At 71.3% G+C, this 115,343-nt stretch carries 84 protein-coding genes (1 of these 84 only partly in view); 29 read left to right on the forward strand and 55 right to left on the reverse strand.

The features are described from left to right. The 5 genes from ACN265_RS25820 to ACN265_RS25840 all read right to left on the reverse strand — a co-directional run. Positions 1-75: the 5' end (the start) of a helix-turn-helix domain-containing protein gene (locus tag ACN265_RS25820; RefSeq protein WP_091251473.1), read on the reverse strand. 225 nt of this gene lie to the left of the window's left edge; only the first 75 of its 300 coding nucleotides appear in the window; the start codon lies at positions 73-75; the stop codon falls past the left edge of the window. Next, positions 72-278 carry a hypothetical protein gene (locus ACN265_RS25825; protein WP_421410129.1) on the reverse strand — a complete coding sequence of 69 codons (207 nt, stop codon included), beginning with the start codon at positions 276-278 and terminating at the stop codon, positions 72-74. Before ACN265_RS25825 ends, ACN265_RS25820 begins: the two co-directional genes overlap by 4 nt. Before the next feature lie 116 nt (positions 279-394). Beyond that, a complete protein-coding gene (locus ACN265_RS25830) occupies positions 395-4,696 on the reverse strand; it encodes an AAA domain-containing protein (RefSeq protein ID WP_421410132.1) in 4,302 nt (1,433 codons plus the stop codon). A gap of 96 nt (positions 4,697-4,792) precedes the next feature. Further along, positions 4,793-5,956 (reverse strand): phosphotransferase family protein, encoded by a 1,164-nt coding sequence (locus tag ACN265_RS25835; protein WP_421410135.1) that lies wholly within the window; start codon positions 5,954-5,956, stop codon positions 4,793-4,795. 54 nt (positions 5,957-6,010) lie between these two features. Next, positions 6,011-6,712, reverse strand: coding sequence for a TetR/AcrR family transcriptional regulator C-terminal domain-containing protein (locus ACN265_RS25840; RefSeq protein WP_307826337.1), 702 nt, complete (start codon positions 6,710-6,712; stop codon positions 6,011-6,013). 116 nt (positions 6,713-6,828) lie between these two features. On the opposite strand from ACN265_RS25840, the gene ACN265_RS25845 reads away from it, so the two are divergent. Beyond that, on the forward strand, positions 6,829-7,047 hold the full coding sequence (locus ACN265_RS25845) for a hypothetical protein (RefSeq protein ID WP_232378507.1): 219 nt from the start codon (positions 6,829-6,831) through the stop codon (positions 7,045-7,047). Positions 7,048-7,061: 14 nt separating this feature from the next. On the opposite strand, the gene yidD is transcribed toward ACN265_RS25845, so the two are convergent. From yidD to ACN265_RS25860, 3 genes are all read right to left on the reverse strand, one after another. After that, positions 7,062-7,445 carry a membrane protein insertion efficiency factor YidD gene (gene yidD, locus ACN265_RS25850; protein ID WP_357931494.1) on the reverse strand — a complete coding sequence of 128 codons (384 nt, stop codon included), beginning with the start codon at positions 7,443-7,445 and terminating at the stop codon, positions 7,062-7,064. Positions 7,446-8,225: 780 nt separating this feature from the next. Then, complete coding sequence (locus tag ACN265_RS25855) at positions 8,226-11,471, reverse strand: RHS repeat-associated core domain-containing protein (protein ID WP_421410138.1); 3,246 nt, start codon at positions 11,469-11,471, stop codon at positions 8,226-8,228. Positions 11,472-12,202: 731 nt separating this feature from the next. Then, positions 12,203-13,282 (reverse strand): hypothetical protein, encoded by a 1,080-nt coding sequence (locus tag ACN265_RS25860; protein WP_421410140.1) that lies wholly within the window; start codon positions 13,280-13,282, stop codon positions 12,203-12,205. Positions 13,283-13,531: 249 nt separating this feature from the next. Between ACN265_RS25860 and ACN265_RS25865 the strand changes: the two genes are divergently transcribed. Both ACN265_RS25865 and ACN265_RS25870 read left to right on the forward strand, forming a co-directional pair. Next, positions 13,532-15,085, forward strand: a complete 1,554-nt coding sequence (locus ACN265_RS25865; RefSeq protein WP_421410143.1) for a gluconokinase — start codon at positions 13,532-13,534, stop codon at positions 15,083-15,085. 48 nt (positions 15,086-15,133) lie between these two features. After that, positions 15,134-16,690: an SLC13 family permease gene (locus tag ACN265_RS25870; protein ID WP_421411621.1), complete on the forward strand. Its 1,557-nt coding sequence runs from the start codon at positions 15,134-15,136 to the stop codon at positions 16,688-16,690. 176 nt (positions 16,691-16,866) lie between these two features. Here the strand turns inward: ACN265_RS25870 and ACN265_RS25875 are convergent, their stop codons facing one another. From ACN265_RS25875 to ACN265_RS25905, 7 genes are all read right to left on the reverse strand, one after another. Then, the gene (locus ACN265_RS25875) at positions 16,867-17,646 is read right to left on the reverse strand and encodes a hypothetical protein (protein WP_421410145.1); all 780 of its coding nucleotides are present in this window, start codon (positions 17,644-17,646) and stop codon (positions 16,867-16,869) included. 223 nt (positions 17,647-17,869) lie between these two features. Further along, positions 17,870-18,190: a putative quinol monooxygenase gene (locus ACN265_RS25880; protein ID WP_204927274.1), complete on the reverse strand. Its 321-nt coding sequence runs from the start codon at positions 18,188-18,190 to the stop codon at positions 17,870-17,872. A 25-nt stretch (positions 18,191-18,215) separates the two neighbouring features. Then, a complete protein-coding gene (locus ACN265_RS25885) occupies positions 18,216-18,974 on the reverse strand; it encodes a MerR family transcriptional regulator (protein WP_357931485.1) in 759 nt (252 codons plus the stop codon). Positions 18,975-19,093: 119 nt separating this feature from the next. After that, positions 19,094-21,400 (reverse strand): putative bifunctional diguanylate cyclase/phosphodiesterase, encoded by a 2,307-nt coding sequence (locus ACN265_RS25890; protein WP_421410147.1) that lies wholly within the window; start codon positions 21,398-21,400, stop codon positions 19,094-19,096. 83 nt (positions 21,401-21,483) lie between these two features. Beyond that, positions 21,484-22,980 carry a hypothetical protein gene (locus tag ACN265_RS25895; RefSeq protein WP_420116924.1) on the reverse strand — a complete coding sequence of 499 codons (1,497 nt, stop codon included), beginning with the start codon at positions 22,978-22,980 and terminating at the stop codon, positions 21,484-21,486. Further along, the gene (locus ACN265_RS25900; protein ID WP_420116923.1) at positions 22,977-24,065 is read right to left on the reverse strand and encodes a hypothetical protein; all 1,089 of its coding nucleotides are present in this window, start codon (positions 24,063-24,065) and stop codon (positions 22,977-22,979) included. Before ACN265_RS25900 ends, ACN265_RS25895 begins: the two co-directional genes overlap by 4 nt. Positions 24,066-24,311: 246 nt before the next feature. After that, positions 24,312-24,545: a zinc-ribbon domain-containing protein gene (locus ACN265_RS25905; protein ID WP_204927278.1), complete on the reverse strand. Its 234-nt coding sequence runs from the start codon at positions 24,543-24,545 to the stop codon at positions 24,312-24,314. Positions 24,546-24,668: 123 nt separating this feature from the next. On the opposite strand from ACN265_RS25905, the gene ACN265_RS25910 reads away from it, so the two are divergent. Together ACN265_RS25910 and ACN265_RS25915 are read left to right on the forward strand one after the other, a co-directional pair. Beyond that, positions 24,669-24,998 (forward strand): YciI family protein, encoded by a 330-nt coding sequence (locus ACN265_RS25910; RefSeq protein ID WP_421410150.1) that lies wholly within the window; start codon positions 24,669-24,671, stop codon positions 24,996-24,998. 5 nt (positions 24,999-25,003) lie between these two features. Further along, positions 25,004-26,392 (forward strand): RNA polymerase sigma factor, encoded by a 1,389-nt coding sequence (locus ACN265_RS25915; RefSeq protein ID WP_421410151.1) that lies wholly within the window; start codon positions 25,004-25,006, stop codon positions 26,390-26,392. Between the two features lie 42 nt (positions 26,393-26,434). Here the strand turns inward: ACN265_RS25915 and ACN265_RS25920 are convergent, their stop codons facing one another. The 5 genes from ACN265_RS25920 to ACN265_RS25940 form a co-directional block, all read right to left on the reverse strand. Then, the gene (locus ACN265_RS25920) at positions 26,435-27,139 is read right to left on the reverse strand and encodes a S1C family serine protease (protein ID WP_421410154.1); all 705 of its coding nucleotides are present in this window, start codon (positions 27,137-27,139) and stop codon (positions 26,435-26,437) included. Between the two features lie 511 nt (positions 27,140-27,650). Continuing rightward, positions 27,651-28,514 (reverse strand): SRPBCC family protein, encoded by an 864-nt coding sequence (locus ACN265_RS25925; RefSeq protein ID WP_421410155.1) that lies wholly within the window; start codon positions 28,512-28,514, stop codon positions 27,651-27,653. Further along, the gene (locus ACN265_RS25930; protein ID WP_421410157.1) at positions 28,507-29,067 is read right to left on the reverse strand and encodes a helix-turn-helix domain-containing protein; all 561 of its coding nucleotides are present in this window, start codon (positions 29,065-29,067) and stop codon (positions 28,507-28,509) included. The genes ACN265_RS25925 and ACN265_RS25930 overlap by 8 nt, the downstream gene beginning before the upstream one ends. A 124-nt stretch (positions 29,068-29,191) precedes the next feature. Continuing rightward, the gene (locus ACN265_RS25935; RefSeq protein WP_421410159.1) at positions 29,192-30,529 is read right to left on the reverse strand and encodes a class I SAM-dependent methyltransferase; all 1,338 of its coding nucleotides are present in this window, start codon (positions 30,527-30,529) and stop codon (positions 29,192-29,194) included. Further along, positions 30,526-31,908 carry an FAD-binding oxidoreductase gene (locus ACN265_RS25940; protein WP_421410160.1) on the reverse strand — a complete coding sequence of 461 codons (1,383 nt, stop codon included), beginning with the start codon at positions 31,906-31,908 and terminating at the stop codon, positions 30,526-30,528. Before ACN265_RS25940 ends, ACN265_RS25935 begins: the two co-directional genes overlap by 4 nt. A gap of 192 nt (positions 31,909-32,100) precedes the next feature. On the opposite strand from ACN265_RS25940, the gene ACN265_RS25945 reads away from it, so the two are divergent. After that, positions 32,101-32,385: a DUF427 domain-containing protein gene (locus ACN265_RS25945; protein WP_357931467.1), complete on the forward strand. Its 285-nt coding sequence runs from the start codon at positions 32,101-32,103 to the stop codon at positions 32,383-32,385. A gap of 58 nt (positions 32,386-32,443) precedes the next feature. After that, on the forward strand, positions 32,444-33,163 hold the full coding sequence (locus tag ACN265_RS25950; protein WP_421410163.1) for an RICIN domain-containing protein: 720 nt from the start codon (positions 32,444-32,446) through the stop codon (positions 33,161-33,163). Positions 33,164-33,197: 34 nt separating this feature from the next. Here ACN265_RS25950 and ACN265_RS25955 read toward each other — a convergent pair whose 3' ends face one another. Further along, the gene (locus ACN265_RS25955) at positions 33,198-34,496 is read right to left on the reverse strand and encodes an MFS transporter (RefSeq protein ID WP_421410165.1); all 1,299 of its coding nucleotides are present in this window, start codon (positions 34,494-34,496) and stop codon (positions 33,198-33,200) included. A 70-nt stretch (positions 34,497-34,566) separates the two neighbouring features. Between ACN265_RS25955 and ACN265_RS25960 the strand changes: the two genes are divergently transcribed. Further along, complete coding sequence (locus ACN265_RS25960; RefSeq protein ID WP_421410167.1) at positions 34,567-35,598, forward strand: GlxA family transcriptional regulator; 1,032 nt, start codon at positions 34,567-34,569, stop codon at positions 35,596-35,598. On the opposite strand, the gene ACN265_RS25965 is transcribed toward ACN265_RS25960, so the two are convergent. The 4 genes from ACN265_RS25965 to ACN265_RS25980 form a co-directional block, all read right to left on the reverse strand. Next, the gene (locus ACN265_RS25965; protein WP_204927287.1) at positions 35,563-36,030 is read right to left on the reverse strand and encodes a hypothetical protein; all 468 of its coding nucleotides are present in this window, start codon (positions 36,028-36,030) and stop codon (positions 35,563-35,565) included. The two genes, ACN265_RS25960 and ACN265_RS25965, sit on opposite strands and share 36 nt — an antisense overlap. 91 nt (positions 36,031-36,121) lie before the next feature. Then, entirely contained in the window at positions 36,122-38,077 is a 1,956-nt protein-coding gene (locus ACN265_RS25970) for a VWA domain-containing protein (protein ID WP_420115292.1), read from the reverse strand. A gap of 2 nt (positions 38,078-38,079) precedes the next feature. Next, positions 38,080-39,579, reverse strand: a complete 1,500-nt coding sequence (locus ACN265_RS25975; protein ID WP_421410170.1) for a magnesium chelatase — start codon at positions 39,577-39,579, stop codon at positions 38,080-38,082. Between the two features lie 68 nt (positions 39,580-39,647). After that, a complete protein-coding gene (locus ACN265_RS25980) occupies positions 39,648-40,616 on the reverse strand; it encodes an aldo/keto reductase (protein WP_421410173.1) in 969 nt (322 codons plus the stop codon). Between the two features lie 101 nt (positions 40,617-40,717). On the opposite strand from ACN265_RS25980, the gene mgrA reads away from it, so the two are divergent. Beyond that, positions 40,718-41,707 carry an L-glyceraldehyde 3-phosphate reductase gene (gene mgrA, locus ACN265_RS25985; protein ID WP_421410175.1) on the forward strand — a complete coding sequence of 330 codons (990 nt, stop codon included), beginning with the start codon at positions 40,718-40,720 and terminating at the stop codon, positions 41,705-41,707. 154 nt (positions 41,708-41,861) lie between these two features. Here the strand turns inward: mgrA and ACN265_RS25990 are convergent, their stop codons facing one another. Beyond that, a complete protein-coding gene (locus ACN265_RS25990; protein ID WP_377681840.1) occupies positions 41,862-42,821 on the reverse strand; it encodes a lytic polysaccharide monooxygenase auxiliary activity family 9 protein in 960 nt (319 codons plus the stop codon). A 125-nt stretch (positions 42,822-42,946) separates the two neighbouring features. Between ACN265_RS25990 and ACN265_RS25995 the strand changes: the two genes are divergently transcribed. From ACN265_RS25995 to ACN265_RS26005, 3 genes are all read left to right on the forward strand, one after another. Beyond that, a complete protein-coding gene (locus ACN265_RS25995; protein ID WP_421410176.1) occupies positions 42,947-45,361 on the forward strand; it encodes a DUF4153 domain-containing protein in 2,415 nt (804 codons plus the stop codon). 179 nt (positions 45,362-45,540) lie between these two features. Beyond that, the gene (locus ACN265_RS26000; protein WP_421410179.1) at positions 45,541-45,978 is read left to right on the forward strand and encodes a SigE family RNA polymerase sigma factor; all 438 of its coding nucleotides are present in this window, start codon (positions 45,541-45,543) and stop codon (positions 45,976-45,978) included. Between the two features lie 52 nt (positions 45,979-46,030). After that, positions 46,031-47,593, forward strand: coding sequence for a recombinase family protein (locus tag ACN265_RS26005; protein ID WP_421410182.1), 1,563 nt, complete (start codon positions 46,031-46,033; stop codon positions 47,591-47,593). Between the two features lie 877 nt (positions 47,594-48,470). Here ACN265_RS26005 and ACN265_RS26010 read toward each other — a convergent pair. The 8 genes from ACN265_RS26010 to ACN265_RS26045 form a co-directional block, all read right to left on the reverse strand. Further along, a complete protein-coding gene (locus ACN265_RS26010; RefSeq protein ID WP_421410184.1) occupies positions 48,471-48,707 on the reverse strand; it encodes a hypothetical protein in 237 nt (78 codons plus the stop codon). A gap of 140 nt (positions 48,708-48,847) precedes the next feature. Continuing rightward, entirely contained in the window at positions 48,848-49,279 is a 432-nt protein-coding gene (locus ACN265_RS26015) for a transposase (protein ID WP_421411623.1), read from the reverse strand. Next, on the reverse strand, positions 49,183-49,452 hold the full coding sequence (locus tag ACN265_RS26020; RefSeq protein ID WP_421411743.1) for a hypothetical protein: 270 nt from the start codon (positions 49,450-49,452) through the stop codon (positions 49,183-49,185). Before ACN265_RS26020 ends, ACN265_RS26015 begins: the two co-directional genes overlap by 97 nt. Positions 49,453-49,523: 71 nt before the next feature. Further along, positions 49,524-50,416, reverse strand: a protein-coding gene (locus tag ACN265_RS26025; protein ID WP_421410186.1) for an IS5 family transposase whose coding sequence is annotated in 2 segments (ribosomal slippage) — positions 49,524-50,069 and positions 50,072-50,416 — 891 coding nt in all. Because the reading frame shifts where the segments join, the coding sequence is not laid out codon by codon here. 42 nt (positions 50,417-50,458) lie between these two features. Next, positions 50,459-50,833 (reverse strand): helix-turn-helix domain-containing protein, encoded by a 375-nt coding sequence (locus ACN265_RS26030; RefSeq protein ID WP_421410187.1) that lies wholly within the window; start codon positions 50,831-50,833, stop codon positions 50,459-50,461. Between the two features lie 301 nt (positions 50,834-51,134). Then, positions 51,135-52,109, reverse strand: a complete 975-nt coding sequence (locus ACN265_RS26035; protein WP_421410189.1) for a DUF4238 domain-containing protein — start codon at positions 52,107-52,109, stop codon at positions 51,135-51,137. A gap of 516 nt (positions 52,110-52,625) precedes the next feature. Next, complete coding sequence (locus ACN265_RS26040) at positions 52,626-52,982, reverse strand: hypothetical protein (protein WP_421410191.1); 357 nt, start codon at positions 52,980-52,982, stop codon at positions 52,626-52,628. A gap of 457 nt (positions 52,983-53,439) precedes the next feature. After that, the gene (locus ACN265_RS26045; protein WP_421410194.1) at positions 53,440-54,519 is read right to left on the reverse strand and encodes a GTP pyrophosphokinase; all 1,080 of its coding nucleotides are present in this window, start codon (positions 54,517-54,519) and stop codon (positions 53,440-53,442) included. A gap of 1,860 nt (positions 54,520-56,379) precedes the next feature. Between ACN265_RS26045 and ACN265_RS26050 the strand changes: the two genes are divergently transcribed. Together ACN265_RS26050 and ACN265_RS26055 are read left to right on the forward strand one after the other, a co-directional pair. After that, on the forward strand, positions 56,380-57,216 hold the full coding sequence (locus ACN265_RS26050) for a DUF2637 domain-containing protein (protein WP_421410197.1): 837 nt from the start codon (positions 56,380-56,382) through the stop codon (positions 57,214-57,216). Positions 57,217-57,654: 438 nt separating this feature from the next. Further along, on the forward strand, positions 57,655-58,590 hold the full coding sequence (locus ACN265_RS26055; RefSeq protein ID WP_421410199.1) for a replication-relaxation family protein: 936 nt from the start codon (positions 57,655-57,657) through the stop codon (positions 58,588-58,590). 909 nt (positions 58,591-59,499) lie between these two features. On the opposite strand, the gene ACN265_RS26060 is transcribed toward ACN265_RS26055, so the two are convergent. Both ACN265_RS26060 and ACN265_RS26065 read right to left on the reverse strand, forming a co-directional pair. Next, complete coding sequence (locus tag ACN265_RS26060) at positions 59,500-60,132, reverse strand: 2'-5' RNA ligase family protein (protein ID WP_421410202.1); 633 nt, start codon at positions 60,130-60,132, stop codon at positions 59,500-59,502. A 13-nt stretch (positions 60,133-60,145) separates the two neighbouring features. Beyond that, positions 60,146-61,615, reverse strand: a complete 1,470-nt coding sequence (locus ACN265_RS26065) for a helix-turn-helix domain-containing protein (protein WP_421410204.1) — start codon at positions 61,613-61,615, stop codon at positions 60,146-60,148. Positions 61,616-61,994: 379 nt separating this feature from the next. Between ACN265_RS26065 and ACN265_RS26070 the strand changes: the two genes are divergently transcribed. The 12 genes from ACN265_RS26070 (at position 61,995) to ACN265_RS26125 (ending at position 73,552) form a co-directional block, all read left to right on the forward strand. Continuing rightward, complete coding sequence (locus ACN265_RS26070; RefSeq protein ID WP_421410206.1) at positions 61,995-63,401, forward strand: APC family permease; 1,407 nt, start codon at positions 61,995-61,997, stop codon at positions 63,399-63,401. 5 nt (positions 63,402-63,406) lie between these two features. Then, a complete protein-coding gene (locus ACN265_RS26075) occupies positions 63,407-64,411 on the forward strand; it encodes an acetamidase/formamidase family protein (protein ID WP_421411625.1) in 1,005 nt (334 codons plus the stop codon). A gap of 9 nt (positions 64,412-64,420) precedes the next feature. Next, complete coding sequence (locus ACN265_RS26080) at positions 64,421-65,101, forward strand: GOLPH3/VPS74 family protein (protein WP_047893056.1); 681 nt, start codon at positions 64,421-64,423, stop codon at positions 65,099-65,101. 84 nt (positions 65,102-65,185) lie between these two features. Further along, entirely contained in the window at positions 65,186-65,779 is a 594-nt protein-coding gene (locus tag ACN265_RS26085) for a GNAT family N-acetyltransferase (RefSeq protein WP_235437526.1), read from the forward strand. Positions 65,780-65,803: 24 nt separating this feature from the next. Then, positions 65,804-66,931 (forward strand): hypothetical protein, encoded by a 1,128-nt coding sequence (locus ACN265_RS26090; RefSeq protein ID WP_358176684.1) that lies wholly within the window; start codon positions 65,804-65,806, stop codon positions 66,929-66,931. Between the two features lie 195 nt (positions 66,932-67,126). Next, positions 67,127-67,567: a DUF4254 domain-containing protein gene (locus tag ACN265_RS26095; RefSeq protein ID WP_421410209.1), complete on the forward strand. Its 441-nt coding sequence runs from the start codon at positions 67,127-67,129 to the stop codon at positions 67,565-67,567. Further along, positions 67,564-69,471 carry a hypothetical protein gene (locus ACN265_RS26100; protein WP_421410211.1) on the forward strand — a complete coding sequence of 636 codons (1,908 nt, stop codon included), beginning with the start codon at positions 67,564-67,566 and terminating at the stop codon, positions 69,469-69,471. Before ACN265_RS26095 ends, ACN265_RS26100 begins: the two co-directional genes overlap by 4 nt. Continuing rightward, positions 69,468-70,022, forward strand: a complete 555-nt coding sequence (locus ACN265_RS26105) for a phosphoribosyltransferase (protein ID WP_421410212.1) — start codon at positions 69,468-69,470, stop codon at positions 70,020-70,022. The genes ACN265_RS26100 and ACN265_RS26105 overlap by 4 nt, the downstream gene beginning before the upstream one ends. Beyond that, entirely contained in the window at positions 70,019-71,095 is a 1,077-nt protein-coding gene (locus ACN265_RS26110) for a glycosyltransferase family 9 protein (protein ID WP_421410214.1), read from the forward strand. Before ACN265_RS26105 ends, ACN265_RS26110 begins: the two co-directional genes overlap by 4 nt. After that, entirely contained in the window at positions 71,092-72,225 is a 1,134-nt protein-coding gene (locus ACN265_RS26115) for a hypothetical protein (protein WP_421410215.1), read from the forward strand. The genes ACN265_RS26110 and ACN265_RS26115 overlap by 4 nt, the downstream gene beginning before the upstream one ends. Further along, on the forward strand, positions 72,222-72,968 hold the full coding sequence (locus ACN265_RS26120; protein ID WP_421410217.1) for an SDR family NAD(P)-dependent oxidoreductase: 747 nt from the start codon (positions 72,222-72,224) through the stop codon (positions 72,966-72,968). The genes ACN265_RS26115 and ACN265_RS26120 overlap by 4 nt, the downstream gene beginning before the upstream one ends. Further along, complete coding sequence (locus ACN265_RS26125; RefSeq protein WP_421410219.1) at positions 72,965-73,552, forward strand: histidine phosphatase family protein; 588 nt, start codon at positions 72,965-72,967, stop codon at positions 73,550-73,552. Before ACN265_RS26120 ends, ACN265_RS26125 begins: the two co-directional genes overlap by 4 nt. Here the strand turns inward: ACN265_RS26125 and ACN265_RS26130 are convergent. The 10 genes from ACN265_RS26130 to ACN265_RS26175 all read right to left on the reverse strand — a co-directional run bounded on the left by ACN265_RS26130 (position 73,535) and on the right by ACN265_RS26175 (position 86,112). After that, a complete protein-coding gene (locus ACN265_RS26130) occupies positions 73,535-73,981 on the reverse strand; it encodes an NUDIX domain-containing protein (protein WP_421410221.1) in 447 nt (148 codons plus the stop codon). The genes ACN265_RS26125 and ACN265_RS26130 overlap by 18 nt on opposite strands. A gap of 218 nt (positions 73,982-74,199) precedes the next feature. After that, the gene (locus tag ACN265_RS26135) at positions 74,200-74,916 is read right to left on the reverse strand and encodes a M48 family metallopeptidase (protein ID WP_421410222.1); all 717 of its coding nucleotides are present in this window, start codon (positions 74,914-74,916) and stop codon (positions 74,200-74,202) included. Then, positions 74,913-78,167, reverse strand: coding sequence for a type I restriction endonuclease subunit R (locus tag ACN265_RS26140; RefSeq protein WP_421410224.1), 3,255 nt, complete (start codon positions 78,165-78,167; stop codon positions 74,913-74,915). Before ACN265_RS26140 ends, ACN265_RS26135 begins: the two co-directional genes overlap by 4 nt. Positions 78,168-78,170: 3 nt before the next feature. Continuing rightward, a complete protein-coding gene (locus ACN265_RS26145; RefSeq protein ID WP_421410227.1) occupies positions 78,171-79,361 on the reverse strand; it encodes a restriction endonuclease subunit S in 1,191 nt (396 codons plus the stop codon). Further along, positions 79,354-81,753: an N-6 DNA methylase gene (locus ACN265_RS26150; protein WP_421410228.1), complete on the reverse strand. Its 2,400-nt coding sequence runs from the start codon at positions 81,751-81,753 to the stop codon at positions 79,354-79,356. The genes ACN265_RS26145 and ACN265_RS26150 overlap by 8 nt, the downstream gene beginning before the upstream one ends. Before the next feature lie 184 nt (positions 81,754-81,937). Continuing rightward, a complete protein-coding gene (locus ACN265_RS26155; RefSeq protein ID WP_421410229.1) occupies positions 81,938-82,141 on the reverse strand; it encodes a hypothetical protein in 204 nt (67 codons plus the stop codon). Positions 82,142-82,249: 108 nt separating this feature from the next. Next, positions 82,250-83,713, reverse strand: coding sequence for an SAVED domain-containing protein (locus tag ACN265_RS26160; RefSeq protein WP_421410232.1), 1,464 nt, complete (start codon positions 83,711-83,713; stop codon positions 82,250-82,252). A gap of 4 nt (positions 83,714-83,717) precedes the next feature. Then, on the reverse strand, positions 83,718-84,629 hold the full coding sequence (locus tag ACN265_RS26165) for an AAA family ATPase (RefSeq protein WP_421410234.1): 912 nt from the start codon (positions 84,627-84,629) through the stop codon (positions 83,718-83,720). Beyond that, positions 84,626-85,135 (reverse strand): hypothetical protein, encoded by a 510-nt coding sequence (locus tag ACN265_RS26170; protein ID WP_421410236.1) that lies wholly within the window; start codon positions 85,133-85,135, stop codon positions 84,626-84,628. Before ACN265_RS26170 ends, ACN265_RS26165 begins: the two co-directional genes overlap by 4 nt. Next, positions 85,132-86,112 carry a CBASS oligonucleotide cyclase gene (locus ACN265_RS26175; protein WP_421410237.1) on the reverse strand — a complete coding sequence of 327 codons (981 nt, stop codon included), beginning with the start codon at positions 86,110-86,112 and terminating at the stop codon, positions 85,132-85,134. The genes ACN265_RS26170 and ACN265_RS26175 overlap by 4 nt, the downstream gene beginning before the upstream one ends. Before the next feature lie 86 nt (positions 86,113-86,198). Between ACN265_RS26175 and ACN265_RS26180 the strand changes: the two genes are divergently transcribed. From ACN265_RS26180 to ACN265_RS26190, 3 genes are all read left to right on the forward strand, one after another. After that, on the forward strand, positions 86,199-86,573 hold the full coding sequence (locus tag ACN265_RS26180) for a helix-turn-helix domain-containing protein (protein WP_421410240.1): 375 nt from the start codon (positions 86,199-86,201) through the stop codon (positions 86,571-86,573). Beyond that, positions 86,542-87,084, forward strand: coding sequence for an ImmA/IrrE family metallo-endopeptidase (locus ACN265_RS26185; protein WP_421410243.1), 543 nt, complete (start codon positions 86,542-86,544; stop codon positions 87,082-87,084). Before ACN265_RS26180 ends, ACN265_RS26185 begins: the two co-directional genes overlap by 32 nt. A gap of 251 nt (positions 87,085-87,335) precedes the next feature. Beyond that, on the forward strand, positions 87,336-88,184 hold the full coding sequence (locus ACN265_RS26190) for a hypothetical protein (RefSeq protein ID WP_421410245.1): 849 nt from the start codon (positions 87,336-87,338) through the stop codon (positions 88,182-88,184). Positions 88,185-88,290: 106 nt separating this feature from the next. Here ACN265_RS26190 and ACN265_RS26195 read toward each other — a convergent pair whose 3' ends face one another. From ACN265_RS26195 to ACN265_RS26235, 9 genes are all read right to left on the reverse strand, one after another. After that, complete coding sequence (locus tag ACN265_RS26195) at positions 88,291-89,985, reverse strand: condensation domain-containing protein (protein WP_421410248.1); 1,695 nt, start codon at positions 89,983-89,985, stop codon at positions 88,291-88,293. Positions 89,986-90,030: 45 nt separating this feature from the next. Then, entirely contained in the window at positions 90,031-91,338 is a 1,308-nt protein-coding gene (locus tag ACN265_RS26200; protein WP_421410250.1) for an MFS transporter, read from the reverse strand. Further along, the gene (locus ACN265_RS26205; protein WP_421410251.1) at positions 91,339-92,541 is read right to left on the reverse strand and encodes a cytochrome P450; all 1,203 of its coding nucleotides are present in this window, start codon (positions 92,539-92,541) and stop codon (positions 91,339-91,341) included. Then, complete coding sequence (locus tag ACN265_RS26210) at positions 92,522-95,947, reverse strand: amino acid adenylation domain-containing protein (RefSeq protein WP_421410253.1); 3,426 nt, start codon at positions 95,945-95,947, stop codon at positions 92,522-92,524. The genes ACN265_RS26205 and ACN265_RS26210 overlap by 20 nt, the downstream gene beginning before the upstream one ends. Beyond that, on the reverse strand, positions 95,944-97,716 hold the full coding sequence (locus tag ACN265_RS26215; RefSeq protein ID WP_420117397.1) for a carbamoyltransferase: 1,773 nt from the start codon (positions 97,714-97,716) through the stop codon (positions 95,944-95,946). The genes ACN265_RS26210 and ACN265_RS26215 overlap by 4 nt, the downstream gene beginning before the upstream one ends. 72 nt (positions 97,717-97,788) lie before the next feature. Next, entirely contained in the window at positions 97,789-105,555 is a 7,767-nt protein-coding gene (locus tag ACN265_RS26220) for an amino acid adenylation domain-containing protein (RefSeq protein WP_421410254.1), read from the reverse strand. Then, on the reverse strand, positions 105,552-113,639 hold the full coding sequence (locus ACN265_RS26225) for an amino acid adenylation domain-containing protein (protein ID WP_421410256.1): 8,088 nt from the start codon (positions 113,637-113,639) through the stop codon (positions 105,552-105,554). The genes ACN265_RS26220 and ACN265_RS26225 overlap by 4 nt, the downstream gene beginning before the upstream one ends. 54 nt (positions 113,640-113,693) lie before the next feature. After that, positions 113,694-113,927, reverse strand: coding sequence for an MbtH family protein (locus tag ACN265_RS26230; protein ID WP_204927302.1), 234 nt, complete (start codon positions 113,925-113,927; stop codon positions 113,694-113,696). A 208-nt stretch (positions 113,928-114,135) separates the two neighbouring features. After that, positions 114,136-114,948, reverse strand: coding sequence for a helix-turn-helix domain-containing protein (locus ACN265_RS26235; protein ID WP_204927303.1), 813 nt, complete (start codon positions 114,946-114,948; stop codon positions 114,136-114,138). Positions 114,949-115,343: the final 395 nt, after the last annotated feature.

The following is a 115,343-nucleotide window of genomic DNA, read 5'->3' on the forward strand; positions in this document are numbered from 1 at the left end:
CTCGTACGCCTCGGCTGCTCCGGGTTCGGCCAGCCGGCGGTCACGCAGGTCGTTCCAGTCGACGCGATCACTCATCGTTCTGCCCCCTCGTTCACGGTGTGCCGCTCCGCCATGCACCGCTCAAGCGCCCGGCGAGCCCGCTGGATCTCCCGGTCCTCCCGCATCCGCGTCTTGCGGAACACCGTCAACAGGATGGTCCTCCGCTCGGAAGCTATCCAGTACGTCACGCGTACCGCGCGGTGCTCCAGGTAGAAGCGCAGTTCTCTACCCCAGGCCATAGCGTCGATGCTATAACTTGAGGCAGTCACTCACCGTTAGCGCAACTCGCGTGTCGGGTTACCCATCAAGCTCAGGGCACGGGCTGAGAGCGGTATCAGCAGCCAGCAGCGACCGTTCAGGACGGGTGCTCCTCGACCTTCCGATGGCCCTCGATGCCCAACTCCTCGACGCGCTGCCACAGCGGTGCCAGCGCCGCCTCCGGGTCCCGGCTGAACACGCTGCCCCGGATCCGCACGAACACGCAGTTGCCGACCCGTTCCAGCACCGCCTGCCGGCGCATGTCGCTCTCCCACTGCTCCGGCCCGTGGTAGGCGTCCCCGTCGCACTCGATGGCGAGCCGCCGCCCGTCCGGCGCGGGCAGCACGAAGTCGATCCGGTACGAGCCGACCCGGAACTGCGGCAGTGGCCGCAGCCCCCGGCGCAGCATGCGTCGCAGCACCTCGCGTTCGAAGTCGCTGTCGCAGCGCCGCTCCAGGTCGTCGTACGCCTCCTCGGCGGTGGTGACGTTCTGGCAGTAACGCAGCAGCAGGCCCCGGGCGTCGTCGGGGCGCAGGTCGTCGGGTTGCACGGAGTGGAACACCCAGAGCTGGTCGCGGGCCCGGGAGGCGGCGACGTTGACCCGACGGTGGTGGTCGCGTTTGGTGAACGGGGCGACCGGTCCGTGGTGCGGGGAGACCACCGTCGACACCAGCACCACGTCGCGCTCGTCGCCCTGGAAGGTGTAGGAGTCGCCGACGCGCAGCCGGCGGCGTTCCATCTCCTCCTCGCCGATCTCCTCGCGCAGCCGGGCCAGCAGGTAGAGGGCCTGCCCGCTGGTGCTGAGCAGGCTGACCACGCCGACGCTGCGGCCCGCGTACGCCGGGTCGGCGACGATCGCGGCGACCCGGGCGACGAGCGCTTCGGCCTCGGCGACGTTGACGTTGCCGTAGCCGGACAGGTCCTGGCGGACGCCTTCGGGCACGTGCACGGTGACGACCGGGTCGCCGATGCCGGCGGGCCGGTCGGTGCGCAGCGGTTCGATCTCGCCGCCGTAGTAGGTGTCGCTGGAGAACCCGATGATCGCCGGTACGGACCGGAAGTGCTCGGTGAGCAGGATGCGCTCGGGCGAGCGGCGGACGGCGTGGTCGTAGAGGCTGCTCTCCGGGTCGAAGTGCTCGGCCGACGGCACGTCGACCAGGTGTGAGTTGATCAGGCCGGTGACGCTGCCGACGAAGGAGAGCTGCGGGCCGATCTGCTGGTCGTCGCCGACCACGACGGCCCGTTCGGCGAGGGTGAGGACGGGCAGGGCGAACAGGTCGGCCTGCGACGCCTCGTCGACGATGACCACGTCGAAGCGCGCCCCGCCGGCGAACTGTTCGATGGCCCGGTCGACGGACATCACCCACACGGGCACGGCGTCCACGGCGGCGGTCATCGCCTTCTGGGCGTGGCCCTGCCACTGGGCGGCGTTCTTCCCCGTCCCCTTGCCGATCTTGCGCAGGGCGGTGGTCCAGTCGGCGAGGGCGGCCCGCCGCCGGTCGTCCAGCGCCAGCGACACCTCCAACCAGGCGGACGCGACCACGAGTTCCCGGGTGAGCTGGCGGATGCGTTCCCGGGTGCGGTCGACGCGCCGGCCCAGGGCGACCGGGTCGACGCTGCCGACGACCTGGTCGAACCAGGTCTGCGCGCGCCGCCACCGCCACCGGTCGAGGCAGTCCGCGCCGGTGCCGTGCAGGGCGGCGGCGGTGCCGTCCTCGAACTGGGCGGTCCAGTCCGGGGCGACGGGCCGCAGCCGCGCGGTGAGCTGGGCGAAACGTTGCGCCTCGGGGCGCAGGGCGGCGAGCCGGCGCACCTCGTCGAGCAGGGCGTCCCAGCCGTCGAGGTCGCCCTGGTAGGCGTGGTCGAGCAGCCGCCACAGGTCGCTGGCCTCCACCCCGGACATGCCGCGTTGGAGCAGCGCGTCGAGCCGGTGCTCCTCGGCCACCAGCTCGTCGTGGACGAACACCGCCGTGGCCCGGCCGAGCAACGCGATCAGCGCGGTCAGCCGGCGTACGTCGACGGTGTGTTCGGCGCGCGGCAGCACCCGGCGGACGGTGCGCAGCAGCGTCGGCCAGCGCCGCCGGTCCCAGTCCAGCGCGGTGGCGGCGGCGGTGAGCAGCTGCCCCGTCCAGTATTCCGGATCGTCGCCGACCTCGGCGGGCAGGCCGAGCGGCGCGCGCCACTCCGCCCACCGGGTGGCCAGCGCCTGCCGCAGCCGACGCCGGGTGACGTACGCGACGACGATGTCGACGTCGTCGGCGCTGCGCAGCACCTCGCCGTCGATCCGGCAGTCGGTGGCGATCCGGGCCAGGGTGCCCTGGAAGAGCTTGTTGACGCCCTTGCCGGCGGCGAAGCGTTGCCGCAGCTCGTCGAGCAGCGCCAGCAGCCGGCGCGGTTCGGTCAGGTGGATCTCGGCGACGGCGACCTCGTGCCCGGCGATGACCCGGGCGGCGGCGGCCAGGTCGGCGAGCGCCTGCTGGCTGGCGGCGACGTGGTCCTCCCACCGGATCCGCCAGTTCGCGTCGGCCTGCAACAGCGCGCCGAGCCGGTCGGTCCACGCGCCCTCCCGCTCGGTGAGCAGGGTCAGCGCCTCGCGGAGCTGCCCGCCGAGCTCCTCCAGGGCGGGCTGCCCGACGGCGCGTACCTCGGCGATCAGCACCCCGGCGTCGGCGAGCCGGTCCAGTTCGTGCCGGGTCGCGGCCAGCTCCCGGCGGTCGTCCCGGATCGCCTCGGCGGTCGGCAGGTCGGCCGCCGTCGGCAGCTCCCGCAACGCCTGCGCCCGGTCGGCCCGCCGGGTACGCCTGGCGATGTCGAGCAGGTCGCTGAACTCCTCCCCGGTCAGCGGGGCGTCCAGGTCGGCCGCGAGCGGGTCGGGGATGTCGCCGTAGCGGTCGGCCCGTTCGCGCAGCCACACGCCGACGTCGCCGGGGGACAGCCGGATGCCGTCGATCTCGTACCGGGCGGACTCGTGTTCGGCGAGCGCCCGCAGGCCGGCCAGGGCGAGCCCGAGGTCCCGCTCGGCCTCCTCCAGTTGCCGGCGCAGCCGGTCGACCCGCTGCTGTTCGGCGCGACGGTCCAGGGTGGCGCCCCGGTCGGAGAGTTCCCGGGCGGCGAGCTGGAGCTGCACGAGCTGGTCGGCGGAACGACCGAGCACGGCCAGGCAGAGCGGCTGGATCTCCGGCGGCAGGCCGTCGCGCAGCACCCGCAGCGGGTCCTCCTTCTGCGCGACGACCAGCACCCGCTTGCCGTGCGCCATCAGGTGGCAGATGAGGTTGCGGATGGTGTGCGTCTTGCCGGTGCCGGGTGGCCCCTGCACGGCGACGTTGCGGTGCTGGGCGAGCCGGCGGGCGATGGACTCCTGCGCCTCGTTGGTGGGCAGCGGCATGAGCAGCCGCTCCCCCAGCGGCTGCCACCGCTGCGGCTGGTCCTGCGGCATCTCCAGCCGGCTCGGCTCGTGGGCGAGGACGGCGGCGAGCGCGCCGATGCCGGTGGTGTCGCCGGCCAGCAGCCGGGCCCGCAGCTCCTCCAGGAAGCGGCGCAGCATCCGCTGCCGGGGCCGGACGAACAGCACCCCGGTGTCGTGCACGTACGGGCCGGTGGGGGCGGGGGCGTCGGCGTCGCGCAGCACCGGGTCGTGGCCGAGGCGGCGCAGCGCGCGTTCGAAGAACTCCCGCCTGTCGAACTCCGCCCAGACGTCGAGGTCGAGCTGCCCGCCGGATCCGGCCAGGGCCAGCAGTTGCCGCAGGTACCGTTCGTCGAGGCCGGTCAGCGGATCGGTCTGCAACCGGGCCGGCCCCTGCGGCACCACCCGTACGACCGACCGGTCCGGGTCGTACTCGACGGCGACCGGGGTCACCACCAGCGGGTACCGCACCTGGTGGCCGGCGACCTCGACGCGGATGACGCCGTGGCCCCAGACGAGTTCGTGGCTGGCGGCGGTCATGTCGACCCGGTGCATCAGGTCGAACAGGGCGCGGTGCAGCTGGCGTACCCGGTCGGTGCGGGCGGCCTGCTCGGCCCAGGGCCGCCAGTCCTGCTCCCGCCACTGCTCGAAGCGGGGTCGCAGCCGCGCGATGGTCTCCTCGTCGCCGGTCAGCCTCGGCTCGGCCGGGTAGGGCGGGGTGTCGGCGAGGTGCGCGACGAACTCGACGGGGGTCTTCAGTCGCCGGGGTGCCGCCGGCAGGCCGACCTGGAGCCAGCTCACCCCGTCGGCCGAGACGCCCACCTGGCAGTCGGGGTGCTCGGGCAGGTCGTGCTGCCAGAACACGTCCGCTGTGGGCACCGTCCGGGCCGGCTTCTCCAGCTGGGCGCGGACGGCCATCAGGTAGTCGACCAGCGCGGTGGTGCGCTCCAGGATCAGCGCGGGCGATTCGATGTCGGACGTGGCGCGGGAGAGCATGCGGCACCTTTGCTGGCTGTGGCGGTCCCCGGCACCCTACCGGCGAATTCCTCCCGGACGGGACCTCCGGTCGGCATTCTTCACCTCCGGCGGCGGTCAGCCGGTTTCGGCGCTCGCCCGCGCCAGGTTCTCCGGCACGTCCCGGTCGTGATAGACCCGCTCGCTGGGCTCGATGCCGGCGAGGAACATCGCGTACACCGCCGCCATGCGCAGCCACGCCACCGGCCGCAGCAGCGCCACCGCCCGTTCCGGCCGGCAGCCCGGCACGTCGGCCCGCCAGCGTGCGCACCAGTCGGCGACGAGGGCGGCGGCCGACCCGGCGGGTAGCTGCTCGGTCAGCCGGAGGATGTCGAAGGCCGGGTGGCCGACGAACGCGTCACCCCAGTCGATGATGGTGTGTCGCCGCCCGTCGGCGCGGACGTTGCCGGGGTGCAGGTCGCCGTGCACGAGGGTGTCGGGCAGCCCGCACCGGGTCACCTCGTCGAGCCGCGCCTCCAGCCCGGCGATGAGCGGGTCGGCGGCGGGATGTGGGGCGAGCGTCGCGCGCAGCCACCGGGTCAGGGCGGGGCCGCGCAGGTCCGGCACTCCGGCGGCGACGAGCCGGTCGGCGGCGGGCAGCGTGCGGATCTGGAGGGCGTGGTGCCGGGCGGCGATGGTGGCGCGTTCGGCGGGGTCGGCCCCGTAGCGGTCCTCCCCCGGCACGTGGTCGAGCAGCATCCGCCCCTCGTCGTCGGCGGCGAGCAGCCTCGGGGTGGCCGGGTCGTCGGCGAGCAGCCGCAGCACCGCCGCCTCGTGCCGGAAGAACACCGGCACCTGTTTGAGCCAGGCGGTGCCGTGCGGCCCGTCGAGCCGCCAGACCGCCGACAGGTTCCAGGTGCGCTCCTGGGCCGACACGTTCGCCGGCCGACCCAGCCGGTCGAGCTGCGCGGCGGCCCAGGCCAGGCTCGCCGCCGGTCCGCCCGGCTGCGCGTAGGGCGCGCGCAGCGGATGCGCCGCCGGCTGCACCGCCTCCGCCGGCAGCAGCGGTACGCGCACCGGGCCGGCCGCCTCGGCCAGGTAGCTGACGTGGCCCCCGGGTGGCCGGCCGCGCCGCCCGGTCAGCAGCCGCAGCACGGTCACCTCGACGTCGTACGCGGCGCGGGCGCCCGCGACGACCGCCGCCGCGTCCTGCCACCAGGGCACCGGCACGTCGAAGTCGGGTAGCGCGCCGAGCATCCGGCCGGTGGCGTCGACCAGGACGAGGCGGACGGTGCGGACCATGGCCGGACGGTAGCGAGCCGCCCGGTCGGCGCGCGAGCCGAATACCGGCGGCGGTCAGCTCCCCGGGGCGGTGGCGAGGATCGCGTCGAGGCCCCGGACGAAGAGGTCGTCGTCGCTCCACCGGCCGTCGTCGAGGTGGCCGGAGGCGGTGAGGGTGGGGTAGGCGGCGGCGTTGGCCACGAGGTGCCGGCGGGCTTCGGCGCGGGCCCCGGGGTCGTCGGTCTGCCGCCAGGTGGCCTCGGTGAGCGCCGCGCCGATCACGTAGTTGGCCACCAGTCGGGTGACCACGGCGAGGTGCCGGCCGGTGAGCCCGGCGCGGACCAGCGCCGCCTGCAGGAACTCCGTCCGGGCGAGGACGTGCGGGCCGAGCATGGGCCGGCCGATCAGGCCGGGTGCCCAGGGATGGCGGAGCATGGCCGCCCGCCAGCCGCAGGTCAGCGTGCGCACGTCGGCACGCCAGTCGGGGCCGGCGGCCGGCAGCGGCACCTCGCCGAAGATGTGGTCGACGGCCAGGTCGAGGACGTCGTCCCTGGTCGTGACGTGCCAGTACAGGGCGGTGGGGGTGACCGCGAGGCGTTCGGCCAGCCGGCGCATGGTCAGCCCGTCGACGCCGGTGCGGTCGAGCAGGTCGACGGCCGCCGTCACGATCCGTTCCCGGGTCAGCGGGGTGGTCCGGCGGTTGCGGGCCGGCTCGGTCCGCAGCCAGATGGGGGCGGGTCGGCCGTCCGGTCGGCCACTGAACTCGGTCGCGTCCACCCGCAGCAGCCTAGTACCGTGCACAGTTAATTTAACGATGTTAGATTAAGGTCCGCCGACCGCGTCCCCGGTGGACGGTGGGTACCCGCGGAAGGGCGGTGGCGACCGTGCCGCTGATGCGCATACAACTGGACAGCGACCGGTACACCGCGCGCCGGGTGGTGGAACTGCACCGGGCCGGGAAGGTCCACCGCGAATCCCGGGACGCCGCCCGCGCCGAGGTGTGGCGGCGGGGGCGCACCCCCGCCGCGGAACCCGTCTTCGTCGGCACCACCAACGGCGAGCCCGTCCGGCTCATCTACGACGTCGAGGTCTACCGGGACGTCGTCGCCTAGACCCCGCCTGACGGTCAGCGGACCGGGTCGTGGGTGCCCCGGGGAACGCCCGGCCGGCACCGGCGCAGCCGGTCCGCCGCCATCCGGCCGCCGACGGCCAGGCCGTGCCGTTCGACGGCGGCCAGCCCGTACGCGCTGCACGTCGGGGTGTAGCGGCACTGCCCCGGCCAGCGGTGCGACAACCACCGTCGGTAACCGAGGATCGCCGCCCGGCCCGCCCGGTCCACCACCGGCGCGCGGCTGACCCGGGCGGTGGTCGCACCGAGGGTCAGCAGGAACGAGAACAGGCCGAAGTCACAGCAGGGCAGGCCGTCACAGTCGCAGACGTCGCAGTCGGCGTCGCACCAGTCACGCTTCTTCTTGCGCTGCTTACGCTTGAAATGGATCACGCCGTACATGATGCGACGGCCCCGCCACCACCCGGACGGCCAGCGGCACACCCGTCCACTCCTGCACGACGCACCCGGGGCCGCCCACGGCTGGATACCCTGGGCGGCCCGGATGCGGAGCAGATCAGCGGTCAGCCGCTGCGACGACGTACAGCGACTCGGATCAGCAGAAGGACCGCCACCAGCAACGCGAACACGGCACCCGGCCACCATCGACCGGACAACCCGATTCCGCTGGTTACCAGCAACAGCACGATGAGTACGGTCTCGGGCCGACCGCCCGCTTTCCTGACGCCCTCTGCCATGCTGCTCTCTCGTCTCTCTCGTCAGCCCAAGCCCCGGGTGGTCATCTCCGCCGCGTGACAAGCAGCGCGAGCGCCACCGGGACGGCAGGAGCGGCCACGATGGCGAGCACGACCGCAACCTGTGACCTTCTCACCCGCACCGGTCTTCCACCGGCCTGCTGACGGCCGTTCCAGCCCTCGAACATGGAGACGGCAGGCCACGCCGATGGGGCACTCCCCCGTGGCAGGAGTGCCCCATCGCGCTGGGAAGCGACCGATTGGACCTGAAGGCTAACGCCGTCGCTTGACGATCATCAACAACCCGAGCACGAGGCAGGCGGCACTGAGCGCGATTGCCACGTATCTCGCTGCAGGGTCGATGCCATCAGCCAGGAGAGCAACCCCGGCAGCAGAGAGTGCGCCGAGAAATGGCGTTGCCGTTGCCGCGCCGACCCTCCAGTCAAGGCGGCCCCTGTCACGATTTCCCACAAATTCCTCCATACCTTTAACACATGTCCATAACTGCGTCGATACCAAAAGGCAGCGAGAATACGGAGACTTCGAAACCTACCAGGGTTGCCGCCACCTGAATAGCTGCAGTGCTGGCAGTGATTCCCACCAGCGCAACCGAGCTTGCAGCAAGCCCAACGACTCCGACCGCGAGAAGCATGCCCGCCACGAAACACTCTGAAGCCGCTCCAGTGGGATCGATATTGTTGGTCGGATTGCAGGCAGCGTAGGCGTACCGGTTGCCGTGCTTCGGGTTGCCGATGAAGCTGAGGTTGTCCTGCTGGGTGAAGCGGCCCTGACCCGGGTTGTACCAGCGCTGTCCGAACTTGGTGAAGCCGGTCTGCGAGTCGTACGTGCCGCCTGCATAGCGGACCACGTTGGTGGCCGCGCCGAGGTAGTACTCGTCGGTGAGGGTGCCGTTGCCGTAGGGGTCGTACTTGTAGGTCGCCGCCACGGTGCCGTCGGCCTTGACGATCGCGACGGTGGAGCCGAGTGCGTCCAGGACGTACGCGTGGTCGGTGGTGCCGACGCGCAGGCCCAGCGGGGTGCCGATGCCGTCGCGCTCCACGTAGGCGGTGGTGCCGCCCGCCGTCCAGGACTGCAGCGAGGCCATCCCGTGCTGGTCCTCCAGGCCGTACTGCATGGTGGTGGTGCCGGCCCGGACCAACTCGACCTGGTCACTGCCGGCGTAGCCGTAGGTGGTGGCGTTCGCGCCGGTCATCTGCTTGGCCGGGTTGTACGTCACCGGGTTGACCGACGGCGTGCTGACCCGGGTCTGGTTGCCCCGCCCGTCGTAGGTGTTGTTGGTGGTGGTGATCTGGTTGGCGGAGTTGTAGGTCAGGGTCTGGGTGGTGCTGCCGTCGACCTTGACGCTGGTCCGGTTGCCGTTGCTGTCGTACGCGTAGTCGTAGGTCTTGCCGTTGTAGTTGGTGGCCTTGGTCAGCCGGTTGCCCTTGTCGTAGGTGAACTGGCTGACCGCGCCGCCGACCTCGTCCTTCTGCCACTGGCGCAGGCCGGTGTCGTCGGCCGTCGCCGTCGAGCAGGGCTGACCGGCTGTGTACTTCGCGTAGCAGTAGGTGACGTCGAAGACGGTGGCCGGGCTCGCCGAGTTGCGGGTGGCGGTGATCCGGGTGGGCCGGTCCGACTTGTCGTACACCGTCTTGATCCGCATGGCGTACGCGCTGTTCGTCTCGTCGCTGGCGAAGTACGTGTTTAGCCGGTTGCCGTTCTTGTCGTACGAGAAGTTGTAGCGGGTGTTCCCGGCGGTGTCCATCCGGACCAGCCAGCTGCGGGTGTTGTAGTAGTACTTCGTGGTGCCCCGGCCGTCGGTGAGCTCGGTCAGGTTGCCGGCGACGTCGTGCGCGTACACGAACGTCGGGGTGCCCGGGTTGGTGCGCCGACGCAGCCGGTTGAGCAGGTCGTACTCCCAGGTGGTGGTGCCCGAGGAGTCGACCCGGCTGATCACGTTGCCGGCCCGGCCGTACTCGAAGGTGACAGCGGTGAGGGTGCCGCAGCCGGAGTAGCTGATCTTCTGGACCCGGTCGTCCTTGCTCCACTGGTAGGTGGTCAGGCAGCCGTCGTCGACGGTCTCCAGCCGGCCCAGGCTGTCGTAGGTGAAGTTCTTCACGGCCAGCCCGTTGCCGGTCGGCGGGGTGACCTTGGTGACCTGCTTGTTCGAATCGTAGGTGTAGTTGGTGGGGTTACCGGTGTTGGCCGGGTCGGTCGAGGTCTTGACGGTGCCGTCGGTGTTGTAGTCGACCTTGGCCTCGGCGGCGAGCGCGTCGGCGGTCGAGGTGCGGTTGCCGGCGCCGTTGTAGGTGTAGGTCGAGCTGTTGCTCTGGGTGTCGATCGACGACGACGGCTGGAAGTTCGCCGTCGGGTTCGTCGAGGTCGCCGCGTTGGCGTACGCGGCGGACGCGCTGGCCCCGGTGGGCGAGGCCGACTTGGTCAGCGACTCGCCCGCGTTCGCGCCGTAGGTGTTGGTGACGGTGCCGTCCTCGGGGCTGACCGAACTGGCCACGTCGCTGAACGGCGTGTACGTCTTGCTCCGGCTGTTGCCGGCCGGGTCGGTGACCTTGGTGACCCGCTTGTCGCTGTTGAGGTCGTAGGTGGTGTTCGGCACGTTCGCCACCGGCTGGGACAGGTCCTGACGGGGGTCGGCCACCAACGTCCGCGACGACGTCGGGTACGCCAGCCGGGTGGTGGCGCCCTGCCCGGTGGCGTTGTTGGTGACCTGGGTGAACGAGGTGACCCGGTGCTGACCGTCGTAGGTGACGGTGCTGTAGGTGTCGTCCTTGGTCCAGATCTTCACCAGGTCACCGGCGCTGTCGTACTCGAACGTCCAGCGGCGGGATGACGCAGGTGACTGGATGGCGCTGAGCCGGTTGTTGGCGTCGTACTCGTAGCTGACCTCGCGCAGGACGCCGTAGCCGTCGCTCTGCTGGTACTTCGTCAGCCGGTCGCCGGTGTAGACGACTGTGGCCTTGCGGGCGTAGGCGCCACCCCGGTCGGAGGTCACCTGGGTCATCTTGCCGGCGCTGTAGACGAAGTCGGTGACGTTGCCGTTGCGGTCCTCGGTCTTCTCCAGCACTCCGGCGGAGGTGAAGAAGAGCACCCGCCCGCTGTCGTGCTCGGTCAGCTTCCAGCCGCTCCCGTCGTGGGCCAGGCCGGCCTTGAACTCGCCGGGCGAGGAGTATCCGGAGCCGGAGACGGTGAACTTGCCGACCACCCCGTCGGCGGCGGCGTAGGTGACCGATCCGTCGTCGGCCGGGTAGAGCTTGACGTCCACTCCGGAGCGGGTACGCCAACCGGGGCCGTGCGCCCCGACGGCCAGGTCGCCGCCGACGAGCAGGCTGTTGAAGCTCGCGCCGAGCGTCACGTTCTCGGCGACGCCGGGCAGGGTGAGGTCGGTGCTGCTCACCATCAGGTTGCCGGAGCCGACGTTGACCTTCGCCTCCAGCCGGTCGGTCAGCGAGAACGACAACTGCGTGCCGTTGCGGACCGGGCCGGTGCCCTTGGGCACCACGGGCGCTGCCCCCGCGGCAGCACGGGCGGTGCGTCGGGTCGGGCTGTCGTAGAGCCAGACGTTCTTGCCGGACCTGGGCGACACCAGCGAGGTGTCCGTCCTGGGGGCGGCGGAGGCGGGCGGGGCGGCGGACGCCGGACCGCCGACCGGGGCGATGACCATCGAGGCGGCCAGCACGGTGGCTGCCACTCCCCCGGTCGTGGTGCGTTTACCCATCAATTCTCCCTATGTTTTCCACGGGAGGGATTCCCGTGGTCGAAGCCATGCGGTAATTGCGCCCGACCGGCCGGGAAAACGGCCGGAAATGGGCGCGCGGAAATGGTGCCGATCGTCGACTGAGCGACGACGACGCAGGGTACGGTTATGGGGCGACGGATGATGTCGGCGAAAGCGGGCCGGACCTGCTCAGGACGGCGTCGAGCCGCCGCCCCCGGAGAGGGTCAGCAGCGACGGTCCGGTGCCGGAGGCGTACGGTGCGGCCTGTCGAGCAGGCCATTGGCGGGTCGGGCTGCCGGCGTCATCCCCATGGCGACGCTTTCGGTAGCCGGTCGTAGGCGACGCCGGCCCACGACGGGCAGCGGGCGGCCACCCGGCAGCGGGCAGCAACGCCATTATTGACGGCGATTGTCCTGTGCATGATCGACTCCCCCGTGAGTCAATTGCCGTTCGACAAGCTTCTGCCCAAGAAACTATCCATCGATTGAATAAGTGTCAATGAAAAACACAACCAGGTAGGAGTAATGCCTGAATTCCCACACAATCGGACACCGATGTGACGATCCGTGTTCGTGCGGTGGGGCCGACCGTCACCCACCCACCGGCGGCAGATCAGTCGCGCACCCACAGGCGGCAGATCACCAGTGGGCCGAAGTGGCGGCATCGACCAGGGCCCGACACCGCTACGTCGGCCCACCTGCGACGAGCACCCCCGGAAGGCGGAGCGGCGGTCAGCGGTCGACGGTGCGGCGGACGCCGTCGTGGCCGGCGCAGGGCTTCGGCTGCCCCCCGGTCAGGCTGACCGCGCCGTCGCGGCACAGCACCAGGTAGCCGCGCCCGGCCCAGAACTGCGGCACGCAGTCGAACCAGTCGCAGATCCGGTGGTCGGGTTCCCGGACGCGTTCGCCGCCGCAGTAGTCGTACCCCATCGGGTTGGCCGGCGCCCCGCAGCGCCGCTCCCGCACCACGGACGGTGACGGGGACGGCTGTGGCGGCCGGGTGACGCCCGGACCGGGCGCGGCGGTGGCCGCCGACGCCACCTCGGGGGTGACCGGCGGATCGGACTCGACCAGCACCGCCGGCACCACCAGGGTCAACGCGGCGGCCACCGCGACGGTCCGCCGACCGCCGGGGACGCGGGCGCTGATCCGGGCCTGCGCCGGGGTGGCGATCGCCGGCCGGAACGGCGCGCTCTCGGCGTGCAGGGCGATCAGCTCGTCGAGCTGGGCGAGGACGGCGGGCCGCTGCTCGATGGCGTCGGCGAAGGCCAGGGTCAGCACGAACCGGAACTCGGCCGCCGCGCCCGGCGGCAGCAGCACGCCGGAGGTCTGCCGCCGGTCCAGGACCTGGATCAGGGTGACCGGGGCCGCCGGGTCGTGCAGCAGCCCGGTCATCCTCCCGTACGCCCAGTCGCGCCGGCCACGCCCGCCGAGCAGGACCAGCCGGCGGTTGGTGACCACCGCGATCCCGGCGTCGGTGATCCGGACCCCGTCGGGCAGCCGGTGACGCAGCGGCCCCGGCTCCGCCTCGACGACCAGGTCGGGGGCGGGTAGCACGGTGGTGTGGCGGACCTCGACCAGCTGCGCGCCGGGCACCGCCCGGAGGACCGCCTCGCCGGGGCCCAACGCCAACGGCAGGCCGACCCCGGCCGCCGCGGTGCCCTGCAGACCGACGGCGAGGGCCCGTAGCCGTCGCAGTTCGTCGTCGCGGCGTCGCCAGGCCCGCTCGACCGTGCGGTAGGCCCGCCGTCGTCGCTCGTTCTGCTGACGTGCCCAGGTGTAGCGCCAGGTGGAACCCGTCGAATCAGTCATCGCCGCGCCGACCCCTCCGCCGTGCGAGCCACCAACCGGGGTGTTCACCCGGCTCAACGGCAGGAACAAGACCGACGGACCCGGCATTACGGATTTACCACCCGATCGGGGGAGGGAAATCCCTCGGACCACGACGAACCGCACACCGGCTCACCTTCCGGTTCTCCGCCGTGCGGGGTGCTGCCGACGTGGGTAACGTCAGCCGCAGCCGGGCCGCGACGCCCGCACCGCCGATGCGAAGGGGGGCCCGTGACCGGTCCGGACCAGCGCCGCCGCGTGGTGCTCGGCGTCGACATCGGCACCACCAGCACCAAGACCGTGGCGTACGACACCGACGGCCACCAACTCGCCAGCCACTCCGTCGGCTACCCCCTCGACGAGCCGCACCCCGGCTACGCCGAGCAGGACCCGCAACTCATCTTCGACGCGGTGGTGGAGACCATCCGCGCCGTCGTCACCGAACTGGGCGACGGCATCGCCGGCCTGTCGTTCAGCACCGCCATGCACAGCCTGATCGGTCTCGACCCGGACGGCGCACCACTCACCCCGTCGGTGACCTGGGCCGACTCCCGGGCCAGCAGCCAGGCCGAACGGCTGCGCGCCGCCCCGTGGGGGCTGGCCCTGCACCGGCGCACCGGCACCCCCGTGCACCCGATGGCCCCACTGCCGAAGATCCTCTGGTACGCCGAGCAGGAGCCGACGCTGCACGCGCGGGTCGCCCGCTGGGTCGGCATCAAGGACTACGTGCTGCTGCGGCTGACCGACACACTGGTCACCGACCACTCGGTCGCCTCGGCCACCGGCCTCATGGACATCCACCAGCTCACCTGGGACGCCCAGGCGTTGCGCGTCGCCGCCATCACCGAGGAACAGCTCCCCCGGCTCGTGCCCACCACCACCGTGCTGCCGGGGCTGACCGCCCGCGCCGCCATCGCCACCGGCCTGCCCGCCGACACCCCCGTCGTGGTCGGCGCGGGCGACGGTCCGCTGGCCAACCTCGGCCTCGGTGCCGTACGCCCCGGCGTCGTCGCCTGCTCCATCGGCACCTCCGGGGCGATGCGGGTGGCCGTCGAACGTCCCGCCGTCGACCCGCTCGGCGGGGTGTTCTGCTATGCGCTCACCGAGGACCGGTGGGTCGTCGGCGGGGCGATCAACAACGGCGGGATCGTGCTCCAGTGGGCCGGCGACACCCTCGCCCCCGAGTTCGGCGAGCACGGCGAGGAGGAACTGCTCGCGCTGGCCGCCACCGCGCCGGTCGGCTCCGGCGGGCTCATCATGCTGCCGTACCTGCTCAGCGAGCGCGCCCCGCACTGGAGCGCGCTCCCGCGCGGGGCGTACGTCGGGCTCACCCACGGGCACCGCCGCGAGCATCTCGTCCGGGCCGCGCTGGAGGGGGTCTGCCAGCAGCTCGCCCTGGTCCTGGCGTCGGTCCGGGCCGCCGGCAACGAGGTCCGTGAGGTACGCGCCAGCGGCGGCTTCGCCCGTAGCCCCCTGTGGCGGCAGATGCTCGCCGACGCGCTCGACATGCCGGTACGGTTCCCCGCCGGCCACGAGGGCTCCAGCTTCGGCGCGGCGCTGCTCGGCATGCAGGCCCTCGGCCTGATCGACTCCATCGACGTCGCCGCCGACCTGGTCCGCATCGACGAGACGGTACGCCCCGAACCGGCCTCCGCCGCCACCTACGCCGCCCTGCTCCCCCTGCACTCCGAGCTGTACGACGCGCTGGTGCCCACCTTCGCGTCGCTGCGCCGGCTGGCCCCCAGCCTGCCGGCGGAGCCACCACCCACCCCCGCACCCATGTGACCGCCCGCCCCTCGTCGGGTCGGACCCCGTCCGAAGGTCGTGATCGCCGTGCTCACCCTCCTCGCCGCACCCGCGGAACCGGCCACCAGCGCCGGTGACGCCCAACTGGTCGTGGCCGCCCTGCTGGGCATCGCCGCGGTCGTAGTGCTCATCGCCTGGGGCAAGGTGCACCCCTTCCTGGCGTTGATCCTCGGCGCGGCGGTGCTCGGCGTGGTCGCCGCCATGGCCCCCGACACGATGATCGAGTCGTTCAGCGCCGGGGTCGGCTCCACGGTCGGCGGGGTGGGTCTGCTGATCGCCCTCGGCGCGATGATCGGCGGCCTGCTCGCCGAGTCGGGCGGGGCGGACGGCATCGTCAACCGGGTCGTCGGGCGGGTCTCCGGCACCGCCCTGCCCTGGGCCATGGCCGGGGTCGCCGCGCTGATCGGCCTGCCGCTGTTCTTCGAGGTCGGCGTCGTGCTGCTGGTGCCGATCGTGCTGCTGGTCTCGCTGCGCACCGACGTACCGCTGATGAAGATCGGCATCCCGGCGCTGGCCGGCCTGTCGGTGCTGCACGGCCTCGTCCCGCCGCACCCCGGCCCGCTGGTGGCGATCTCCTCGCTCAACGCCGACCTGGGGCTCACCCTAGGGCTGGGCCTGATCATCGCCATCCCCACCGTGATCGTCGCCGGCCCGGTGTTCGGCAACTTCATCGCCCGTTACGTGCCGGCCACCGCGCCGGCCGCGCTGCTGCCCACCCGGCAACCGGCCACCACCGGCGGTGGCCGGCGCGGGCCGGGCAGCCCCGCCGCCGGCCGCGACCGGGAGTCGGACGGCCGGGACGCCGAGCGGGGACCGGCCGGCGACGACGACCTGCTCACCGACGACGACCTGGTCAACCCCGGCTCCGGCCGGCCGGGCGCCCCGGTCGACGACAGCGGCACCGAGACGGCCCGGCGTACCCCCAGGTTCTGGCCGGCGGTGCTCACCGTGCTGCTGCCGGTCGTGCTGATGCTGCTACGCGCGGTCGGCGAACTGACCCTGGCCGACGGCACCGTCGCCCGGCAGACCCTCGACATCGCCGGCGCGCCGATCGTGGCGCTGCTGGCCGGGGTGATCGTCGCCATGTTCACCCTCGGCTACCAGGCCGGATTCAGCCGCAGCCAGGTCTCCTCGGTGCTCGGCGGCTCGCTGCCGCCGATCGCCGGCATCCTGCTCATCGTCGCCGCCGGTGGCGGCTTCAAGCAGGTGCTGGTGGACGCCGGGGTGGGCGACCTGGTCGCCGACGCGGCCAAGGACGCCAACCTCTCCCCGCTGCTGCTGGGCTGGCTGGTCGCCGTGGGCATCCGGGTCGCCACCGGCTCGGCGACGGTCGCCACGATCACCGCCGCCGGCATCGTCGCCCCGCTGGCGGCCACCCTGGACCGTCCCGGGGTGGCGCTGCTGGCCCTGGCCGTCGGCTGCGGTTCGCTGTTCTTCTCGCACGTCAACGACGCCGGCTTCTGGCTGGTCAAGGAGTACTTCGGGCTGACCGTGGGACAGACGATCAAGAGCTGGTCGGTACTGGAGACGATCATCTCGGTGGTCGGCTTCGCCGGCGTGCTCCTCCTCGACCTGCTCCTGTGAGCCCCTCCCGCCCGCGCCCGCAGGTCGGGTCGACGTTGATCAACTCAATGTCGCCACAAGAGCGGTATCGGAGCGCGCGGATACCGCAGTTGTGGCGACATTGCGAGCCAGCCCCGCCGGGCAGGCGGGCAGGGGCGGGCAGGGCGGGGCGGGGCCGCCTGGGCGGGGCGCGGGGGTCAGGCGCCGGGGATGTTGCGGGGCGGGTCCTCGCCGATCAGGCCGGCCTCCGGCTGGTCCGCCGACACGGGCAGGCCGAAGTCCGCGTACGTCAGGTCGAGCGCCGAGGTCTTGCCCGGCTCGCCGGACAGCTCGATCCGGTAGCGGACCAGCCGCCCCTGCGCGTCCACCGTCGCGGTGAACGGCACCGTGGCGGCCCGCTCGCCGAGCACCCCACCCACCCCCTCGCCGAGCACCTCGGTGCTGCGCCGCAGGTCCAGGGTCCCGGCGTAGGCCCGTTCGCCGGTGGCGCGCACCTCGGTGGCCGAGCCGAGGGTGCTGGCCAACCGGGTGTTGTCCAGCCCGGTCCGCTTCGCGGCGGCCGCCTCGACGGTGCCCAGGTGCCACCAGGTACGCCCGTCCCAGACCGGCACCCGCCGGTCCGGGGCGGTCACCTTCACGTAGACGTCGGTGCCGGTGACGAGCCGCTCGATGACCACCTTGCCGTTGGCCACGGCCAGCGTCGTCGTCTCCCGCCCGCGCCGGCCCCTCGGGTCCCAGACCAGGGTGGTGGTGTCCCCGCCGCCCGCGCCGTCGCCCAGGGTCAGCCGGTAGGACTGCTGTTCGACCCGCTGCGCGGCGGTGGCCAGTACGGCGGCCGGCTCGGTCGGGGCCGCTGCGGTCGTGGCCGACCCGGCGGTCGGTGTCGGTCCCGCACCGCTGTCGTCCGAGGTGCAGCCCGCAGCCGTCACCAGGGCGACGAGGGCGGCCGTGGCGGCGGCCAGCTTCGGGTGCTTCACGGCGGTCTCCCCGGATGGCGCGCCCGCCGGCCGAGCCGATCGACGCTGGTGACAGAGCGGTCGCGCCAGCCTAGCCCGGCACCCGGCCGCCGACCGGGCACCCCCGACCGCACCGACCGGCCCGACCACCCCCGACCAGCTCGCCGCCGACCGACCACCCGACCGGCGGCGGTGACGGCGGGGAACCACGACCGCAGGCCCATCGACGGCAGGTCGGGGCCGGTCAGGGGGCCTCGACGGCGGAGATGCGGTAGCGATGCACCTCCGCGCCACGGATCGCCGCGACCTGCTCCTGCTCCGGGCCGGACCCCCGGAACGCCAGCAGCTCGTCGTCGGACTCCCAGCGTTCGTAGACGTTGATCCGGCCCGGCTCGACCAGGTCGGCGCCGATGGCGAAGTCGACGCAGCCGGGCGCCGAGCGGGCCTGCCGGACCACCTCCACGCAGGAGGCCAGGTAGGTGTCCCGCTCGGCGGGGTCGACGTAGAGACTTCCGGCGACGATGAACACGGGCGACCTCCGGTGGGTGGGCGGGACGACCCCCATCCTCACCCACCGCAGGCGGCACCGCTCAGGCCCGGCTGATCGCGTTGGCGTGGATCGCCTCCGCCAGGTACTCCGCCAGCCCCGGCGCGATCTTCTCGTAGAAGGCGGTGAACCGGGGATCGGCCAGGTACATGTCGGCCAGCCCGGTGTGCACCTCGTACGAGCAGTCGTAGAACCAGCGGACGATGAGCTGCCGGTGCTCCTCGGCCAGCGCCATCACCTCCGCCGAGTCGGCGGGCGTCCCGGCGGTCAGCGCCGCCACGATCCGCCGGCCCCAGTCCTCCTGCTCCCCCTTGATGCGCAGCCAGTCCTCCTTCGAGTAGTTCGCCGCCCGCTGGGTCGACACCCGGTACGCCTCGGTGTCGCCCCAGCGCTGCCGCGCCTCCTCGGCGTGCTCCTCCGGATCGACGTCACCGAAGACCTCGAACCGTTCCTCCGGGGTCAGGTTGATCTCCATCCGTCTCGCCTCCATCGCGATCTCGATCGCGGCGACCATCTCCTGGAGCTTCCCGATCCGCCCGCTCAGCAGGTCGTGCTGCCGGCGCAGGTGCGCCGCCGGGTCGGCATCCGGGTCGTCGAGGATCACCGCGATCTCCTCCAGCGGAAACCCCAGCTCCCGGTAGAAGCGGATGTGCTGCAACCGCTCCAGGTCCGCGTCGTCGTAGCGGCGGTAGCCGGCCGGCGTCCGGCCGCCCGGCGAGAGCAGCCCGATATCGTCGTAGTGGTGCAGCGTCCGGACCGTCACCCGGGCCGCCTTCGCCACCTGACCCACCGTGTACGCCATGGTTTCCTCCCTTCGGCACCAAGGCTCCGGCCTGCCGCGACGTGAGGGTCAAGCCCGATTCTGCGCCGGTGGACCCGGCCGGGCCGGCACGACTCCCGGGTCGGCGGGCGGCCGGAGTGTCAGCGGGGGGCGGCGGGGGCGGACAGGGCGGACAGGCCGCCGGGACGGCCGTACCGGTAGCCCTGGCCGTGGACGCAGCCGATCGCGGTGACCGCCGCGTGCTGCCCCTCGGTCTCCACCCCCTCGGCCACCACCGCCAGGTCGAACGCCCCGGCCAGCCGGGTGACCATCTCCACCGTGGCGTACGCCCGCGCGTCGGTGTCCAGCCGGGCCACGAACGACCGGTCGATCTTGAGTTCGGTGGCGGGGATGCGGTGCAGGTAGCTCAATGACGAGTAGCCGGTGCCGAAGTCGTCGATGGCGATGCGGATGCCCAGCTCACGAAGCTGGGCCAGCCGTTCCAGCACCGCCTCGCTGCCGTCGATGAGCGCCGACTCGGTCAGTTCCAGGGTGAGCGCGCGGGGGGCCAGGCCGGCCGAGGCGGTGGCCGCCGTGACGGTGGCGATCAGGTCGGGGCGGCGCAGGTGCGCGGCGGCGATGTTGACCGCCACGGTCGCCTCGGGCACCCGGGCCCGCCAGGTCGCGGCGGCCCGGCACGCCTCGTGGATCACCCACCTGTCGATCGGCACGATCAGCCCGGTCTCCTCGGCCAGCGGCAGGAACGCCGCCGGGGCGAGCAGTCCGAGCCGGGGGTGCCGCCAACGCACCAGCGCCTCCGCGCTGCGGACCACGCCGGTGGCGAGGTCGACGATCGGCTGGTACTCCAGGTGCAGTTGCCGCTCGTCGACGGCCCGCCGCAGGTCGGCGATCAGCTCGGCCCGGGTCACCGCCGACTCCCGCAGCGCCGGGGTGCAGGTGCGGTACGCGGACTTCCCGGCGGCCTTCGCCGCGTACATCGCGATGTCGGCGTCGCGCAGCACGTCGGTGTGGGAGGCGTGCTGCGGGCCGAACTCGGCGATGCCGATGCTGGCCGACGGGTGGACGCCGACGTCCTCCTCGCCCGCCGACGGTTGCAGGGCGGCGAGCAGCCGTTCGGCGAGCCGTTCCGGCACGACCGTCCGGTCCCCGGCGACCAGCACGGCGAACTCGTCCCCGCCGAGGCGGGCGACGGTGCCGTCACCGCCGACGGCGGCCCGCATCCGCAGCGCGATGCTGGTCAGCAGGGTGTCGCCGGTGGCGTGCCCGAACCGGTCGTTGACCTGCTTGAAGCCGTCCAGGTCGAGGAGCAGCACGGCCACCGGCGGCCCCTCGCGCAGGGCCCGACGGAGCTGCCGGTTGAACATCAGCCGGTTCGGCAGGCCGGTGAGCTGGTCGGTGTAGGCGAGCCGTCGCAGCCGGGCCACCAGCCGCAGGTTCTCGTTGGCGGCCAGCCCCTGCCGCAGGGCGAGCACCCCGAGCAGCGCCATCATGCCGCCGAAGACCAGCGGCGGGGTCTGCCCGGTGGGGCGACGGGCCAGCACCACCGCGATGATCGCCCCGCCGACCGGCAGGTACGGCAGCGCCACCCGCCACCAGGACGGGAGCGGGGACTCGCCGATCTCCTCGGCGCCGTCGCAGGTGGGCGGCGGTGGCCGGGTGGTGGCGATGCCGATCAGCAGGTAGCTCAGCGGCCAGCAGACGTCGATCGGGTGCCCGGGGGTGTAGCTGCCGTGCGCGACCAGCGAGACGTAGACCGCGTCCGCGCCGGCCCGGGTGACCAGGCTCGCCCCGATCAGGGTCAGCGGCGGCCACACCGAGCGGGCCGGGCCGGCCACCGCCACCAGGATGGTCAGCTGCATCAGGTCGATCATCGGGTAGAGCAGGCCGAGGGTGCGCAGCGGATCGTCGAGGTCGGCGGCGGCGACGTCGCGGAACACCACCACCCAGCCGATCGGGATCAGGGCCAGCCCGACGATCACCCCGTCCAGCACGGTACGGGCCCGGCCCACCGCGCTGCGTGGCGCGGTCAGCGAGGTCAGCAGCGCGGCCGTGCCGGTGACGATGCCGGCGGTGAAGACCGCCCCGATCAGCGGGGTGTGCGGCAGCTCGTCGGCGCGCAGCCGGTCCACCGTCCACAGCAGCCGGCCGGCGGCGGCCAGCCCCATGGTGAGCGCGAGCAGCGCCCAGAACCGGCGCAGCGGGGCGGGGTGCCGGCGCATCGTGCGGACGCAGGCGTAGCTGGCCCAGCTCGCCACGGCGGTGGCGGTGACGTCACTGACCAGGGCCGCCCTGGGCAGCGCGGCGAGCAGCCAGAACAACTCCAGCACGACGGCCACCGCGGCGACGACCGCACCCACCCGGGGGAGGGTCAGCGGTCGGGTCGGCGCGCCGGAGACGGCGTCCTGGGGTAGCACGGTGATCGCTCCGGCTCTCTCTCCAACGCGCACCTCGACCGTGCGGACGGATCACGGACGGCGAACCATCGAAGCCTAGCCAGCCGGGCGGGTCACCGCCACACTCACCGGGTCGGCTATCCGACCACTGAGGACAGCGCCTCGGGCAGTTCGTAGGTCGGCGGTCCCCCGTGCGTCCACGGTGTCTCCTCGGCCGTGGGGAACGTCCCGGCGGGCAGGTACGCCTCCGACAGGGTGGTCAGGCAGAGCCGCTCCCCCACCTGCGGCACGCTGCCCGGCGGCGCGGTCAGCCCCCGTCCCATCCCGCCCGACAGCTCCAGCACCACCTCGGTCCGGCCGTCCGCCGCCGGGGTCACGAAGACCACCGTCGCCTTCTGGGCCGGCCGCGCCGTCGACCACAGGGTCGCCCCGACCGGCATCCGCACCGGTTCGGTGGTCACCACCTGGATCCTCGGCCGCAGCACCGGCCGCTTGCCGCTGTCGTCCACCCGCCCCGGGTCGGCCAGGGTCACGTCGGCGACGAACGCCTCCCCGGCCAGCCGGTGCTCGGCCATCACCAGCGGGTCGTCATAGGCGCGCTGCACGGCGTAGCTGGTCGCGGCACGTTCCAGCCGGTGCAGCCGGACCGCCGCCGCGACCGCGCCGTCGTGCCGGGGTTGCGGCCCGCCGTCGGCGTCGAGGTGCTCGGCGTAACCGGTGAAGGCGTCCCGGTCACCGGCCCATCGGGCCGCCACCCGGGCACCGGGCGGCAGCCCGTCGAGCAGCCCCAGGCCGCGCCACATCAGCTCCCAGGTGGGCGCGAGCTGCCCGCGCAGCAACCGCACCAGCTCCGCGTACGCCTCGTCGCGGGCGGTCGGGTCGTCGTCGGCCGCCGCCCAGGCCGCCATCACCGGGGCGAGCGCCACGTTGTCGAACTCCGGGTCGGTGGCCGGGCCGGCCGGCGGGCACACCGCCGGGTCCTCGGCCCGCGCGGCGGCCTCGGCCCCGGTCGAGCCGGCCGGCGGGTCGATCCAGCCGAGCAGCGCCGGCAGGTGCTGGTCCTCCACCGCGCTCTGCCCGGTCGCCCAGTGCAGGGTGAGCGCGTCGGTCATCGCCAGCAGCGCCGACGAGCCGGGCTGCTCGGCCCGCTCGGCGAAGAACGTCAGCCAGCGGCCGAGCAGCGGGACGGCCGGGTGCACCGGATACTCCCCGTCGGGGCGGCGGAACCGGGTGGAGCGGCCCAGCAGCCGCAGGAAGGTGATCCCGGCCGGGTTCGGCACCCACAGCTGCGGGGCGTCGGCGTACCGGTAGCGGACGTCGCGGCCCCGGTCCACGGCCACCGCCTCCGAGACACCCCGGAAGCCGTCGAGCCAGGGCAGCACGGTCGCGGCCAGCTCGGTGACGAACCGGAACCGCTGGTCCCGGTTGCGGGGCTGCGGCACGACCAGCAGCCGGGCGTCGGCCGGGTCGGTGCCGACCAGCGCGGCGAGCGGCGCGTGCGCCTCACCGGCCATCGCCAGCGGCACCAGCACCAGCGGGCGCTGCGCCAGGTGCAGGTGCCGGACGGTGGCGACCGGCTGGGCCACCCCCGCGGCGAGCGCCTGCGCCTTCGCCAGCGCGCGCAGCGTACTCATGACCGGTGGCCGGCGAGGGCGTCGGCGCGCAGCCGGGCGGCGGAGCGCAGCAGCGCGGCTGCCTCCTCCCGCTCCGGGTCGACGGCCGGCCCGCCGGCCGCCAGGGCCAGCACCTCGGCCACCTCGGCGATGCCGCCCAGGGCCTCCCGCACCGGCCGGCCCAGCGCCCCGGTCTGCCCGCGCGCCTCGTCCCGGCAGAAGTACGCCAGCTCGCAGCCGGCCAGGCAGTCCGGCGCGTACCGGGCCGGCACGGTGTGCAGCGCGGCGGTCAGCGTCACCGGGTCGACGGCCGGGTCGACGGTGAACCCGGCCGGCACGGCGGTGAGCAGGTCGTCCAGCCGGGCCATCCGCTCCAGTTGGCGGCGCAGCACCAGCAGTTGCTTGCGGACGTCGATCAGGCTGGCCATCGGCTGGTTGGCGAAGTCACGCGGGCAGACCAGCACCACGTCGTGCGACACCGACTCCGGGTCCCGCCCCTCGGCGGCGAGCAGGTCGCGCAGCGCCAGCACGTAGACGGCGGACTGGACGGCCGCGGCGGACACCTTCGCCGGGTCGGCCTGCCCGTCGATCACCGGGAACGACTTGATCTCCACGACGTGGAACCGGCCGCCGAGCCGGGCGGCGACCAGATCCGGTTCCAGGTGCACCCGCTGACCGGCCACGTCCAGGCCGAGCAGTGGATGGTCGAACAGCGCCGCGTCCGGCCCGGTGGCGGTCAGCGCGGCCCGCGAGCGTTCCCGCCGGTCGGGCAGGTCGTCCGCGCCGCCCAGGTCCGTCCAGCTCGCCCGCTGCGGCACCGGTACGCCCAACCGCTGCGCGACCAGCCGCAGCAGCTCCGCCCCACCGTCGGCCTTGACCTGCGCCTCGAACGCGTTGCCCCGGGTGATGGCGAACCGGGACTGGCCGAACCGGGCGGGGAACCCGACCCGCTGCGCGAGCGCCGACTTGTCCACCCCGGCCCCGTCCAGCACGGCCCGGCGGGCGCAGCCGGGGTTTCCGGTGAGCGCGGCGATGGTCCGGGCGTTGTGCCGTTTCGGGGGCACGTCGCCCCGGATCGCGGCCAGGCGTTGCGCGGTGCTCGTCACGACAGGCCACGATAGCCGCCCCGACCGACCCCGGCCGGCAGCCGACGCCCGCTGCGGGGCGGCCGGGTCAGCGGCCGGCGGACCGGTTCCAGGGCGAACGGGGGGAACGGGCACCGGCGGCCGGCCGCCGGCGGCGGCGCGACGGGCGACGACCGGGGGTGCAGGGCGGGCGGGAGGCGGTGTGCACCGGCGCGGTCGGCGGACCTGGCGGGCGGCCGATCAGCCAGCAGAGGAAGCGGGCCACGGTCAGCCGACCGGGAGGCGACGGGCCTCGTCGGCGTCGACGACGGACTCGACGCCACAGAACGAGCACTGTTGCACGTACTTTGTTCGGATCGGGATCAGCGGCACGAAGAACAGGGTGAACTTCGTCGACCGGCGGCTGATCACCTGTGCGGCCTGGTTGCCGCAGTGCCGGCAGACGGCGGTCACCACCCCCGACCGGGTGACCCTGGTACGGAGTCCGAAGATGAGGAACATCGCCCGGCAGTACCCAGCCCGACGCCCCGGGAACCACCGGCGAGAAAAACCTGCCCGCTGTTGTCCGGAACCGTGCCTCCCGAACGTCACCCTGGTGACGACAACGACACCGAGGAGCGTTCGATGAAGTACCTGATGCTGGTCTGCACCGACACCACACCGGACACCGACCCCGAGGCCGCCCCCGACATCGAGGCGTGGGTCGCCGAGCGCGACGGCAGCGGGCAGCGGGTGCTGGGTAGCCGGCTGGCGGACGTGTCGGCGGCCACCACCGTCCGGGTACGCGACGGTGAACTGCTGCTCACCGACGGGCCGTTCGCCGAGACCAGGGAGGTGATCGTGGGCTTCGACCTGCTGGAGTGCACCGATCTCGACGAGGCGGTGGAGGTGGCCCGCCGCCACCCGATGGCCCACGAGGGGCGGCTCGAACTGCGTCCCCTGATCGACCTCTGAGAACCATGGACGTCGACCCGGTCGGGTCCGCCGGCCCGCACCACGGGGCCGGACCGGCCGGACAGGTCGGCGGGGACCCGGTCGGCGCGGTCGCGGTGGCGGGTGCCGAGGCGTACCCGCGGATCGTGGCCGCGCTGATCCGGGTGACCGGGGACTGGACGCTCGCCGAGGACTGCGCCCAGGAGGCGCTGGCGGCCGCCGTGCAGCGCTGGCCCCGCGACGGCGTGCCGGGCAATCCGGGCGGCTGGCTGATGACGGTCGCCCGGAACCGGGCGACGGACGTGCTGCGGCGGGCCACCGTAGAGCGCCGCAAGCTACGCGAGCTGGCGTTGCTCACCGACCCGCAACCCACCCCGGACGACCTGGAGGAGGACGTGGTGGACGACCGGCTGCGGCTCGTGTTCACCTGCTGCCATCCGGCGCTGTCGCTGGAGGCCCGGGTGGCGCTGACGCTGCGTACCGTGGCCGGGGTGCCGACCGCCGACATCGCGCGCGCCTTCCTGGTCGGCGAGGCCACCATGACCCGGCGGATCACCCGGGCCAAGGCCAGGATCGCCGCCGCCGGCGTGCCCTACCGGGTGCCGACCGGGCCCGCGCTGGCCGAGCGGCTGCCGGGCGTCCTGGCCGTGCTCTACCTGCTCTTCACCCGGGGGTACGACGCGGACGGCGAGCCCGCCTTCGCCGACGAGGCGGTCCGGCTGGCCCGGCTGCTCGACGAGCTGATGCCGGCCGAGCCTGAGGTCGCCGCCCTGTGCGCGCTGCTGCTCTTCCAGCACTCCCGCCGGGCGGCCCGCCGCGATGCCGCCGGTGACCTGCTCACCCTCGCCGAGCAGGACCGTTCCCGGTGGGACCACGCCGCCATCGCCGAGGCCCGGGCGGCCCTGGCCCGCGCCGAGCGCCGGTCGGCACCGGCCCGCGCCGATCGCACCTCGACCACGGCCCAGGCCGGGAGCCCGCCAGCCACGGCCCAGGCCGACGGCCCTTCGGATACGGCCCGCACCGACCGGCCCGGCCCGTATCTGCTCCAGGCGCGGATCGCCGCCTGCCATGCCACCGTGCCGGACGCCGACCGTACCGACTGGCCGACCATCGCCCACTGGTACGACGAACTGTCCCGTCTGCGGCCCACCCCGGTGATCGGGTTGAACCGCGCGGTGGCCCACGGCTACGCCTACGGACCGACGGCCGGGCTGGCCCTGCTCGCCGGGGTCCGCGCCGGTGGGGCGTTGGACGGCTACCCGCCGGCGCTGGCGGTGGAGGCGGAGTTGACCGCCCGCCGTGGCGACCCGGTCCGGGCGGCCCTCCTGTTCCGGGCCGCCGCCGACCTGGTCGGCTCGGCCGCCGAACGCCGGGCCCTGCTGCGCCGCGCGGACGACCTGGCCCCGCCCCGCTGACCCGCCCGCCTCAGTCCTGACCGGGAAGCGGGGCTGGGCGGGTCAGTTCGCGGTCAGTCGGGTGACGACCTGGCGGACGGTGTCCACCGGGATCGCGAAGCCGAGGCCGACGCTGCCCTCGTCCTCTCCGGCGGTGGCGATGGCGACGTTGATGCCCACCACCCGCCCGGCGGTGTCGACAAGCGCGCCGCCGGAGTTGCCGTGGTTGATCGCCGCATCCGTCTGCACCAGCCCGGACAGGTCGTCCACCGACCGGTGGAGGGCCGACACGATTCCGGAGGTGACCGTCCCGGCCAGCCCGAGCGGACTGCCGAACGCCAGGACGGTGTCCCCGACGGTCAGGGTCGAGTCGTTGCCCAACGTCGCCGGGGTGAGCCCGGTCAACCCGGTCGCCCGCAGCAGCGCGATGTCCGCCGTGGCGTCCTGCGCGACCACGGTCGCCGGGGCGGAACGGCCGTCGGAGAGGGTCACGGCGACCTGGCCGCCGGAGTCCACCACGTGCTGGTTGGTGAGGACGAGTCCGTCGGTGTCGAGAATGACGCCGGATCCGAGGCTGGACTCCCGGGTCCCGGTCACCTCGACGGTGACGATGCTGGGCGACACGACGGCGACCACCGTGGCGAGGGAGTCGATGGTGGCGGCGGAGACCGGGGCGACAGACGTCGTAGCGGTGACGGACGAAGCCAGCCCGGCGAACCGGTCCACGACCAGCGCGCCGGTGCCGCCGCCCGCGAGCATCAATGCCATCGCCGCGCCGCCGGCCACCAGCCTTCGACGCCATCGCGACGAGGGCGGCGACGATTGCGGTGGCGAAAGCGGCGGCGGTGCGGACGGCGAAGGCGGCCCGGAGACCGGGACAGCCGGTGGGATCGGGTCGCTGGGTGCCGGTGCCGGGCGCAACATGGTGTCGGACACCAGGGTCACCGCCCCTCGACGAGGATCGACCGGCCGAGCCGAAGGCGGTCGGGTCGGTGGCTGTCGGACAGCTGGCGGCGGTTGTCGGGGTGCGGCATGGGCCCTCCTCGGTACGGCGATGAAGACACCGTGCCGCGCCGCGCTGAGGCCCCCTTGTGGCGTGCCTGTGCGTCCGCCGTGCATGGCTTGCGGTGACCCGGCGACCCGGCGCCTGCCCGGGTCTCCACCTCTGTGCGGCGTCCTTTCGCGCTGAGGACGTTGGCGATTCAGCCGGCATCACCAGCGCGGACACCCGCACCCGGACCTCGAAGACCGGCCCGGGTGCAGGTGCGGGGGTGGTGGTTCAGGTGCCGGGGGCGCCGGTGTGGATCTCCTCGGCCACCCAGATCGGCTGCCAGTCGGCCATCTCGTGGAAGCGGCGCAACTCGGACAGGCCCGCCACCGACCCGCTCCACGCCGCGTACGGCGGGTTGCCCTCGTCGAAGCCGCTCTGCACGAAGGTGAGCCTCGTCTTTCCGCCGGACTCGGCCAGCTCCCAGGTGGTGACGCCGACCGGCCCCCAGTCCACCGACATCTTCCGGCCGGGCTCCAGGTCGATCACCTTCGCCGGGTACCCGCTGTCGAATCCGCCCATGGCGTACCGGCCACCGACCCAGGGCTCGATGCCGATCGGGTAGCCGAACCAGGCGCTGGCCTGCGCGGAGTCGGTCAGCGAGGTCCAGACCCGGTCGATCGGCGCGGCGATGGTCAGCTCACCGCGCAGGTCGGCGGAGGTGAAGTCGGTCCTCGGCAGCAGCGGACGCCCCTCCAGGTGCGCGGCGAGGTTGGCGATCGACAGCGACCACCAGGTCTGCAGGACGCCACGGATGCTGCTGCCGTCCATCGCCTCGGCGAAGTCGAAGTGGCTCTGGCTGAGGGTCAGCGCCGTGGTGTCCGGCCCCTGCGCCGTCAGACGCAGCTCGCTGGTCGTCTCGACCCCGTCGAGCAGCCAGTCGAAGCGCAGCGTGTACGGGTCGGCGTGCCGCAGCCGTTGGTGGGGCGCGTCACCCTCGGGCGTGTGCCGGCCCCAGAACTCGTATCGGCTGGGCAGGTCGACCTCGGCGTGCTCGGTCAGCCAGACGCGCAGCTCGGCCGGGTCGGTGAGCGCCCGCCACACGGCCTCCACCGGAGCGGCGAGCCGGACGCCCAGCGTGAGTGGTTCAGTCACGGTCTTCCCCCTTGGGGTAACAGGCCACGGCGAGCTTGAAGGCGTCCCCCTCGACGCCGCCGTAGCGGGTGAACAGGTCCTGCAACGTCGACTGCAGGTCGTGCAGGAACTCCTGCCGGCGCTCGGCCGGCACCCGGATCTCGCCGGAGACCCCGATCGAGGGCAGCTCCGGCGCGTCCCGGTCGAGCGCGGCGACGTCGGCCTGGACCTCCTCCATCAGGTCGAGCAGGTGGCCCAGGCTCAGCTCGTCGGAGACCCGGCGGGCCCCGCCGATCCGGCCGACCAGCCGGGGCGAGAGCCAGTACGACCGGGCGACGGCCTGCCAGATGCCCTCGCTGATGCCGCGCACCTTCCGGCTGGCCACCTGTTCGACCAGGCCGGCCGCGGCGAGCTGCTTGACGTGGTAGTAGACCCGCTGCGGGGTCTGCTCCAGCCGGGCCGCCACCTCGGTGCAGGTGCGGGGCTCGGCCAACTGCCGCAGCACGTCCACGCGCTGCGGTTTGAGCAGGGTCTCGGCCTGCTCGATCTGCTCCAGGTACAGGACGTCTCTCATCTCAAAAACAATCCTGTACGTAAAAATTCTCCTTTTCAATCGGATCGACGAAAGCCGCGCCGAGGTGGCGCGGCTTTCGTCAGGGCGTGCGGCGCGTGCGGTCAGGGCATGCCGCGCAGGTTGGTCAGGGCGTCCAGTTCGGGCGCAGCGGGTAGCCGTTCACGCCGTCCGGACCGTTGCGGGTGGCCAGCACCTGGTGCAGTTGGATGCCGTTGCGTTCGAAGGCCAACCGCGACCCGGCCATGTAGAGGCCCCAGACCCGGGCGGTGCCCCGGCCCACCTCGTCGACGCAGAAGTCCCAGTTCGCCACGAGGTTGCGGCACCAGGCGGCAAGCGTCGACGCGTAGTGCTGCCGCAGGTTCTCCTCGTGGTGCACCTCGAACCCGGCGTCGTGCACCTCGCTGATCAGGCGGCCCGGCCCGGCCAGCTCACCGTCGGGGAAGACGTAGCGGTCGATGAACGCGCCGGAGCGGTGCGGGGCCCGGTTGTCGGCCCGGGTGATGCAGTGGTTGAGCAGCCGGCCGCCGGGACGCAGCCGCTCCCGCAGCGCCCGGAAGTAGGCCGGATAGTTGCGTACCCCGATGTGCTCGGTCAGCCCGATCGAGGAGATCGCGTCGAACTGCTCGCGGGGCGCGTCGCGGTAGTCGAGGTGACGCACCTCGGCCAGCCCGGTCAGCCCCTCCCGGGCGATGGCCTCCTGGGCCCACTGCGCCTGCTCCCGGGACAGGGTCACGCCGAGCGCCGTGACGCCGTACTCGCGGGCCGCGTGCCGGACCATGCCGCCCCAGCCGCAGCCCACGTCGAGCAGGCGCATCCCCGGCTTGAGCGCCAGCTTGCCGGCGACCAGGTCGTACTTGGCCGACTGGGCCTGCTCCAGGGTGTCGGTCGGGCTGTGGTAGACCGCGCAGGTGTACGTCATCGAGTCGCCGAGCACCTTCTCGTAGAAGGCGTTGGACACGTCGTAGTGGTGCGAGATGGCGGTGCTGTCCCGGCTGCGGGAGTGCCGGAGCCCGCCCATCACCCGCCGCCAGCGGGGCAGCGCCTCCTGCGGCGGGGCCGGCGGCGGCCGCAGCCGCTCCCAGCCGAGCCCGCGCACCAGGGCCAGCCCCTCGGCCAGCGAGGGGATCCGCAGCCGCAGGTCCGTCAGCACCCGCAGGGCCTCGTACGGGTCACCGGGGTGCACCCCGCCGAGCCCGAGGTCGCCGCTGACGTAGGCCCGGGCCATACCCAGGTCGCCCGGGGCGGTGAGCAGGTAGGACAGCCCCCGCTCGGAACGGATGTCGAGGGTGATCCCGGCGTCGGCCGGGCCGATCGCGCTGCCGTCGTAGCCGGTGATGCGGACCGGCAGGTCCCGCGTGGTGACCGCGCGGACGACGTCGGCGACGGTCGGTGCCCGCCGACCCCCCGCCGGCGGGCTGGCCGGGGCGCTCGCCGCCCCCTGTTCTCGGTCGGTCAGGCTCATTCTCGTGCAACCGCCTTCTCGTAGAGTCCGGTGAGCCGATGGTCCGGGTCGTAGCGGTCCTTCACGGCACGCCAGGTCTCCCCGCCGTAGAGCCGGTCGAAGGCCGCCCGGTCGTAGTACGCGTCGGAGTAGAGCGACTTGTGTCCGCCGAACTCCGACACCATCCGCTCGATGGAGCGGTTCACCTCGCCGTCCGCGGCGCCCTCCGCGATCGGCACACTGCCCCAGAAGCCGATGTTGACGTACGTCTGGCCGGGGCGTAGCGGATACAACGGCCAGGCGCGGGCGGAGCCGGGGCCGGCGGGCTCGCGCAGCCGCAACGGGCACAGCCACACCGGGGTCATCCCCACGTTCCGGTCGAACCAGCGCAGGAAGTCGGCCGTGCCGTCCAGCGGGATCTCGACGTCCTGCACGACGCGTTCCCGGGCCGGCCGGCCACGCCACCGGTCCACCCGGGCGGCCACCTGGTGACGGTGTTCCAGCCGGACCAGCCGGTGGTAGACGTCGCTGCGCCGCCAGCGGGCCGGCCAGAGCCGGCGTACCACCGGGTGCTGCACCCCGAACGCGGCCGAGCACCAGAACCAGTCGGTGTCCCACCGCCACAGGTAGTCGTGGCCGCTGAGGGTGTCACGCACCCGGCGGCGCAGCGAGCGGTAGTAGATGTCCTGGCCGGTGTAGTCGCTGGGCCGCTCGGGCTCGTCGGTGAACGAGCCGAGCACCAGGTAGGACTCGCCGGGGCTGAACATGACGCCGTCCATCGCGTCGACCGGCCGACCCTCCCACTCGCCCTTGGCGACCACGTCGGCGACGGCGGCGGTCAGCTCCTCCAGCCGGGTGAACCGGATGTTGCGCAGGGCCACCGCCCGCCCGACCGGTTGGAGTTCGATGCGCAGCCGGGTGGCGTACCCGAGGCTGCCCAGCGAGTTGGGGAAGGCGGCGAACAGCTCGGCGTCCGGACCGTCCGGGCGGGCGGTGACGATCTCCCCCGCGCCGGTGAGGACGTCCAGCTCGATGACCGACTCGTGCGGGAGCCCGTTGCGGAACGACGTCGACTCGATGCCCAGCCCGGTGACCGCGCCACCCAGGGTGATCGTGCGCAACTGCGGCACGACCAACGGCATCAGCCCGTGCGGGAGGGTCGCGTCGACCAGGTCCTCATAGGTGCACATGCCCTGCACGTCGGCGGTGCGGGCCACCGGGTCGACCGACAGGACACCGTCCAGACCGCTGACGTCGAGCCCGGGGGTGCCGGTGGCCGATCGGGGCCGGAACAGGTTGGAGGTGCGTTTGGCCAGGCGTACGGGATGCCCGGGGGGCACGGCGGCGTACGACCGTCGCAACGCGTCCACCGCCAGCTCATGATCACGCAGCGCGCGCATGAGATCACCTTACGCGTGATGTGCCGTTCCGGGGGGACCGCACCGCTGACCGTTTCGGATCAGGCGGCAACCTCCGACGTGGTGTCCTCGCCGGGCTGCTCAGCGGGGTCGGCCACCCTGCCCGGCACCGGCGGAGGGGACGGTCCACGAGGGGCCCGCGACCGGGGCCCACCGGGGGCGTAGCGTGGTGACATGCCGAAAGCCGTGTGGAACGACCAGGTCGTGGCCGAGAGCGACGACACCGTCCTGGTGGAGGGCAACCACTACTTCCCCCGAAGCACCCTGCGCGACGACCTGATCACCGAGTCGGCGACGCAGACGGTCTGCCCCTGGAAGGGCACCGCCTCCTACTACTCCCTCACCGACGGTGAGCACACGAGCGCCGACGCCGTCTGGTACTACCCGGACCCGAAGCCCGAGGCGGAGCAGATCCGCGACCGGGTGGCGTTCTGGAAGGACGTCCGGGTCGTCGACTGATCCCGCCGGCCCGCGGGCCGACTGGCCGTCGGCCCGCCCGGTGGGTCACCATGCTGGCATGGCCGTCCCCGATCCCCACCACGATCCGTCCGGCACCGTGTACGGGGCCCGTCGGGCGGCCCGCCCCGGGCTGCCCGGTGATCCGCTGATGCGGTTCGCGCTGGCCGCCGGCCTGGCGGGCGTACTGCTGGGGGTCTTCTTCGCCACCGGCGTGCTCGGCGGTGGCGGCTCCCCTCCGCCGGTGGTGCCGGCCGCCGCCGCGCCGACCCCGGCCGCCCCGACCCCGGCGGCCCCGACGACCAGCCCGCCGGCCGCGACCACGCCGCCGCCCAGCCCGACCCCGCCACCCACCACCCCGGCCACGGTCACCGGGCCGGTCGTGTTGCGGGCGGTCACCTCCGGCCTCTGCGTCGGCACCGACGGCGCGGGCGAGACGGCCACCGCCGAACTGGCCGTCTGCACCGGCGGCGCGGAGCAGCAGTGGGTCGCCAACCCGGTCGCGCCCGATCTGGTGACGCTCACCAACGCCGGGCACGGCCAGTGCCTCGACGTCGACAGCGGCAGCGGCGACGACGGCGCCCGGCTCCAGCAGTTCGGCTGTCACGGGCAGGCCAACCAGCAGTGGCGGGTGACCCCGGTCGGCACCGGTCCGGTCCTGCTGGTCGGCGTCGGGTCGGGCAAGTGCGCGCAGGTCCGCGACGACGGCACGGCCCCCGGCGACGACCTGGTGCAGGCCACCTGCACCGCCGCCGCCGGCCAGCAGTGGACCCTCGGCTGAGCACGTCCGGCAGGCGGGGGCCGGCCCGCGCCGGTCAGCCCCGGTAGCTCCAGGCCCCGGCGGGCCGGGCCGGCGTCAGGACCGGCACCTGCGCCGCGCGACGGCGGCGCAGCAGCAGCGACAGCAGCCCGGCGCCGATGGACAGTGCCCCGGCCGCGTACCAGGCCGGCGCGTAGTCACCGAGCCGGTCGCGGACCAGGCCGGCGGCGGTCGCCGCGAACGCCGCCCCGAACTGGTGCGCGGCGAACACCCAACCGAAGACCACCGCCGCCGAGTCGCCGAAGTACTCCCGGCACAGCGCCACCGTCGGCGGCACGGTCGCCACCCAGTCCAGGCCGTAGAAGACGACGAAGACCAGCATGCTCGGCCCGGTGCCCCCGGTGAACAGGGCGGGCAGCAGCAACAGCGACAGCCCGCGCAGCCCGTAGTAGCCGGCCAGCAGCAGCCGGCTGTCCATCCGGTCGGTGAGCCAGCCCGAGGCGATGACGCCGACGATGTCGAAGAGCCCGACCAGGGCGAGCAGGCCCGCCGCCGTGGTCTGCGGCATGCCGTGGTCGTGGGCGGCCGGCACGAAGTGGGTGCCGACCAGACCGTTGGTGGTCGCCCCGCAGATCGCGAAGCCCCCCGCGAGCAGCCAGAACGGGCGGGTCCGGGCGGCGGCGGTGAACGCGGCCACCGCCCGCGCGGCGGCCCCGCCGGCCGACGGCGGCCGGGGCGTCACCTCGGTCGCGCCGTAGGCGGGCAGGCCGAGATCCGCCGGGTGCTCCCGCAGCCACCGGGCCACCAGCGGGACGACCGCGAGCGCCGCCCCGGCCACCACCAGCGCCGCCGCGCGCCAGCCGTGGTCGCGGACCAGCACCGCGAGCAGCGGCAGGAAGACCAGCTGGCCGGCGGCCCCACCGGCGGTGAGCACCCCGGTGACCAGCCCCCGGCGGTGGACGAACCAGCGCCCGGTGACGGTGGCGACGAACGCCAGCGCCATCGACCCGGTGCCCAGCCCGACCAGGACGCCCCAGCAGAGGATGAGTTGCCAGCTCGCCGTCATGAAGACGGTCAGGCCGCTGCCGAGCGCCACCAGCGCCAGCGCGCCGGCCACCACCCGGCGGATGCCGAAGCGGTCCATGAGAGCGGCGGCGAACGGTGCGGTCAGGCCGTAGAGCAGCAGGTTGACCGAGACGGCGGCGGAGATGGTGGCCAGCGGCCAGCGGAACTCGGCGTGCAGCGGGTGCAGCAGCACCGACGGGGTGGCGCGGAAGCCGGCCGCGCCGACCAGCGCGACGAAGGCGACGGCGGCCACGGTCCAGGCCGGGTGGAGACGACGGGCTCGGGTCACGCTCCGAGTCTCGGACATGCTCCGGCGGGCGACGAGTGGCCGGAAAGCCATGGTGCGCAATAATCGGGCCATGACCATCAGGCCGCACCGGATCGGCGTGCTCGCCCTCGACGGCGTGGTCGGCCTCGATCTGGGCACCCCGGCCCAGGTCTTCGGGGCCGCCCGCACCGCCGACAGGCTCCCGCTCTACACCGTCGACACCTGCACCCCGGGCGGGCGGCCGGTCCGCAGCTCCGCCGGCTTCCGGGTCCTCCCCGACCACGGGCTCGACCTGCTGGCCACCGTGGACACGGTGGTCGTGCCCGGCCTGCACGCCGGCCCACCGATGACCGACGGCACGATCGATCCGGCGGTCTCCGGCGCGCTGCGCGACGCCCACCGCCGGGGCGTGCGGATCATGTCGATCTGCACGGGCGCGTTCGCGCTGGCCGCCGCCGGTCTGCTCGACGGGCACCGGGCCACCACCCACTGGGCGCACGCCGACCGGTTCCGCCGGCTGTACCCGCAGGTCGACCTCGACCCGGACGTGCTGTTCATCGACTCCGGCCGGGTGCTCACCTCGGCCGGGGTGGCCGCCGGCATCGACCTGTGCCTGCACGTCGTGCGCGGCGACCACGGCAGCGAGGTGGCCAACCGGGCGGCCCGCCGGTGCGTGGTGCCGCCCTGGCGCGACGGCGGCCAGGCCCAGTACATCGAACGGCCCGTACCGCGCACCCCGGCCAGCGGCACCGCGGCCACCCGGGAGTGGGCCCGGCAGCGGCTGCACGAACCGGTCGCCCTGCGGGAGCTGGCCGCCCACGCCCGGATGAGCGTGCGTACCTTCACCCGGCACTTCCGCTCCGAGACCGGGCTGAGCCCGGCGCAGTGGCTGCTCCAGCAGCGCACCGACCACGCCCGGCTGCTCCTGGAGACCACCGACCTGGCCATCGACCAGGTGGCCCGGCGGGCGGGCTTCGGCACCACCGCCGCCCTGCGCCAACACCTGAACACCCGGATCGGCGTCTCCCCCTCGGCCTACCGGCGCACCTTCCGCCGTACCCCCGCCGCCGGAACGTCCGGGGCGGAGTCAGGCGGGCTGCGGCTGGTCGCGGAGCATCCGTAGCTGTGCCAGGTGCCGGGGCAGGTGCACCCGGGCGTGCAGGTCGAGGGTGCGCGACCACGGCAGCGGCTCGTCGACGACCAGGTCGAAGCCCTCCCGCAGGTGCGTCTCGACCGGGGTGTCGGCGGCCGGGCCGAGCCGGTCCACCAGGCCGCAGAGCCGGCCGCTGGTGGCCCGCAGCAGGGTGGCCAGGCCGGGCAGCCCGCCACACTCGGCGACCAGGGCGTCCAACTCGGGCCGGTGCACCCCGGTCAGGTCGTAGTAGGCGAACGGCGCCCCGGCCAGCACCGCCTCGGTCGCCTCGCTCATCAACTCGTCGTTGGCGACCAGGTGCGCCACGATCCGCTCCGCGTCCCACCCGCCCGGCGGGGCCGGCCGGAACCCGCCCGCCTCGACCTCGGCGAGCAGGCTCCGGTAGACCGCACGCAGCTCCACACCCCCAGTCAACCCCGTACCGCCGGGTCGGGTGGACGGTTGCCGCCCGGGTCCCCCGGACGGACGGCCCGCCCCCACGGACCGGGCGCGGTCAGCGCCCGGAGCTGCGGCGGGAACGGAGGTAGTCGGAGACCACGTACTCGCCCAGGTCACCCAGGTCGGGGGTGAACAGGCGGCCCCGGGAACGGCGGGCCACCGCGTCCATGAACCGGCGCAGGCCCGGGTCCTCACCGAGCAGGAAGAGGTTGAGCGTGACCCCGGCCCGGGCCAGCCGGTCCACCTCGTGGATGGTCGCCTCGACCGTCTCCGGCAGCGACGGCCAGTGGAAGTACGCCTCACCGTCGTCCGGGTCGAGGTGGGCGGTCGGCTCGCCGTCGGTGACCACCAGCACCACCGGCTCGGCCCCCGGATGCCGGCGCAGGTGCCGACCGGCCAGCCGCAGTGCGTGCTGAAGGTTGGTGCCCTGCCGCAGGTCCGGCTCCACCGCCGCCAGCTCCTGCTGGGTCAACGGCACCGCCTCCAGGCCGAACCCGACGATCTGCAACGCGTCCTGCGGGAACCGGGTCGCCATCAGGTGCGACAGCGCCAGCGCCGTCTGCTTCATCGGCCCCCACCGCCCCTGCGACACCATCGAGTACGACAGGTCCACGCACAGCGCCACCGCCGCCGACGCCCGCCGTTCCGTCTCCACCACCTCGAAGTCCTCGACGGCGAGTTGCAGCGGCACGGTGGGGCCGGCCCGACGCACCGCCCGGGTGAGCGTGCGCACCACGTCCAGGGGCTGCTCGTCGCCGTACTCCCACTGCCGGGACGCCCCGCTGACCTCGCCGGCCGCCCCGGCCGTACGCAGGTCGTGCTGGCCGCGCGGGCCGGCGGTGAGGTCGGCGAAGACCCGGCGCAGCGCGGTGCCGGCGAGCCGGCGCAGCGCCTTCGGGCTGAGCGTCAACCCGTCGGCGTCCCGGCTCACCCAGCCCTGCCGGCGCAGCTCCCGCTCCAGCTCCCGCAACCGGCGTACGTCGTCGGCGGCGTCGCGGCCCAGCGTCCGGGCGACCGCGTCGACGTCCACGTCGTCCAGGGTGGCCCCCGGGTGCTCCTGGTCGAGGGAGTCGAGCAGCTCGTCCAGCTCGGCGATCTCGTCCAGCGCGCCGGTGGCCTCGCCGTAGCCGAGCGGCTGATCGCCCCGGATTCGCTCGCCGCGCTGCCAGTTCAGGTCGGGGCGCAGCGCACGCAGATGGTCGTCGAGCGCGGACAGCTCACCGGCGAGCCGGTCACCGAGCGACTGCCGCATCAGCCCGGCCAGCTCCTCGCGCTGCCGGTCGGACAGCGACCGCATCAGCCGCTCCCCCGCCGCCGCCCGCCGGGCCAGCACGTCGACCAGCTCGTCGACGGTGCGCGGCTGCTCCGGGAAGAACTCGCCGTGCCGGCGCATGAACTCGGCGAACGCGTCGGTGGTGTCCTCCGCGCGGGCGTGCCGGGCCAGCAGGTCGTTGAGGTCGCGCATCATCTCGGCGAGCTGCGCCTGCACGGCCGGGTCACCGGCGGCCCGCGCGGCGTCGCGCAGCCCGGCGAACCGCTGCTCCAGCACCTCGCCGCGCAGCCCGTCGAGAATCCGCTGGTACGCCTGCCGGGCCTCGTCGCTGGTCCACCGGTAACCGGCCAGTTCCTGCACCGCGCGGGCGGTGGAGCGGGGCAGGTTGTCCAGCACCGTCTCGGCGAACCGGGCGTCGTCGTCGGTGCGCCCGCGCAGCGCGTCCCGTTCCGCCGCGAGGGCCTGGTCGAGCAGTGCCCGGGACCGGGTCACCGCGCCGTCCAGGTCGCCCCGGCGAAGCGCCTCCCGCCGCAGCCGGCGGGCGCGGGCGGCCAGGTCGTCCAGGCCGCCCCGGTTGTTCGGGCCCCGGCGCAGCAGGTCACGCAGCGCCTCCCGGAGGCTGCCGCCGGCCAGCACCTCCGCGCCGACGGAGTCCACGGCGGCACGCACGTCGTACGGCGGGGCGAGCGGGTCGGGGCCGCCCTGCCACTGGCCGTACCGGAACCGGTTGCCGGCCATGCTCAGCTCCGACCGCCGTAGACGGTACGACCCGACTCGGTGACGTCCTTGCCGAGCCGGCGGGTCAGGTGCAGCCCCTCCAGCACGAACTCGACCCCGGCGGCGGCCTGCTCCGGGGTGGGCGCGTCGCCCAGCCCCAGCCGGTCCAGCGCCTTGGCCAGCCCCGGCACGGTGCCGACCTGGCGCAGCAGTTCCGCCGAGGCGACCAGCTCACCGGTCTCGATCACCGCCCCCTCGGCGACCAGTGCGGTGAACCCGGAGAGGTCCAGTCCGGCCAGCCGGGCCCGGAACGTCTCGGCGGTGGCGGTGCGCAGCAGGTGGGCCAGGATCTCGGTCTCCCGCCCCTCCTCGCCGCTCTCGAACTCGACCTTGCCACGCAACGTCGAGGTCACCGACACCGCGTCGCCGACCCGGGCGACCGGCGCCTCGGGCCGTGCCGTGGCGTCGGCCGGCGCGGTGCCGGCGGACGGCCCGGTCCGGGTGCCGCCGGGCCCGGCGAGCAGGCCGGCGCGGCGCAACGCGGCGGCGGCGACGGTCTCGGCGGCGGCGATGGCGAACCGGGCGGAGACGCCGGAGCGCGGGTCCACCGACGACGACTCGCGCACCGCCCGGGCGAACCGGGCCAGCACCTCCAGCACGTGCTCCGGCACCTCGGCGACCAGGTCGGCCTCCTGCCGGATCAGCGCCAGCTCCAGCTCCAGGTCGACCGGGTAGTGGGTGCGGACCTCCGCGCCGAACCGGTCCTTGAGCGGGGTGATGATCCGGCCCCGGTTGGTGTAGTCCTCCGGGTTGGCGCTGGCCACCAGGAACAGGTCCAGCGGCAGGCGGAGCTGGTAGCCGCGGACCTGGATGTCCCGCTCCTCCAGCACGTTGAGCAGCGCCACCTGGATGCGTTCGGCCAGGTCGGGCAGCTCGTTGACGGCGAAGATCCCCCGGTTGGTGCGCGGCACCAGCCCGAAGTGGATGGTCTCCGGGTCGCCGAGGGTGCGCCCCTGGGCCAGCCGGATCGGGTCGACGTCACCGATCAGGTCACCGACGCTGGTGTCCGGGGTGGCCAGCTTCTCGCCGTAGCGCATCGAGCGGTGCAGCCAGCCGACCGGCAGGTCGTCGCCGGCCTCGGCGACCAGCGCGCGGGAGGCCGGGGTGAGCGGGTGCAGGGGGTGCTCGTTGAGCACCGAGCCGGGCAGCACCGGGGTCCACTCGTCGAGCAGCGCCACCAGCGAGCGGATGAGTCGGGTCTTGCCCTGGCCGCGTTCGCCGAGCAGCACCATGTCGTGGCCGGCGAGCAGCGCCCGCTCGACCTCGGGCAGCACGCTGTCGTCGTAGCCGACGATGCCGGGGAAACGGTCCTCGCCGGAGCGCATCCGGGCCAGGAGGTTGTGGCGGAGTTCCTGCTTGACGGTCTGGTACCGGTGTCCGGCGGCGCGCAGTGCGCCGAGGGTGCCCGGCAGGTCGGCGGGCGGGACCGGGAGAGCCTGGTTGGGCGCAGTCACCCGACCCACGCTAGCGCGGTCCCGGCCGCGCCGCCCCCGGCACCGGAACCGACCCCGACCGGCCCCGGACCGACACCTCACCGGGCGAGGCGGGCCCGGATCAGCTTCGGCAGCGCGGCCAGGCCGGTGACCGGCCGGAACCGCCGGGCGGCGGCGGCCAGCGCGGCGTACTCGTCGGCGGGCAGGTCGATCTCGGCGGCGGCGGCGTTGCGTTCCACCTGCTCGACGCCGGACGCACCCGGGATGGCCACCACGTTCGGGTGACGCAGCAGGTACGCCAGGGCGATCTGGCTGGGTGTGGCGTCGTGCGCGTCGGCCACCTCCCGCAGGATGTCGATCAGCGCACCGCCCCGGGCCAGGTTCTCCGGCAGGAAGTACGGGTTGGCCCGGCGCACCGCCCCGGTCGGCGGGTGCGACGCGTCGTACCGGCCGGACAGGAACCCCTGGGCGAGCGGGCTGTACGCGATGACGATCCGCCCGGCCTGCTCCGCGTACGGGATCAGGTCCTCCTCGGGACCACGGTCGACCATGCTGTAACGGACCTGGTTGCTCAGCACCCGCCGGCCCAGCGCGGCCTCGGCGAAGCGCCACCGGCGCAGCGGATAGTTGCTGACCCCGACCTCGCCGACCAGGCCGACGTCCTGCAGGGCGCGCATGCCGCGCATGGTGTGCGTGTCGGCCACCACCGGGTTGGCCTGGTGCACCTGGTAGAGGTCGATGCAGCCGACGCCGAGCCGGGCCGCCGAGGCGACCGCCCGCTGCTGCACCACCGGGGCGACCGGCAGCAGCGGGAAGATCTTGCTGGCCACCACGGCCCGGTCCCGGTCGCCGTCGAGCGCCGCACCGAGGATGCGTTCGCTGCGGCCGAAGCCGTACAGCTCGGCGGTGTCGAAGAGGGTCACCCCGAGGTCGAGGGCCCGTCTGACGATCTGCGCCGCCCGCTGCGCGTAGTCGGGCCCGTAGCCCCACTCGGTGGACCCGAACTGCCAGGTCCCCAGGCCGATCTTGGAAATGGGACGGGGGGTGTCGAGCGGGACGTAACGCATGGCTCGAAGCTACCCCGGTGGCAGGCCCGCCGGGCGGGTCCCGCCAGGCCCACCGACGGTGGCCCGCCGCCGCAGGTCGGGGCCGGGTTAGGGTCGGGGGCGTGACCTACCTCGCCGCGGCCGACCGCTACGACCGGATGACCTACCGCCGCAGTGGACGCAGCGGCCTGCGACTGCCCGCCCTCTCGCTCGGGTTGTGGCACAACTTCGGGCCCGACCGGCCGTTCGACAGGCAGCGGGACATCGTCCGCCGCGCGTTCGACCTCGGCATCACCCACTTCGACCTGGCCAACAACTACGGCCCGCCGCCCGGCGCGGCGGAGGAGGCGTTCGGCCGGCTGCTCGCCACCGACCTGAAGCCGTACCGGGACGAGCTGGTGGTGTCCAGCAAGGCCGGCTACCTGATGTGGCCCGGCCCGTACGGCGAGTGGGGTTCCCGCAAGTACCTGATCTCCTCGCTGGACCAGTCGCTGCGCCGGATGGGGCTGGACCACGTCGACATCTTCTACTCCCACCGCTTCGACCCGGACACCCCGCTGGAGGAGACGATGGGGGCGCTGGACGCCATCGTCCGGTCCGGCCGGGCGCTCTACGTCGGCATCTCCAACTACGACTCGGAGCAGACCCGGCGGGCCGCCGAGATCCTGCGTGACCTGGGTACCCCGCTGCTGATCAACCAGCCGTCGTACTCGATGGTCAACCGGTGGACCGAGGACGACGGGCTGCTCGACACGCTCGCCGAGGTCGGGGCGGGCTGCATCGCGTACAGCCCGCTGGCCCAGGGGCTACTCACCGACCGTTACCTCGACGGCATCCCCGCCGACTCCCGGGTCCGCACCAGCGTCTTCCTCGACGAGAGCGACGTGACCGACGAGAAGCTCGCCACCGTCCGGGGCCTCGCCGGGATCGCCGCGCGGCGGGGACGGACGCTGGCCCAGCTCGCCCTGGCCTGGGCGTTGCGCGACCCCCGGATGACCAGCCTGATCATCGGGGCGAGCAGCGTGGCCCAGTTGGAGGGCAACGTCGCCGCCCTGGCCCACCCCGACCTCACCCCCGACGACCTGACCGAGATCGACCGCCTCCTCCCCTGACCGGCCCCGCCCGTCCCGGGCCCGGCCGGGCCGGCGGGTCAGGGCTGTTGGGTCGGAGTGGGGGCTTCCGGCTCGGGTGATGCCGCCGTTGGGCCGACATTGCGTTGGTCGTGCCGCAAAGTTGATCTTGCTGGGCGGGTCGGCCCGCCGGGAGTCACCAGACGCGGCGGCGGCCGGCCCGGTGGTTGCGGACGCCGCAGGGGCGGCCGGGCGGGACGGGTGCCGGGCGGCGCAGCCAGGTCGCCACCAGCGCCACCAGCAGCACGGTCACCACCACCGCCGCGCCCACCACCAGTCGGAGGTTGCCGCCGCCGACCTGGGTCACCGACGCCACCGGTACGCCCGCCTCCTCGGCCGGGCCGGCGGACCCGTCACCGACCGGAGTCGCCCCGGCGGGGACGGCCGGATCCGGGCCGGCGTCGGCCGTCGTGCCGTCGGTCGGGTCGGCGGCGGCCGGGGCGGGGTCGACCGGGGTGGCCGCCAGCACGCCTTCCGCCGGGCGGAACAGCACGTCGGAGCAGGAATAGTAGGTGTCCGGGGTGTCGGAGTTCTGCCACACCGTGTAGATCAGGTGCCGCCCGGTCAACCCGGCGGGCAGCCGCCCCGGGATCTGGTACGACCCGTCCCGCAGCGGCGGGTCGGTCACCGACAGGAACGGGATCGTGTCGAGATCGGACCAGCGCAGCGGGGTTCGCGGGTCGTACCCGGAGCGGGTGGTGTAGAGCCGGAAGGTCCCCTTGTGCGGGATGGTGCCCCGGTAACGGAACGTGTACCTCGCACCGGGGGTCAGCTCGGTCGCCGGCCAGTCCGCCCGGGCCAGGTCCAACCCCCGGTAGGCCGACAGCCCGCCGCTGCACAGCTCGCCGTCCGGGATGCGCTGCCGGTCGCGGCCGTTGACGCCGTACACCCGGATGTTGTCCCACTCGCGCACCGCCGCGCCGGCCGACACCGCCGCCAGGCAGGCGGGCGTCGAGACGTGCGGCCCCTCCGGGCCGCAGGCCGCCGAGCGGCTCAACGGGCTGGTCGGTGCGCCGTGCGCGGCGGCAGGGGCCGCGTCGAGCAGCACGGTCACCGCCACGACCGCGAGGGCGGCGAACGTTGCGCGTACGGTCATCTGGTCGACCTCCCGCCCTTGGTACGGACGCGGGCGGGCAAAGGTTCGACGGTACGGCGTGCGGGCCGGCGGCGGAGGGCCGGTTGCCTCTACAGTGACCGCACTTCCCGCATCAAGGAGTGCACGTGTCCGAGCCGGAACCGACGTCAGACTCCCCCGGGGGCAGCCCGCCGCCCGAACCCCCGCCCGCCGGCGGGATGCCGTACCTGTTGACCATGTCCGCCCGGGACGGGATGCCGCCGGCGATCAGCTGGCCCGGTCGGGCGGACGAGCCCGGCTGGGCCATTCCGGTCCAGGTCCCGGACGGCACCCTCGGGTACGCGATCTTCCTGCCCCTGGTGCCGGCGACCACCGGCACCCCGCCCGGCGCCGCCGGACCGGTCGCAGCGCCCCTCCCCGCTGGCGACACCCCGCCCGGCACCGCACCACCGGTGCCCTCGGCCGGGCCGGCGGCAGCCACCGACGGGTCACCGTCGGCCACGGCAGCGGCCGGCGCGGCACCGGCCGGCCCGGCGACACCTGCGGGGACGGCGACCGGCGCGGTGGCAGCGGCCCCCGCGACGGCCGGTGCCACGGAGGACAGCGCCAGGCCAGCCGGTGCCACGGAGGGCAGCGCCGCATCGGCCGGCGTCGCGAAGCCCGGCTCGACGAAGACCGCCCCGACGACGACCGACCCGGCAGCGCCCGGCCCGACGGCGGCCGAGGTGGCACCGACCGGCCAGGCGGCGGCCGACGCGGTGGCAGCCGGCGGGTCCGGCCGCTCGGTGGGCGTGCCGGCACCGCGTACCGCGGCGGGCTCGGCGGACGACGCGCCGACCCCGGCCGGCCGACCCGCCCCGGTCCCGGCCACCGCCCCGGCGACGCCCGGCCCACAGTCCGGCCCGGGTCGGCCCGTACCCCCCGGCCAGCAACCGCCCACCGGGGCCGGCGTGCCCGCCCCCGGCCGGCCGGGGCCCGGCGGGTTCGGTACCGACGGGCGACCGGTGCAGTGGGGTGGGCCACCCGGGGCCTGGGCCCCGGTCCCGCCCCCGCCGTCGTTCCTGAGCACCCGGTGGCCCGGTCCCGCACCCGCCACCGGCTGGGCGGTGCCGGCGGCGGTGCTCGCCGGGGCGTTGGGCGTGGCGTTCTTCGTCCCGCTCACCCGCACCGGCATCGGCTGGTTCCTCGGCTGGCTGGTCCTCACCGTCGGGGTGGTCGCGGCCGTCCGGCGCAACGCCGACACACTCACCCGCACCGACCGGCTGATCCGGGGCGGCTGGGCGGCCGCCGCGCTGGCGCTGCTGGCCGTGCTGGCGTTCCGCAACGCCTGGTGGCTGGTGACCTTCTGCGTCCTCGGGGCGCTGGGCTGCGCGACGTTGGCGATCGTGGGCGGAAGACAGGTCCGGTCCATCCTGTTCAGCCTGGTCGCGGCCCCGTTCGCGGCGCTACGCGGGCTGCCCTGGGTACGGCGGCACGTGACCGCCACCGGGGGCGGCCAACTGGTGCCCCGGGTCGTCGGCTCGGTCGCCGCCACCGCCGTGGTGCTGCTCGTCTTCGGGCTGCTGCTGTCCTCCGCCGACGCCGCGTTCGACCAGGTGCTCGGCGCGGTGGTGCCCGAGGTCAACGTGGACACCGTGTTCCGCTGGCTCTTCCTGGCCGCCGTCGGTGGGTCGATCGCGGTCGCCGCCACGTACACCCTGGCCGCGCCGCCGGACCTGTCGACCGTCGACCGGGAGGGTCGGCGGCGACTGGGCATCCTGGAGTGGGCGCCGGCCATCGCCGCCCTGACGCTGCTCTTCGTCGGTTTCGTCGCGGTGCAGTTCACCGTGCTCTTCGGCGGTCAGCGGCACGTCCTGCGTACCGCCGGCCTGAGCTACGCCGAGTACGCGCGCAGCGGGTTCTGGCAGCTCACCGTGGTGACCCTGCTGACCGTGGCCGTGCTGGGCGGGGTCAGCCGCTGGGCGCGACGGGAGAGCCGGGCCGAACGGGTGCTGCTGCGGGTCCTGCTCGGGCTGCTCAGCGCGCTCAGCGTGGTGATTGTGGTGTCGGCACTGTCCCGGATGTACACCTACCAGAAGGTCTACAGCTTCACCGGGGAACGGATCTTCGTGATGGCGTTCGAGCTGCTGCTCGGCGCGGTCTTCCTGATGGTCCTGGTGGCGGGCGTACGGTGGCGGGGTCGCTGGATTCCCGGCGCCACCGTCGGGCTGGCCGTGGTGATGCTGCTCAGCCTGGCCGTGCTCAACCCGGAGGACTACGCGGCCCGCCGCAACATCGCCCGGTACGAGCAGTCCGGCAAGATCGACGCCTGGTACCTGCGGGCGCTCTCCGCCGACGCCACCCCCGCCCTGGCCAACCTGCCGGACCGGATCCGCCGCTGCACGCTGAGCTGGATCGACGACGACCTCGCCGAGCCCGACCCGTGGTACGCCTGGAACCTGGGCCGCAGCCGGGCCCGTGCGGAGTTGCAGCGGCTGGGCCCGCGCGCGGTCGGCGGGCAGAAGGACTGCAAGGCCGCCGACCAGTTCGACCTGCCGAAGACCCGGCGCACCCCGCGCTGACCACCCTGCGCCGCCCGGCCCCGGTTTCCGACCGGGCCGGGCGGACCTCGCTGCCCGGCCCGGTTGCCTGCCGGGGCCGGGCAGCGGCGTCAGGGTGGCGGGCGGCGACTCCACCCCGGCGGGCAACCCCCGGTGCCGGACCCCGCGTGACTATCTCGACAAGGGGATCGGAGGCCCGGATGGGTGATCGCGACACGGCGTTCGCGGCGTACTTCGCGGCACGCTCGGAGGCGATGCGCGGCACCGCGTACCTGCTCTGCGGCGACTGGCACCGGGCGGAGGACCTGGTACAGACCGCGTTCACGAAGCTCTACCTGGTCTGGAACCGGGTGTCCCGGCACGAGGTGCTCGACGCCTACGTACGCCAGATCCTGGTGCGGACCTTCCTCGACGAGCGACGGCGCGGCTGGTGGCGGCGGGAGCGGGTGGGTGGCGAGCAGACCGACCGGCCGGCACCGCCGGACTCGCCGGAGAACCGGCTGGTGCTGCTCCAGGCGCTGGCCGCCGTGCCGCCGCGCCAGCGGGCCGTGCTGGTGCTCCGGTACTGGGAGGACCAGTCCGTCGACGAGGTCGCGGCGGTGCTCGGCTGCTCCACCGGGACTGTCAAGGATCGTTAGAAGCTATGGTCGATGTTGCCGACACGAACGTCGATCTAGGGGGACGGTTCTGATGGTACGGCGGAAGGCCCGGTCGGGGAACCGGGGCCGGTTCGACAGCAAGGACGCGCTGCTGGCCGGTGGCGTAGAGGTGCGGGCGTTGCGGTATCAGCGCGCGAGTCAGGACAAGAAGGAGCAGGGCAAGAGTGTTCACGACCAGGGTGTGCTCAACCTGGCGGAGGTCACGAAGCGGTCCTGGACCGACGCGGGGTCGTTCACGGACAACCACCGCTCGGCCAGCCGGCGCGCGACAAAGGAGCGGGAGCAGTTCGAGTTGTTGATCGAGCAGATCCGCGCGGGCAAGGGTGACGTGCTGGTGGTCTGGGAGATCTCCCGCAAGGAACGGGATCTCGCGGTGTTCGTGAAGATCCGGGACATGTGCCACGAGGTGGGTCTCTACTTCTGGTTGGTCGGCGGGGTGCTGTATGACCTGCGGGACAAGAACGACCGGATGATGCTCGGTTTCCAGGCGGTGCAGGCGGAGTGGATGGCCGACTCGATCCGGGACAACGTGCTGCGTGGGATCGTCGGCGCCGCCGAGGCGGGCCGCCCGCACGGGAAGGTCACCTATGGGTACCGGCGGATCTACGATCAGCGCACCAAGGCGCTGCTGCGGCAGGAGCCGGACATCGAGATCCGCAAAGCCGTGGCGGCGGACGGGACGGTGACGGAGTATTCGCACGCTCAGGTGGTGCGGGACAACTTCCGCAAGATCGCCGAAGGCATGCCTCTCACCGTCCGGGAGGCCGAACTCAATCGGCTCGGGATTCCGGCCTCGCAGGGTGGGGTCTGGCGTCGGGGCATCCTGCGCAAGCAGGTGATGAACCCGGCCTACATCGGCAAGCGGGTGCTTCGTGGGGAGATCGTCGGCGATGGGATCTGGCCCGCCCTTGTGGACGAGGAGGCGTACTGGGCGGTGGTGCGGATGCTTCAGGACCCGTCCCGCACCACGACTCGACCCGGCCGTGCCGTGCATCTGCTGTCATACATCGTGCGATGCGGCGTGTGCGACGGGCCGTTGTCGTCGCAGCGGCTGAACCGCCATGGCTGGACCGGGCAGGTGTATTCATGCCTGCACAAGCGGTGCGCGGCGGTGAAGGCCGAGTTCCTCGACGAGTACGTGCAGCGGGCGGTGGTGGCGTGGCTGTCCCGCCCTGACGTCTACGACGTCCTCACCGCCGCCAGCGCGAGCGACGAGGAAGTCACGCACGCCCGCGCGGAGGCACAACGGCTGCGCGGAGAACTGGAGGAGTGGCGCAAGCTCGGAGAGGAGGGCGAGGTCACCGCCATCGCCTACGCCCGCGCAGAGAAGGGCCTGCTGACGCAGATCGCCGAGTACGAGCAACGCGCCGCCGACGCCGGGATCCCCGCCGTGCTGCGCGGACGCATCGGGGACCAGGCTGTGGCAGCGTGGCAGGAACTCGATGACGATGTCGCGGTCAAGCGAGAAATCATCCGCCTCGTCGCTGACATCAAGCTCCTGCGCGCCGGGTTCAAAGGCGAACGCCGCACGTTCGGCCGCCACCGCCTCGGCTGGCGGTGGAAGTTCGGCCCGCAGGACCAGCGGGTGGCCTGACGACTTGACCTTCAGGCAGAGGTGAGCGTCGATCGTGTCCGTCGTCCCGCCGTGATCGGGCGGGGCGGCGTGACCCGTCGACGGAAGGTTCCTCGCCGTGCCCCGCGAACGACTCAGTGCTCTCGCCGCCCTGCCCGATGATGTGATCGATCCGCTGTTGTGGCGGCTCGCCTTCGATGTCGCCGCCGCGCACCAACCGAACGAGCGCGGCAACTGCCGGAATCTACAGTGTGCCGGGCAGCGGGGCATGTGCGCCGCCGCGCGCGCTGCCCGCCGCGCGATGGCCCTCGCACGGTCTTCCCGAACGAGCGCCTCACGTACCCGACCAGCCCGGGGGCGCGCGACGGTGGCCGGGTCTTCCCAGCGCGATTTCGCCGGCTGGTTCGCGACCCGGTCACCACTTGAGGTGACGCGTCCCGTCAGCCGTTCGGCAACCCTCCCGCGCTGGTCACCTGTGAGGAGCGCCGTCGCGTAGCCATCCGCATCGGCGCGGCCACACCCCTTGGCAGTCGGGGCACGTGGTGAGGTGCGCCTGCCGGGCCTGCTGACACGCGATGCTGAAGGGCACGTGTCGGCGTACGGGCTTCGGTGCAGAACCAGGTACGAGACGTACGTACCCCCGGGAGGTCTGCCGCTTCGGCCCCGTCGGCCGCCTGCTGACCCAGTGACCTTCAAGCCGCTGCTCACGCTGGATGACCACTGACGTCGGTCGGCGCCCGGATCGCGGCATGAGCGGATACCTACGTGCGTGGATCTGGCTGCGGTCGTGGTCGACTGCCGCGACAGCAGCTACCGCATGCGACAACGGGCGTGCCGCGAATTCGCGGTGAGTCCACGCCCGAGCGCGTCGTTCCGGTCAGGCCGATGCAGCCGCTCGCTAGCCTGCCGCCTCGGTGTCATCCTGCGTCTCCTCGGGATCGGTCCGTCCGCTCGCAGGGCCGGTGTAGCCCATCGCGAGTAGGTGGCTGTCAAGGATCTCGTACATGAAATGATCCTTGCCAACCCATAGTCGGCGCGTGCTGCCATCGGCTCGCGCCACGACAAAATGGATCTTGTCGGCCTGGTTCTTGTGTCGCCAGGCGCGTAGCACCACGCGATGTGCGATGACCGGCACGGTAGGTCCTCTCTGTAGACGTGGGAGAGTGCCACGACTCGATCCAAGATCGGTACCGGCCGGGAAGCCGATGAGTCTGACCACACGGCGCCTGTCGCATCACGTCGGCCCCCTTGCCGCGTGCTACAGATCTTGAATGGTCAGGTTGTGTCGGGTTCGAGGGTCAGGCCGGTGTGGGCGAGGAAGCCGTCGAGTAGGTCGGTGCGGTACTGGATGCTCTTGAGTCGGTTCTTGATGATCGCCTGGAGGTGGTCGACGCCGGTGACGGCGAGGTTGCCGATGCTGCGTTTGAGGTGTGACCAGACGGCTTCGGTGGGGTTGAGGTCCGGGGCGTAGGCGGGTAGCCGGATGACGGTCAGCCAGTCCCGGGCGTCGATCATCTGCCGCACGGCGGCGGAGACGTGGGTGTTCAGGTTGTCCCAGACGCACACGATCGGCCCGTCGAGCTGCTGGTGGGCGGCATCCAGCAGGGCGATTAGTCGCGTTCGCTGAAGCTGCGCCGTTCGTTCTTGCGGCCGCGGTGCACGATCGTGCGGTAGATGAACCGGGACCGCTGTCCGGGCCGGTAACAGGTCAGCCCGGCGATCGAGACGCGGCCGGATCCTTTGCCGGTGACCGGGACGACCGGGGTGTGTCCGCGTCGTCCCCAGGTGCGTGCCTTCGGTGGGCGCAGCGTCTGACCGGCCTCGTCTTCGAAGACCAGCCACGCCTGATGCTGCGCCGCTACCGTGTTCCCGCCGGCCACGTCTCCCGCCGCCAGGTGGTGATCGCCGCCTCGTCCCGCTCGACCGCACGATGCGCGGGGACCTGCACCGACTAGGTTCTGTCTCGCGGATCTTGGTTGTCGGGGACGGCGCGTAGCCAGTCGAGGGTTTCGACCAGATCGAGGGTGGCCTGGAAGTTGGCGGCCAACTTGTCGTAGCGGGTGGCGAGTCCTCGCCAGTGCTTACGCCGGTTGAAACCACGTTCGACCTGGTTGCGGCGCCGGTAGGCGACCGGGTCGAACGTCGGTGGTCGGCCGCCGCGTCGCCCCCGCCGCTTCCGGTTGGCGATCTGGTCGTTGGGCTCGGGGATGACCGTGGTGATGCCCTTGCCCCGCAAGGCGGTCCGGTTCGCGCGAGAGGAGTACGCCTTGTCACCGGTCAACGAGTCAGGCCTCGTACGAGGCCGGCCCACCCCACCGGGACGGGGCACCCGGACCTGGCCCAGCAGCGGGATCAGTTGGCGCGTGTCGGCTGCCTGACCAGGGGTGATCCGGGTGGCCAGGGAACGGCCACGTCCATCGGCCAGGGTGTGGATCTTCGTGGTGAGACCACCCCGCGACCGGCCGATGGCCTGCGCTGCCCGCGACTCCTCCCGGCTCAGCCCCCTTTACGGGCACCGGCGGCGTGCTGGTGGGCACGCACGATGGTGGCATCGACCTGCACGTTCCAGACGATGCCGTCATCGAGTTCGGCCAGGGCGATGACGTGGGCCTTCAACCCGGCCCACGTCCCATCAGCCGCCCACCGGGAGAACCGTCCGTGGGCGGTCTTCCATGACCCGTACCGTTCGGGAAGGTCCCGCCATGGCGACCCGGTGCGTTTCACCCAGCAGATCGCGTTGATGATCTGCCGATGGTCCCGCCACCGTCCACCCCGAACGGGCTGCGCCGGCAACAACGGTGCCAGCACAGCCCACTCGTGGTTCGTCAGATCACCTCGCGCCATACCAGGCTTAACGAGCGACACTCATGATCCGCAAGACAGAACCTAGCCGAGCCGGTACATAATGTTCGCCGTGCCGCCCAGGGTGTAGCGGGTGCGGAACATCCGCGCGATCAGGTCCGACACCCGCGCCAGGGTCCATCGCTGATCGGCGCCGAACCCGTGCGCCGCCGGCCCCTGCTCCAAGGCGTCGGCCAGCCGCCGCAGCCGACCCTCATCCAGCCGGCACCGAGACCCACCAGGCCCCTTCGAGGCCAGAGCCTGCTCACCACCGGCCTGCCACCGCTTGCGCCAGCCGTACACCGCGGTCTGCGACACCCGCAGCCGGCGCGCAATCTCCGGCACCGACACGTCCTCGGCGAACCATCCGGCCGCCTGCCGCCGTACCGCCTCACGCCTGGTCCGCCCCCGCGCGGACAACCCACCTCCATCGGGATACCTCATCCCATCGATCTACCCCAACCCAACGTCGTCACACAGACCACATCGGACGAACCTGACCATTCAAGATCTGTACCTACGACGCCAGGAGAGAGGACATGAGGTCGGGCAAATGCGAGCCGCCGCCGCGCTGACCTTCAGATACGGACGCTTATGGCCGACGGCCAGCAGCATCAGGCACGCACCGCTTACGGCATGTCCGAGTCCACGGTTGTTCGCTGGCGGCTTCGTTGGTCAACAGAGTTTCACTGTCCGGCGAGCGTGACCAACGACCGATCAGTCACAGCGACTCACTGCTCAACTCGCCGCCAACGACGTCTGCGCCGAACCGTACGGTCCGCACAAAGTCTTCAAGACCACTGGCGGGGTGCACGAAGACGTATTCGTGGGCCGCACGAACCTGGAAGGTGTTCAACTCCGCCACGATCTCGGCAGGCACCACGCCGGTGGCTGAAGGGCCGAAGGCGATCAGCGTTCGTGGGGTCAACGGCATGAGTATCTGAATTGCGTTACCGATTGCTACGCCATTCTCTGGTCCGAGTCGGCCGAGGTGATCGACGGAGATCACCGGCGAATCACCGATGAGGAACATTCCGCCCTCCGGATGCAGCAACTGCACCGGTTTCTCGACCATCCACTGACGACATCGCATGAACATACGCTCTACACTCGCCCTGAACAGCAGGCCGGAACGGAAATCCGAGTCGGTCTTTCGGGCTAGCACCTCAAAATAGGCATCATGGTCTTCATCATCACGTAGCGCCCGGCGGAACTGACGACGAAAACCCTGCTCATATCCTGGCATGTTTCGGGCGTTCCGCCGCAGCTCCGCCCGGATCTGCTCATACCCGCGCTTATGAATCGTCAACAGACCGCGATTACGGATATAGTGCAACGCCACAATATCCCGGACAACCGCGACCGCAGCTGGATCGTCGTGCAGGCGATCCTGTTGGCATAGCTTGATAACTCGCGGTATAAGGTTCTCGGTCCTACCCCACAGTTCCTCGGCCGACCTCGACGCCTGCGGTACGAAGTTGGGCACCTTGCCCACGCCGCGGGGGCCTTTTATGAGAATCATTGCGTTGCGATCGATGACACTGACCGCATGAAGGAGGTGTCTATCGTCAGTAAACTGCTTCAAGATTACTCTTGATAGAACGTGTTGCTCTTCGATATTGTTGCTTGCTTCGGCTCGGAGTTCTTCAACCCGACGGGCTAGGGCACTCCGATTAAGGGGACCCAGGTCGCTCACGCATACATTGTCGCAGCCTTGTCAAAGGCAATCTGCGACGTGGCTCGACAGCCGTTGAGAGCGCCATGACCGGCAGCCTTGCACAGATCATCGTCGTGGCGCTCCATTGCGAGAACCGAATGGTGCTGCCACGGGGACCACTCCTCACCCCAGGCGTCCGCTTACCTGCATGTCCGCGAGCGGGGCGGCGGAACTCGTCATGACGTTCCGTAGCGCACGGATTGCGGGCAGATCGGTGCGCCCGGACGGTGCTGAGGCCGCCGGATGAGTTGGCTGACCAGCTGGTGGTTCCATCTGACTTGGTCTCTGTTCACCGAGATGACCCCCCGCGAAGTCGCAGCCGCCGCCGCTATCAGAGCATCCGCTACGGAGCGTTCCTCCTTACCTACGGGCCATTCGAACGCTTCTTCAACCGGCTGATCGCACTACATGGCGGGTCAAGCCAAGGTTTGTCGTTGACCACGGACAAACTGGCTCTTGCCGAGATTGCCTCGCTACCTCCCGCACAGGGTGCAATCAGAAGAGAGAATCGTCTGGCTCTTTCTCGAAGGCTTCTAAGTCGCCGCGCTCAAATCCATCATGGCGGTCCACCTGCGTCAGCGCATTGAGGCGTCGCCGGGTTATCTCCTCAAGTCTTAGTGCCTGCGTCGCGAGCGTCCTTCGCAGCCCCAGCGAGACTTTCCGCTCACTGATGAAATTGGCGAGCTGTGACATTGTCTGCACACGGCGCGCGATGCGGACGTCCGGATGATTGCGATTCGGAAAGACTTCGTCCGGAACGATTACCCCGACGAGAGGCTCAGGAAGATCGACGATCGTTGACGGCGGAACGAATCCCTCATTCAGAAGCGCGTGGAACGAGCTTTCACTCACTAGTCGCTCGAAGACGGTGTACTCATATGGATCCAATGCCGCCTTTCGCTCCCTAGCTGGCATATCGCCAATGTGAGGTAGCGACCAAAGCGCTACTTCGCGGACCTCGAATGGATCCAGAATTGACTTCGCCACGGCATCTGAGCGGCCAGACATGAGGTGTCGCCCCAAGCGAATCGCGAACCCCACAGCCGTCTGGCCAACATAAATGGGTTCCCTATCGTAATCATAAAATGCGTAGACGCCAGCCTTTGATCCGCCTATAACCTGCCCAGGTCGCTGCGGATCCGGACTTTGCATTAGCGCAGAGATGGCCTCACGAATTAGTTGTGCGTCCGGGGGCAATAATGCGCTTGTCATTGCTGCATCGGCCGGAAGTGACACGACCGGCGCTACCCGAGAATGCCGATTGTGGTGAGCGGGCCCTAGGGGAAGTTCAGGCGTGAGGCTATTCTGACTAGGCACGACACTCTCCCTCCATTGCCGAGGAAACTGATCTCATATATTCCTCATAGGAAGACGCCTTCCATATTTTCTCGAATGCGGACCTGCCCTCTGCCTCGCCCATGTCCGCAATCTTGAAAAGAAGCAGGTACAAGAGCGGCGTTGTGACGGTCACGGCAGGGGTTTCCCCCCGATCGCGTGCTAGCAGGTAACGCATTTCTATAAGTCTGTAAAGAGCCTCAAAGTGACTCGAGAAAAGATGTTCTAGATCGGCCACCGAGCGAACACCCAGTGAATTTAGGTTCACCACGAGGCGGTTAAGGGCCGCCGGTTCGAACGGGCCGAGTTCGACCGCGTGAATGCGCGCAAAGCGCTCGTTGAACCGAAGCAATGTCGAGCGCTCGACGTAGGCGGCCAGCGACACCGAAGAGATCGACTCATCCGTAAGAGCGACCTCGTCTGATGGTCCATCAAGTGCTCGAGGACCCGCCAGTTCACTCCGCAACGCACAAAACTGCTCGTCCACCAATTCCAACGTGCCTGCTAGCCGTGAAAACTGGCGCCTATACATACTGGGCACGTCCCTGACAGACTTATAGCCAAGGTCGTGCTCCACTTCCGCCCAGGCGTGCTGCAACACCGACCTGATCTGCACTTCGAATGAAACATCAGCGTGCTGGCGGTACTCGGGCATCGTCGCGCGCGCAGGACTGAGGCCGAGAACGTAGTGCAGTGACATATATCCAAACCGGTCCGCCGCAAGCGACTTCCGCTTATCAATCGAGTTCAGCTGATCAACGATAAATTCGCCACTTAAGGCCGCCGCGATGTGGTCTACCTCATCGCTAAAATATGTAATGACACGGACCCCGAGAACGTCAGTTAAACTGGACAGATCATACGTGGGATTCGTTTCGCGCTTCTTGGCAATTTTCCTGGCTGCGCTGTTTCTGTCTTTGACCCTATGCGTTATCGAATGAGGGGTCACGCCAACCTCGCTTGACAAGGTCGCGATGATCTCCTCGACGCGCAGTCCAAGATCCTTTAGACCACGGGAACATTCCGCCCACTCCTCGTCGCTAAACATGATCATTTCGAACTCCGTGCGCCGATGAAGACAACCACGACTGTTCGGATTATCCAACACGCACTTTCTAGGCGACTCGGCAGGGGGCTCAATACTGCGGTGCGGTGTTGACCAGCATGATATGGCAGGTCGAGTCGGGACGATGGCGGCGCACGCATTGAGGTGATCTCAGCGCGGAGTCCGGGTCACACGTGCGCTGACCCTGCTTCTACCAGGCAATTCTGGTCTTGGTCTGGTTCCGTGAGGCCGAGGACAAGCCCCTGCTGGGCATCGGGTTCGGAATTTCCCGAGCTATCGCCTACCGGTACGTCGCCGCAGGCGTCGCGGTCTTGTGACCGTCGCGAACCGCTGAGACGGCGGCATGGCCTACGTGGCGCCTCTGTCCATGTCGGGTGCGGGTGACTGCGAGTGGTCGCTCCCCGCTACATGAGATTCATGTCGGTTGTTTACCGGCAGGAGCCGAGGGCGTCGGCGAGCTTCAGGCGCGAGCCCTCGCCTCCACTGTCGACCGCCAGTACGCCCTTGCCGGTGCCGATGGCTGCTCTGTACATAGCTGGCGTACGCGGCCATGTACTGGGACTCGTACCCCGACAGCAACGTCGCAGAAGTACTCGCGGCACGGCGGCGTGCGTCTGCCGATCTTGGCGCAGACGGCGATCAGCTGCTGCTCCCCCCACTGGGCGCCCTGCCACTCGTCCGAGACCCAGCGACGCTTGATGGTGAGACCGTAGCGACCTTAATCTCGCTCGTGACGCTCGTGGCGCGTGCGGGGGTCGCCGGTGCGGCCCACCTTGATGACCCCGTTGTCGAACTGCAGGACGTAGAGGTGTTCCCCGCCCGGGCGCATTGATGTCGACTGACCTCTTACCACGGCCGGGGAGTGTAGCGGTTGCCTCTGACAGCGGCCGGCAAGGATCGGCTGCCATCGCCATTCGACGATCTTCGCCACTGCACCCGTACTCCGTGGCGCCACCACAGCCGCGGAACACGGAAGGCTGCGAACCAGCGGCTGAGGCCAGAATGACCATCCGGCTCGCGTTCCGGCATCCGCCTACAGAGATCGACGTCCCAGCATGCGAGACGTTACAGAAAGATTTTCGACCGCGATCGCGTGGACGGACAGGGACCGTCACGGACGCGGGCGACTTCCATAGCACTCAGCCGGACTGGCGGCAAGACTCGGTGGCTGATCTGTTGGAATCGGTGGTTGACTCCATCGGGTTTCCGGGGCGTAATGGAGAGACGTTCCCGCGGCGCCGGCTGGCGCGGTCGACCACAGACACAGCGGGCAGGCACCCCCGAGTGGGGGTGCCTGCCGTTGCTGGTGCCGACCCTGTCGGGGTACGTCGAGTGATGGGAGGACCCCATGAAGGATCGTCTGTCGGCGAGTTGAGCCGCCGCGCCACCTGAGCGCCTGCGCGCTGTCGGTGGTGGGTCCTGATCATCTGTGGCTCGGCTTGGCCGTCCGCCCTGTGTCCACGCTGTTGACCACATCCTGCTGTGCGGGCTGCGGCGACGCCTGCTTGCCCTGCTGCCTGCCCCTGCGTGGGGTCTGGCGTGTTCCTTGACTCAACCATAGTGACTTCGCCGTCCCCCGCGCCCACGTGAGGGGTCCGCCCGGCCGGGCGTCACCCGGCAGGGTCGCGCCTGCCCGTACCCGGCGGGCAGGCGCGACCCGCGCGGGCGATCCCGCCCTCGTGCCGCACCTGGAACCCACAACCCCAGCCTTGGAGAAGATCGTGACTTCACTCGACAACATCGTCTCTACGGGCCCGGCCGTCACGGCCGCCCTCCCGGTCGTCCACATCTGGGCGACGACGCCCCACCAGGTGTCACCCGGGCCAGCCGACCGTAGGTGGTGGGCCCTTGGCGACACATGACCAGCGACGCCGCGACCCGCCCGCTGCGGCGGGGCCGGGGCGGCAGCGGCTGGAGGACCGCGCCCAAGTGGCGATCATGCTGCTGATCGGCGGGGCGGCCGGCGCGGCGTCGTTCACCCACGTGCATGACGTCGCCGCCGCGCACGGCCAGCCGGGCTGGCTGGCCTGGGCCGACGCGATCGTCCTGGAGCTGACCTCGATCGCCGCCGGTCTGGAGCTGCGCCGCAACCGACGCTTGGGCAAGAGCATCGTCTTCCCCGCCACCATGCTGACCGCGGCAGTGCTGCTTTCGCTTGCCGCGCAGGTCGTCGAGGCCGAGGCGTCGGTGATCGGCTGGATCGCCGCCGCCCTGCCCGCCCTGGGTTTCCTGGCGATGGTGAAGATCGCCCTCGGTCGCGCCGACCCCACCCCACCCACCTCAACCGCCCGGCCCGCGCCGACGGAGCCCGAACCACCGCGGACCGTCGACACGTCGGTCCCGGGCAACCGCCCGCCGGTCCGCGTCACCGCCGCCGCGGTCCCGGACTCCGCAACCGTAGTCCCCGCCGTCGCGGACCAACCATCGGCGGTCCCGGACCACCCGGACCACCAACCACCGACCGACGACAGCGGTCCGGAAGTCGCCGCACTGGTCCCGGCCGCCCGGACCGCCGCCCACACCCTCACCGCCGAAGGGACACCCCTGTCCCGCAAAGCCCTCGCCCGACAGCTCCGCGCGGACGGACACCAACTGTCCAACGCCACCGCCTCAGCCCTCGTGCGCGTCCTGCGCGCCGAGACCACCCCGCCGACTACGGATCTGTCACCTCGGGAGGCCGCGTGACAGAACCTCACCCACGGCTTCTGTCAGCCCGAGCCGACGCTGTCAGACCAGCGTGCGCGCCTGTCAGCAGGCCCGCGAGCCGACACCTGCCGACCGGAACTGTCCAATCCGCTCCCGCCCCCTGCGGCGGCGGGCGCACCAATCTCACACCCACCCGCACCTCTGACCTTGGAGCACCAACGATGATCACCCCGCACCGCGAACCTCACCAGCGCAACCGACCCGACTCACACCCACTCTCACCGCACCATCACGCCGAACCGGGTGTGCCCGGCAGTGTCGCAGTCAGCGCCGATCCCCGTTCAACCGTCCGCCTTGATCCTGACCCCCAATCTGACCCCTCACAGCCGCTAACAGCCCAGGTCAAACCCGCTCTCAGTGCTCCGACGCCGCTCCAGACAGACCCTCCACTCTGGGGTCTCCCCCCTGGGGCTGCCCATGCGTAAACCCATACACAGCGCGGATCCGCTGCTGCGGCTGCAAGCCAGCATCACCGCCCGCGACGACCAGCTCCTCGACTGGCTCTACGACCACGGCGTCCTCACCACCGACCAGATCGCCACCGCCCTGTTCCCATCCCTGGACTTCACCCAACGCCGCCTACGCCGCCTCACCCTCCTGCGGGCAGTCGACCGGTTCCGACCCAACCGGGCCTACGGCGGCTCCTACCCCTACCACTACGTCCTGGACCAACTCGGCTACGACCACGTCCACGCCCAACGCGGACTCGGACGACCACGCCGGGACCAGGCCCGCCGCCGCAAACACTCCCTCACCCGCCGACCGGACCTGCCGCACCTGCTCGGCGGCAACCAGGTCTTCACCGACCTCGCCGCCCACGCCCGCACCCACCCCGACACCGAGCTGACCCGCTGGCAGCCCGCATCCACCTACCACGAACCCGGCACCCTCTACCGAAAAGGCGGCGACCCCCAGATCATCACCGCCGGAGCGACCGGGTTCCCCCGCCCCGACGGCGCCGGGGTGTGGACCGAGCACGGACGCTCCGTGCCGTTCTTCCTCGAGTACGACACCAGCGGCGAACACCTGCGGGTCCTCATCGACAAGATCGCCAAGTACGAACGGCTGTACGTCATGAGCACCTGGGCATGGCCGGTGCTGTTCCACCTGCCCTCCGCACGACGGGAGGCCAACCTGCACCACCGCCTCGCCGGCATCGACCTGAGGGCGGTCATCGCCACCACCACCGCCGAACTGCGCACCGCGCTCGACGTCAGCCCCGCCGACCAGGTCTGGCAACTCGCCGCACACGGCGGTCGTCACCGACTCATCGACCTGCCCTACACCGACACCGACCACGACGACGAGTTCTCCACCCACACCGCGCCCGACCAGGACGGCCGGGCCGCCTGATGGGGTCGGGGCGGAGCGGGCGGCGCGTGCTGGCGGCCTGGCCGCCCCACACGCCGACCGGGTCCACCATATCCGCCCCAACCTCTGGCGCGGCGATCGTCGCCCACCGTGCGCGGCACTCACGGGCAAAGCCGGACCGGACCGAACGTCGTGTGGCGCGGGCAGCAGGGCTCACGAGCTGTCAACCGCTGTCAGCGGCACCACTCGGCGACAGACAGACCTCGACCGCTACTTACGCGAGCGACTCGGCTCCGTGAGTTGCTGTGAGTGGCGCACGTCTTCACTTCCACGGCCACCGGAGTTACAGTCCGCGGCCCCTCACCGACGCCGAACCGCCGTCGACTCCCGCCGGCGAAACCCGGCGATCGATCTTCAGCGAGTTTCCACCAACCGAGAAGGAGATGCCCATGGCCCCACACGTCGACCTCACGCCACGAGCCGTCCTGGGAGGGACATGGCCACACGCCGTGACCAGCCATCACGCGCGAACACACCACACCCGTCGCCGCCGACCCCGCCCACGCGGACAACCGGCGGTGAGGCCCCGACCGCCCACCCCGCGGGAGCGGACGCTCCTCTCCTGCCGGGGACGCTGTCGATGGCCCGTTACCTGACCGACCCCGCCACCGAGACTGAGATCCAAGCCTTGGCCGCTGAAGCCGGCCTCCCGACCGTCGACCAAGCCGCCACCCTCGCCCGCCTGCTCCGCATTCACCAACCTGCCCCGCCACGCGCCGCGTGACCTGCGCCCGCCCTGCCTCGGGGCGGGCGCAGCCTCCTTCACCCGAACGCCGGCCGAGTGAGCACCCTTCGAAGACGGCAACCCCTGCCGTCCGCGACAAGGTGCGGAGCAAGGAAACATGAGCCTGGCGATCACCAGGGGGTGACATGGCGGAAGTTGAACAGGATTCAGGAACCGAGTTCTACCGTGGCATACGGCTCCCATACGTACATGCCCTCGTCCCGATTAAGGACGATGAGCTGGCACGAGGTAATCAGCGCGCCGGCGCTGATCTTCGGCGCGGAGGAAAGCGCCTCGATGAGCGGCGCCGCGGGACCGTCGGTGTTGGTGTAGGCCAAGCTGAGGTGAGGGTTGTATGGCTCGGCGGCCTCGGGCACGCGGTCCTGGCCCCAGACGTCGGCGATGGCGGCACGGATGGCGGCGCGGAGTTGCCGCACCGGCTCGATCGGGTCGACGGCGATCTGGATGGACTCGGGATCGACGTGGGGGGTGCCGATGGTGAGCTCGAATGGTGACAGGCGCGAGCACCGGTCGGTGGCGGCTGCCACGATGGCGTCGACGTCGTCGGCGGCGACCTCTTGGACGAAGCCGATGCCCTGCATGGTGAGGTGAAGCCATCGGTTCGGAATGACGTCGAGGCTGGGCTGCGAGGACAGTAGGGACCGGTACTGGTCAGCGAGCTTCTCGACCTCGGGCTGCCCGTCGAAGGTGATGTGCCAGGTGTAGAAGCGGGAGCCGATGCCCCAACCCGGTCGCCAGTACCAGTGATCACGGATATCGGTGGCGTGCGGGACTGCCATGGGTTCTCCAGGTTCAGGGAAGTTGCCGGGCGGCGCCGGTGGCGCAGAACTCGGTGATGGCTGCTTGGACATTGCGGGCCTCGATGCTCGCGCGCAGTGACGGGTTGCCGGCGATGTTGCGCCCGACGCCACGCAGGCGGTGCACCAGCGGGTCGAGCCGCTGTTCGGTTGGCAGAGCGAGCACTGGTGACAGGACCGAGACCGCGCCGTCGAGGCTGCCGGATTTGAGATGTGCCGCAGCCGCCCAAATGCGGATCTGGGCGAGCGTGCCGTACGCGACCGAGGGGTCCGCGGCGGCTTCCGTAAGTGCGTGCTCGGCGTGCTGAATGGCGTTGGCGGCATCGCCGATGCGGAGAAGCACTGAACCAGCGTAGTTGTGTTGGCGTACCGTGCCGCAGGCGAGGAGGCCACCCACCGGGTCGCGGCTTGCCTGTTGGCGGGCCTCTTCGGCCCGTTGCAGTGCTGCCCGTGCCGGCTCGACGGCGCCGATCTCCGCCCACGCGTCCGCTTCCTGGCAAGCCAGCATGACCGCCGCGCTGCCCTCGGCGGCATGGCCGAAGCCGCGCGCGGCGGCGTTGGCTGCGTCTTCGAACCGCCGCTCCCACAGGTGGGTCTTGCTGATCGTCGAGAGAACCCAGGCGCGGAGGGTGTTGTCGCGGACGGTCTCGGCGCACATCCACGCGGTGCGTGCCTGGGACTCGGCCGCGGCCGGGTGGCCGAGATCGCCGGCCATCCAGGCGAGCAGCGTGCAGAGGTAGCCCGCCCAGGTGTAGAGCTCCCGAGACTGATCAGGGTTCTGACGCCCGGTCTGCAGAAGGCGGAAAACACGGTCAGCCAGGAGCCCGGCCCGCGCGTAGACGACGACGGGCGGCTCGGTCAGGTAGTCGATGGCGATCCTGCGGGTGGAGGCAGCGACATCGTCGAGGGTGAAGGGCCCGACGTTGGAGGCTTGCGCCCATGTGCCGAAGCTCGCCGTACGTTCTGCCACCGCTATCACCAGTTCCGTCTCGTCCTGCAGAGCGCCGAGGTCCCACCGCAGAGGCTCAGCCATCGCGCCGGGCGGTGCTGAGGATGCGATCGATGGCGCAGGCATCGGGGCGGCGTTCCTGCCGCTCAGCGCCTCTCGGTCTGCTTCCGGCATAGCGGTCAGGTCATCGAGGTCGACCAGACTGCTCGGTCCGGTCCCGAAGACCTGCGCCAGTGCGTTCAAGGCGGCCAAGGTGGGCCTACGACCGCCGAAGGGCCACCGCTCGTAGTCGCTGATCCGCGCCCCGGTGAACGTCGCCGAACCGTTTCCCTTGGCGTTCAACCGCTCGGCTACCGCGTCCTGGGTCCAACCATGGGCTTGGCGGAAGGCATCTCGGGGGCGTAGCCCGAAGCGGCGCTGCAGCTCGGCAGCGATGGCGGGCGGGGTCACTCCGAAACCGGCCAGTGTCTGGCGTACATGATCACGCTGCGCCTTGGTGCCCGTCGTCCTTGCCATCGCGGTCACCCCCTGCGTGCGGCCTCTTGTCGCACGGTATCGCCCCTCTCATCGGAATCGGTACGGGGCGCGACGAGGCCAGCGGCCCCAGGGTGGGTAGCTCGCCGGTAATTGATCAAAGTATCCGCAGTTCTTGGGCGTGCGCGGGTGGGGAAAAATCTCACCACCACTGGGGATCCACTCACGTAGATGCGCTTGGCAAGCTTGCTGAGCCGGATCACCGTCGGTCCGGATGTAGCCACCACCAGTGACGAGTGGAGTGGCTGCCATAGCAACGTCAACCGCGGATGCCCGTTCGCCGTCGGGTCGCTGACGACGACCACCCGGCAGGCGTCTCTCCACCCCCTGCTCACGCTTCTCATCCTCGTGAGGATTACCGATGACAACCTCGAACGACCTGGCCCGCTACGGATATCGGCAGGAACTCAGCCGCCAGCTGCGGTTTCGGGACCTGTTGGCGTACGGCCTGGTGTACATGGTGCCGATCGCGCCGATGGCGATCTTCGGCAGCGTCTACGCGGGCTCTGGCGGCATGGTGGCCCTCGCCTATGCCATCGGTGTGGTGGCGCTGGTGTTCACCGCGTTCTCGTACGCGCAGATGGTCAAGGCGTTCCCCATGTCGGGCAGCGTCTACAACTACGCCGGTCGGGGCATCAGCCCGCCGGTCGGGTTCCTCGCCGGCTGGGTGATCCTGCTCGACTACGTGCTCGTGCCCGGTCTGCTGTACCTGGTGGCGTCGGTGGCGATGCACTCCACCGTGCCCGCGGTGCCGGTGTGGCTGTGGTTGCTCGGGTTCGTCGCGGTCAACACGGTCGTCAACTCGGTGGGGATCCGGATGACCGCGATGGTGACCCGGGTGATGCTCGTCGGCGAGCTGATCGTCCTGGCGATCTTCCTCGCCGTCGCCGGTTGGGCCCTCGCAACGGGCAGCGGCCGGTTCAGCTGGGATGCGTTCTACAACGCCGACACCTTCACCTGGTCCCTCGTCGCGGGGGCGGTGTCGATCGCGGTGCTGTCGTTCCTGGGCTTCGACGGCATCTCCATGTTGGCGGAGGAGACCCGTGACGGCGCCCGGCAGATCGGCCGGGCGATGGCGGCCGTGCTCGTCCTGGCCGGGGTGTTGTTCATCGCGCAGACGTGGTTGGCGGCGATGCTCGTGCCCAACCCCGTCGGGCTGCTGGCCGAGGGCGACGTGAACGGCACCGCCTTCTACGACGCCGCCGCGGTGGTCGGCGGAGGCTGGCTGGCGACGGTGTGCGCGGTGGCGACGGCGATCGCGTGGGGGCTGCCGAACTCGATGGTCGCGCAGGTCGCCACGTCTCGGCTGCTGTACGCGATGGCCCGCGACCGGCAACTCCCCGCGTTCCTGGCGAAGGTGTCGGTGCGCCGCAGCGTGCCGATCAACGCGACCTTGCTCACCGGCGTCGTGTCCCTCGCCCTGGGCTTGTACATGGCGACGCGGGCGGATGGGATCATGCTGTTGTCGTCGCTGATCAACTTCGGGGCGATGGTGGCGTTCCTGGTCCTGCACGTCTCCGTGGTTGTGCACCACCTGATCCGCCGGCGCAGCGGCAACTGGTTCGCGCACCTGCTCATGCCCGGAATTGGGTTCGTGATCCTCGCCTACGTGGTGGTGAACGCCAACATCGCCGCCCAGCGCCTCGGCCTGGCCTGGCTGGGCCTCGGCGTGCTGGTCCTGGCCGGCCTGTACCTGACCGGCCGCCGGCCGGTGTTGTCCGGCCTGGCCCCCACCCAGGCCGTCGGGCGTGACATGGAGCGGGTGTGATCGCGATGAGTCACTTCACCTACCGTCCCGCCCGTGACGAGTTGGCCTACACCTTCGGTGGACGACTGCCGGTGGCCCACGTCCGCTCCGGCGACCTGCTCACCGTGCACACCGAGGACTGCTTCGGCGGCCTGGTGCGGGGGCCTGCGGACCTGCCGTCGCAGGTGTGTCAGATGCCGTACCTGAACCCGGTGTCGGGGCCGTTCTTCGTCGAGGACGCCGAGCCCGGCGACACCCTCGCCGTGCATCTGCTGTCGATCGAGCCGGCCCGCGACTGGGGTGTGTCGGCGACGTTCCCCTACTTCGGGGCACTCACGTCGACCTCGCACACCGCCACCCTGCAGCCGCCGCTGGACGAGCGGGTGTGGGTGTACGACATCGACGGGCACGCGGGCGTCGTCCGGTACCGGGCCACCGCCAGTGACCACATGGTCGAGCTGCCGCTGGATCCGATGATCGGCACCATCGGCGTCGCCCCAGGTGGCATGGAGTCCCGGTCCACGATCGTCCCGGACTACTACGGCGGGAACCTCGACACCCCGGAACTGCGCGCCGGGACCACCCTGTATCTCGGAGTGAACGTGCACGGGGCGATGCTCGCCCTCGGCGACGGACACGCCCGCCAAGGCCACGGCGAAGTCTGCGGTGTCGGCGTGGAGATCGCCACCGTCACCACCCTCGCCGTCGAGGTCATCAAGGGTACCGACACCGCCTGGCCGCGTCTGGAAACCGACACGGCGATCATGTCGGTCGGCTGCGCCCGCCCGCTGGAGGACGCCTACCGCATGGCCCACCAGGACCTCACCGGCTGGACCGTCGACCTGTGCGGCCTGCACACGCTGGACGCCTATCAGCTCATCTCGCAGGCCGGGCGAGCGCCCATCGGCAACGTCTGCGACCCCAACTACACCGTTCTGGCGGCCATCGACAAAGCCGTGCTCCCGCAGCGGCAGGCTGCCTACCGCGACGCGCACGCCCGGCTGCGGGCCCTTGCCGCCGTGCAGGGATAGGGGCCTGGGATGACCGCGTCGATACCCCACCTGTCGCTGCGCGACGAGCTGTTCCTGCTCGGGCACCACGACGACACCGGCCAGCCGCACCTGCACCGCCAAGCCTTGGCCCTCGGCATGGCCGGCGCAGTGCTGATCGACCTGTTTCTCGCCGGACGGATCACCCTCGACTCCTACGCCGAGCATCCGGCTGCGGACTGGTGGCTACGCCTGAACTCCGACCAGCCGGTCGGTGACCTGATTGCCGACACTGCCCTCGCCGCGATCCGCTACTCCCGTGCGACTCCGACGGTGAAGGCATTTCTGCGTAGCTTCGCCGACGACCTGTATGAGCGCACCCGCGCCGGACTCGTCGCCGCTGGGATCCTGCGCCACACCGCCCGCCGCCGCCTCGGCGGCCTGGTCCGCGCCGACGCCTACCTCGCCACCGACACCAAATGGGCCGTCATCGCCCGCGCCCGCCTGCGCTACCTCGCCGCCGGCCGCGAACAACCGGACAACCACACCGCCGCCCTCGCCGGACTCGTCGCCGTCCTCGGCCTCGCCGACCACCTCTACCTCGACGACGACACCGCCACCCTCACCGCCCATCTGAAGACCATCGCCGCCCAGCACCACCGCCCCGTCCGGGAAATCACCGCCGCCGTCGACGCCGCGATCGGTGACCTCGCCACCGCCACCTACCGATAATCCGCCGCGAGGGACGACAACACCGTGGACTCCAGCATTCGTATCCGCGCAGCCCGCTGGACAGACAGACAGACCGTCGCCGCGTTGATCACCGACACGCTGCACCCCAGCCCGCTCGCCGGCTGGCTCGTACCGGACGCGGCGCAGCGCCGCCGGGTGCTGACCGACGTCGTGGCGGTGTGGGTGGAACACGCGATGGTCTTCGGCGACGTACACCTCACTGACGACCTCACCGCCGCCATCGTCGGCTTTCACCGCTACCGACCGATCCCACCACCGGCCAACTACCCGACCCGCCTCGTGGAGGCCGCCGGAGCACACGCTGAGCGCTTCACCGCCCTTGAGGGCCTGATCGCACAGCAGCAGCCCACCGAACCGCACTACCACCTGGCGCTGCTCGCCGTATCCCCAACGCGGCAGAAGACCGGCTGCGGCAGCGCCCTGCTCAGCCATCACCGCGCCCGCCTCGACCGCATCGACCTGCCCTCCTGGACCACCGTCCCCGCCGAAGCGGAACGCCTGCTCACCCGCTACGGGTACACGCTTCGCCCGCCCCTCACCGTGCCGAACGGGCCGAGCCTGCACCCCATGCGCCGCAACCCACACCACGCCAGCAGAACCATGCCGACCAACTCCGCGCGCCCGATCGGTGACCGCTGGCATGACCAGCACGCCTAACCCGTCCACCGCATAGGACAGATCATGGCCTTCCCCAGCAGATACCCGCCCGACCTCGTTGACGCTGTCGTCCAGCGCGTCGCCGACGCCCGCATCGTCAAGGCCTACGGCGCCGTCACCACTGTCGCCCGCCAGATGGACCTCGATCCCCGCATCGTGCAGAAATGGGTCACCAAGGCCACGGCTCCGCAGGCGCAGCAGGCGGACCGAGGGGCGGACGGCACCGGACCGCGGCACGACTACCTGGTCCCCGGACTCCTGCGCTGCAAGTTCTGCCATCAAGCGGTGGCTCTGGCTGAGACGGCCGCCGCGGCACCGGCGTACCTCTGCGGAAACGACTGCTGGCCCAAGCCACTCGACGCCGTCGTCATCGCCGATCATGTCGGTCGAGCGGTCCTGCGACACGCGCCACGGATCGTCCCTCTCCCCGCAGGGACACCGGCACGCCCACACCTGGCCGCCATGCACGCTCACCGCATTCTGACCTGTGTCACCGTCGGCGCCGCCGCTCACGATATGACTCTGACCTGGCGCGCGGCACCGTTGGCCAGCCCAAACCGCTGGGAGACCGAACGCGCGAAGCGTGTCGCCGCTGCCCGCGACCTCGCCGCCCGCGATCCCCTACGTGCCCGGCAACTCCTGCACGGCAGCCTCACTGGCATCGACCCCGCGACCGCCGCACCCCATGCGGTGCATGCCGAAGCCGGCACTCTTCTTGCCGCACTGAACCTGCGGCTCGGCGAGCTCGATACCGCCATTCGCTGGGCCGGGTACGCCCACCACAGCGCCAACCACCTGTACGGCCCCACGCACCGGCGCAGTCTGCACGCCCTGCACCTGTTCGCCGCCGCTCACCGCAGTGCCGGTCACCATCAGCGCGCCTACCACCTTTATCGGCAGCTCGGCGAGCACTTCGCGAGCAGCGACGGCCCACGCGGCCACCGCACCCTCGCCGTTCACGCCACAACAGCCCTCGTCCTGCACGACCTCGGCCACTGCCAAGCCGCCCAGGACCTTCTCGCCGACACCATCGCCACGCAGCGCCGTGAGTACCCCGGAAACCCCACCACCGCCCGCATGACCCACCACCTCGCCCGCATCCGACAGGACTGCGCCACCAAGGGTCACCGCCACGAGCACGGTGAGAGCTGACCACCGCTCTCGGCACCGACCGCGCCCCGTAGCAAGACCTGCGAAGGATCAAAGGAGGCCCACCCAATGCCCCTCCGTTCCGTCGGTGACCCACCACTCATCCCTAACCAGCAGTCTGGTACACCGCTGCCCAGCTCAGACCTGATCATCAGTACGTTTGGCGGCCGTCCGCGGGTTCTGCCAGAGGTTTGGACGGTGCCCCTTCACGCGGCGTCCCGGCTCGCCTCGCACCACGGCGAACAATGGGCAGCGGAGACGATTTCCCGCGATCCGGCCGCTGACGACCACGTGGTGGCTGCTGCCAAGAGATCGATCGACCGTCTCAACGCCACTCGCGTGGCTCTCATCGGGGAGATCGACTCTTGGGTTGAGCAGGTGATTCGGCCTCCGGGCGGGGCACCGTTGCACACCGAGACGATCGGCTCCGTGGTCGACCGCTTGGCCATCGCGTGGGTTCGGTGGAGGCGATTCTCGGAGACCGCCCAGTTGGGCTCGAGCGAAGTCGATCCTTCGGTGGCGCTCCAGCAGTACACCGAACTCACCGAAGCTTTCGACACCCTTGTGCTCGACATTCATGAAGGTCGCCGCCGCATTCCTCACTGGCGCACGCTCAAGAGCTATCGGGAGCCGCGATGAGGACCGCCGTCACCCTCAACGGCGCCGACAACGTCGGCAAGACCACGAACGCCCGCTGGTTGGCGTCGGCGATGCCAGATGTCGAGTTCACCGGGACAGTCGATCGGTGGGACCGGCGATGGGCCGAGGTGTCGCGACGAGACTTCAGTCAGTGGTGGTTCGTCGACAGCACCACCGACGAACACATCGACCTCGTTTTCCGCTCCCACGCCGCACGGTGTGCCGGCGGCGGCTCCTTGGCGTTGGAGGACCGCGGTTGGCCGATGCTTGTGGCGACCTGCGCGGCGACAGCAGCGGTCAAGAACGGCACATCCACCGCCGAGGCGCTCGCCCACGTTGAGGCCAGAGCACGCCACTACGCCCCCGCGCCACGCCGTGAGCTGCACCTACTGCTGCGCCACAGCGACCAGCCGGTAGCCGAGGCGCACCACGCCGTGGCACGCGAGCCTGTGCCGACCACCGAGCGCTACGTCGAGTACCAGCAGCGACTGGCCGAGGCGATCGATCTCCAAGTCGATGACGGGGAGTACCAGGCCATCGTGGTGCGCGGGCACCGCCCACTCCTCGACGTGCAGCGTGAAATCCGTGAGGCCCTGACGCAGCTCGACGTGCCCGTCGTTCCGCTGCCGCCAGACCGGATCCAGCACCTGTGGGTGCTCGCTGGTATGTCCGAGAGCGGCAAGAGCACGGTCGGCGAGTTGCTGCGCACGGAGCACACAGCCACCCGGCTGAAGATCGGCTACCTCATGCAGCTCGCCGCCGATCGGCTCGGGGTGGCCGATCCGTATCGCGAATGGGACGAGCTGACCCAGGCGCAGATGCTCACAGAAGAGATCCTTCGGTTCGCCGCGCTGAACCCGGGCTCGCACCGGATCAGCCTGGAGAGCGCGCACCGCTTCGAGGCCACAGCACACCTCCGCAGGATCTGGGGCGAGCGCTGCGAGATCGTGTTCCTCCGCCTCCCGGACAGGCTTCGCGCGCAGCGCGCCACCGAGACCATGGAGTCGCTCTCCGCCCGCGACGCGATCAAGCGAAGCCGGGGTGGAGACCGCATCGCGTCGATCGCCGATACGGTCATCGATAACGGCCACAGCCTCGCCGCGCTGAAGAGGGCGGTTACGGAAGTTGTTCACCGCAGGTCCGAGGTCAGGGTTCCACCGCGTGCGAACACGGCCATCCCGGAGGCGCTACAAGCGGTACTCGCGGAGTGCGTCGCCAGACTGACCGATTCTGAGACCGCGCTCGTCGCCGCCACGGGGAGCCTCGCCCATCAGGGCTGGCAGTCCGGGTGGAGCGACATCGACCTCCTTGTCGTACGCGACACGCTGCCGCTGCACTGGCTTCAGACCAGGCGTGTCCCCCAGAGCGGACCGGCGGGGGAGAAGATCGCACTGTCGTCGTTCACCACCCGGGAGATGCTCGCCGGGTTGGTCCCACCCCGAGTACTGCACGCGGTGCGGCAGATAGCCCGCGATGGCTGCGGACTGCTCTACCGCCGAAGCGATCTCGTCCTCAACGCCTTCGACGCACCAGCCGACGACCGCGCCTCACGCAGCGAGCTGCCGCTCGTGGCGATGGTGCTGCGGCGACTCGCCGCGAAACCCGAGCCCGATGTCCGCGCTGTCTACAAGCACGTCGTGCTGATCATGAAGATCATCCTGCGCGCCGACGGGGTGAACCTCGACGCCAGCGAGGAGGTCCGTCTCGCCTTCACCACCAGCCATCCGGACACCGCCATCGACCTCCCGGCGGTGACCGAGGTCAGTGACGACCGGTGGCGACAGGACGAATCCCTCTCCCACCGGGTCCGCGGAGCCGCCGCCAAGATCCTCGCCTACCACGACGCGCTCGGCTGCTCGGTCGCGTCCAACACGCCCCAGACGGAAGGATCCGATCTTCGATGACCACCGCCTTTGACGAGGTTCTGCACGCCGATCGGGTGACACGGCTCGGGGTAGGAGATACCGCTCGTCCGATCCGCGTCGTCCACGGCCTCGATGGCATCCGCACCGACGTCGCCGCTGAACAGGTCCTGGCGACGGGACGCAGCTTGTGGAAGCGATGGAGCGAGCACCCGGCGTATCGGCCGCACGATCTTCTCCTGGGCCTGGACGCCGGCGGCATCGTGCCGACAATCGCGGTGGCCTGGGCCAGCGGTAGCCAGTATCGGCTTGCCTGGAAGGTCAACCTCGACCTACCCGGGAAGCTCGTGTTCCACGAGCCGCATGCCCGGCGTCTCGAGGTCTTCGCCTACGGCGACTTCGAAGGACTGCGCGTCCTCATCGTGGACGACGAGATCACCACCGGACTCACTCTGGCCAATCTCGTCAAGGCGTTTCGCGCGGCCGGCGCCGACATCACCGGCGCGCTCTGCCTCGTCGAAGACACCGCTGGCGAGGGCCGACAGCTACTCGAACGCAATGGGGTCCCGCTGTGCGTACTGACAACGCTGTGACCCTCATCGAGGAACCGGTGCGCCACCGCGGCGGACGGTACCTCGTCCGACGCGAACAGGCACCGCTCGGCCGGCTCCTGCCGTATCGCCGGGCCAACGGACAGACCCCACCCCGGCGGGCACGCCTCGACGCGGTTCGTGAGACCGGGTGGCGCGTCGACTTCGGCTCTCGCGGACTCGGTGACCTGCTGCTCGGCCTCGCCATGGCACAGGCGCTTCACGACGCCACACACGATCAGTTCGGAACGCTGGAGTACGTCGGCAGCCGGGCGGACCTGATCGCCCGGTGCACCCTTCCAGTCACGGTCGCGGGCGGCGACGGGCACCAACTGGGCACGCTCGGCAGCGACAACGCTTTGGAATTCGACGCGGTACCGGAATCGCCTCCAACGCTGCTCGACCTCATCGACGCCGACGTTGTCGAGGTCCATGCGGCCCTGCCTATGCGCTACTACCTCGACATCGAGCAAACCCTCGGCATCAGGCTCCCCGCTTCCGATGACCCATGCCCCAGGTTCCGGGCGGCCGTCGCAGCCCCGGAACCACTCCACGTGGTCTTCGTGGCCACGACGAGTCGCCCCGACCGCAAGGACTACGGCATCGACAACTTCGGCGCCCTCGCCGAACACCTGTCGGCCCGCCACCCGGGTACCTGGCGCTTCAGCCTGGTGACACCACCGGGCCACCAGCCTCCGGCATCCGTAGGGCAGATTGAGGTGATTCACGAACCAACGGCGGTCGAGTGCATTGACCTGTTCGCCGCTGCCGAGCTGGTCATCGGCAACGACACCGGCCTGACCCATCTCGCCGCACTCACCATCCGAGCGGACGGCACCCAGCCGAATGTGGTCGGCCTCTACGGACGGCACGGCTACGCCAAGTGGATCACCGGATCAGCAGGCCACCACGCGGTGGCCACCCCGTTCTCGCACCTGATGTCGGTCGCCGACGCGTGTCCCGTGCGGGACCGCTACGACGACACGCTCTGGTCCACCGCGAGCGACCTTCGCGCCATCCCCGCCAAGGTCATAGCCAACTTCGCGGGGCAGTGCGCGGGCTGGTGGATTCGATGATCCGCTTCGGCCGCTACCGCCGCTTCACCATGAACCGCACCTTCCACCTCGACATCGGCGCACACCGCCTCTTCGCCAAGGTGAACCCGAACCCCGTGGAGGCTGCGGCCGAAGTCGCCGGGTACCACAGAATCCGCCACCACTACCGGCTACCGAGGCTGCATTCCCAACACCGCGTCGGGCACTGGACCCTCACCCTCTACGACCGCCACCAACCCGATCTTCCGGACACCGGCCTGCTCCTCGACGCTCTCACGGCCACCGGCCCCGGCAGCGCGGCCAACCTCGACCGCGGGCTCGACGCGATCCTCCAGCACTACCGCCGAACCATCGACGCGACCATCTGCCGAGTCCCCGCCTCACGCGCCAGCAGCAAGCTCTACCGCGACCGGGCCCAGCCCGGCGGCAGGCTGGACCACTACTACGGCCACAACCCGATCGTGCTCAAACTGACCGAGGCCGACGGTCTCCGGCCCTCCGACCTGCGGGAGACCACCCTCATAGTCAACGGACGGCCCCGACGGCTCGACCTTCCTGCCCTCGTCAGCGAGCTACGCGACGCCTTCGACCCGGACGAGCAGGTCTGGGCCGCGATGACCCAGGGCGACCCCACCGACTTCAACGTCGGCCTCGACACCGCCAACCAGCCCGTCTGGTTCGACTACGACACCGCAGGCCTCAACGCCCTCCCCGGCGAGATCGCCTGCTTCCTCTGGTACCAGAGACTGCACGGCGCCTGGCTCGTCCCGCACTACAACACCGACGCCTACGCCGACCACAGGAAGGCACTCGCCGAAGCTGTCGAACCCACCGTACGGCTCAGAAGACTCTCCCACCGGGCCGTCGGCATCGACTACCAGCACCAACCATCGCCGGCCCGGCAGCAGGCCATCACCCGATACCTCACGACGCTCGCCCGGCCGCTCGCACGCTCCGCCGCCACCGACCTACTCACCTGGATACGCCCATACCTCGCCATGCGAATCCTCGCCGTCTACCCACTACAGCTCCTGGAACCCCGCGACGCCGCTCTGTCGCTGGGCCTACTCGCCGACCTCTACGCACCCGACGCCGACTTGGAGCAGATCCTCAGACTCACCACCCAGACGCCAGCGGAGCCGCCCTCATGAGCCGCCCCATCGCCGTCATCACCGGAGCAGGCACAGGCATCGGAGCGGCCATCGCCGCCCGTCTGTCAGTCGCCTTCGACCTCGTTCTGACCCACCGATACGACGACACCAACCTCGACGCGGTCGTCGAGGCCGTCCGCCGCCACGGCGCACAGACCCACACCGTCACCGGGGACCTGACCGCCGCTGACACCCAGACCGCACTTCGCGCCGCCATCGAGCAACACGCCACCCAACTCGCCGTCCTAATCAGCAACGCCGGCGCGTACCCCCGCATCCCGTGGAGCCGGACGGACCTCAACGTCCTTCGCGACCAGCTCGAACTCAACCTCGTCACGCACGCCACCGTCATCCGCGCCGCCACACCGGCCTTCATCAGCAACAACTACGGCCGCATCGTCGCCGTCTCCTCAGTCATGACCCAACTCGGACGCATCGACCTCGCCGGCTACATCGCGGCGAAAAGCGGCCTGGAAGGACTCGTCCGCGCTCTCGCCCGCGAGCTCGGCCCCCACAACATCACCGTCAATACCGTGCGGCCCGGCTCGATAGAGGTCCCCGCAGAGCACAGCGTCGTACCCGATCACGAGGCCATGGTCCGACGTCAGCTCGACCGACAGTGCATCAAACGGCGCGGCCAACCCTCCGACGTCGCCACCGCCATCGCCTTCCTGGCCACCCCGGAAGCGGGATTCATCACCGGCCAAGCGATCAACGTCGACGGCGGCTGGCACCTGTCATGACGACCCTCTGGATCCGTCACGGAACCAGCCTCGACGGAATCACCCGTCCCCACGCCCACGCCCGCCCGGAGACGCCTCTCACCGCGCGCGGCGCGGCCCAGATCGCCGCCACCGCCCACGCACTTCGTGACCGCGGTGTCCGGCCTGCAATCGTGTTGACCAGCCCGCATCCGCGCGCCGCCACCAGCGCGGAGATCCTGGCTGCGCTGCTCGGCGTGCCGCTCGCCGCCCCCAACCCGCTGTACGCCGAGTGGCGCGCCCCCGACTGCGTCCTCGGCAAAGGACCGGACGACTACCCAGCCGAGTACCAGACCTGGCGCACGAGCCGGCTCCGCGACCCAGACTCGGCCCTGACCGGAGGCGAGAGCCTTGCAGCACTTTGCGAACGGGCAATGGCCGCTTCGGCAATCCTCGGACACCCGGTCGAAGGACACACTGCCTTGATCGTCTCGCACCGAGTGCTCATCGGTGCCGTCGCGGCGATCACCGCTGGCCTGAGTCGTCCTGTGGACGTGTTCCAAGCCGCGCGCCGCTTCACGCTCGCACCGGCAGGGATCTGGCCTGCCTTAGCTGAACTCCGATAGCAAGGCATCGGCGTTCGCGAGGATGAACTCTTTCAGGGCCTCAGGCTTCAGGTCCACCTCAGAAAGGCGGTCGACAGCCACGCGGTCCAGGGCATAGCCACCACGGCCCGGATCAGTGAACTCCGCACCCGTACGGGCGCTCTCGTCTACCCGGGTGAGCCGACAGGAAACGAAGTGCTGTACGGACACTCCCTCGCCCGACGGCGAGCTGAACAAGAACACCTGGCTAAGCCGCTCTGCCTCCGCGCCCAACTCCTCCCGCAGCTCACGTCGCAGGGCTGCATCGAGGGATGCGTCCGTCGGCTCAAGGCCGCCACCGGGCGCAGTCCAGTAAGGGGTTTGGCCGGGCTTCGTTCTCTTGATCAACACGAGCTGATCGCGTTCGTCCCACAGGATTGCCCGTACCGACCGACGCACAACCTCACGCATATAGACCCCTATCAGCACTTGCTCAAGGCACGGGCGATCTGAAGTTACACCGTGACGTAGTGCAAGCACAAAGTGCTCAGATTGCGTACCGTGAGCGTGCCTTGGTCTCGAGAGTGGCGGGGCAGACGGCCCGAATTCAGGCGAGGATGAAACAGTTCCCGTGCGACGACCATAGCTGCAGATGGCAGTGGCTCTCGCCTAGTAATGCTCATCGAACGTCAACCCATCCATAGTCGGGCACCGGCGCCGAGCAGATCGGACTTGCGGCGTTCGTAGTCGGGCATAGCCCGTTCCACCATCGCCCAGAACGCGGGTGTGTGCTGCGGGTGCGCTACGTGCGCGAGTTCGTGCACTAGCACGTAGTCGATCAGCGACGGCGGTAGCTGCAAGGTTGCCCAGTGGATGTTGAGCCGACCATTGGCGCTCAGGGATCCCCACCGATAGCCGAGGTCCCGCACGTCCAGCCCGGTCGGAAACAGCCCCATCCGGTCGGTCCACGGACGGATCCGACCCGGCAACCACTGCCGGCCCCGAGCGCGATACCAGCGGACCAGATATCCGCTCGGGTCTGGGCCGGCCGCCGCCTTTCGGGGAAGAAGCAGCCGACCGCGCTCCATCCGTACCTCATCGGTGTCTGCGAGGAGCAGGCGGTGGCTGCGGCCCAGGTAGGCGAACCCCTCCCCGCTGACAAACTCCTTTGCTGGCCGGGCGGATAGCAGGAGGTCCTTCTCGGCCAGCTTGCGGTAGACCCACATCCGTTTGGAATACGCCCATGCGGCCAACGCATCAGGTGGGCATCCGGTAGGTGCCTGTAGGTATAGCGACCCGTCCCGGTCGACGGTGATGCCGACGGTGGCACGGCGCGGCGACTCGCGGACCGCGAAGTGCAGATCACCGATGAGCATTGTGTCGGGTAGCGCTTCGGTCACGCTCATGCCGACGACGCCAGCCGGTGGTGGTTGTGCTTGGCTAGCTCGAGCAGCCGGTCGGCGAGCGGTCGCAGCATGGCGTACTTGAACAGGTCGCTGCCGTCCTCCAGCCGGCTGTCGTCCAGTCGCGCGATGATCGCCCGGCGGAGCTGTTCGCGCTTGTGCGGGTTGTCCCAGAACCCGACCAGACGTATGTCGTCGCGGATGAGGTGTACGACGTCGATAGTGGCCTGCCGTAGCGGTCCGGCGATCTCGGCGGTGACCGGTCGGCCGTAGTCGGCTAGTTCTTGGGCGATGAGGTCGTGGAACGGTGCCTCGATACCCGGGTCGAGTCCGTTGCTGTCCTCGGTTCGCCCCGAGGTCACTACCGGTAGGAAGTTGGCCAGCGCCAGTGCCAGCTGCTCCCACTGGTCCCGCAGCTGACTGATGATCTGCTCCAGGTGCTCGGACAGCCGCTGGTAGTGAGCTGGGTCGGTGTCCATGCGCTCGCTGATGTGGTGCCGGATGGCATGCTCCATCTCTGATGCCTTGGCTCGCGGGCTGGTCAGTCCGCTGACCTTCTCGGCGTAGTCGGCCGAGGTGATGGAGATCGGTGGGATCTTCTGGGTAATGCCCAGCGATTGGACGTGCGCGTCGATCAGCGCTCGGACCTTCTCGCCGTAGACCCGAACGTCGAACAGCGTGTGGTCGCGGTAGCGGCGGCGGGCCAGCAGCGCGATCGTGCCGAACGCCTTCGCATCGGCCACATACGGCAGGGCCTTATCCGACGGCAAAACGATCTCCATGCTGCGGTTGAACGCCTTGAGTGCTGCCTCGAACCTGGCCCGCAGCCGCTCCTCGGCCAGCGCCTCCACGCAGGTGTCCTGCGCCGCCACAGTGCTGAAATCGCTGATGCCCGCGAAGAGCTGACGCACCGCGGCGTGAGCGGCGGCCAGCCTCGGTACCTCGTCGTTGAGGCTGGTCAGCGCGCCGTCGATGTCGTCGTCTGCATACGCTTCCAGCGCCTGCGCCAGGTGGTGCGCGACGCCGTAGTAGTCCACGATGTAGCCGACGCTCTTGCCCGAGGTGGTGCGGTTGACCCGTGCGATGGCCTGTAGCAGGTCCGCCTCTCGAATCGCCTTATCCAGGTAGAGCACCTGCTCGCGAGGTGCGTCGAAGCCGGTCAGCAGCATGGCGTTGACGATTAGCATCGCCACCGGGCTGGTCTGGTCGGCGGGCACGCCCGGCATGGGCAGCTTCTTCTTCTTGAAGTCGTCGACTACCTGCTCGTACCCGCTGGTCCACTCCAAGATGGGCGACTTGTCATTCTGCCGGCTGGAGACCACCGGTACGAAGTCGAGCTGCGCGACGACGTCCCGATAAGGCCACGCCCGCACCAGCAGGGACCGCTTGGCCGTCAGCCGATCGACCCGCTCCAGCGCGTCTGCGGTCTTCCACGCCGGATCGAGCGCATCCAGCTCAGCGATCAGGGCGTCCCGGGCAGCCAGGAACGCGGTCCGGTAGCGGACGGTGGCGAGTCGGCTGGTGGCCACCACCTGCGCCTTGAAGCCGTTCGGCAGCACCACTTCGACATAGTGGCGCAGCATATTTGCCGCCTTCGCGGCGATTAGCTGCTCGGCCTCGGCGACGTGCCGCTTGGTGGCGTACCGCTTCTTCAGCTCCTCGGTCTGCTCCTGGGTGAGCCCGTACAGGTCGATGAACTCGTCGATGTCGTCAGCGTCGTTGATACCGCCGCGGGTGGTGCGGCCCTCATACAGGATCGGCACGGTCGCCCCGTCGGCCTCCGACTGGCGGATGTCGTACCGGTCCAGGTACTCACCGAAGATCGTATGGGTCTTCTTCTTTGCACCCATGATGATCGGCGTACCGGTGAACCCAACCCTGGCCGCGTTGGGCAGTGCCTTTTGCAACGCCGCATGCAGCGCGTTCGAGTGCGACCGGTGCGCCTCGTCGACCAACACCAGCACCTCGGCGGACTTGTCCAGCTCACCAATGTTCTTCAGGGCAGCGTCGTCGGTCTTCTTGGCCTGCGGGTTACGGTACTTCTGAACCATCACGAAGATCAGCGCCTTGCCAGGAATGGTCAGCAGTTCCTTGGCCTTGGCCACCTTGGTCGCCGTACGGACCGTCTCACCGGTTAGCTCCGCCGTCTCGGCGAGTTGCTTCTGCAGGTCCTTGCGGTCGGTCACCACCACGACCTTGAACCCGACCAATTCCGGGTGCGATCGCATGGCCCGGACCAGAAACACCATTGTCAGGCTTTTGCCCGAACCCTGGGTATGCCAGATGATCCCGCCGCGCCTATCGTGCTCGCCATCCTGCGCCCGGGTCGGGCCGGTCAGCAGCCGCTCAATCGTCGTCCGGACGGCGCGGTACTGCTGGTACCGCGCGACAACCTTGATCTTGTGATCCTCCGGCTGCATAAACAACGTAAAGTGCCGCACCAGGTCCAGCAGCCGAGCCGGATGCAGCATGCCCGCGACCAAGCGCTGTTGCGGCGACAACCGCGTCACGCCGAGGTCGACCTGGACGGCTTCTTCGGGTACGGGGGCCGTGGTCTTCCACTCCGCGTAGTGCTCAGCCAAGGAAGTGAAGGTGCCGACTCTGGCCTCGTCGAAGGATGTGGCGACGACGAACTGGTTGGTGTGAAACAGCCGCTCACTGCCCTCCGGCTCGACCGAACCACGCTGGTTGGCGTACCGGCGCAGCTGCTCTATTGCGGCGTTGACCGGTCCCGGCACGGTCGGAGACTTAGCCTCCACCACTACCAGCGGGATGCCGCTAACGAACAGTACGACGTCCGGATAGAGCGGGGCACGCCCGCCGGGCGGGTCGACTCGGATTTGGTTGACTACCAAAAAGTCGTTGCGCTCCAGCGGGTCGGCGCTCGCCCAGTCGATGAAGTGGACAGTACGGTCTCGACCTCCGCCCCAGCCCGGTACACCTTCAACCGTGACCCCACGCAACAGCTTCTCGGTCAGCTCTTCGTTGATCTCTAGCAGCGAAGTGGCCTGGGGCCGGGTGAGCTGGGAGACCGCCTGACTGATCCGCCCGTCGTCAAGCCACTCGCGGCCGTCGTCGTCGAGGTTGATCCGGCGCAGGGTGGCTCGGAGCCTGTCGAGCAGGATGGTCTCGCGGAAGCTCTCGCGCCCGGTCGCGCCTGGCGGGTCGGCCTTGGTGCACTCGATGTGCTGCCAACCCATGCGTGTCAGCTGGTCGACCAGAGGCCGCTCCACCCACTCGTACTCCGATCCCACCCGCTACGCCCCCTCCGTCGGAACCCGCACCCGCCCCGTCAAAAGATCCTCCATTAGCCCATCCTTAAGGCGTCGAATTTTTGCTAGCTTGATCTGCTCCGCTCTGATGCCAGTCTTGGCAGACTTACTCGCCGATACTATTTTTCGCTGTTCGCCTAATGACGGGACAGGTATCTCGAAAGCAAGCACATCAGCCCGGGTGATATTGGGATCCTTCCGGGTGCTTGCTGCGATCCTCTTCCAAAGGTGACGCCGAATTTGGAGTGCCAATTGAACATAAAGAGGATCGACGCTTGGATCTTGCACTTCGACCGCACTGATGGCTTGATTGATCGTTGCGGTGCGTCCAAGCACCGCCGTGCGACCGATCTGCGCCCATCCTCCATACATCGCAATAAGGACTGTCCCCGGACTTAGTACTGGGCAGGAGTAGTCCGCTACGGCAGCATCCGTGACCCACTCATCCGTTGACGTAACAATATCCTCATTGAGATCCAAGGTCTTAACCCAAGGCAGGCTAGGGTTGAGATAATAGCGGGGATAGAGCGCACGGGATGGCGTCGAGCCCGAACGGATGCGGCCAATTGAGCCGAGCGTGCGCATCAACGCGGGGGGCTGACTGTTGGCTGCCTGCTCTAGCATGCTGAATAGCGCGCCTTGAGTGGTAGTAGTGAGCTTGGCGAGCAGGCGTTCGGTAGCGTCGATCGAATCGTCTACCGAGTCTAAGATATCCGCGACCCTCTGCTGCTCACGTTCAGGTGGCATGAGGATTGAGATATTCTTGAACGATGAGTACTTCAAATTCCAGGTATCGCTGACAAGGCCCTGTGATCGATTCTTGAACTCAGTAATGAGGCGCGGGAGTCGCAATAGATGAGCGACGAATCGCGTGTCTACCCCTTTGGCTGGCCGACACACGGTATATGCGGGACTAACAATTCCCGAGAGGTTGGATCTAGCCGACACTCCCTGCCACATCCGCATAGTGTTGTAAACGATGTCTCCGCTATGGACGCGGCGATATGCTGTCTTGTCGGCGCTCGAGATGTCTCGCCGGCCACTCTCGTGCTGCGGCACAACGCCGCGACCGGCAAGCACGGAAAGAAGAGGGTCCCCCGCAACGCCTCTCTCCGTTCGGAGCTGGAGCACTTCGCCGAGCGTGCAGAGCTGCCATCCGTCATTCGCGTCACGCATAGCTCAATTCCTTGAGGTAAGTGGCGAGCTGAGCGGTAGCGGCATCGCGTTGGAACTCGATGTCGGCTAGCGAGACAGCGTACTTGTCCCACCAGTTCTCCAGCGCAGCCACCACTTGGCGGCGATGCGCGGCCACGTAGCCGTCCAGGTGGGCCACCAGGTCCTCGTGCCAGATGCCCGTCACCAGACCCTGTTCGCGTGGGCCAGTCAGCGCCGCTCGCGCCCGGTCCAGCGTGGCGACGAACTCCGCTTTCAGCTCGCGCTGACGCTTGCGTATTTTCGTCAGGTCTGCCTTGAGGCGCTTGAGCTCCGCCGGGCTGACCGCCTCTTCGGCATCGTCATCCACTGTCTCGTCGTCCTCGCCGACAGGCGTCGTCGCTGCCTTGAGCCGGGCGTCCAGCTCAGCACGCTGTGCCTCGACCGCGGCTAGCTCCTCCAGGTAATCGGGCACAAGTTTCGGCACCATTCGGTGCTCCAGAGGATTGGTCGTTGACCGCTCATCCTCCAGTGCCGTGCCGATGGTGGTAACCCAGCCGTCCACCACTCCACCGAAGCCGTGTGTAGCCAGGGTGCGCAGGTCGTATTGGTTGGCGTCCCACCAACGCACGATCACTCCGGCGATCTGGAACCGGTCGAGCAGCCCGACCGGCAGTAGCGCTGTGGTGAACGAGTCGATCAACTCGGCGCGGGCCGCCATCAATCGTTTTGTGGCTGGCAGTTCGATGATCAGCTTGCGATGCTCGCCCCACCACTCGCGTTGGGCGGCGGCCAGCGCGATCTCGCGGTCGCATACCCCAGCATGCTCGGTGACCCGCGTGGCGAGCGCCGGACGGTCGACGCCCGGATGGAAGTCGAAATAGGTGTCGTCCCGGTCTATGAACACAGCGTCGGTGGTGAAGCCGTGCGCGGCCAGAAGGTCGGCCTTGTTGGCGATCTCGGCCTTCGGTACGCCGCCGTGCAGGTGGGCACGCACGTCGTGCGGTTCCGGCGGCGGGGCGTTGTCGGCGTACCGGCGGATATTGAGATTGTCGTCGTTCTTGCGCAGTTCCTCGCGGGTCACGACGCGCGCGTAACCGGGGATGTCGGTGAACGCCTCGTACGCGTACGCAATTTTTTCGATGTGCTCGGGCACCAGGTAGTTCTGGGCGCGTCCGGCGGCGTACTCGTGGTCGGCGTTGATGAAAAGCACTCGACCGGCCCGTCCTGGCGGCTTGGATCCGGGCGCGCGCAGCACCAACACGCAGGCGGGGATGCCAGTGCCGTAGAACAGGTTCGGAGCAAGGCCTATAACGGCCTCGATGACATCGTCGTTCAGCAGGTTGGTGCGGATATCGCGCTCGGCGCCCCCACGGAAGAGCACGCCATGCGGCATGACGGTGGCCGCGACGCCGTTGGCCTTGAGCACGGAAACCATGTGCTGAACGAACATCAGATCGGCTTTTTTTCCGCCCTCCGGTGCCCAGCCCCAGCGGAAGCGGTTGCTGTAGCGCATGCCGTCGCTGGAGTAGTTCAGCGAGAACGGCGGGTTGGACAGCACCCGGTCGAACAGATCGATCTGGCCGCCGTGAGCGTGGCGCGGGTTGGCCAGGGTGTCGTCGTTCTCGATCTTCGCGTCCGGGATGCCGTGCAGCAGCAGATTCATTTTCGAGATCGACCAGACGCTGCCGGAATTTTCCTGCCCGGCCAGCAGCAGGTTGCGCGGGTTACCGCCGTGCTCCTCGACGTACTCCTTGGCGTGGATCAGCATGCCGCCGGAGCCCGAGCACGGGTCGTACACGCTCATGCCTTCGGCCGGCTTGACCAGCCGGACCATCATCCGGACCACCGCCCGGGGGGTGTAGAACTCGCCGCCCTTTTTTCCGGCCGAGTCCGCGAACTCCTTGATCAGATACTCGTACGCGGCGCCCAAGAGGTCCGGGAACTCGAAGTCCTCGGTGCGCAGCCGGTGGCGGCCGAAGTGTGCGATCAGGTCCCGCAGCTTCTTGTCTGGGATGCGTGAGTTGCCGACCTGGCGGTTGAAGTCGATGTGCTGGACGACTCCCTCCAGCGAGTCCGGGTTGGCGTCCTCTAAGGCGGCCAGTGCTTTGTTGATGCCGTCGCCGACGTTGTCGTGAAGCCGGCGAAGATGGCCCCAGCGAGCGATCTCCGGGACGAAAAACGCCTCCCGGTACGACTCCGGCTGTTCGGCGCGGTACTCGGCCTCCTGCGGACCACGGTCGGCGTAGCGGGCCACGACCCGTTCCCGTTCGGCGTCGAACATGTCCGACGCGCGCTTCAGGAACAGCATTCCGAAGATGTACTCCTTGAACTCCGAGGCATCCATCTTGCCCCGCAGGATGTCTGCCGCCGCGAACAGATGCCGCTCCAACTGCGGCAACGTCAACTTCCGCACCCGCTCCACCCTCTCCGCTCGCCCATGGTCGTGCAACCGCCCAGCCTAGGCCCGCGCAGGCCGCTGCCCGTGCCGGGATCACCCGCGCGTTGCATATTTCCGTCAGAACACCGAGCGTGACTGCGTGAACCAAGCTCGTGTCCGCGCAGGTTAGGGCGAAGGCGGCGCTGTGCCGTAGGCCTTGTCAGCGGCGGCCCACCCTGCGAGAACACCAGCGCCGAGGACGGCGGTGATCATGGCAGCGGCCGTACTCCGGCCTGGTGACGAGGAAGCGCAGGTCTACCTCGAGGTCGAGCGGGGCCGCTACGGCGAAGTAGACCACTTCCTGCACCCGGCTGTCGGTGTCGATAGGCAGGTCCATTGCCCGGTACGCGTGGTCCTCGTCCATCCAGTTAGGCCGGCGATCAGGGCATCCTCCCGGATCGGCTTGGCGGCCGACAGCTTGCCATTTGCCGCCGTCCGGTTGCCCAGTGGTGCGAACAGCACTGTCTCTAGGCTAGTTCGGGATCAAGAAAGCAGGCTCGTAGCCGTTCTCGCAGAGGTCCTCGTAGGTTCTCGTGGTAGGTACTCGATCCCACATGCCGCCGAGGAGGACGGCGAGAGCTGCGGGCATGGCCATGAACAGGTGCAGTACCGGTGGGTTGAGCGTGCGACGCATACTGCGGGCGAGGTCGCGGATGGCGAGGGCGACGGCGTAGGCGTGACGGCTTCCCGTGATGCTGGTGTTGGTGACCCCATCCGGTAGCCGCACGGTGACGATCGGCATGTGCTGCCCGTTCGCGGCGAGGTAGCGGGTCACGTCGTCGGTGAGGTCGGCGGAGATCGCGAGGGCCAGCGCGACGTCAATGCCGGGGGGAAGATCCGCCACTGGCTGAGAGAGCTGCAAGGGGGCGGGTCTCACGGCGGTGGCTGGCTTAGTCCAGACTTCGCCGTCCTTGATTTTCGCCGGAGTGAATCCGGCAGTCTCCGAGAGCATCGCCGCAGCCGTGAACCAGGTGGGCAGCCGCATCGTGCCGGTGAGCAGGATCCGTCGTGCACCGATGCTTCGTAGCGTGCGCTGGGTCGTGACAAGCTCGGGTCGCAGGGCATTTTCCCACTGCCTCGGGTCGATGAGCCCGCGCCGGTCCCGGGCTTCGGTGCCGCGGAAGCGGGCGACCCAATTGAGGGTAATGCGGGCGTCGGGTGCGATGACGTGCTCGTCGAGGGCGTTGATGGCGACGATCGTGAAGGGTTCGTGGGCGCGCAGACCCAGCCGGTCGATGACGGCGTCGATGTCGTCGGCGTGCTTTGCCGTGCGATCGATCTTCACCCATTCGCGGACCTCGGCGATTCCAAGCCGGAAGGCAGTGCCGTCGGCGCGCACGCCGGCGGCGTGGCTGATGTCGCAGATCTGGTCGCGCCACGCGGCCTCGGACGCGTCGGTGCGCAGCCGCAGATGAGAGAGCAGCTCGTGCAGGTCCTCGTCGGTGCAGCGAAGATGATGCAGGAGTGCGGTGCGCGCGTCGACCGTGGCGCGGGCGGTGGCGTGACGAAGCCGGTCGGCGAGGCGGTCGTTACGGTCGCGCAGCGTCAGAACCGGGTCCTGCGGGTCGATCGAGCGGTTGGTCACCAACGTCAACTGCGGATGTGGTCCGGCACCACGCAGCAATCGACCGGTCTGGTGGAAGCGTTGCAGAATGCTCAATCCGCCGGTGCGTGTGAGTTTGGTCAGCCATTCGATCGTCGCTGGCCGCTCGGCGCTGACGGCGGCCTTGACCTGGATGTAGTCGGCCGGCGCGACCGTTCGCTCGACGACAACGTCGTCGACGTTGCCGACCTTGAACGCTTCGACGGTGACAGCCTTGACGTCGGCGTGCGGGACGAGGGTACGCAGCGCGGCGTGCCAGGCGACGGCGTGCTGCACGTCGTCGCCGGTGAGCCGGGCTCCGCTGGGAGCAGGAGTTTCCGCCGTGCCCGCCATCGGCTCACCGGCGCTCGGTGAACGGGCGGGTGGGCGGGTGCGCCTCGATCTGCTGCGCGATCAGCTCAGCAGTGAGGGGACGGTCCGGGTAGGCGGCCAGACAGGCGGAGGCGAGGACGCGGTCGACCAAGTCGGAGTAGGTGTAACCATATCCGCGTCCGTTCGGCCCGGTCAGCGCGACCAGATCGGTGATCTCCCGCTCGGTGAGCCCGACGCCGTCGAAGACGGCGGTCAGCACGGCGGCGCGCTGTTCGTCGTTGGGCCGCGCGAAGTCGAACTCGGCGGCGGCGCGACGCCGGATGGCCGGGTCGAGCGCGTCGGCGCGATTGGTGCACATGATGACCAGCACGGGCAGACGTTCGGTGGCGACCTGGCTGATGCCGCGAATCAGGGCGTTGACGCCGGCACGGTCCTCGTGGTGCATCTGCGCGGCCTCGCGTGACTGGGCGAGCGCGTCGGCCTCGTCGATGATTAGCACCACGGGCCGGCGGCCGCCGGCGGCGCGGGCCTGGTCGATTAGAACGTCGAAGGCGGTGCCGATCAGGCGGGTCATCTCGCCGACGGCGCCGCTGCCGCGGGTTCGCAAACTCAGCCGCTTAACCCGCACGCCGATCCGGTGGCGCCGGGCGATCGCGTCGGCGAAGGTCTCGGCCAGGGTGGTCTTTCCGGTGCCGACGTCACCAGCGAAGATGATCAGCGGCGGGCGGGCCGTCACCCGGTCGATCGCGGGAAGCACCGCGCCGTGATGGCGCACGCTCCACTGCTGTAGCAGCTGCGGCTGCAAGATCAGCTCGGCTTCCTTCGCCAGCCGGGTCTTGATCTCGTCCAGACCCACGAGATTGACGTACCGCTTCTGCGCGTCGGGGTCGGGCAGGTCGAGGTCTTCCTCGAACAGGTCTTCGCTGATAGTCGTCATAGCGGTCGGTAGCTGCTCCTAGTGAACCCCGTCCCAGAGGCGGAGTAGGTGCGGTCGAGGGTGAAGTGTCCGCCGATGTAGCCGGGTGAGGTTCCGGCGGTGCGGGTGAACGGCAGCGAGGCGTTGACCGCGTCGCGGCCCGTCTCGCCCAGGTTCCACCACGCTTGCGCGCGGGTGAGGTAGCTGTGGAAAGCGGCACCGGAGACGTCCGCATGCCGGTACACCCCGCCGGCGCGCTCGTCGGCGGTTAGGGTTCCGCTCACCGCGGTGTACTCCATCGTGAGGATCCAGCTTCCGGAGCGCTTGAAACCGTAGATGACCTTTTCGACGTACCCGCCGTACGCGAGGACGGCGATCTCCTCCGCGTAGGCGGTGATCTCCGAGTCGCTGGGACGGCCGTAGTAGCGCTGCATCTGGCGCAGGTCGGTGGCGACCTTGGAGGCGACGTAGCGGGCTGAGGACAAGCTGAAGGTGTTGCTGGCGGAGTAGCTGTAGGAGACGGTCACGCCTGCCCCCGGAACCGGCTGCCGAGGACGACCTGCCAGCACGCGACGGCCTGCGCCTTCGTGGTGGCGTACCGGGCCTCGGTGATGGCGTCCAGGGACTCCTCGGCGGCGTCCACGATGCGCTTGCGGTCGATCTCGTCGTAGAGCCGGGCCGCGTTGTTGGCCGGGTTGACCGGGTCGAAGATCTCGATCGCGTCGGTCCGGACGCTCGGCAGTTCCGTAGCGCGATAGTAGTCGGCGAACGCGATCCGCTCGGCCAGGCCGGTGCGCACGATGTAGTCAAAAAACCCTTCGAGCGCTGCCGGGTAGTCGGTGAACGTGACGGCGCCAGTGTCGAGCAGGTGCGCGCACAGCAGCTCGGCCATGAACGACTTGAACCGGAACTGTCCGTCGCGCTGCTTCTGCTCGCCGATCCACCACTTGACGAACCGCACCACCTGCACCCAGTCCTGCGGGCAGGTCCGCTTGCGGTCGGCAACGAAGTCAAGGTGTAGCCGCACGCTGGTCAGCAACCGGTCGCCGGTGCTCTTCGCGAGCAGGTATCCGCGATCGCCGGGGTCGCCCTCGTACAGCACCGGTACCACGTCGATGTCGATGCCGCTGGACTTGAAGTGGATGTTGACGCAGTGCGTGCTCACCTCGATCTGCGACGGGTCGATCAGCGCGCCGTAGGCCGCCCGCAGTCGCTCGGCGATCCACTCGAGCAGCTCCCCCTCCTGCTCGGGGGCCTCGTCGTTGCGTACGTACACCGCAACGTCGAAGTCGTTGACCGTGCGCAGCGCGGTGCCCTTGGCCACCGATCCGGCGTGCAGCATCTTGACCAGCGAGAAGCCGGGATTCTCGGCGATGTGGCTGGTCAGCTTGTCGCGCAGAGTGTTGACCTGCTGGCGTCGGCTGTCAGCCACTGCCTTTGGCAGGTTCACCGCCCGCTGTGCGAACGCGGCAAGGTCGTCGTGCGTCACTTTCTGCTCCGCCATGTTACCTCCGTGTGACGGTCCCCTCGATCGACCAAGACGCTAACACGAGAGTTGGCGTGGATCGCAAGAGCAATTAGGATGTTCGGGTGGATCACAAAGATGGCACCGGTCAGGCGAAAGCCGATAACCCAGTCGAGCCGGCGTACCGCGAGCTTGGCGACACGTTGTCGCGCATTCGGCGCGCCGCCGGGCTTACTCAGCGTGAGGTTGCCGACCGGGCTGGAGTGGGCCGGCCGACGCTGGCCAACATCGAGAAGGGGCGCCAGCGGGTGCTGTACCACCAATTGCTCGACATCGCCGACGCGCTCGGCACCGATCCGCGGGAGCTGCTGCCGCCCCCGGCAGCCACGTCGCCAGCACTGGATCGCCTCGATGATCTACAGTCACCCGCCGATGTGATTGACTGGGTTCGTCGAGGACTAGCGCGAGGTGGCGGACACGACCGTGGCGACGAAGGCTGAGCAGGCAGCTCAACGACTCCTGGCCCGGCACGGGGTGACGCAGGGGCCTTCACCGATCATGGAGCTTGCCGACGCCGAGGGAATCACCGTCGTCCGGGAACCGTTCCGCGACGATGGAGTATCCGGGGTCCTGCTGCGCGAACCCGACAAGACAGTGATCTTGGTCAACGCGGCCAACGCTCCCACGCGGCAGCGATTCACGATCGCTCATGAGATCGGCCATTTCCTGCTGCATGACGGTGCTGTTTACCTCGACGGCCGAGCCCGAGTGAACTTCCGCGACGGTCTCTCGTCGATGGCCACCGACCACGAGGAGATTGAGGCCAACACGTTCGCGGCGGCGCTGCTCATGCCCGCGCGTTGGGTGAGGGTGTCGTTCGAGACGGTGGTCCGTGACAGCGCGATAGGCAGCGAAGATGAACTGGCCGATGTGCTGGCCAGCCAGTTCGGTGTGAGCCGTCAGGCGATGTCGTTTCGGCTAATCAATCTGGGTCTCATCGCTTCTCCATGAGGTGCCATCGCGCCGCGATCATTCCCAAGAGGTCGAGGCGCTTCGCGCGACCGTCGGAATGCTGGCCTGCAACGCCGGTCGCCAGGTGGGTTGAACGGCACCTCACAACGGTACGCCCGGACGGGCTATTTCAAGAAGGATCTTGGCACCTATCGGCCCTTGACTACGGTGAAGAGCCAGTCGGCGCGCGGCCTGGAGACGTTGCGTGGCCTCCTGTCCCCCACCCTCAGCGGCACCCGGAAGGGACAACCATGAACGGCGAAGAACTGCGTGAGGCACTACGGGCCGAGATGGCCGCCACCGCCCGGCCACCGTCGTTGAGCGTGGACACCGCACTGCGGACCGGCCGCCGGGCCCGGGTACGCCGTCGTGCCGTCTGGGCCGGGGCCGGCGTCACGGCGGCGCTGCTCGCGGTGACCGGGGTCGGGGCGGTCGGCGCGGCCGGCTCCGGGGGGTTCACCCCGGCGGCGCCGGGGGTCGGCACCGTCCCGCCGCCGTCGGTGCACGACACCAAGCCGGTGTGGCCGACCGGCCCGGACGGCCAGCCCCAGGAGGACCGGACGGCACGGGCCGGCACCCGGTACGACCGGGCGGCCCGGCTGCTCGACGACCTCGTCGCGGTGGTCCCGGCCGGCTACACCGTGCCGTCGGACCCGGCGAACCCACCCGCCGGCCAGCCGCCGTCGCGCGATCACCAGGCACAGTTCGACGACAGGGTGGACGGCGTCGAGGTGTGGAGCTACACGTCCTCGGCCTCCGTCCGCCAGGGCCAGCGGACGGGCCGGTTGCTCGTCGAGGTGCACAGCGCCGGCAACCGGCTGCCGACCGAACCGTGCCCGCTGGCCCGGCAGTTCTGGGTCACGGCGGGCGCGTGCGAGGTGGTGACCGTCGGCACCACGCGGATCGGTGTGGTGGTCCGCGCCGCCGCCGCCGACGACCGGTTCGACCAGTGGGCGGCGTACCGGCATCCGGACGGCACGGTGGTCTTCGTGGCGCAGTCCCGACGGCTCGGCGACGGGCAGCCGGAGCTCGCCGCCCTGCCGTTCACGCCGGAGCGACTCGCGGTCCTCGCCACCGACAGCCGGTTCCACCTGCGCTGAGCGCGGTTCCCCGGCCCGCCGGCCGGACCGGGACGGCCCGGTCGCGGCGACAGGGTGCCGTCGACCCGGACGGGCGCGGGCGGCGGGCCCGGTCGCGGCGGTACGGTCAGCGGCCGGTGCCCGCCGCGCGGATCGGCTGGGCCCGCCACCCGGCCTCGTCCCGGGGCGGGTGCGGCGGGCGGGCACACAGGACGTACGACTCGGGGGCCATCGCGCCGTGCCGGCCGCCGAGCGTGGCCATCACCGCCGCGTGCAGTTCCCGGGGGCCGACGCGCGGGTCCGCCGGGGCGGCGTAGCCGACGAGCGACCGGGTGCCGCCCGGCCCGCCACGCAGGATGATCCGGGCGGTCGGGTCGCCGGCCGCGGCCCGGAGCACCTGTTCGCTGGCGGTGACGTCGATCCAGGCGGCGTCGATCTCCACCCACTCCGGGCCGCGTACCACCGGGTCGAGGTCGACGAGATCGCCCAGCCGGGCGAGGTCGACGTCCCGGTCGGCGGCGGTCAGCAGGATGCGTTCCATCGACCACAGCAGTGCCGCGGCCTCGTCGGTGCTCACGTGCCGGACGTCGTGGGTGAGACCGACCACGACGGTGGGCCTGGTGTGCAGGATGGTGAGCCGGACCGGGTCGGTGGTGGTCGCGTCCAGGCCGCTCTCCACCTCGGTGCCGTGCACCGGTGCCCCCGCCCGCCCGTCGAAGACGCCGCCCCGGGTGCTGCTCATGTCGTTGATCACCAGGTCCCGGTGCCGCTGGCAGCCCCGCTGGGAGCCGATCGACTGGACCGACTCCTCCACGGCGGTCGCGTCGAAGTAGGCGTACTGGTAGGCGTTGAAGATGGCCAGGTGGGTCCGGCGCAGGGTCTCGTGGAACGACGGGGCGGGGCTGAACGGGACCAGCGCACTCTGCGCGATGCTGCCGACGAAGTTCTGCATCCGGGGCAGCGCGCGGTTGCTGTAGAGGGCCTCCAGTGCGGCCAGTTCGGTGCCCGTCCACCAGGACAGCAGGGTCGCCGTGGTGGTGACGAGAACGCTGGCCGGGGTGACCCTGGTCCGCCTGGCAACCGCGTCGATCGCCTCGGCGACCGGCCCGGAGCGCAGGGTCGCGAGGCGGAACTCCGGCGGCCCCTCCCGACGGGCCGGCACCGAGAGCAGGCAGGGCGGGATGGTGTGCAGTTGCTGCCGCCAGTAGGCGAGGGTCCTCGCCATCCGACGCCGCGCCTGCGGGGTCCGCTCGTACTCGGCCTGGTCGGCGGGCTGCCAGACCGGGGGGCCCACCGTGCGGTCGGCGGGGGACGCGACGAGCCCGACGAGTTCGTCCAGCACGAGGTTGGCGGTCACCAGGTCCGCGACGGCGTGGGAGAACTCGAAGACGGCCCGGACGGGCACCCCCGCGTCCGTGGTCACCGCCATCCGGACGGGGAACTCGGCGCCGTGGTCGAACGGGCGGGGCGGATCGCTGATCCAGGTCCGGTCGTACGCCCCGGACCCGAGTTCGAGCAGCAGCAGGTCGACGTGCCCGTCGCGGGTCACCACCTGGGCCCGTTCCACGCCCGGGCCCACCTCGTACACCGTGCGTAGTCCCTCGTGGCGGGAGACCAGCACGCCGACCGCCGCGCGGACGTCGTCGACGGTACGCCCGGCGGGCAGGTCCGCGTACCCGACGAACACCGCGCCGCTGCCCTCGTACGGCAACCAGTCGAAGACGTTGCTCTGACCGTGGGGCATCGGCCACCGGCCCGAGCGGAGCCCGGCGAAGGGCACCCGCACCGTCCGTACGGCGGTCGACGTCTCGGCTGTGGTCATCTGGCTACCCCCGGGTCGGAATGGGTCGGGCGGACACGGGACCGGTCACTCCCGGCGACCGGGCACCACGCCGCCGGGCACCGCGTCCCGGTCGGCTGCCGGTCCGCCGGCCGACGCGGCGTCCCGGTCGGCTGCCGCGTCCCCGTCGGGTGCCGGGTCGGCGTCGGTGGCGACGGGTTCCGGGGCCGGCTTCGGGTGGGTCAGCAGGCGCAGCCCGGCCAGCAGGATCACCAGCGACAGGACGGCGAGCAGGAGCCGGTGGTCGACGACGACGATGAGGGCGGCGGCGACACCGATGGCCGCCGTCTGCGGGATCGTCACCAGCATCCCCGCCGTGGTGAAGGCCCGCCCCAGCAGCCGCGACGGGGTGTGCCGCTGCAACAGGGTGTTCCAGCCGATCGAGAACCAGGTGACCGCGAGCCCGATGCCCACCGCCCCGCCCAGCACCACCGCTGTCGCGCCGACGGCCAGGGCGGCGCAGCCCACCCCGAGGCCGATCAGGGCGCCGCCGATGGCCCTCGCCTCGCCGACGCGGCGCAGCAGCCACGCGCCGGTGAAGCCGGCGACGATGGAACCGATCCCCTGGACACTGACGATCACCCCGAAGAACGCCGCCGGCCGGTGCAACCCGTCCTCGACCACCACGAAGATGATCGGTTCCAGGAAGCCCACCGCCCCGAACGCGACGGCGCTGACGACGGTGACCTGGGACAGCAGCGGAACCGACCGGATGTGGCGCAGGCCGGCGAGCAGTTCGGTGCCGAACCGTTCCCCGCTGCGTTCCGGTGGCGACTCGGCGACCCGCACCGTGGCCAGCGCGATGATGGCGGCGAGGAAGGTCAACGCGTCGATCAGCGCCAGCAGGTGACCGCCGAACGCGGCGTAGATGCCGGAACCGACGAGTGGCGCGAGAATCCGGGTGAACCCGAACAGGGTGCCGAACGCCGCGTTTGCCGAGCCCAGGTCACTGTCGGGCAGCAGGTCCTTGAGCAGGGCGTTGCGCCCCGCCATGAGCACCGTGGCGACACAGCCGTGCACGATGGCGACGCCGTAGATGATCCAGGTGTGGTCGGCGGTCCGGACCAGCAGCAGCGCCAGCACCGCCAGCCCGGCGATCGCGTTGGTCGCCATCAGCAGCGGCTTGCGGCGTACCCGGTCGATCTGCCGTCCGGCCAGCGGGGCGAACAGCACCGGCAGGCCCATCGCCAGGAACACGGCACCGGCGGCCGAGTTGCTCCCGGTGAGGTCCTTGACCCAGATGCCGAGGGCCAGCAGCAGCGCGGTGTCCCCGAAGCCCGACAGGGCGTCGCCGACGTACAGCCGACGGAACCGGGCGTCCCTGAACGCGGTCACTCAACTCAGCGCCTCTCGGTGGTTGGTGGCACGGCCCACGGGTTCCAGCCGTACCTGCAGGTGGCGGTAGCCGTGGACCAGGTTGGAGCGCAGCGGCACCGGCTCGCCGACCACGGACACCGAGTCGACGAACTCGGCCAGCGCGAGCAGCAGCGCCCGCAGTTCCAGCCGGGCCAGCGCGGCCCCCAGGCAGTGGTGCGGGCCGTAGCCGAACCCCAGATGGTTGGCCGGGCGGCCGGGACGGAACTCGTCGGCCGCCGCGAAGTGCCGGGGGTCGCGGTTGGCCGCCGGCAGCCAGGCCACCACCGCCTCGCCGCTGGCCACCCGCTGACCGGGCAGCTCGACGTCCTCGGTGGCGACCCGCAGCACGTGCATCGCGGGTGAGGTCCACCTGATGACCTCCTCGACGAGCGGCCCGACGAGGTCCGGGTCGGTGCGCAGCCGGTCCAGGGTGCCGGCGGCGGTGGCCAGCGCGTGGAAGCAGCCGGCGATCGCGTGCCGGGTCGTCTCGTTGCCGCCGACCAGGACGTTGTCGCAGTTCAGAAGGACCTCACGCAGGTCGAACCGGGGGTCACCGGCCAGCGCGCTGATCAGGTCGTCACCCGGGCTGCGTCGCCGCTCGGCCACCAGGTCGGCGAGGTAGAGGATCATCTCCGAGTGCGCCGCCTCCGGGGGCATCCGGTCGAAGGAACTGTCCGCGCCGCCGAAGGCGTGGCTGGTCAGCTCGATCAGCATGTCCCGGTCTGTCGCCGGCACGCCGAGCAGGCGGCAGACGACGCTCGCCGGGATCACCGGCCCGAGGGAGGCGGCGACGTCGAGGCCGCCCGCCGACACGGCGTCCGCGACGAGCTGGCGGACCTCCTGCCGGACGACGTCCTCCAGCGACTCGGCCATCGCCCTGGACAGGAAGGGCATGATGACGCTGCGCAGCCGGGTGTGCCGGGGGCCGTCGGCGACCACCAGCATCCCGCCGCCCGCCTTGTCGGGGTGGTCACGGTCGAAGCCGATCATCATCCCGTACTCGGAGGTGAACGCGGCCTTCGGTGCCAGCACCGCGCGGCACCCGGCCAGCGAGAAGACCGACCAGAAGCCACCCGGTGAGGTGCCGGCGTCGCTCCACAGCACGGCGTCGTCGGCGGCGTACCGACGCCACCTGGCGAACCGGCCGGGGTCGAGGTACAGGTCAGGGTCGCCCAGGTCCATCGCCGTTCCCCCTCTGCTCGGTCCGCACCAGGTCGGCGATCTCCCGGGCCAGGTCGGCGAAGGACGGCCGGCGGAACACGGTGACGATCCGCAGGTCGACACCGAACCGCCGGTGCACCGCGCCGACCAGGTGCAGGGCCTTGATCGAGGTGCCGCCGAGCGCGAAGAACTGGCTGTCCGCGCCGAATTCCGTCACCCCCAGCAGGTCCCGCCAGATGTCGGCGAGCCCGGCGGCGACCGGGTCCCCCGGCGGGGAGGCGGCGTCAGGGACGGGCGGGTCGGCGGGGACGGGCGGTTCCGGGTCCGGGTCGCGGCCGAGCGCCGCCAGCAGCGCCGCCCGGTCCACCTTGCCGTTGGGGGTCACCGGCAGGGCCGGCAGCCGGTGGCACCGCGCCGGCACCATGTAGGGGGGCAGGTTGGCCCGCAGGAACTCCCGCACCTCGGACGGCTCGGCCGGGCCCGTCGACACGGCGACGAGTTCCACCGGTTCCGCGTCGGTGACCGCCACCACCGCGTGGTCACCCACCTGCGGGCAGTCGCCGAGCACCCGTTCCACCTCGCCCAACTCCACCCGGAACCCACTGATCTTCACCTGGTCGTCGCGGCGGCCCAGGAACACCACATCCCCGTCGGGCCGCAGCCGTACCAGGTCGCCGGTGCGGTAGAGCCGCTGGCCGGGCGCGTCGGCGAACGGGTCCGCGACGAACGCCGTGCAGGTACGCCCCGGATCGCCCACGTAACCGTCGGCCAGCCCCTGCCCGCCGACGTACAGCTCACCGGTGCCGCCGGGGGTGACCGGGGTCAGCCGGTCGTCGAGCACCCGCAGGTAGCCGCCGTCGATCGGGCCGCCGATCGGGATGACGCCCCCGTCCAGGTCGGCGGGGACGACCTCGTGCGCGGCCGAGAAGGTGGTGTTCTCCGTCGGCCCGTACGCGTTGACCAGGTGCTGCGGCGCACCGGCGGCCAGCATCCGGCGGATCTGCGCCAGCGCGTACTGGTCGCCGCCGATCAGCAGCACCCGGAGCCGGGCGAAGGCGTCGGGCACGTGCGTGACGATCGCGTTGAGCAGGGCGTTCGTGGTGAACATGACGCTCACCCCGGTCTCGGCGAGGAACCGCCCCAGCCGGTACGGCGACAGGGTGACCTCGCGGGGCACCACCACCAGCGTCGCGCCCGCGCACAGCGCGCCCCAGATCTCCAGGGTGGCCGCGTCGAAGGCGGTGTTCGACAGGTGCGCGACGACGTCGTCCGGCCCCAGCCGCAGGAAGTTGGAGTGCGGCACCAGCCGCAGGATCGCCTCGTGCGGCACCACCACCCCCTTCGGCGTACCGGTGGACCCGGAGGTGTACATGACGTACGCCGGGTGCCGGACCGTCACCGGGACGTGCGACGACCCGACCGGTCCGGAAGCACCGGCCGCCCCCACCGCAGCACCGACCGCCCCGGGCAGCTCGATCGTCGGCACCCCGGGCGGCACGTGGTCCTCGCGGCCCCGCTCGCACAGCGCCAGCCGCACCCCGCTGTCCCGCCCGATCGCCCGGCTGCGGGTCGGCGGCTGGGCCACGTCGACGGGCACGTACGCCGCCCCGGCGCGCAGCACGGCCAGGAACGCGGTCACCGCGTCCGCGCCCCGTGCGGCGGCGACCGCCACCCGGTCCCCCGGTCGTACGCCCGCCGCGACGAGCCGCCCCGCGAGGCCGGCGGCGGCGGTGTCCAGCGCGCCGTAGCTGAGCTCCCGGTCGCCGTGCCGGACCGCGACCGCCTCCGGGTGGGCCCGCGCCCGCAGCGCCACCACCTCGTGCACCGGCCGCTCGGCGGGCTGACGGACGTACCCGTGGGCGACCGCCGGTGCCACCGACGGTCCCGACACCACCGGGGTGTCCGGGGCGGCGCTGAGCCGGGCGAGGTCGGCCAGCAGGGTGGCGTGCAGTTCCCGCGCCCGCTCCGGGGTGAACAGGTCGGCGGCGACCTCCAGGGCGGACGTCGCCGACGTCGTCCCGGTGGTGACGGTCCACAGCAGCTCGAACTTGGCGGTGCCGGTGGACAGCACCTCCCGCACGGCCGGTGCGCCGGCCGGCGCCCAACGCCAGTCGCGGTCGTCGACGTGCGAGATGCCGACCTGGGTCAGCGGGTTCCCGTCCGGCCCGGCGGCGTCGGTCAGCTCCGCCACCAGCTCCTGCAACGGCGTCCACTGGTACGCGAGCGCCGTACTGACCTGCGCACGGACCTGGGTGACGAGGTCCCGGAAGGTGGTGTCGGCGTCGATCCGGGCCCGGACCGGCAGGACGTTGACGAACATGCCGACGGTGTCCTCGTCGTCCACCGTCCGCCCACCGAACGGCGCGCCGACCACCACGTCGGACGCGTGGGTCGTGCCCACGGGCGCGGCGACCCGGCTGAGGAAGGCCGTGTAGGCGGCGAGCAGCACCATGAACTCCGACGCCGCGCAGTCCCGCGCCAGGTCGGTCAGCCGGGTGACGAGCGCCGGGTCGAGCGGCGCGGTCACCACCGCGCCCGCCGGGCCCACCACCTCGGGTCGGGGCCGGTCGGTCGGCAGCGCCAGCCGACCGCCCAGCCCGGCGAGCTGAGCCCGCCAGTGGGCCAGTGACTCCGCCGTGTCGGGCCGGTTGGCCAGGCCCCGGCGGCGTACCGGTGGCAGCTCCCCGGCGAGGCCGACCCGGGCGCCGTACGCCTGCTGGAGCTGGCTGTCGAGCAGGTCCAGCGAGTGCTGGTCGGCGATCAGGTGGTGCAGGGTGAGCAGCAGCACCGCGTGGTCGCCGGGCTCGGTGACAAGGCAGGCGCGGGCCAGCGGCGGCACGTCGGTGGGGACCGGGCGGCGGGCCTCCGCGTCGAGGTGCCGCCGGGACTCGGCGGCGGCCCGGTCCGGTTCCTCCCCGGACAGGTCGACGACCGTCCACGGCAGTGTGGCGGCCGTCCGGACCAGTTTCCGCCCGTCCGCCGGGAAGCAGGTCCGCAGCGCCTCGTGCCGGTCCACCAGCTCCTGCAGGGCGGCGCGCAGCGCCTCGGCGTCGACCGTACCGGCGAACTCGTACCGCACCGGGACGCAGTACAGCGGCGAGTCCGGGTGCATCCGGTCCAGGAACAGCAGCCGCTCCTCGGTCGGCGAGATCGGCACCCGGCGGGCCGGCGGCGCGAGCCGGGCCAGGTGCGCCACCAGGTCGACCGGCCGTCGGTAGCGGAACAGCAGGTCCATCTCGACCGGTACGCCGATCCGCCGACGCAGTTCGAGCGCCACCTCCACGGCCTGTAGGGACTGCCCGCCGAGGTCGAAGAAGTCGGCGTCCGGGGCGATCTCCGCCCGCCGGAGCACCTGACCGAAGGCGGCCCGGACGATCTCCTCGTACGGCGGGGTGTCGACCGCCGCCGGCTCGTGGTCGACGCTCACGCGGGCCCCCCGGCGGTGCGGCGGACCAGGTGGCCGTCGAGGACGAGGGCGTCCAGGGTGGACCGGGCGAAGGTGGCGACCGCCTCGGCCGGGGTCCGGACGATGGGCTGACCGCGCAGGTTGAACGACGTGTTGACCAGCACCGGCAGCCCGGTCCGCCGGCCCATCTCGCGCAGCAGCCCCCAGAACAGCGGCGCGTCCTCGCGGTGCACCACCTGCACCCGGGCCGACCCGTCGACGTGCGTGACGGCGGGCAACCGGTCCCGGTAGGGCGCCCGGACGCCGGTGACCATCAGCATGTGCCGGAACGCCGCCTCCGTGCCCGGCGGGATGTCGAAGTACCTGGCGGCGTCCTCCACCGGCACCGCCGGGGCGAACGGGCGGAACTCCTCACGCTGCTTGACCACCGTGTTGAGGTGTTCGCGCATGGTGGGCGAGCGCGGGTCGGCGAGGATGCTGCGGTTGCCCAGGGCACGCGGGCCAAACTCCATCCGGCCCTGGCACACCGCCACGGTGGCCCCGCCCTCGATCAACGCGACCGTCTCGCGGACCAGGTCCGCCTCGGCGTACCGGCGGATCTCGAAACCCGGACCGAGGTCCCGCAGCGCCGCCGCGACGTCGTCGGCGGTGCACCCGTCCCCCCAGTACGGCATCCGCATCCCGGTCGGCGTCGCCGGCCGCGCCTCGCGCAGCGCGGCCAGGGCCGCCCCGAGCGCGGTGCCGTCGTCCCCGGAGGCCGGCTGGACGAACACCTCGTCGAAGAGGCCGCTGCGCAGGATCACCCCGTTCGCCGAGCAGTTCAGCGCGACCCCGCCGGCCAGGCAGAGCCGACGCAGCCCGGTGCGGCGGCGGTACTCGGTCAGCACGTGCAGCAGGGTGCGTTCCAGCGCGTCCTGCAGGGCGGCGGCCACGTCCATGTGGTGCTGCCCCAGCTCCGCGTCGGGCTCGCGGGCCGGCCCGAGCTTCTCCTCCAGCCGGCGCAGCACCCCCTGGTGCGTCTCGCGTTCCATCGGGGACTTGTTGGCCGACAGCAGCGGTACGGCGTACCCGCCGTCGGGGTCGAGCCGGACGAACTCGTCGAGGGTGGCCCGGTAGCGCTGCCGGTCGCCGTAGGGGGCCAGGCCCATCACCTTGTACTCGTCCATCCCGGGTTGGAAGCCGAGATAGTGGGTGAAGACGCTGTAGAGGATGCCCAGCGAACTCATGATCGGGTAACTGCCCTGCGGGTCGAGCACCGCGCCCCGCCCCGCGAACACCGTCAGCGACTCCTGCTCGCCCATGCCGTCGGCCACCATTACCAGCGCCTCGTCGAACCCGCTGAGGTAGTAGCTGCTGGCGGCGTGGGCCACGTGGTGCCCGACGTGCACGAACCGGGGTTCGCCGACGGCCGGCGGGTAGTGGGCGGCGAAGACCTCCCGCTGGACGCGCTGCGCGTACACCTCCTCGTACCAGCGGGTGGAGAGGTGGTCGAGCTGCCAGACCGGGGACGGTTCGTAGCGGAAGCCGTGCGCGACGACCGCGACGTCACGCATCGTCGCCCCGGCCGCCCGCAGGCAGGCGTCGATCGCGTCCCGGGGGAAGCGGCCGGTGCCCTTGTCGCCGTCGTAGCGTTCCTGGGCGGCGGCGGCGATCACCCCGGTCTCGTCGACCAGCGCCGCCGCGGAGTCCAGGCCCTGGACGATCCGTTGTTCCCGCCGCCACCCGTCGCCGAGTATCGCGCGCTTGAGCGCCGTGCCGCGGTCGAGGCCGCTGAATCCCAGCGTCAGCATTGTCGTCAACCTTCGTTCGCAGGGGTGGGGTCGGCCGACGGACGGCCGCTGGTCGGTGGGAGGGCGGCCGGGTCAGTCGGCGGCCGGCACCGGTTCGGGCAGGCGCGCGGCCAGCCGGGCGGGGGTGGGGTGCGCCATCAGCTCCACGACCTCCAGGTCGACGCCGAGCGCCGCCTCGACGCCGTGCACCAGCCGCATCGCGGTCAACGAGTCCCCGCCCAGGTCGAAGAAGTCGTCGTCGACCCCCGCCGGCACCCCCAGCACCTCGCTGAACAGCTCGCACAGCCGGGCCGGCAGCCCGTCGAGCGGCGCGGCGGCGACCGGGTCGGCCGTGGGCACCGGCGGCGCGGGCAGGGCCGCCCGGTCGAGCTTGCCGGTCGGCCCGAGCGGCAACGCGTCGAGCGCGACGAACGCCGCCGGCACCTGGTGCGCCGGCAGGCTCGCGGCCAGTTCGTCGCGCAACCGGACCGGATCGAACGGGGCTGCCGGCGTCGGCACCACGTACCCGACGATCCGGCGGATGCCCGGCACGTCCTCGCGGACCGCCGTCGCCGCCGCCAGCACCCCGGCGCAGCGGGCCAGCGCCGCGTCGATCTCGCCCAGTTCGACGCGGAAGCCCCGCACCTTGACCTGCTGGTCGTCGCGCCCGTGGAAGACCACCTGGCCGGCGGGGTCCCAGGCTGCCCGGTCCCCGGTGCGGTACATCCGCTCCCCCGGCCCGCCGAACGGGTCGGCCAGGAACCGCTCGGCGGTCAGCCCGGGGCGGTCCAGGTAGCCCCGGGCCAGGCCGACGCCGGTCAGGTAGAGGTCACCCACCACCCCCGGGGGCACCGGACGCAGGAAACCGTCCAGCACGTGCACCCGGGTGTTCCAGATGGGCCGCCCGATCGGCACGTACGCCGCCCGGCTGCCCGCCGGCACCGGCCAGTGGGTGACGTCCACGGACGCCTCGGTGGGCCCGTACAGGTTGTGCAGGTCCGCGCCGCAGGTGGCGTGGAACCGGTGGGCGAGTTCCGGGTCCAGTGCCTCGCCGCTGCAGATCACCCGGCGCAGGCCGACGCAGTGCGCCGCGACCGGCTCGGCCAGGAAGGCGGCCAGCACCGACGGTACGAAGTGGGCGGTGGTGACCCGCTGCCGCTCGATCAGCCGGGCCAGCCTGGTCGGGTCCCGCTGGTCGTCCGCGTCGGCGACGACGACCGCCGCGCCGGTGGACAGCGGCCAGAACATCTCCCACACCGACACGTCGAAGCTGAGGCTCGTCTTGTGCAGGACCCGGTCGGCGGCGGTCAGCCGGTACCGGTCCTGCATCCAGGCCAGCCGGTTGACGATGCCGGCGTGCGGCACGACGACGCCCTTGGGCCGGCCGGTCGAGCCGGAGGTGTAGATGACGTAGGCGGGATGGGCGACGCGCAGCGGCGTGGACCGGTCCCGGTCGGTGGGGGCGGTCGCCGGTTGCCGGGCGAGCAGTTCCCCCACGGCCGGGGCGTCGACGTCGAGGCAGCGGTCGGCGGGGCAGCCCGCGGCGACCCACTGCCCGACGGTCCCCCCGGTCGTCAGCACGCAGTCGGCCCCGCTGTCGCTGACCATCAGGGCCCGCCGTGCCGCCGGATACTCCGGGTCCACCGGCAGGTACGCGGCACCCGCCTTGACCGTGGCGAGGATCGCCACCAGGCTGGCCGTGGAGCGGGGCAGCGCGACGGCCACCACCCGTTCCGGGCCGACGCCGCGCCCGATCAGCAGGTGGGCCAGCCGGTTGGCGGCGGCGTCCAGGTCGGCGTAGCTCAGCTCCCCGTCGCCGTCGTGGACGGCGACCGCGTCCGGGGTGCGTCGCACCTGCGCCTCGAACCGGCCGACCAGCGTGTCCGGGTCGGTCCGGGCCGGCGGGACGGTCGTGTCGTTGGCCTCGGCGAGCAGCCGCCGGTCCGCCCCGGTGAGCGGGGACAGCCGGGCCACCGGGATACCCGGGTCGGCGACGACCGCCGCCAGCAGCGCCCGCAACCGTTCCAGCACCGCGTCGGCGGTCGCCGGGGAGACCAGATCCGGCTGGTGGCTGAGGCGGATCCGCATCCGGGCCCCGGGGAGCACCACCACGGCGAGCGGGTAGTGGGTGGCGTCGCGGCCCTGCACGTCGGTGATCCGGGCCTCGCCCAGGGCCGGGGTGCCGTCCAGCGCGACCGGGTAGTTCTCGAAGACGTACAGGGTGTCGAAGAGGGTGCCGGGGGTGCCGGCGAGCCGCTGCACCGCGCCCAGCCCCAGGTACTGGTGCGGCACCAGCGCGGACTGCTCGCCGTGCAGCCGGGTCAGCAGGTCGCCGAACGCCTCCCCGGGGCCGGTCCGTACCCGTACCGGCAGCGTGTTGAGGAACAGCCCCACCATCGTCGCGACGCCGGGCAGCTCCGGCGGGCGGCCCGCCACCGGCATCCCGAACACCACGTCGGCACGCCCGGTCAGGTAACCGAGCAGCACCCCCCAGGCGGCCTGGAGCACGGTGTTCACCGTGACGCCCCGCTCCCGGGCCAGGGCGGTCAGCGCCGCCGTCAGCCCCTCGTCCAGCTCGACGTCGAGGTCGCGGGGCAGCGCCGTCGGGTGGGCGGCACCCGGCCCGGCCAGCAGGGTCGGTTCGGCCAGCCCGGCCAGCGCCGTCCGCCACGCCTCCTCGGCGGCCGGCCGGTCCTGCCGGGCCACCCAGTCCAGATAGGTGCGGAACGGCACCGGCGGCGGCGGGGCGGCGGCCCCCCGATGGTGCTCGTAGAGCGCGATCAGGTCGCGGACGACGAGCGACAGCGACCAGCCGTCGAGCAGGATGTGGTGGTGGGTGAAGTCGAGGCGGTACCGTTCGGCACCCAGGCGGACCAGGCTGAACCGCAGCAGCGGCGGCCGGGCCGGGTCGAAGCGTCGACGCCGTTGCGTGTCGGCGATGCGGGCGGCCTCGGCCTGCGCCTGCCCGGCGGGCAGCGCCGACAGGTCGACCTCCTGCCAGGGCAGCTCGACGCCGTCGCCGATCACCTGCACCGGGGGGCCGGTGAGCCGCTGCCGGAACGCCGCACCCAGGTGCGGGTGCCGGGTCAGCAGGTCCCGGGCGGCCCGACGCAGGGCCGCCGGGTCCAGCCGGCCGGTCAGCTCCAGGGTCAGCTGGGCGGTGTAGACGTCCGCGCCGGTCCCGGCGTACGTGGCGTGGTAGAGGATGCCCTCCTGCAACGGGGCCAGCGGCAGCAGGTCGGTCAGCCGGGGATGCTCGGCCGAGATCGTGTCCAGCTCCCCCTGACCGATCGTGACCAGCGGAAAGTCGGAGGGGATCCGGCCCACCGCCGGGGTCGCGGTGCTGTCCGCCAGCACCTCCAGCGCGCGCAGCCACCCGTCGGCCAGCTCGCGGACCCGGGCCTCGGGCACGGCGTCGCCGGCCCAGGTCCAGGTGGCCCGCAGCTGCGGCCCGTCGGCGAGGTCCACGGTGACGGCGTTCAGCGACACCGCGTGCGGCAGCGGCATGTCCGCGTCGACGTCACCGCCGAGGGCGTCCTGCGGTACGGGGGTCCAGTCCGCCTCGGCCGTGCCGCCACCGAGCCGGCCCAGGTAGTTGAAGCCGAGCTGCGGGCGGCCCAGTCCGGCGAGTTCGGGGCCGGTGGCCAGGTTCAGGTAGCGCAGTAACCCGTACCCGATGCCGTGGTCGGGCACCGCGCGGAGCTGCTCCTTGACCCGCCGCACGACGGTGCCGACGGCGGGCCCGGCGGCCCACACCTGCGCCCAGTCCACCGCCCCCGGGTCCAGTCGCACCGGGTACAGGCTGGTGAACCAGCCGACGGTACGGGCGACGTCGACGTGGTCGGCCAGCGGCTCCCGGCCGTGGCTCTCGACGTCGACCAGCAGCCCGCCGGGCCGGCCCGACGCGACCGCGACGGTCAGCGCGGCCAGCAGCACCTCGTCGACCCGGGCGTGCAGCGCGTCCGGCACCCGGCGCAGCAGCGCCGCCGACAGCTCCACCGGGACGGTCTGCGCCAGCGAACGGGCGGTCCGGGCGGTGTCCCGGGCCGGGTCCAGGGCACGGACGCCGACCGGCGGCGGGGGCGCGGCCAGCATCCCGCGCCACAGGTCCAGTTCGGCGCTGCGGGCCGGTCGGGTCGCCTCCTCGCCCAGCAGCGTCGACCACCGCCGGTACGAGGTGGTGACCGGGGCCAGCTCGGGCCGTCCACCGGCGGACACGGCCGCCCACGCGGCGGCCAGGTCGGGCAGCAGGATCCGCCAGGACGTCGCGTCGACGGCGAGGTGGTGGGCGGCCAGCAGCAGCCGGCCCCGGTGCCCGGGTCCGGCGTCGAACCAGACGGCCTGGAGCATCATCCGCGCACCCGGCGCGAGCCGGGCCTGGGCCGCCGCCGCGTGGTCGGCGACGATCCGGCGGCGGTCCGGCTCCGGCGTGTCCGGGTCGACGGGCACCCGGGTCAGCACCGACGCGGCCGGTACGCTGCCCGGTGCCGCCACGTCCAGCCGCCACGGGCCGTCGGGGCAGGACGGCCGGTCCAGCCGCATCCGCAGCGTGTCGTGCCGGTCCAGCACCGCCTGGAGGGCGGCACGGAGATCCGGTTCGGTCAGGTCGGCGGGGACCCGGACCACCATGGACTGGTAGTAGCCGTCGACCGGTCCGCCGGCCGCCCGCAGCCACTCCATGATCGGCGTCGGCTCGAACTCGCCCACCCCGTCGTCGGCACGGCTGACGGCGGCGTCCCGGCTGTGGTCGGCGGCCAGGTCGGCGACGGCGGCGAGCCGGGCGACGGTCGGGTGCGCGACGACGTCCCGGGGCCGGATGGCCAGCCCCTCGCTCTGCGCCCGGCTGACCAGCTGGATCGACGAGATGCTGTCGCCGCCGAGGCCGAAGAAGCTGTCCGTGACGCCGACCGTGGGCACCCCCAGCACCTCGGCGAACAGGTCGCACAGCAGCTTCTCGGTGGCGGTGCCCGGCTGGTCGGCGGGGGTCGTCGGCTCCTGGTCGGGTGCGGGCAGGGCCGCCCGGTCGACCTTGCCGTTGCGGTTCAGCGGCAGGGCCGCCAGGGGCACCAGGACGTTCGGCACCATGTACTCGGGCAGGTGGCCGGCGACGAAGGCGCGGACCGTGGCCGGGTCGGGGGCGGGGCCGTCCGGCGGGCCCACCAGGTAGCCGACGAGTTGCCGCCCGCCCGCGCCCACCTCCCGGACGACCACCGCCGCCTGGGCGACCGTGTCGTGCCGGGTCAGCACCGCCTCCACCTCGCCCGGTTCGATCCGGTGGCCGCGCACCTTCACCTGGTCGTCCACCCGGCCGACGAACTCCAGCTCGCCGTCGGGACGCCAGCGCACCAGGTCACCGGTGCGGTACATCCGCTCCCCCGGCCCCGCGTACGGGTCGGCCAGGAACCGGGTCGCGGTCAGCCCCGGCCGGCGCAGGTAGCCCCGGGCCAGGGCCCGGCCGGAGACGTACAGTTCACCGGCCACCCCGGCGGGGACCAGCCGCAGGGCGTCGTCGAGGACGTACACCTGGCAGTTGCGGACCGGACGGCCGATGGGCACGGCGGCCCCGGACCCGGCCCGGTCGGCCCGCAGGTCGGCGCTCATGGTGGCGCAGACCGTCGTCTCCGTCGGGCCGTACGCGTTGACCATGCGGCGGCCCTCCGCCCAGCGGGTCACCAGTTCGGCGGGGCACGCCTCGCCGGCCAGCACCAGGGAACGCAGGGTGGGCAGGGGCTGCGCGGCCAGCGGGGTGAGCACCGCCGGGGGCAGCGTCGCGTGGGTGATCCCGTGGGCCCGGACGAAGTCGGCGAGCAGGTCGCCGACGAGCAGCCGTTCGGTCGGCACGACGAGGGCCGCGCCCGAGGTCAACGCCATGCACAGTTCCCAGAACGAGGCGTCGAAGCTGGGTGAGGCGAACTGGAGGACGCGGGCCCGACCGTCCACGCCGAGCCGGTCGGCCTGGGTGGCGGCGAGGCTGCTGACGCCCTGGTGGGTGACGACGACGCCCTTCGGCCGGCCGGTGGACCCGGAGGTGAAGATCACGTACGCCGGGTGGGTCGGCAGCAGCGGGGTGCGGCGGTCCCGGTCGGTGGGGTCGCGGTCCGGGTGCCCGGACAGCTCGGCGAGCAGCGCCGGGTCGTCGAGGTCGATCCGGGGCAGGTCGGCGGCCACGGCGGCGGCGCGGGCCGTCGGCGCGGCGTCCGCCCCGGCGAACACCACGCCGGCCGGCGCGGCGTCGGCGAGCATCTGCGCGACGCGCGGGCCCGGGTACTCCGGGTCGACCGGCAGGTACCCGGCTCCCGCCTTGGTCACCGCGAGGATCGCGGTGACCAGGTCCACCCCGCGCGGCAGGACCAGCGCGACGAGCTGCTCCGGGCCGATCCCCCGGGCGATCAGCGCGTGGGCGAGCCGGTTCGCCCGCGCGTTCAACCCCCCGTACGTCAGCCGGTCCGCCCCGCAGCGGACGGCGACCGCGTCGGGCGTGCCGGCCGCCCACGCCTCGACCAGGGCCGGCAGGGTCGCCACCGGCACCGGGTCGGGGTTGCGGCCCTGGGTCGACAGCCGGAGCCGCTCGGGCACGTCGAGCAGGTCGAGCCGGCCGGTACGCGTCCCGAGCAGGGTGGGCAGTTCGGTCAGCAGCCGGGTGAACCGGCGCAGCAGCCCCCGGGCGAACCCCACCGGGAACAGGTCGGGCCGGTACGACAGCCGCATCCGCAGCCGGGTGCCGGCCGCCGCGTTCAGGCTCAGCGGGTAGTGGGCGGCGTCGGCGGCACCCGCCTCCACCCGCAGCGGCCCGCAGCGCAGCTCACCGGAGTCGGGGAAGTTCTCGAACGCGACGCAGGTGTCGAACAGCTCGCCGGTCCCGGCGACCTTCTGGATGTCGGCCAGGCCCAGGTGGTGGTGCTCGATGAGCTGCGCCTGCTCGTGCTGGAGGCGGGTCAGCAGCGCCGACAGGGGTTCGTCGCGGCGCAGCCGGACCCGTACCGGCACCACGTTCATCAGCAGCCCGACCATGTTCTCGGACCCGGGCAGCTCGGGTGGCCGGCCGGAGACCGCCGCGCCGAACGTCACGTCGTCGCGTCCGGTGAGCTGGCCGATCAGCAGCGCCCACGCGCCCTGCACGAGGGTGTTGACGGTGAGGTCGTGCCGCCTGGCGAACGCCACCAGGTCCGCCGTGGCCGCCGGGTCGAGTTCGGCAGGCAGGTCGCCGGGCCAGACCGGGACGCGGGTCGGGTCGGCCGGGGCGACGAGGGTGGGCCCGGCCAGGTCCGCCAGCGCCGTGCGCCAGGCCGCCTCCGCGCCCGGCCGGTCCCGCCCGGCCAGCCAGCCCAGGAAGTCCCGGTACGACGGGGCCGGTGGCAGCACGTCGCCCTGCTCGTAGAGGGAGCACAGGTCACGGATGAGCAGGGCGGTGGACCAGCCGTCGAGCAGGATGTGGTGGTAGGTGACGACCAGCCGGTGCCGGTGGCTGTCGACCCGGATCAGCCGGAACCCGATCAGCGGGGCCCGCCGCAGGTCGAACCGCCGTCCCTGGTCGGCCTCGGTGTGCCGGGCGAGGGCGGCGTCCGGGTCCTCCTGCGGTGCGACGGTGACCTCCGTCCAGGACAGCTCCGGCTGGCGGACGACCACCTGCACGGGTGGGCCGGAGCGGCGTTCCCGGAAACTCGCCCGCAGGTTGGGGTAGCGGCGCAGCAGCGCCTCCGCCGCCGCCCGCAGCGCGGCGACGTCCAGCGGACCGTGCAGGTCCAGGATCAGCTGCGCGGTCTGCACCTCCGGCCCGCTGCTCTGGTGCCAGGAGTGGAACATCATCCCGGCCTGCAGGGGTGCCAGCGGCAGAATGTCCTCGATGCTCGACGTGGTCATGACACCGCTCCCTGTTCCGCCGCCAGTTCCTGCTCAAGGTCGTCGATCTCGTCCTGGCTCAGCGTGACCAGCGTCAGGTCCGACGGCGTGGGACCGCCGGCGGCGGGTGCCGTCGCGCCGGCCACCACCGCCTCCAGGGCGGCGTGCCAGTCGTCCGCGAGGTCGGCCACGTCGGTCTCGGCCAGCAGTTCCGCCGGCCACGACCAGGTGGTCCGCAGGTGCGGGCCGGTCGGGCCGTCGACGGTGACGGCGGCGACCTCCAGCACGTGCGGCACGGGGTGCCGGGGATCGGCCCCGCCCCGCAGCACCGCGCCCTCCTCGGCCGGCCCCCAGTCGTCCGGTGCGGCGGCGGGGAACCGGCCCAGGTAGTTGAAGGCCACCTGGGGGGCCGGCATCCCGGCCAGCACCGGGCCGGTACGCGGGTCGAGATAGCGCAGTACGCCGTACCCGCCGGCGGGTGGCAGGGCGCGGAGCTGCTCCTTGATCCGTTTCACCGCGGCGCTGACCGCCTGACCGCCGGAGCGGACCTGCGCGGCGTCCACCGGACCCGGGTCGAGCCGGACGGGGTGGATGCGGGTGAACCAGCCGACGGTGCGGGACAGGTCGGCGTCCGGCACCAGACCGTCGCGGCCGTGCCCCTCCAGGTTGACCAGCACCCCGTCGGTGCCGCCCCGGCCCCGCCGGGCCAGCCACGGCGGCAGCGCCAGGGCCAGCGCGGTCAGCAGGATCTCGTCCACCCCGGTGCGGTACGCGGCCGGGGCGGTGGTGAGCACGGCCGAGGTGCAGTCCGTCGAGGCGCTGCGGGAGAGGCTGCGCAGCCGGGCGAAGACGTCGACCCGGGGGTCGAGGGGGCGCTCGCCGAGCGGCGTCGCCGGCCGGTCCAGCAGCCGCGTCCAGCCGGCCAGTTCGTCCTCGCGGACCGGTCCGTCGGTGAGCGCCGCGACCTGCCGTGCCCAGCCACGCAGGGACGTGCCCACCGGCTCCAACGTCGGCGGTCTCCCGTCGCCGAGCGCGGCGCAGGCGGCCCGGAGGTCGGCGAGCAGGATGCGCCACGACACCCCGTCGACGGCGAAGTGGTGGACGACCAGCAGCAGCCGGTTGCCGGTCTGCGGGCCGGCCGGGAACCAGACGGCCTGCACGAGCACCCCGTCGGCGGGACGCAACCGGTCCCGGGCGGCCTGTGCCTGGTCGGCGAGGGCCGTCGAGCGCCCGGCCGGGGTGGCGTCGGTCAGGTCGACGGTGTGCAGGCAGTCCTCGGCGCGTACCGCCCCGGCGGGCGGGATCTCCAGCTCCCACGGCCCGTCCCCGGTTCGGGCCCGCATCCGCAGCGCGGGATGGTGGTCGAGCAGCGCCTGCAGCGCCTCCCGCACCTGGTCGACGGTCGTCGCGGCGGGCACCCGGACCAGCATCGACTGGCTGAACGCCTCCAGTGGGCCGCCCAACTCCTCCCGGGCCCAGGCCAGGATCGGCGTCACCGGCACCGCGCCGGTCGCGTCGTCCGGGCGTTCGACGGTCCGGTCGTCCACGGTGGTCGCCACGGCGGCCAGGGCGCGGACGGTGCGCTGCTGGTAGACGTCCTTCGGTTTGAGGTGCAGGCCGGCGCGACGGGCCCGGCTGACCAGTTGGATGGACATGATGCTGTCGCCGCCGAGGCCGAAGAAGCTGCCGTCGATGCCCACCTCGGGCACGCCGAGCAGTTCGGCGAAGAGGTCACAGAGGAGGCGTTCGGCCGGGGTCCGGGCGGCCGGGCCGGTGACCGCGCCGTCGAGGTCGGGTTCGGGCAGCGCCGCCCGGTCGACCTTCCCGGTGGGCGTCAGCGGCAGCGCGTCGAGCACCATGAGCCGGGCCGGCAGCAGGTACTCGGGAAGCTGGTGGCGCAGCCACTCGCGTACCTCGGTGGCGGTGAGGGTGGCGGTGCCGGCCGGCGTGACGTAGCCGACCAGGGTGACCCGGCCGGGCCCGTCGGTGCGGGCGGTCACCACGGCCGCGCCGACCGCCGGGTGCCGGGCGAGGGTGCCCTCGATCTCGCCGGGCTCGACCCGGAAGCCCCTGATGTTGACCATGTTGTCGACCCGGCCGGCGTACTCCAGGTCGCCGTCGGGGCGCAGCCGCACCCGGTCACCGGTGCGGTACAGCCGCCCACCGGGCCGGCTGCCGTACGGGTCGGCGACGAACCGCTCGGCGGTCAGCGCCGGCCGGCCGGCGTACCCCCGGGCCAGCCGCGCGCCGCCGACGTACAGTTCGCCGACCGCGCCGATCGGGACGGGGACCAGCATCGGGTCGAGGACGTGGGCGGTCAGCCCGGCCACCTCGCGGCCGATCCGGCTCAGACCGTCCCCGACGTCGTCCGGCCTGAGGGTACGGGCGGTGACGTGCACGGTGGTCTCGGTGATCCCGTACATGTTGACCAGCCGGGGCCGGTCCCAGCCGTGCCGCGCGGCCCAGCGGCGCACCGACGCGTGTTCCAGCGCCTCGCCGCCGAAGATCACCCAGCGCAGCGCGTGCGGCTGGTCCGACCGGGAGTCGACCTCCTCGAACTGGGCGAAGGACGAGGGGGTCTGGTTGAGCACGGTCACCCCGGCCCCGGTCACCAGCCGGTGGAAGTCCTCCGGGTTGCGGGAGACCCAGTAGGGCACCACGACCAGCCGGCCGCCGGTGCTCAACGCACCCCAGATCTCCCAGACGGAGAAGTCGAACGACATGCTGTGGAACATCGACCAGACGTCGTCGGGGCCGGCGTCCAGGAAGTCCCGCCCCCAGTGCAGCAGCCGGGTGACCGCGGAGTGCGGGACGGTGACGCCCTTGGGCCGGCCGGTCGAGCCCGACGTGTAGATCACATACGCCGCACTGTCCCCGCTCACCCCCGGCGACGCCGGCACCCCCACCGGCGCGGCCGGCACCCCCACCGCCGCACCCTCGGCATCCACTTCCACCACCCGCCACGGACCCGACGGCAACCGCCCCGCCACACCCGAACCCCCCAACACCACCGACACACCCGAATCCACCAACATCAACGACAACCGCTCCACCGGATAATCAACATCCAACGGCACATACGCCGCACCAACCTTCAACACCCCCAAACACCACACCACCGCATCCACCGACCGCCCCACACACACCCCCACCAACCCACCACCACCCACACCCAAACCCCGCAACAACCCCGCCACCCGATCCGACAACACCCCCAACTCCCCATACGTCAACACCACCTCCCCACACACCACCGCCACCGCACCCGGCGACACACCCACCCACCGACCCACCAACTCATGCACCAACTCGCCTGCGCCCGCGTCCGCCGGGTCGGTCCACGCCACCGGCCCCGCCGGACCGGTGACCCCCGGGCCCGCCGCCGCCACGTCGACCAGGGCCGGCACGCCGGTCGGGGCCGGCCCGGTCGTCAGCGGTCCGCGCAGGTAGTGACGGTCGGGGGCGGTCACCATGTCCCAGAGGGCGGCCACGAACCAGTCGCGCAGCAGCCGGACCTGCTCGGCCCGCACCGCGTCGGTGTGGAAGTCCATCGCCAGCAGCACCCGGTCGGAGACCGGGTCCCGGACGACCCCGATGTTGAGCGGGAAGTTCGTCGGCTCGGCCCGGACGGTGGAGAAGCTGCCGATCTTGCCGTCGAGGATCTCGGTGCCCCGGTCGGACAGCATCTCGGCCATCACGTGGAAGTGGTTGTAGACGAAGTTGACGTTGACCGGCTGGTCCATGCCGAGCCGGCGTTGCATCTCGGCCATCGGGAAGCGGCGGTGCGGCAACATGTCCCGTTCGGCCGCGAAGACCTCGGCGATCAGGTCGGTCCACCGGCCGTCCGGCAGCACCAGCCGGAACGGCAGCGTGTTGAGGAACAGCCCACGGACGTCGTCGCCGCCACGCTCCTCGGGGCGGCCGTTGGCGGTCACCCCGACCAGGACGTCCGTCGCGCCGGTGGCGTAGCCGACGGTACGCAGGCAGGCGGCGACGAAGAGGGTCTTCAGCGAGGCGCCGCACCGGGTGGCCAGCTCCCGCAGGGCCGTGCAGAGTTCCGGGCTGAGCACCGTCTCGACCGAGCCGTACCGTTGGCGGGCGTCGGTGGCGTACCACCACTCGCCCGTGAAGCGGGACTCGGCGGGCAGCTCCGGCACCGGCCCGTCGGGCCAGCGCAGCAGCCGGGTGTCCGGCGGGTCGGCCAGCCGCTCGCGCCAGAACTGCTCGGTCTCCGCCGACGTCAGCGCGGCGCGTTCCAGCTCGACGAAGTCGCGGTACTGCGCGCTCAACGGCGGGTCGGTCGGCTCCACGCCGGCACGTAGGCCCTGGTAGACCCGCATGATCTCGCTGAGGGTGGAGTGCAGGCTCCAGCCGTCGAACACGGCGTGGTGCTCGGTCAGCGTCCACTGGAACACCTCGTCCGAGCGGCGGTGCACGTGCATCCGCAGCAGCGGCGGGCGGTCGTGGTCGAACGGGGTGACCCGCTGGTGTTCCAGGTAGGACCGGACGATCTCGTCCTGCGCCGCCTCGTCCAGGTGACGCAGGTCGTCGACGCCGACCGGCAGGACCGCCTCGGCGTGCACCAGTTGCAGCGGCTCGCTGTGGTCGGTCAACGACAGCGCCGTGCGCAGGATCGGATGCCGGCGTACCACGTGGGCGACCGCCCGGGTGAAGGCGTCCGCCTCGAACGGTGCCCGCACCTTCATGCTGTCGACGTTGTGGTACGGCAGCCGCTCCAGGTCGCGGGTCATCTCGTAGACCATGCCCACCTGCAACGCGGTCATCGGGTACGCGTCGACGAGACCGTCCGGCAGGTGCGCCCGGTCGGTGGCGGCGACCAGTTCGAACGGTCGACGTACCGGGGCGTCGGGCAGGTCGACGACCGTGCAGACGGTGGCGAGTTCGGCGACCGTCGGCCGGTGGAACAGCTCCTGCAACGCGAAGGAGATGCCGCTGGCGCGGGCCGCGCCGAGCACCCGGATGCTGCGGATCGAGTCCCCACCCAGGTGGAAGAAGTTGTCGTGCCGGCCCACCTGGACCGGGCCGAGCGCCTCGACCCAGATCTCGGCGAGCCGCCGCTCGACCGGTCCCTGCGGCGCCACGTAGTCACCGCTGCCGGCGGGGCGGGCCTCGTCCGGGTCGGGCAGCCGCCGGTGGTCGGTCTTGCCGCTCGGCGTCAGCGGGATCGCCGCCAACTCCACGAACCGCCCCGGCACCATGTAGTCCGGCAGCCGGTCCGCCAGCCACTGCCGCAGGTCGGCGACCGGCACCGCCGACCCGGCCTCCCCCGACACGTACGCGATGAGCTGCGGTGCCCCGGCGTCGTCGGGGCGGATGGTGACCGCCGCGGCGGTGACGCCGGGGAACTGGTGGGCGGTCGCCTCGATCTCGGTCAGCTCCACCCGGAAGCCGCGGATCTTGACCTGGCTGTCGGCGCGGCCCGCGTACTCCAGGGTCCCGTCCGGACGCCACCGGGCCAGGTCGCCGCTGCGGTAGAGGCGGGCCCCCGGCTCGGCGCCCACCGGGTCCGCTACGAAACGTCCCGCGGTCAGGCCGGGTTGGCCGAGGTAGCCCCGGGCCACCCCCGGACCGCCGACGTACATCTCCCCGGTGACGCCGACCGGGCAGGGGCGCAGGTACCGGTCCAGGACGTGGATCGCCAGGTCCGCCAGGGGGCGGCCGATCTGGGTGAGCGCCCGGTCCAGGTCGTCCGGCACGATCTCGCGGAAGGTGTCGTGCACGGTGGTCTCGGTGATCCCGTACATGTTGACCAGCCGGGGGCGGTCCGCGCCGTGCCGCTGCGTCCACCGGCGTACCGAGCCGCGTTCCAACGCCTCACCGGCGAAGATGACGTAGCGCAGCCGCAGCGGGTCGCGCAGGCGGGCGTCGACGGCCTCGAACTGGACGAACGCCGACGGCGTCTGACTGAACACGGTCACCTGCGCGTCCCGGACCAGCGCGTACAGGTCCTCGGGGCTGCGGGAGACCCAGTAGGGCACCACGACCAGCCGGCCGCCGGTGCTCAACGCACCCCAGATCTCCCAGACGCTGACGTCGAACGACATGCTGTGGAACATCGACCAGACGTCGTCGGGGCCGAACCGGAACTCCCGGGCCGCCGAGGCGAACAGCCGGGCGGCGTTGCGGTGGGTCACCGTGACGCCCTTGGGTCGGCCGGTCGAGCCCGACGTGTAGATCACATACGCCGCACTGTCCCCCGTCACCACCGGAGCCGGCACCTCCGCCCCCTGCCCAGCCTCCGGCTCCGGACCGTCCACACCGATCTCCACCACCCGCCACGAACCCGACGGCAACCGCCCCGCCACACCCGAACCCCCCAACACCACCGACACACCCGAATCCACCAACATCAACGACAACCGCTCCACCGGATAATCAACATCCAACGGCACATACGCCGCACCAACCTTCAACACCCCCAAACACCACACCACCGCATCCACCGACCGCCCCACACACACCCCCACCAACCCACCACCACCCACACCCAAACCCCGCAACAACCCCGCCACCCGATCCGACAACACCCCCAACTCCCCATACGTCAACACCACCTCCCCACACACCACCGCCACCGCACCCGGCGACACACCCACCCACCGACCCACCAACTCATGCACCAACTCGCCGTCGGGAAGGTCCACCGGGGACGGTGTGGTCCAGGACCGCACCAGCTCCCGCTCGGTGTCGTCCATCGCCGCGAGCTGCCCGATCGCCAGGTCAGGCCGGTCGAGGGCGCTGCCCAGCAGACTCGACCAGTGCCGGAAGAAGTGTTCGACCGTGGGGCGCAGGAACAGGTCCGTGCAGTACTCGATCTCGACGTCGTACCGGCCGGCCACGTCGTAGACGGTGAACGTGAGGTCCAGCTTCGCGGTGTCCGTCGGCACGAACTCGCGGCTCAGGAACGACCCGCCGACCGCACCCGGCCCGTTCTCGTGGAACGCGAACAGCACCTGCACGAGCGGGCCGTGGCTCGGCACCCGCTGCGGCACCAGCCGGTTGACCAGGTGGTCGAACGGCACGTCCAGGTGTTCCAGGGCGGCCAGCACCGACTCCTGGGTACGCGCCACGACGGTTCCGAACGTCGGTTCGCCGCTCAGGTCGGTACGGGACACCATTGTGCCGGCGAACAACCCGACCACGTCCAGGAACCGGCTGTCCCCCCGGCCGGCGACCGGCGAACCGACGACCACGTCGGTCTGGCCGCTCTGCCGGTGCAGGAAGACCGTGAAGGCCGCCAGCAGCACCACGTACGGCGTGACCCCGTGCTGGCCGGCCAGCTCCCGCACCCGGTCGCGGAACTGCGGCGGCACCGTGAACCGCAGGGTCTCCCCGCGATAGCTGAAGTCCCGGGGCCGGTTGCGGTCCCGCCCGAGTTCGAGCAGTTCCGGCGCGCCCCGCAACTGCGCCACGCGGCTGTCGAGTTCCCGCTGCGCCTGCGGTCCGGCCAGCCACCGCTGCTGCCGGAGGCAGTGCTCGACGTAGGCCGGCACCGCCGACCCGGCGGTGTCCCCCGACCCGCCGGCGGCACCGGCCCCGACGGCGTTGCTCGATCCGGCGGCGTCGCTCTGCCGCGGGCCGTCGCCGAGGCCGGCGGCGTCGCTGAGGCCGACGGCGAGTTCGCGTTCGATGATCTCCAGGGAGAGGCCGTCGACGGCGATGTGGTGGAAGGTCAGGTGGAGCAGCCCTACCTGGCCGTCGACCGTGAAGACGGCTGCCCGGACCAGGGGCCCGACGCGCAGGTCGAACGGGGCGCGGGACACCTCCCGGACCACCTCGGCGCTGCGCGCGTCGCGCTCGGCGGCGGGGTGGTCGGTGAGGTCGTGGACCGTCAGGGGAACCTCGCGGGTGGACACCAGCCGCTGCACGGGCTCGCCGTCGACCTCGTCGAAGGCCAGGAACAACGCGTCGTGCCGGGCCAGCAGGCGCCCGACGGTGGCGACGACCGCCGGCAGCGGCACGTCGACCCGCAACCGCCACGAGACCGGGACGTGGTACGCGGCACTCGCCGGCGTCAGCCGGTCGAGGAACCACAGCCGCTGCTGCTCGCTGCTCAACGGCCAGCGCCGATTGTCCTCAGCCATACGAAACTCTCCTGACAGAAGGTGCACCTGCTGCGCCACGGCGAATGGGTGCAATTACTCGGTACGAAGGGCGGCGTCATCGGCCCGAGCCATCGCGAGAGCGAGGCTTCTCGGCCGCATGTCCTGCCAGTTCTCCTCCACGTACCGGAGTGCCCCGTCCCGATCGCCCGGCCCCCATGCCACGGTCCAGCCCGCGGGCACCTCGGCGAATTCCGGCCACAGCGAGTGCTGCGACTCCGCATTCACCAGCACCAGAAACGTGCCGTCCGCATCGTCGAAAGGATTCATGTCCGCCTCCGGTCCATATCGATGGCCGCAGGAGTCCACAAAGCCTCCGGAAGCGGCGTGGAGAATCCTGCCCGGCGGTGCGGACGGCGGCCAGAAATTGCCACTTTCCTAAACTGACAGTTGGGGCCCGTGACCGGCGGGGACCTCAGGCGCGCCGGACCGGCCGGGGTGCAATTCACCGACGGCGGAGGGGATGCGGGAACGGCGGCTACGCGGCTTCGGCCACCGGGATCAGCGACACGATCTGCAGGTCGCTCGTGCTCGGGTCGGTGAGGGTGACCACGTCGACCAGGGTCGTTCGGTGGTCGCTGGCCAGCCGGATGCCGCGCCGCGACCGCAGGGTACGCCCGGACGGGGGGTGGGCGGCCCACAGGCAACGGGCCTCGGGACTGGTCTGAAGGCAGGCGTCGACGAGCGCGGCGATCCCGGTGTCCTGCGGGTGCAGCGCCTGGGCGATGCGCATCTGGGTGAGCAGCGGCGCCGCCCAGTCGGTGTCCCAGTTGACCAGCCGCCGCCGGGCGTCCGCGTCGGTGAACAGCCAGCGTGGATAGCTGGGATCGGTGCGCAGCCAGGGATAGTAGGACTCGCACACGTCGTTGTGCAGCACCACCCGCGCGTACCGGTCGAGCACGTAGGTCGCCCAGCGTTGCCCCTCGACGAACTGGCGCAGGGCGGTGCCGAGGACGGTCGGGGAGGCGCCGGCCGGTGCGGGTGAGGGCATCCGGCCGATCGCGAGGAGGTACAGCAGTTCCCGCTCGTGCCGGTCGAGTCGCAGCGCCCCGGCGACGGCGTCGAGGAAGGCGTCGGAGTAGTTGGCGCGTACGCCGCGTTCGAGGTTGCTGTACCAGACGACGCTCACCCCGACCAGTTCCGCGACCTCCTCCTGGGTGACGTTGGACCGGCGTCCCCGACGCCTCCGGGCGACCTGGTGGTCATCCGGCGGAAGCCGGTGCCGCCAGGCTTTGACGCAGGCGGCCAACTCGCTGTTCTGGTCCGCCGAGACCTGCCGGATGGCAACCATTTCTCCCTCGTTCTGGCGCAGCCGCCATGAATGTTTGTTTCCAGATCGGGGCCCGGCCGAATCGGGGCACCGGCCACCGTTCACACGGCTCCGCGGCGAGCCGAAAGCGGGACGGACCGCTCGGCCACAGTTGCCCGGTACCGGGGCCGGCAGATCCTGGGCAGCATTCGACCAAATGGTCGACAGCCACTCGTGACGCCGCCGGCACAATGCCGTCCAACGGCTGTCACGAATATGGATGCTACCGGCTCCGGACCTCGCCACCAATAGTCATGTTTCGATTGCATCACTGTCTGGTCACTCAGCAGGAAAAATCGCGCGGATCGCGCCGGCATATCGGACACCTGTCCGTATTGCGCCCCTTGGCCGCGTCCACGCGGCGGCGCACTAATTGC

Source organism: Micromonospora sp. WMMD730 (assembly GCF_049178955.1).
GTDB classification, from domain to species: Bacteria; Actinomycetota; Actinomycetes; order Mycobacteriales; family Micromonosporaceae; genus Micromonospora; species Micromonospora wenchangensis.

What these genes read in the sequence shown, in the direction of transcription:
- ACN265_RS25825 (WP_421410129.1), bottom strand. Translation starts at nt 278, where the DNA reads ATGGCCTGGGGTAGAGAACTGCGCTTCTACCTGGAGCACCGCGCGGTA.
- ACN265_RS25830 (WP_421410132.1), bottom strand. Translation starts at nt 4,696, where the DNA reads ATGCTCTCCCGCGCCACGTCCGACATCGAATCGCCCGCGCTGATCCTG.
- ACN265_RS25835 (WP_421410135.1), bottom strand. Translation starts at nt 5,956, where the DNA reads ATGGTCCGCACCGTCCGCCTCGTCCTGGTCGACGCCACCGGCCGGATG.
- ACN265_RS25845 (WP_232378507.1), top strand. Translation starts at nt 6,829, where the DNA reads ATGCGCATACAACTGGACAGCGACCGGTACACCGCGCGCCGGGTGGTG.
- yidD (WP_357931494.1), bottom strand. Translation starts at nt 7,445, where the DNA reads ATGTACGGCGTGATCCATTTCAAGCGTAAGCAGCGCAAGAAGAAGCGT.
- ACN265_RS25855 (WP_421410138.1), bottom strand. Translation starts at nt 11,471, where the DNA reads ATGGGTAAACGCACCACGACCGGGGGAGTGGCAGCCACCGTGCTGGCC.
- ACN265_RS25860 (WP_421410140.1), bottom strand. Translation starts at nt 13,282, where the DNA reads ATGACTGATTCGACGGGTTCCACCTGGCGCTACACCTGGGCACGTCAG.
- ACN265_RS25880 (WP_204927274.1), bottom strand. Translation starts at nt 18,190, where the DNA reads ATGGGGGTCGTCCCGCCCACCCACCGGAGGTCGCCCGTGTTCATCGTC.
- ACN265_RS25885 (WP_357931485.1), bottom strand. Translation starts at nt 18,974, where the DNA reads ATGGCGTACACGGTGGGTCAGGTGGCGAAGGCGGCCCGGGTGACGGTC.
- ACN265_RS25895 (WP_420116924.1), bottom strand. Translation starts at nt 22,980, where the DNA reads ATGAGTACGCTGCGCGCGCTGGCGAAGGCGCAGGCGCTCGCCGCGGGG.
- ACN265_RS25905 (WP_204927278.1), bottom strand. Translation starts at nt 24,545, where the DNA reads ATGTTCCTCATCTTCGGACTCCGTACCAGGGTCACCCGGTCGGGGGTG.
- ACN265_RS25910 (WP_421410150.1), top strand. Translation starts at nt 24,669, where the DNA reads ATGAAGTACCTGATGCTGGTCTGCACCGACACCACACCGGACACCGAC.
- ACN265_RS25915 (WP_421410151.1), top strand. Translation starts at nt 25,004, where the DNA reads ATGGACGTCGACCCGGTCGGGTCCGCCGGCCCGCACCACGGGGCCGGA.
- ACN265_RS25920 (WP_421410154.1), bottom strand. Translation starts at nt 27,139, where the DNA reads ATGGCATTGATGCTCGCGGGCGGCGGCACCGGCGCGCTGGTCGTGGAC.
- ACN265_RS25930 (WP_421410157.1), bottom strand. Translation starts at nt 29,067, where the DNA reads ATGAGAGACGTCCTGTACCTGGAGCAGATCGAGCAGGCCGAGACCCTG.
- ACN265_RS25935 (WP_421410159.1), bottom strand. Translation starts at nt 30,529, where the DNA reads ATGAGCCTGACCGACCGAGAACAGGGGGCGGCGAGCGCCCCGGCCAGC.
- ACN265_RS25940 (WP_421410160.1), bottom strand. Translation starts at nt 31,908, where the DNA reads ATGCGCGCGCTGCGTGATCATGAGCTGGCGGTGGACGCGTTGCGACGG.
- ACN265_RS25945 (WP_357931467.1), top strand. Translation starts at nt 32,101, where the DNA reads ATGCCGAAAGCCGTGTGGAACGACCAGGTCGTGGCCGAGAGCGACGAC.
- ACN265_RS25950 (WP_421410163.1), top strand. Translation starts at nt 32,444, where the DNA reads ATGGCCGTCCCCGATCCCCACCACGATCCGTCCGGCACCGTGTACGGG.
- ACN265_RS25960 (WP_421410167.1), top strand. Translation starts at nt 34,567, where the DNA reads ATGACCATCAGGCCGCACCGGATCGGCGTGCTCGCCCTCGACGGCGTG.
- ACN265_RS25970 (WP_420115292.1), bottom strand. Translation starts at nt 38,077, where the DNA reads ATGGCCGGCAACCGGTTCCGGTACGGCCAGTGGCAGGGCGGCCCCGAC.
- ACN265_RS25980 (WP_421410173.1), bottom strand. Translation starts at nt 40,616, where the DNA reads ATGCGTTACGTCCCGCTCGACACCCCCCGTCCCATTTCCAAGATCGGC.
- ACN265_RS25990 (WP_377681840.1), bottom strand. Translation starts at nt 42,821, where the DNA reads ATGACCGTACGCGCAACGTTCGCCGCCCTCGCGGTCGTGGCGGTGACC.
- ACN265_RS26000 (WP_421410179.1), top strand. Translation starts at nt 45,541, where the DNA reads ATGGGTGATCGCGACACGGCGTTCGCGGCGTACTTCGCGGCACGCTCG.
- ACN265_RS26005 (WP_421410182.1), top strand. Translation starts at nt 46,031, where the DNA reads ATGGTACGGCGGAAGGCCCGGTCGGGGAACCGGGGCCGGTTCGACAGC.
- ACN265_RS26045 (WP_421410194.1), bottom strand. Translation starts at nt 54,519, where the DNA reads ATGATCATGTTTAGCGACGAGGAGTGGGCGGAATGTTCCCGTGGTCTA.
- ACN265_RS26055 (WP_421410199.1), top strand. Translation starts at nt 57,655, where the DNA reads ATGCGTAAACCCATACACAGCGCGGATCCGCTGCTGCGGCTGCAAGCC.
- ACN265_RS26060 (WP_421410202.1), bottom strand. Translation starts at nt 60,132, where the DNA reads ATGGCAGTCCCGCACGCCACCGATATCCGTGATCACTGGTACTGGCGA.
- ACN265_RS26065 (WP_421410204.1), bottom strand. Translation starts at nt 61,615, where the DNA reads ATGGCAAGGACGACGGGCACCAAGGCGCAGCGTGATCATGTACGCCAG.
- ACN265_RS26070 (WP_421410206.1), top strand. Translation starts at nt 61,995, where the DNA reads ATGACAACCTCGAACGACCTGGCCCGCTACGGATATCGGCAGGAACTC.
- ACN265_RS26075 (WP_421411625.1), top strand. Translation starts at nt 63,407, where the DNA reads ATGAGTCACTTCACCTACCGTCCCGCCCGTGACGAGTTGGCCTACACC.
- ACN265_RS26080 (WP_047893056.1), top strand. Translation starts at nt 64,421, where the DNA reads ATGACCGCGTCGATACCCCACCTGTCGCTGCGCGACGAGCTGTTCCTG.
- ACN265_RS26090 (WP_358176684.1), top strand. Translation starts at nt 65,804, where the DNA reads ATGGCCTTCCCCAGCAGATACCCGCCCGACCTCGTTGACGCTGTCGTC.
- ACN265_RS26100 (WP_421410211.1), top strand. Translation starts at nt 67,564, where the DNA reads ATGAGGACCGCCGTCACCCTCAACGGCGCCGACAACGTCGGCAAGACC.
- ACN265_RS26105 (WP_421410212.1), top strand. Translation starts at nt 69,468, where the DNA reads ATGACCACCGCCTTTGACGAGGTTCTGCACGCCGATCGGGTGACACGG.
- ACN265_RS26115 (WP_421410215.1), top strand. Translation starts at nt 71,092, where the DNA reads ATGATCCGCTTCGGCCGCTACCGCCGCTTCACCATGAACCGCACCTTC.
- ACN265_RS26120 (WP_421410217.1), top strand. Translation starts at nt 72,222, where the DNA reads ATGAGCCGCCCCATCGCCGTCATCACCGGAGCAGGCACAGGCATCGGA.
- ACN265_RS26125 (WP_421410219.1), top strand. Translation starts at nt 72,965, where the DNA reads ATGACGACCCTCTGGATCCGTCACGGAACCAGCCTCGACGGAATCACC.
- ACN265_RS26130 (WP_421410221.1), bottom strand. Translation starts at nt 73,981, where the DNA reads ATGCGTGAGGTTGTGCGTCGGTCGGTACGGGCAATCCTGTGGGACGAA.
- ACN265_RS26135 (WP_421410222.1), bottom strand. Translation starts at nt 74,916, where the DNA reads ATGAGCGTGACCGAAGCGCTACCCGACACAATGCTCATCGGTGATCTG.
- ACN265_RS26145 (WP_421410227.1), bottom strand. Translation starts at nt 79,361, where the DNA reads ATGCGTGACGCGAATGACGGATGGCAGCTCTGCACGCTCGGCGAAGTG.
- ACN265_RS26155 (WP_421410229.1), bottom strand. Translation starts at nt 82,141, where the DNA reads ATGGACGAGGACCACGCGTACCGGGCAATGGACCTGCCTATCGACACC.
- ACN265_RS26160 (WP_421410232.1), bottom strand. Translation starts at nt 83,713, where the DNA reads ATGGCGGGCACGGCGGAAACTCCTGCTCCCAGCGGAGCCCGGCTCACC.
- ACN265_RS26165 (WP_421410234.1), bottom strand. Translation starts at nt 84,629, where the DNA reads ATGACGACTATCAGCGAAGACCTGTTCGAGGAAGACCTCGACCTGCCC.
- ACN265_RS26175 (WP_421410237.1), bottom strand. Translation starts at nt 86,112, where the DNA reads ATGGCGGAGCAGAAAGTGACGCACGACGACCTTGCCGCGTTCGCACAG.
- ACN265_RS26190 (WP_421410245.1), top strand. Translation starts at nt 87,336, where the DNA reads ATGAACGGCGAAGAACTGCGTGAGGCACTACGGGCCGAGATGGCCGCC.
- ACN265_RS26195 (WP_421410248.1), bottom strand. Translation starts at nt 89,985, where the DNA reads ATGACCACAGCCGAGACGTCGACCGCCGTACGGACGGTGCGGGTGCCC.
- ACN265_RS26205 (WP_421410251.1), bottom strand. Translation starts at nt 92,541, where the DNA reads ATGGACCTGGGCGACCCTGACCTGTACCTCGACCCCGGCCGGTTCGCC.
- ACN265_RS26215 (WP_420117397.1), bottom strand. Translation starts at nt 97,716, where the DNA reads ATGCTGACGCTGGGATTCAGCGGCCTCGACCGCGGCACGGCGCTCAAG.
- ACN265_RS26220 (WP_421410254.1), bottom strand. Translation starts at nt 105,555, where the DNA reads ATGACCACGTCGAGCATCGAGGACATTCTGCCGCTGGCACCCCTGCAG.
- ACN265_RS26225 (WP_421410256.1), bottom strand. Translation starts at nt 113,639, where the DNA reads ATGGCTGAGGACAATCGGCGCTGGCCGTTGAGCAGCGAGCAGCAGCGG.
- ACN265_RS26230 (WP_204927302.1), bottom strand. Translation starts at nt 113,927, where the DNA reads ATGAATCCTTTCGACGATGCGGACGGCACGTTTCTGGTGCTGGTGAAT.
- ACN265_RS26235 (WP_204927303.1), bottom strand. Translation starts at nt 114,948, where the DNA reads ATGGTTGCCATCCGGCAGGTCTCGGCGGACCAGAACAGCGAGTTGGCC.